The organism is Nonomuraea sp. NPDC049486 (genome assembly GCF_040676925.1).
Lineage (GTDB): Bacteria > Actinomycetota > Actinomycetes > Streptosporangiales > Streptosporangiaceae > Nonomuraea > Nonomuraea ferruginea.
In genome coordinates this window covers 1-114,082 of the sequence record NZ_JBFAPV010000009.1, presented here as the reverse complement: position 1 = coordinate 114,082, position 114,082 = coordinate 1, and the positions used below count along the sequence as shown (strand labels likewise).

At 71.1% G+C, this 114,082-nt stretch carries 100 protein-coding genes, 3 tRNA genes, 2 pseudogenes and 1 CRISPR repeat array (1 of these 106 cut by a window edge); of the genes and pseudogenes, 62 read left to right on the top strand and 43 right to left on the bottom strand.

Annotated features, from left to right (window positions below; translation table 11 throughout):
• Positions 1–470 carry the 3' portion of a hypothetical protein gene (locus AB0K05_RS25675; RefSeq protein WP_219548271.1) on the top strand. The gene continues 94 nt to the left of window position 1, outside the view, so 470 of the gene's 564 nt are visible here — the last part of the coding sequence; its start codon lies beyond the left edge, outside the window; the stop codon is at positions 468–470.
• A 275-nt stretch (positions 471–745) separates the two neighbouring features.
• Positions 746–1,207 (top strand): GNAT family N-acetyltransferase, encoded by a 462-nt coding sequence (locus AB0K05_RS25670; protein ID WP_364232282.1) that lies wholly within the window; start codon positions 746–748, stop codon positions 1,205–1,207.
• Here the strand turns inward: AB0K05_RS25670 and AB0K05_RS25665 are convergent.
• Genes AB0K05_RS25665 through AB0K05_RS25655 form a run of 3 tightly spaced genes read right to left on the bottom strand, consistent with a single transcriptional unit; the run spans position 1,204 to position 5,513 of the window.
• Entirely contained in the window at positions 1,204–3,702 is a 2,499-nt protein-coding gene (locus AB0K05_RS25665; protein WP_364232280.1) for a DUF3516 domain-containing protein, read from the bottom strand. The two genes, AB0K05_RS25670 and AB0K05_RS25665, sit on opposite strands and share 4 nt — an antisense overlap.
• 29 nt (positions 3,703–3,731) lie before the next feature.
• Positions 3,732–4,235, bottom strand: a complete 504-nt coding sequence (locus AB0K05_RS25660) for a GNAT family N-acetyltransferase (protein WP_271279276.1) — start codon at positions 4,233–4,235, stop codon at positions 3,732–3,734.
• A gap of 6 nt (positions 4,236–4,241) precedes the next feature.
• On the bottom strand, positions 4,242–5,513 hold the full coding sequence (locus AB0K05_RS25655) for an acyltransferase (RefSeq protein ID WP_271279277.1): 1,272 nt from the start codon (positions 5,511–5,513) through the stop codon (positions 4,242–4,244).
• A 187-nt stretch (positions 5,514–5,700) separates the two neighbouring features.
• On the opposite strand from AB0K05_RS25655, the gene AB0K05_RS25650 reads away from it, so the two are divergent.
• Positions 5,701–6,948 (top strand): sensor domain-containing protein, encoded by a 1,248-nt coding sequence (locus tag AB0K05_RS25650; RefSeq protein WP_148030721.1) that lies wholly within the window; start codon positions 5,701–5,703, stop codon positions 6,946–6,948.
• Positions 6,939–7,586: a response regulator transcription factor gene (locus AB0K05_RS25645; protein ID WP_148030722.1), complete on the top strand. Its 648-nt coding sequence runs from the start codon at positions 6,939–6,941 to the stop codon at positions 7,584–7,586. The genes AB0K05_RS25650 and AB0K05_RS25645 overlap by 10 nt, the downstream gene beginning before the upstream one ends.
• Before the next feature lie 350 nt (positions 7,587–7,936).
• Here AB0K05_RS25645 and mihF read toward each other — a convergent pair whose 3' ends face one another.
• A complete protein-coding gene (gene mihF / locus AB0K05_RS25640; protein ID WP_101784984.1) occupies positions 7,937–8,242 on the bottom strand; it encodes an integration host factor, actinobacterial type in 306 nt (101 codons plus the stop codon).
• Positions 8,243–8,805: 563 nt separating this feature from the next.
• On the opposite strand from mihF, the gene AB0K05_RS25635 reads away from it, so the two are divergent.
• From AB0K05_RS25635 to AB0K05_RS25590, 10 genes are all read left to right on the top strand, one after another.
• Complete coding sequence (locus AB0K05_RS25635) at positions 8,806–9,855, top strand: LacI family DNA-binding transcriptional regulator (RefSeq protein WP_148030723.1); 1,050 nt, start codon at positions 8,806–8,808, stop codon at positions 9,853–9,855.
• The gene (locus tag AB0K05_RS25630) at positions 9,852–10,763 is read left to right on the top strand and encodes a sugar ABC transporter permease (protein WP_271280433.1); all 912 of its coding nucleotides are present in this window, start codon (positions 9,852–9,854) and stop codon (positions 10,761–10,763) included. The genes AB0K05_RS25635 and AB0K05_RS25630 overlap by 4 nt, the downstream gene beginning before the upstream one ends.
• A complete protein-coding gene (locus AB0K05_RS25625; protein WP_148030724.1) occupies positions 10,760–11,578 on the top strand; it encodes a carbohydrate ABC transporter permease in 819 nt (272 codons plus the stop codon). Before AB0K05_RS25630 ends, AB0K05_RS25625 begins: the two co-directional genes overlap by 4 nt.
• A 9-nt stretch (positions 11,579–11,587) precedes the next feature.
• Positions 11,588–12,898, top strand: a complete 1,311-nt coding sequence (locus AB0K05_RS25620) for a sugar ABC transporter substrate-binding protein (RefSeq protein ID WP_364232273.1) — start codon at positions 11,588–11,590, stop codon at positions 12,896–12,898.
• Entirely contained in the window at positions 12,895–14,085 is a 1,191-nt protein-coding gene (locus AB0K05_RS25615; protein WP_364232271.1) for an ADP-ribosylglycohydrolase family protein, read from the top strand. Before AB0K05_RS25620 ends, AB0K05_RS25615 begins: the two co-directional genes overlap by 4 nt.
• A gap of 5 nt (positions 14,086–14,090) precedes the next feature.
• A complete protein-coding gene (locus AB0K05_RS25610) occupies positions 14,091–15,059 on the top strand; it encodes an ADP-ribosylglycohydrolase family protein (protein WP_364232269.1) in 969 nt (322 codons plus the stop codon).
• The gene (locus AB0K05_RS25605) at positions 15,056–16,198 is read left to right on the top strand and encodes an ADP-ribosylglycohydrolase family protein (protein ID WP_148030727.1); all 1,143 of its coding nucleotides are present in this window, start codon (positions 15,056–15,058) and stop codon (positions 16,196–16,198) included. The genes AB0K05_RS25610 and AB0K05_RS25605 overlap by 4 nt, the downstream gene beginning before the upstream one ends.
• The gene (locus AB0K05_RS25600; protein ID WP_364232266.1) at positions 16,195–17,523 is read left to right on the top strand and encodes an ADP-ribosylglycohydrolase family protein; all 1,329 of its coding nucleotides are present in this window, start codon (positions 16,195–16,197) and stop codon (positions 17,521–17,523) included. The genes AB0K05_RS25605 and AB0K05_RS25600 overlap by 4 nt, the downstream gene beginning before the upstream one ends.
• Positions 17,520–18,416 carry a ribokinase gene (gene rbsK / locus AB0K05_RS25595; protein ID WP_364232264.1) on the top strand — a complete coding sequence of 299 codons (897 nt, stop codon included), beginning with the start codon at positions 17,520–17,522 and terminating at the stop codon, positions 18,414–18,416. Before AB0K05_RS25600 ends, rbsK begins: the two co-directional genes overlap by 4 nt.
• 63 nt (positions 18,417–18,479) lie before the next feature.
• Positions 18,480–18,707, top strand: a complete 228-nt coding sequence (locus tag AB0K05_RS25590; RefSeq protein WP_148030730.1) for a hypothetical protein — start codon at positions 18,480–18,482, stop codon at positions 18,705–18,707.
• A 92-nt stretch (positions 18,708–18,799) separates the two neighbouring features.
• Here AB0K05_RS25590 and AB0K05_RS25585 read toward each other — a convergent pair whose 3' ends face one another.
• Positions 18,800–20,920: a hypothetical protein gene (locus AB0K05_RS25585; RefSeq protein ID WP_364232260.1), complete on the bottom strand. Its 2,121-nt coding sequence runs from the start codon at positions 20,918–20,920 to the stop codon at positions 18,800–18,802.
• Between the two features lie 168 nt (positions 20,921–21,088).
• Between AB0K05_RS25585 and bla the strand changes: the two genes are divergently transcribed.
• On the top strand, positions 21,089–21,994 hold the full coding sequence (bla, locus tag AB0K05_RS25580) for a class A beta-lactamase (protein ID WP_364232257.1): 906 nt from the start codon (positions 21,089–21,091) through the stop codon (positions 21,992–21,994).
• A 124-nt stretch (positions 21,995–22,118) separates the two neighbouring features.
• Here bla and AB0K05_RS25575 read toward each other — a convergent pair whose 3' ends face one another.
• Positions 22,119–22,334 carry a hypothetical protein gene (locus AB0K05_RS25575; protein WP_148030734.1) on the bottom strand — a complete coding sequence of 72 codons (216 nt, stop codon included), beginning with the start codon at positions 22,332–22,334 and terminating at the stop codon, positions 22,119–22,121.
• 287 nt (positions 22,335–22,621) lie between these two features.
• On the opposite strand from AB0K05_RS25575, the gene AB0K05_RS25570 reads away from it, so the two are divergent.
• Entirely contained in the window at positions 22,622–23,185 is a 564-nt protein-coding gene (locus AB0K05_RS25570; protein WP_364232254.1) for a hypothetical protein, read from the top strand.
• A 185-nt stretch (positions 23,186–23,370) separates the two neighbouring features.
• Here AB0K05_RS25570 and pyrF read toward each other — a convergent pair whose 3' ends face one another.
• Entirely contained in the window at positions 23,371–24,177 is an 807-nt protein-coding gene (gene pyrF / locus AB0K05_RS25565) for an orotidine-5'-phosphate decarboxylase (RefSeq protein WP_364232251.1), read from the bottom strand.
• Positions 24,178–24,245: 68 nt separating this feature from the next.
• Between pyrF and AB0K05_RS25560 the strand changes: the two genes are divergently transcribed.
• The 6 genes from AB0K05_RS25560 (at position 24,246) to AB0K05_RS25535 (ending at position 30,494) form a co-directional block, all read left to right on the top strand.
• Positions 24,246–24,722: a DUF2283 domain-containing protein gene (locus tag AB0K05_RS25560; RefSeq protein ID WP_148030736.1), complete on the top strand. Its 477-nt coding sequence runs from the start codon at positions 24,246–24,248 to the stop codon at positions 24,720–24,722.
• Positions 24,723–24,828: 106 nt separating this feature from the next.
• Positions 24,829–25,842 carry a LacI family DNA-binding transcriptional regulator gene (locus tag AB0K05_RS25555; protein ID WP_364232247.1) on the top strand — a complete coding sequence of 338 codons (1,014 nt, stop codon included), beginning with the start codon at positions 24,829–24,831 and terminating at the stop codon, positions 25,840–25,842.
• A gap of 8 nt (positions 25,843–25,850) precedes the next feature.
• Complete coding sequence (locus tag AB0K05_RS25550; protein WP_271279794.1) at positions 25,851–27,455, top strand: FAD-dependent oxidoreductase; 1,605 nt, start codon at positions 25,851–25,853, stop codon at positions 27,453–27,455.
• A gap of 16 nt (positions 27,456–27,471) precedes the next feature.
• Positions 27,472–28,731 (top strand): sugar ABC transporter substrate-binding protein, encoded by a 1,260-nt coding sequence (locus tag AB0K05_RS25545; RefSeq protein WP_364232243.1) that lies wholly within the window; start codon positions 27,472–27,474, stop codon positions 28,729–28,731.
• 1 nt (position 28,732) lies between these two features.
• The gene (locus AB0K05_RS25540) at positions 28,733–29,674 is read left to right on the top strand and encodes a sugar ABC transporter permease (protein ID WP_271279792.1); all 942 of its coding nucleotides are present in this window, start codon (positions 28,733–28,735) and stop codon (positions 29,672–29,674) included.
• Positions 29,664–30,494 carry a carbohydrate ABC transporter permease gene (locus AB0K05_RS25535; protein WP_148030740.1) on the top strand — a complete coding sequence of 277 codons (831 nt, stop codon included), beginning with the start codon at positions 29,664–29,666 and terminating at the stop codon, positions 30,492–30,494. The genes AB0K05_RS25540 and AB0K05_RS25535 overlap by 11 nt, the downstream gene beginning before the upstream one ends.
• Before the next feature lie 5 nt (positions 30,495–30,499).
• On the opposite strand, the gene AB0K05_RS25530 is transcribed toward AB0K05_RS25535, so the two are convergent.
• Positions 30,500–30,838, bottom strand: a complete 339-nt coding sequence (locus AB0K05_RS25530) for a helix-turn-helix domain-containing protein (protein WP_246640733.1) — start codon at positions 30,836–30,838, stop codon at positions 30,500–30,502.
• Positions 30,839–30,920: 82 nt separating this feature from the next.
• On the opposite strand from AB0K05_RS25530, the gene AB0K05_RS25525 reads away from it, so the two are divergent.
• Positions 30,921–31,544 (top strand): NAD(P)-binding domain-containing protein, encoded by a 624-nt coding sequence (locus AB0K05_RS25525; RefSeq protein ID WP_345482692.1) that lies wholly within the window; start codon positions 30,921–30,923, stop codon positions 31,542–31,544.
• A 111-nt stretch (positions 31,545–31,655) separates the two neighbouring features.
• Positions 31,656–32,027 carry a hypothetical protein gene (locus AB0K05_RS25520; RefSeq protein ID WP_148030743.1) on the top strand — a complete coding sequence of 124 codons (372 nt, stop codon included), beginning with the start codon at positions 31,656–31,658 and terminating at the stop codon, positions 32,025–32,027.
• Here the strand turns inward: AB0K05_RS25520 and AB0K05_RS25515 are convergent.
• Positions 31,990–32,691, bottom strand: coding sequence for an endonuclease V (locus AB0K05_RS25515; protein ID WP_271279367.1), 702 nt, complete (start codon positions 32,689–32,691; stop codon positions 31,990–31,992). The two genes, AB0K05_RS25520 and AB0K05_RS25515, sit on opposite strands and share 38 nt — an antisense overlap.
• Before the next feature lie 86 nt (positions 32,692–32,777).
• Between AB0K05_RS25515 and AB0K05_RS25510 the strand changes: the two genes are divergently transcribed.
• Genes AB0K05_RS25510 through AB0K05_RS25500 form a run of 3 tightly spaced genes read left to right on the top strand, consistent with a single transcriptional unit; the run spans position 32,778 to position 36,346 of the window.
• Positions 32,778–34,211, top strand: coding sequence for an alpha/beta hydrolase fold domain-containing protein (locus tag AB0K05_RS25510; protein WP_271279366.1), 1,434 nt, complete (start codon positions 32,778–32,780; stop codon positions 34,209–34,211).
• 38 nt (positions 34,212–34,249) lie between these two features.
• The gene (locus AB0K05_RS25505; protein ID WP_271279365.1) at positions 34,250–35,548 is read left to right on the top strand and encodes an NAD(P)/FAD-dependent oxidoreductase; all 1,299 of its coding nucleotides are present in this window, start codon (positions 34,250–34,252) and stop codon (positions 35,546–35,548) included.
• 57 nt (positions 35,549–35,605) lie between these two features.
• Complete coding sequence (locus AB0K05_RS25500) at positions 35,606–36,346, top strand: sulfite exporter TauE/SafE family protein (protein WP_261808462.1); 741 nt, start codon at positions 35,606–35,608, stop codon at positions 36,344–36,346.
• A 7-nt stretch (positions 36,347–36,353) separates the two neighbouring features.
• On the opposite strand, the gene AB0K05_RS25495 is transcribed toward AB0K05_RS25500, so the two are convergent.
• From AB0K05_RS25495 to AB0K05_RS25470, 6 genes are all read right to left on the bottom strand, one after another.
• Positions 36,354–37,031 carry a type 1 glutamine amidotransferase gene (locus AB0K05_RS25495; RefSeq protein WP_364232237.1) on the bottom strand — a complete coding sequence of 226 codons (678 nt, stop codon included), beginning with the start codon at positions 37,029–37,031 and terminating at the stop codon, positions 36,354–36,356.
• Positions 37,032–37,112: 81 nt separating this feature from the next.
• Positions 37,113–37,940 carry a bifunctional 5,10-methylenetetrahydrofolate dehydrogenase/5,10-methenyltetrahydrofolate cyclohydrolase gene (locus AB0K05_RS25490; protein ID WP_271279362.1) on the bottom strand — a complete coding sequence of 276 codons (828 nt, stop codon included), beginning with the start codon at positions 37,938–37,940 and terminating at the stop codon, positions 37,113–37,115.
• A gap of 78 nt (positions 37,941–38,018) precedes the next feature.
• Positions 38,019–38,624 carry a cyclodeaminase/cyclohydrolase family protein gene (locus AB0K05_RS25485; protein ID WP_364232235.1) on the bottom strand — a complete coding sequence of 202 codons (606 nt, stop codon included), beginning with the start codon at positions 38,622–38,624 and terminating at the stop codon, positions 38,019–38,021.
• Positions 38,625–38,659: 35 nt separating this feature from the next.
• Positions 38,660–39,229 carry a hypothetical protein gene (locus AB0K05_RS25480; RefSeq protein WP_364232233.1) on the bottom strand — a complete coding sequence of 190 codons (570 nt, stop codon included), beginning with the start codon at positions 39,227–39,229 and terminating at the stop codon, positions 38,660–38,662.
• A 32-nt stretch (positions 39,230–39,261) separates the two neighbouring features.
• The gene (locus tag AB0K05_RS25475) at positions 39,262–40,308 is read right to left on the bottom strand and encodes a substrate-binding domain-containing protein (RefSeq protein WP_364232231.1); all 1,047 of its coding nucleotides are present in this window, start codon (positions 40,306–40,308) and stop codon (positions 39,262–39,264) included.
• On the bottom strand, positions 40,305–41,603 hold the full coding sequence (locus AB0K05_RS25470; protein ID WP_364232640.1) for a rhamnulokinase family protein: 1,299 nt from the start codon (positions 41,601–41,603) through the stop codon (positions 40,305–40,307). The genes AB0K05_RS25475 and AB0K05_RS25470 overlap by 4 nt, the downstream gene beginning before the upstream one ends.
• Before the next feature lie 168 nt (positions 41,604–41,771).
• On the opposite strand from AB0K05_RS25470, the gene AB0K05_RS25465 reads away from it, so the two are divergent.
• From AB0K05_RS25465 to AB0K05_RS25420, 10 genes are all read left to right on the top strand, one after another.
• Positions 41,772–43,268, top strand: coding sequence for a sugar ABC transporter ATP-binding protein (locus AB0K05_RS25465; RefSeq protein WP_271279359.1), 1,497 nt, complete (start codon positions 41,772–41,774; stop codon positions 43,266–43,268).
• Positions 43,265–44,296, top strand: a complete 1,032-nt coding sequence (locus tag AB0K05_RS25460) for an ABC transporter permease (RefSeq protein ID WP_271279358.1) — start codon at positions 43,265–43,267, stop codon at positions 44,294–44,296. The genes AB0K05_RS25465 and AB0K05_RS25460 overlap by 4 nt, the downstream gene beginning before the upstream one ends.
• Positions 44,289–45,263, top strand: coding sequence for an ABC transporter permease (locus AB0K05_RS25455; protein ID WP_148030753.1), 975 nt, complete (start codon positions 44,289–44,291; stop codon positions 45,261–45,263). Before AB0K05_RS25460 ends, AB0K05_RS25455 begins: the two co-directional genes overlap by 8 nt.
• Positions 45,260–46,330, top strand: coding sequence for a rhamnose ABC transporter substrate-binding protein (gene rhaS / locus AB0K05_RS25450; RefSeq protein WP_364232226.1), 1,071 nt, complete (start codon positions 45,260–45,262; stop codon positions 46,328–46,330). The genes AB0K05_RS25455 and rhaS overlap by 4 nt, the downstream gene beginning before the upstream one ends.
• Positions 46,331–46,404: 74 nt before the next feature.
• Complete coding sequence (locus tag AB0K05_RS25445; RefSeq protein ID WP_148030755.1) at positions 46,405–46,716, top strand: L-rhamnose mutarotase; 312 nt, start codon at positions 46,405–46,407, stop codon at positions 46,714–46,716.
• 9 nt (positions 46,717–46,725) lie between these two features.
• On the top strand, positions 46,726–47,877 hold the full coding sequence (gene rhaI / locus AB0K05_RS25440) for an L-rhamnose isomerase (protein ID WP_271279356.1): 1,152 nt from the start codon (positions 46,726–46,728) through the stop codon (positions 47,875–47,877).
• A complete protein-coding gene (locus AB0K05_RS25435; protein WP_364232223.1) occupies positions 47,877–49,916 on the top strand; it encodes a bifunctional aldolase/short-chain dehydrogenase in 2,040 nt (679 codons plus the stop codon). Before rhaI ends, AB0K05_RS25435 begins: the two co-directional genes overlap by 1 nt.
• Positions 49,917–49,992: 76 nt before the next feature.
• A complete protein-coding gene (locus tag AB0K05_RS25430) occupies positions 49,993–52,251 on the top strand; it encodes a DUF4132 domain-containing protein (RefSeq protein ID WP_364232220.1) in 2,259 nt (752 codons plus the stop codon).
• Positions 52,252–52,297: 46 nt separating this feature from the next.
• On the top strand, positions 52,298–52,894 hold the full coding sequence (locus tag AB0K05_RS25425) for a DUF1349 domain-containing protein (RefSeq protein WP_271278674.1): 597 nt from the start codon (positions 52,298–52,300) through the stop codon (positions 52,892–52,894).
• Between the two features lie 75 nt (positions 52,895–52,969).
• Positions 52,970–53,887, top strand: a complete 918-nt coding sequence (locus tag AB0K05_RS25420) for a superoxide dismutase (protein WP_271278675.1) — start codon at positions 52,970–52,972, stop codon at positions 53,885–53,887.
• Between the two features lie 3 nt (positions 53,888–53,890).
• Here AB0K05_RS25420 and AB0K05_RS25415 read toward each other — a convergent pair whose 3' ends face one another.
• The 8 genes from AB0K05_RS25415 to AB0K05_RS25380 form a co-directional block, all read right to left on the bottom strand.
• The gene (locus AB0K05_RS25415; protein ID WP_364232216.1) at positions 53,891–54,538 is read right to left on the bottom strand and encodes an FMN reductase; all 648 of its coding nucleotides are present in this window, start codon (positions 54,536–54,538) and stop codon (positions 53,891–53,893) included.
• A complete protein-coding gene (locus AB0K05_RS25410; RefSeq protein ID WP_271278677.1) occupies positions 54,535–55,635 on the bottom strand; it encodes an LLM class flavin-dependent oxidoreductase in 1,101 nt (366 codons plus the stop codon). The genes AB0K05_RS25415 and AB0K05_RS25410 overlap by 4 nt, the downstream gene beginning before the upstream one ends.
• Before the next feature lie 75 nt (positions 55,636–55,710).
• Positions 55,711–56,361, bottom strand: coding sequence for an epimerase (locus AB0K05_RS25405; protein ID WP_271278678.1), 651 nt, complete (start codon positions 56,359–56,361; stop codon positions 55,711–55,713).
• Between the two features lie 9 nt (positions 56,362–56,370).
• Positions 56,371–57,081 (bottom strand): IclR family transcriptional regulator C-terminal domain-containing protein, encoded by a 711-nt coding sequence (locus AB0K05_RS25400; RefSeq protein ID WP_364232213.1) that lies wholly within the window; start codon positions 57,079–57,081, stop codon positions 56,371–56,373.
• Positions 57,082–57,197: 116 nt separating this feature from the next.
• Positions 57,198–57,842, bottom strand: coding sequence for a hypothetical protein (locus tag AB0K05_RS25395; protein WP_364232210.1), 645 nt, complete (start codon positions 57,840–57,842; stop codon positions 57,198–57,200).
• 221 nt (positions 57,843–58,063) lie between these two features.
• A tRNA-Val gene (locus AB0K05_RS25390) sits at positions 58,064–58,138 on the bottom strand.
• A gap of 14 nt (positions 58,139–58,152) precedes the next feature.
• Positions 58,153–58,224, bottom strand: a tRNA-Gly gene (locus AB0K05_RS25385).
• A gap of 74 nt (positions 58,225–58,298) precedes the next feature.
• Positions 58,299–59,045 carry an SDR family oxidoreductase gene (locus AB0K05_RS25380; RefSeq protein ID WP_271278681.1) on the bottom strand — a complete coding sequence of 249 codons (747 nt, stop codon included), beginning with the start codon at positions 59,043–59,045 and terminating at the stop codon, positions 58,299–58,301.
• Positions 59,046–59,131: 86 nt separating this feature from the next.
• Here AB0K05_RS25380 and AB0K05_RS25375 point away from each other — a divergent pair, with 86 nt between their 5' ends.
• Genes AB0K05_RS25375 through hutH form a run of 3 tightly spaced genes read left to right on the top strand, consistent with a single transcriptional unit; the run spans position 59,132 to position 61,902 of the window.
• A complete protein-coding gene (locus tag AB0K05_RS25375) occupies positions 59,132–59,587 on the top strand; it encodes a DUF4383 domain-containing protein (protein WP_271278682.1) in 456 nt (151 codons plus the stop codon).
• A gap of 43 nt (positions 59,588–59,630) precedes the next feature.
• Positions 59,631–60,335 (top strand): helix-turn-helix transcriptional regulator, encoded by a 705-nt coding sequence (locus AB0K05_RS25370; RefSeq protein WP_148030771.1) that lies wholly within the window; start codon positions 59,631–59,633, stop codon positions 60,333–60,335.
• A 16-nt stretch (positions 60,336–60,351) separates the two neighbouring features.
• On the top strand, positions 60,352–61,902 hold the full coding sequence (gene hutH, locus AB0K05_RS25365; RefSeq protein WP_364232206.1) for a histidine ammonia-lyase: 1,551 nt from the start codon (positions 60,352–60,354) through the stop codon (positions 61,900–61,902).
• Here the strand turns inward: hutH and AB0K05_RS25360 are convergent.
• Positions 61,899–63,071, bottom strand: coding sequence for a Rid family hydrolase (locus AB0K05_RS25360; RefSeq protein WP_364232203.1), 1,173 nt, complete (start codon positions 63,069–63,071; stop codon positions 61,899–61,901). The genes hutH and AB0K05_RS25360 overlap by 4 nt on opposite strands.
• Before the next feature lie 58 nt (positions 63,072–63,129).
• On the opposite strand from AB0K05_RS25360, the gene AB0K05_RS25355 reads away from it, so the two are divergent.
• From AB0K05_RS25355 to AB0K05_RS25345, 3 genes are read left to right on the top strand one after another with little or no spacing between them, the layout of a single operon-like run.
• A complete protein-coding gene (locus AB0K05_RS25355) occupies positions 63,130–64,044 on the top strand; it encodes a LysR family transcriptional regulator (protein WP_261808465.1) in 915 nt (304 codons plus the stop codon).
• Positions 64,011–65,024 carry a chorismate-binding protein gene (locus AB0K05_RS25350; protein ID WP_364232200.1) on the top strand — a complete coding sequence of 338 codons (1,014 nt, stop codon included), beginning with the start codon at positions 64,011–64,013 and terminating at the stop codon, positions 65,022–65,024. The genes AB0K05_RS25355 and AB0K05_RS25350 overlap by 34 nt, the downstream gene beginning before the upstream one ends.
• On the top strand, positions 65,021–65,851 hold the full coding sequence (locus AB0K05_RS25345) for an aminotransferase class IV (protein ID WP_148030776.1): 831 nt from the start codon (positions 65,021–65,023) through the stop codon (positions 65,849–65,851). Before AB0K05_RS25350 ends, AB0K05_RS25345 begins: the two co-directional genes overlap by 4 nt.
• Positions 65,852–65,891: 40 nt before the next feature.
• Here the strand turns inward: AB0K05_RS25345 and AB0K05_RS25340 are convergent, their stop codons facing one another.
• Positions 65,892–67,259 (bottom strand): hypothetical protein, encoded by a 1,368-nt coding sequence (locus AB0K05_RS25340; RefSeq protein ID WP_148030777.1) that lies wholly within the window; start codon positions 67,257–67,259, stop codon positions 65,892–65,894.
• Between the two features lie 55 nt (positions 67,260–67,314).
• On the opposite strand from AB0K05_RS25340, the gene AB0K05_RS25335 reads away from it, so the two are divergent.
• Complete coding sequence (locus AB0K05_RS25335) at positions 67,315–67,956, top strand: DUF305 domain-containing protein (RefSeq protein WP_364232196.1); 642 nt, start codon at positions 67,315–67,317, stop codon at positions 67,954–67,956.
• A 5-nt stretch (positions 67,957–67,961) separates the two neighbouring features.
• Here AB0K05_RS25335 and AB0K05_RS25330 read toward each other — a convergent pair whose 3' ends face one another.
• Positions 67,962–68,378: an SsgA family sporulation/cell division regulator gene (locus AB0K05_RS25330; protein ID WP_148030778.1), complete on the bottom strand. Its 417-nt coding sequence runs from the start codon at positions 68,376–68,378 to the stop codon at positions 67,962–67,964.
• A 434-nt stretch (positions 68,379–68,812) separates the two neighbouring features.
• Here AB0K05_RS25330 and AB0K05_RS25325 point away from each other — a divergent pair.
• A tRNA-Val gene (locus AB0K05_RS25325) sits at positions 68,813–68,887 on the top strand.
• Positions 68,888–69,569: 682 nt separating this feature from the next.
• A complete protein-coding gene (locus AB0K05_RS25320) occupies positions 69,570–70,154 on the top strand; it encodes a hypothetical protein (protein ID WP_364232193.1) in 585 nt (194 codons plus the stop codon).
• A gap of 829 nt (positions 70,155–70,983) precedes the next feature.
• On the opposite strand, the gene AB0K05_RS25315 is transcribed toward AB0K05_RS25320, so the two are convergent.
• The 4 genes from AB0K05_RS25315 to AB0K05_RS25300 form a co-directional block, all read right to left on the bottom strand.
• Complete coding sequence (locus AB0K05_RS25315; protein ID WP_364232191.1) at positions 70,984–77,265, bottom strand: RHS repeat-associated core domain-containing protein; 6,282 nt, start codon at positions 77,263–77,265, stop codon at positions 70,984–70,986.
• Between the two features lie 182 nt (positions 77,266–77,447).
• On the bottom strand, positions 77,448–81,533 hold the full coding sequence (locus tag AB0K05_RS25310; RefSeq protein ID WP_364232188.1) for a LamG-like jellyroll fold domain-containing protein: 4,086 nt from the start codon (positions 81,531–81,533) through the stop codon (positions 77,448–77,450).
• A gap of 219 nt (positions 81,534–81,752) precedes the next feature.
• Positions 81,753–82,463, bottom strand: coding sequence for a response regulator transcription factor (locus AB0K05_RS25305; protein WP_364232185.1), 711 nt, complete (start codon positions 82,461–82,463; stop codon positions 81,753–81,755).
• Positions 82,460–83,656, bottom strand: coding sequence for a sensor histidine kinase (locus AB0K05_RS25300; RefSeq protein ID WP_364232182.1), 1,197 nt, complete (start codon positions 83,654–83,656; stop codon positions 82,460–82,462). The genes AB0K05_RS25305 and AB0K05_RS25300 overlap by 4 nt, the downstream gene beginning before the upstream one ends.
• 240 nt (positions 83,657–83,896) lie before the next feature.
• Between AB0K05_RS25300 and AB0K05_RS25295 the strand changes: the two genes are divergently transcribed.
• From AB0K05_RS25295 to AB0K05_RS25275, 5 genes and pseudogenes are all read left to right on the top strand, one after another.
• Positions 83,897–85,267, top strand: a complete 1,371-nt coding sequence (locus AB0K05_RS25295) for a DNRLRE domain-containing protein (protein WP_364232179.1) — start codon at positions 83,897–83,899, stop codon at positions 85,265–85,267.
• Positions 85,268–85,422: 155 nt separating this feature from the next.
• Positions 85,423–85,602, top strand: coding sequence for an ArsR family transcriptional regulator (locus AB0K05_RS25290; protein ID WP_364232637.1), 180 nt, complete (start codon positions 85,423–85,425; stop codon positions 85,600–85,602).
• Positions 85,603–85,785: 183 nt separating this feature from the next.
• Positions 85,786–86,388: pseudogene (locus AB0K05_RS25285) on the top strand (transposase); the annotation flags it as partial.
• A 366-nt stretch (positions 86,389–86,754) separates the two neighbouring features.
• On the top strand, positions 86,755–87,234 hold the full coding sequence (locus tag AB0K05_RS25280; protein WP_364232634.1) for a cation:proton antiporter regulatory subunit: 480 nt from the start codon (positions 86,755–86,757) through the stop codon (positions 87,232–87,234).
• Positions 87,235–87,238: 4 nt separating this feature from the next.
• Complete coding sequence (locus AB0K05_RS25275) at positions 87,239–88,606, top strand: cation:proton antiporter (protein ID WP_364232177.1); 1,368 nt, start codon at positions 87,239–87,241, stop codon at positions 88,604–88,606.
• 28 nt (positions 88,607–88,634) lie between these two features.
• On the opposite strand, the pseudogene AB0K05_RS25270 reads toward AB0K05_RS25275, so the two are convergent.
• Positions 88,635–88,742, bottom strand: a pseudogene (locus AB0K05_RS25270) (TetR family transcriptional regulator); the annotation flags it as partial.
• Positions 88,743–89,085: 343 nt separating this feature from the next.
• A complete protein-coding gene (locus AB0K05_RS25265; RefSeq protein WP_364232175.1) occupies positions 89,086–89,343 on the bottom strand; it encodes a hypothetical protein in 258 nt (85 codons plus the stop codon).
• Positions 89,344–89,707: 364 nt separating this feature from the next.
• Here AB0K05_RS25265 and AB0K05_RS25260 point away from each other — a divergent pair, with 364 nt between their 5' ends.
• The 10 genes from AB0K05_RS25260 (at position 89,708) to AB0K05_RS25215 (ending at position 100,882) form a co-directional block, all read left to right on the top strand.
• Positions 89,708–89,854, top strand: coding sequence for a hypothetical protein (locus AB0K05_RS25260; RefSeq protein ID WP_364232173.1), 147 nt, complete (start codon positions 89,708–89,710; stop codon positions 89,852–89,854).
• Between the two features lie 264 nt (positions 89,855–90,118).
• A complete protein-coding gene (locus AB0K05_RS25255) occupies positions 90,119–92,950 on the top strand; it encodes a BTAD domain-containing putative transcriptional regulator (protein ID WP_364232171.1) in 2,832 nt (943 codons plus the stop codon).
• Positions 92,951–93,272: 322 nt separating this feature from the next.
• The gene (locus AB0K05_RS25250) at positions 93,273–93,725 is read left to right on the top strand and encodes a hypothetical protein (RefSeq protein ID WP_364232168.1); all 453 of its coding nucleotides are present in this window, start codon (positions 93,273–93,275) and stop codon (positions 93,723–93,725) included.
• Between the two features lie 174 nt (positions 93,726–93,899).
• Entirely contained in the window at positions 93,900–95,651 is a 1,752-nt protein-coding gene (locus AB0K05_RS25245; protein ID WP_364232165.1) for a hypothetical protein, read from the top strand.
• 112 nt (positions 95,652–95,763) lie between these two features.
• Entirely contained in the window at positions 95,764–96,312 is a 549-nt protein-coding gene (locus AB0K05_RS25240) for a hypothetical protein (RefSeq protein ID WP_364232163.1), read from the top strand.
• A 97-nt stretch (positions 96,313–96,409) separates the two neighbouring features.
• Positions 96,410–97,543 carry a DUF932 domain-containing protein gene (locus tag AB0K05_RS25235; RefSeq protein WP_364232161.1) on the top strand — a complete coding sequence of 378 codons (1,134 nt, stop codon included), beginning with the start codon at positions 96,410–96,412 and terminating at the stop codon, positions 97,541–97,543.
• Between the two features lie 93 nt (positions 97,544–97,636).
• Complete coding sequence (locus AB0K05_RS25230; protein WP_364232158.1) at positions 97,637–98,107, top strand: hypothetical protein; 471 nt, start codon at positions 97,637–97,639, stop codon at positions 98,105–98,107.
• A complete protein-coding gene (locus tag AB0K05_RS25225; protein ID WP_364232155.1) occupies positions 98,104–99,084 on the top strand; it encodes a hypothetical protein in 981 nt (326 codons plus the stop codon). Before AB0K05_RS25230 ends, AB0K05_RS25225 begins: the two co-directional genes overlap by 4 nt.
• Complete coding sequence (locus tag AB0K05_RS25220; RefSeq protein WP_364232153.1) at positions 99,081–100,403, top strand: hypothetical protein; 1,323 nt, start codon at positions 99,081–99,083, stop codon at positions 100,401–100,403. Before AB0K05_RS25225 ends, AB0K05_RS25220 begins: the two co-directional genes overlap by 4 nt.
• A complete protein-coding gene (locus AB0K05_RS25215) occupies positions 100,400–100,882 on the top strand; it encodes a hypothetical protein (RefSeq protein ID WP_364232150.1) in 483 nt (160 codons plus the stop codon). The genes AB0K05_RS25220 and AB0K05_RS25215 overlap by 4 nt, the downstream gene beginning before the upstream one ends.
• A gap of 761 nt (positions 100,883–101,643) precedes the next feature.
• Here the strand turns inward: AB0K05_RS25215 and AB0K05_RS25210 are convergent.
• From AB0K05_RS25210 to AB0K05_RS25165, 10 genes are all read right to left on the bottom strand, one after another.
• Positions 101,644–101,982, bottom strand: coding sequence for a MazG nucleotide pyrophosphohydrolase domain-containing protein (locus AB0K05_RS25210; protein WP_364232147.1), 339 nt, complete (start codon positions 101,980–101,982; stop codon positions 101,644–101,646).
• 76 nt (positions 101,983–102,058) lie between these two features.
• Entirely contained in the window at positions 102,059–103,249 is a 1,191-nt protein-coding gene (locus tag AB0K05_RS25205; RefSeq protein WP_364232145.1) for a crosslink repair DNA glycosylase YcaQ family protein, read from the bottom strand.
• Between the two features lie 23 nt (positions 103,250–103,272).
• Positions 103,273–104,583 (bottom strand): radical SAM protein, encoded by a 1,311-nt coding sequence (locus tag AB0K05_RS25200; RefSeq protein WP_364232142.1) that lies wholly within the window; start codon positions 104,581–104,583, stop codon positions 103,273–103,275.
• Positions 104,584–104,587: 4 nt separating this feature from the next.
• Positions 104,588–105,202: a dTMP kinase gene (gene tmk, locus AB0K05_RS25195; protein WP_364232139.1), complete on the bottom strand. Its 615-nt coding sequence runs from the start codon at positions 105,200–105,202 to the stop codon at positions 104,588–104,590.
• A gap of 261 nt (positions 105,203–105,463) precedes the next feature.
• Entirely contained in the window at positions 105,464–105,697 is a 234-nt protein-coding gene (locus tag AB0K05_RS25190; RefSeq protein WP_364232136.1) for a DUF397 domain-containing protein, read from the bottom strand.
• A gap of 150 nt (positions 105,698–105,847) precedes the next feature.
• On the bottom strand, positions 105,848–106,120 hold the full coding sequence (locus AB0K05_RS25185; protein WP_364232134.1) for a hypothetical protein: 273 nt from the start codon (positions 106,118–106,120) through the stop codon (positions 105,848–105,850).
• A 93-nt stretch (positions 106,121–106,213) separates the two neighbouring features.
• Positions 106,214–107,281 (bottom strand): methyltransferase, encoded by a 1,068-nt coding sequence (locus tag AB0K05_RS25180; protein WP_364232132.1) that lies wholly within the window; start codon positions 107,279–107,281, stop codon positions 106,214–106,216.
• Complete coding sequence (locus AB0K05_RS25175) at positions 107,278–108,210, bottom strand: NrtA/SsuA/CpmA family ABC transporter substrate-binding protein (RefSeq protein WP_364232130.1); 933 nt, start codon at positions 108,208–108,210, stop codon at positions 107,278–107,280. The genes AB0K05_RS25180 and AB0K05_RS25175 overlap by 4 nt, the downstream gene beginning before the upstream one ends.
• A gap of 1,033 nt (positions 108,211–109,243) precedes the next feature.
• Complete coding sequence (locus AB0K05_RS25170; RefSeq protein ID WP_364232128.1) at positions 109,244–110,146, bottom strand: SAM-dependent methyltransferase; 903 nt, start codon at positions 110,144–110,146, stop codon at positions 109,244–109,246.
• A gap of 583 nt (positions 110,147–110,729) precedes the next feature.
• Positions 110,730–111,932 (bottom strand): helix-turn-helix transcriptional regulator, encoded by a 1,203-nt coding sequence (locus tag AB0K05_RS25165; protein WP_364232125.1) that lies wholly within the window; start codon positions 111,930–111,932, stop codon positions 110,730–110,732.
• 114 nt (positions 111,933–112,046) lie between these two features.
• Here AB0K05_RS25165 and AB0K05_RS25160 point away from each other — a divergent pair, with 114 nt between their 5' ends.
• Positions 112,047–112,754, top strand: a complete 708-nt coding sequence (locus AB0K05_RS25160) for a haloacid dehalogenase-like hydrolase (RefSeq protein WP_364232123.1) — start codon at positions 112,047–112,049, stop codon at positions 112,752–112,754.
• A gap of 36 nt (positions 112,755–112,790) precedes the next feature.
• On the opposite strand, the gene AB0K05_RS25155 is transcribed toward AB0K05_RS25160, so the two are convergent.
• Positions 112,791–113,030, bottom strand: a complete 240-nt coding sequence (locus AB0K05_RS25155; RefSeq protein ID WP_364232120.1) for a hypothetical protein — start codon at positions 113,028–113,030, stop codon at positions 112,791–112,793.
• Between the two features lie 275 nt (positions 113,031–113,305).
• Positions 113,306–113,883: a CRISPR direct-repeat array (repeat unit 29 nt; unit sequence GTGCTCCCCGCGCACGCGGGGATGGTCCC).
• Positions 113,884–114,082 lie beyond the last annotated feature (199 nt).

The following is a 114,082-nucleotide window of genomic DNA, read 5'->3' as shown; positions in this document are numbered from 1 at the left end:
AGCACAGCTGGGCGGTGAGCGGTCGGACCGCCGCGCGGCTCGTCGTCAACCCGTGTGACAGGGCGACGCTCGCCCGGTCCGGCCGGAAGGCCGCCAAGACCCTCATCTACACGGCCGTGCCCGACTACTCGAAGTCCGAGCAGGTGATCCTCTACACCTCGAAGGCCGGGGCCAAGAAGGCGATGCGGGACATCCGTTCCGCGGTCTCCGCCTGCGGCACCAAGAGCTACCGGTTCACGGGCAAGCGGGTGAAGCTCGGCGACGAGTCGATCGCCGTCACCGGCCAGGCCTACAGCGGCAGGCGGGTGGCCATCGGCGGCGAGCGCGGCATCGTGACGCGGCGGGCGAACGCGCTGGTGATCTACACAGTCGCGGGGGAGTGGAGCAAGCCCGCCACCTCGGACTTCAAGATGCAGATCAAGGACAGCAAGAAGATGCTGGGCAAGATCTGCAGGATTGCCGCCTGCTGAGAGGCCCGGAAGGCGAAATGTCACGATCTTGGGACATTGTCATGACGAGACGCCGAACATCGTGAAGCGATTATGAATTAACAGGCGTGTGCCGGAATGCCCTTGCCAGTCCATTCCGGCACACGGCTTTTTCTTTCCCCGCCGGGAGCCGGGGCTGCTCTTCGCGGGGGCCAGCCCAGGACCCCGGGGAGAGAGTCTCCCTCCGTGAAAACGCCGAAACATCCCCTTAACGCGGGAGATGTACCGTCAATCGGCGAGCGGAGGGGGCGGCAAAAATGGAGATCGTGGTCGACGACCTCACCGGCGACGAGATCGCCAAATTCCTGGACGAGCACGTCAGAGAGATGCTGTCCACCACGCCGCCCGAGAGCAAACACGCCCTCGACCTCGACGGCCTGCGCCGCCCCGAGATCACGTTCTGGTCCGTGTGGGACGACGGCACGCTGGTCGGCTGCGGCGCGATCAAGCGGCTCGACCCCGGACACGCCGAGCTCAAGTCCATGCGCACGGCCACCGCCCGCAAGCGCGGTGGCGTGGCGTCCTTCCTGCTCGCCCACATCATCGCCGAGGCGGAGCGGATGGGGATCCGGCGGCTGAGCCTCGAAACCGGCTCCGCCGAGTTCTACCTGCCGGCGCGGCGGCTGTACGAGAAATTCGGCTTCACCTTCTGCGAGCCGTTCGCGGACTACCGCCCCGACCCCAACAGCGTGTTCATGACGAGGGTGCTGACTTCCTAGAGCCGGTTGAGCCCCTGCACGTGGATGACGGCGTGGCCCTCCTCGTCGGACGCCGTCAGGTCGACCTGGGCGTCGATGCCCCAGTCGCCGTCGCCCGCGGGGTCCTTCACCGTCTGGCGGACCTTCCACACGCCGGGCTCCTCCTCGATGCGCAGCAGCGCCGGCCCGCGGGCGTCGGCGTCGGTGAGGATCTCCTCGTGCTCGTCGTAGTAGGCGTCGAGCGCGGCGCCCCAGTCGACGTCGGGAGCCAGCTCCTCCAGCTCCGCCTCCTTCTCCAGCGCGCACAGCTCGGCGAGCCTGAACATGGCGTTGCGCACCAGCACCCGGAACGCCCGCGGGTTGCCGGTGACCGGGCGCACCTTGGTCTCCAGCTGGTCGCGCCGCTCCAGCGCCTCGCCGGGGTTGGCGAGCTTCTCCCACTCGTCGATCAGGCTGGAGTCGACCTGGCGCACCAGCTCGCCGAGCCACTCGATCAGGTCGACGAACTCCTCGGTCTTCAGGTGCTCGGGGACGGTACGCGAGAGCGTGCGGTAGGCGTCGGCCAGGTAGCGCAGCACGGTGCCCTCGGAGCGGGCCAGCTCGTAGAACTGGATGTACTCGCTGAACGTCATCGCCCGCTCGTACAGGTCGCGGACCACGGACTTGGGGCTGACGGTGTAGTCGCCGACCCACGGGTGGCCGCGCCGGTAGGTCTCGTACGCGCCGAGCAGCAGGTCCTCCAGCGGCATCGGGTACATGATCTCGGCGAGCGCCTCCATGCGCTCCTCGTACTCGACGCCGTCGGCCTTCATCTCGGCGACGGCCTCGCCGCGCGCCTTCTTCAGCTGGGCCGACAGGATCTGGCGCGGGTCGTCCAGGATGGACTCGACGATCGACACCATGTCGAGGGCGTAGCCGGGCGACTCGCGGTCGAGCAGCTCGAAGGCGGCCAGCGCGAACGTCGACAGCGCCTGGTTGAGCGCGAAGTCCTCCTGCAGCTCGATGGTCAGCCGGGCGCGGCGGCCCTGCTCGTCGGGCTCGCGGAGCTGCTCGACGACGCCGCCGGCCAGCAGCGACCGGTAGATCGCGATGGTCTGGCTGATGTGCCGCCGCTGCCACTTGCGGTCTTCGTGGTTGTCGGTGAGCAGGTGCTTCATCGCCTGGAAGCAGTCGCCGGGCCGGTTGATGACGGCCAGCAGCATCGCGTTGCTCACCTTGAACCGGGACTGGAGCGGCTCGGGCTCGGCCTGCTGGAGCTTCTGGAACGTCTCCTCGCTCCAGCCGACGAACCCCTCCGGCGGCTTCTTGCGGGCGTAGCCGCGCCGCCGCTTCGGGTCGTCGCCGATCTTGGCCAGCGCGCGGGCGTTCTCGATGTCGTGCTCGGGGGCCTGGCAGGCGACGTAACCGATGGTGTCGAACCCGGCGCGGCCCGCCCGGCCGGCGATCTGGTGGAACTCGCGGGCGCGCAGCCGCCGCACCTTGTTGCCGTCGTACTTGGACAGCGCGGTGAACAGCACCGTGCGGATCGGCACGTTGACGCCCACGCCGAGCGTGTCGGTGCCGCAGATGACCTTGAGCAGCCCGGCCTGGGCCAGCCGCTCGACCAGCCGCCGGTACTTGGGCAGCATGCCCGCGTGGTGGACGCCGATGCCGTGGCGGACCAGCCTCGACAGGGCGCGGCCGAAGCGCGTGGTGAACCGGAAGCCGCCGATCATGGTGGCGATCGCTTCCTTCTCGGCCTTGGTGCACATGTTGATGCTCATCAGCGACTGGGCGCGCTCCATGGCGGCCGCCTGCGTGAAGTGGACCACGTAGACGGGGGCCTGGGAGGTGGACAGCATCTCCTCGAGCGTCTCGTGCAGCGGCGTCATCCGGTAGGAGTAGACCAGCGGGACGGGCCGCTCGGCGTTCTTGACCACGGCCGTCGGGCGGCCGGTGCGCCGGGTCAGGTCGCGCTCGAACATGGACACGTCGCCGAGCGTCGCCGACATCAGGACGAACTGCACGTGCGGCAGCTCCAGCAGCGGCACCTGCCAGGCCCAGCCGCGGTCGGGCTCGGCGTAGAAGTGGAACTCGTCCATCACCACCTGGCCGATGTCGGCCCTGGCGCCGTCGCGCAGCGCCACGTTGGCCAGGATCTCGGCGGTGCAGCAGATGATCGGCGCGCCCGGGTTGACGCTGGCGTCGCCGGTCATCATGCCGACGTTCTCGGTGCCGAAGACGGCGCACAGGTCGAAGAACTTCTCCGACACCAGCGCCTTGATCGGCGCGGTGTAGAAGGTCCGCTGGTCGCGGGTCAGGGCGGTGAAGTGGGCGCCGGCGGCGACCAGGCTCTTGCCGGAGCCGGTGGGGGTGGCCAGGATCAGGTTGCTGCCCGAGACCACCTCGATCAGCGCCTCCTCCTGGGCGGGATAGAGCGTGAGCCCCCTCTCGGCGTTCCAGGAGGCGAACGCTTCGTAGATGGTGTCGGGATCGGCGTCGATCTCGTCGGGCAGGCGGTCGATGAGAAGGCTCACACCTCTATCCTGCCGAAGTCTGCGGGATGCTAGGACCCCAGGCCGAGTTGGAGCAGCGTGGTGTCGATCCAGCGGCCGTGTTTGAACCCCACCCGGCGCAGCCGTCCCGCCTCCACGAACCCGAAGGCGGCGTGCAGGTTGAGCGACGCCGTCTCCTCGCCGCTGCCCGCGACGACCGCGACGAGCTGGTGGGCGCCGGCCTGCCGGGCGGCGGCGATCAGCTCGGCCAGCAGCATCCCGCCGAGCCCGCGCCCGGTCGCCCCGGGCGCGAGGTAGACGGTGTCCTCCAGCGTGTGCCGGTAGGCGGGCTTGGGCCGGTAGCGGGCGGCGTAGGCGAACCCGAGCACCTCGCCGTCCTCCTCGGCCACCAGGAACGGCAGCCCCGCCCCGGTGATCGCCGCCGCCTTCGCCCGCCACTCGTCCACGGTCGGCGGCGTCTCGTCGAAGGTGGCGACGGTCTCGGTGACGTAGTGGGCGTAGACCGCGGCGACGGCGGGCAGATCGGACTCGACCGGCGGGCGGATGGTCGTCATGGCGTGTCATTCTGCCCCGGCGAGATGACGGGCGCGTTTCGGCGCGCTCACCCTCGTCAGCCACAGCCCGCCCGCGATCGCCGCGACCGCCGCCACCGGCGCCGCCCCAGGCGCGAACCCCGCGACGGTCAGCGTCAGCAGCCCGCCGCCTATCAGCGCGGCCGCCGCCAGCGCGATGCCCCAGCCGGCGATCCCGTACGCGAACGCGGGCGGCTCCTCGTACCGGGCGAACCACCGCATCAGCGGCCACAGCACCAGGCACAGCAGCCCGAACCAGAGCGGCCACCCCGCGAACCAGTCCCCGCCGCCGGGTTCGGGCGTGGGCACGCCCAGCCCCACCACGACCACGCCCGTCACCGCGAACAGCGCCGGCATGTGCCACAGGTACGCGGTCATCATCCGCGGCCCCGCCCAGGCGAGCAGGCGGCGCAGAGGCAGCCGCAGGATCCGCTCCCGCAGCAGGACGGCCAGCCCCACCTGCCCGAACCCGACGGCCATGATCGCCAGCGTGGGCGGCGCCATGTTCGAGGTCTCGGCGCCGGGCAGCCCGATCATGCTGCCCGGGTACGGGCCGAACGCGACCAGCAGCGCCGCCGCCCCGTACCCGCAGGCCGCCATCAGGCCCGGCCGCGCCAGCCGCCCGTCCGCGTACAGGAATCCGAGCTGGTGCACCGCCAGCCACACGAAGACCACGTTCAGGTAGCCGGCCGCGTCGATCCCGGACGCGAACCGGGCCACGTCCGTCAGCACCGCCCCGGCGGCCAGCGCCATCGGCACGCGCGCACCGTACCGCTCGTGCAGGCCCAGCAGGTACGGGGTCGCGACCACGGCGATCAGGTAGACGGCGAGGAACCACAGCAACTGGCCCGTCAGCCGCGCCCCCACCTCCAGCGGCTGCTCGGGCACGCCCAGCGCGAGCAGCAGGTGCGGCAGCGGGATCCAGACCGCGGCGAGCGGCAGCAGCGGCCAGGCCAGCCGCCGCAGCCGGCCCGTCAGCCAGCGCGGCCCGCCGGCGGCGGAGCGGCGGAAGCTGATCGCGTTCGCCGCCCCGCCCGCGAAGAACACCAGCGGCATCACCTGGCTGATCCACGTCACCACCCACACGCCCGGCGTGGCCAGCGCGTTGCCGGTGGTCAGCCGGGCGCCGTCGTAGCCGAGCACCGGGATGGTCCAGTGCTGCAGCACCACCAGCGCCATGCCGAGCACCCGCAGGACGTCGATGAACGGATCGCGTGCGGCGGGCTGCGCGGTGCGCGGCCGCTCCAGCAGGACGGTCATCGGGGATGCCTCGATTCATCGGGGGAACGATGGGTTCAAGGCTTCCGTGCACGGCTCCCGGGCACACTGACGCGCGCCACCGTCTTCCGGGCAGGCCGGCAGGACCGCCGGGGGTAGGGCTGTCCCCACCCCCTGACACTGGCAGACCGGGTCGAAAAGGGCACGCGGGGGCCTTAGCGTTTGGGGCATGCGCTCCCTGACAAGGCGGGTTCTGCTGGACACCCGCTACACGCTCGTGGGGTTCCCCGCGACGGCGCTCGCCTTCGTGATCTCGATCGCCGGGCTGGCCGCGGGCCTCGGCGGCATGGTCGTGTGGATCGGCGTGCCGGTGCTGGCCGGGACGATGCTGGCCGCCCGCCTGTTCGCCGACGCGGAGCGCGGCTGGCTCTCCGACGTGCTCAAGCGCCCGCCCGTACGCCCCCGCTACAAGGCGCCGCCGCCGGGCGCCGGCCGCTTCCGCCGGATCATCAACCCGCTCACCAGCGGCCAGTCCTGGCTCGACCTGCTGCACGCCATCGTGAACTTCCCGCTCGCGCTGGTGTCGTTCGTGCTCACCACGGTCTTCTGGGCGGTGCCCCTGGCCGGCCTGACCTATCCGATCTACGGCCTGGTCACCTCGCGCATCCCGGGCAACGTCGAGCTGCCCGAGCTGCTCGGCCTGGGCGACGGCTACCTGGTCAACCTGGTCTTCTACGTGACGCTGGGGTTCCTGTTCCTGCTGATCATGCCGTTCGTGGTGCGCGGCTCCTCGCTGCTGCGCGCCGGTCTCGGCCGCGTGCTGCTCACCGGCGTGGCCGAGCTGCAGGAGCGCATCGACGACCTGGCCGAGGGGCGTGCCGCCGCGGTCTCCGCCGAGGCCAACGCGTTGCGCAAGCTGGAGCGCGACATCCACGACGGCCCCCAGCAGCGGCTGGTGTCGCTGGCCATGGAGCTGTCGCGGGCGCAGCGGCAGCTCGACAAGGACCCCGAGGCCGCCCAGGCGACGATCAGGTCCGCGATCACCTCGACCCGCGAGACGCTCGACGAGCTGCGCGCCCTGTCGCGCGGCATCGCCCCGCCCGTCCTGTCCGACCGCGGGCTCGCGCCCGCCCTGGCCGCCCTCGCCGGCCGCTGCACCGTCCCCGTCGACCTGGACGTGCGGGCCACCGGCCGGTACGACGCCGCGGTCGAGAACGCGGTCTACTTCGTCGTCGCCGAGTCGCTCACCAACGTGGCCAAGCACAGCCGGGCATCCCATTGCACCATCCGGCTGGTGCACACCGGTGATCGCCTGGTGCTGAGCATCGGGGATGATGGGGTCGGCGGCGCGCACGTCGCCAAGGGACACGGTCTCGCCGGGCTGGCCGACCGGCTCCGCGCCGTCGACGGGGAGCTCGCGGTGAGCTCGCCGGAAGGCGGGCCGACGGTGATCGTAGCGGAGGTGCCGTGCGTGTAGTCGTGGCCGATGACGCCGTGCTGATCAGGGAGGGCCTGGTCAGGCTGCTCGAGGAGTTCGGCTGCGAGGTGGTTGCGACCGTCGGCGACGGTGACGCCCTCGTCGAGGCCGTCGCCGCCCACCGGCCGGACGTGTCGGTGGTGGACGTGCGGATGCCGCCGAGCTTCACCGACGAGGGGCTGCGCGCCGCCGTGCGGGCCAGGGAGCTGGTGCCGGGGGCGCCGGTGCTCATCCTGTCGCAGTACGTCGAGGTGTCGTACGCCGACGACCTGCTCGCCGACGCCAGGGGCGCGGTGGGTTACCTGCTGAAGGACCGGGTCGTCGACGTGGAGGAGTTCCTGGAGGGCCTGCGGCGGGTCGCCGCGGGCGGGACCGTGTTCGACCCGCAGGTGGTGTCGCAGTTGATGGTGCGCAGGCGCAGGGACGACCCGCTCGCCTCGCTCACCCCGCGCGAGCGCGAGGTGCTGGGCCTGATGGCGGAGGGGAAGTCCAACCCCGCCATCGGCAGGCAGCTCGTCATCAGCGACGGGGCCGTGGAGAAGCACATCAGGAGCATCTTCAGCAAGCTCGGCCTCTACGCCGACGACAGCGACCAGCATCGCCGGGTCCTGGCCGTCCTGGCCTATCTGCGGTCCTGAGCGCGCTGTGATGATGACGCGCGCCTGAGCGCGTCGCTCTGCCGCGCGGCTCCTGAGCGCGTGTCATCCCCGCGGCGCGACCCGGGGCCGCCCTGGGCGGTGGTCGTGCCGGTGCGGCGGGCGGCCGTGCCGACCGCCGGGCCTGCCCCGGCGAGGGCCGGAGCAGCTGGCGTGCCCGTTGGTCGCGCCAGCCGGAACCGGGCCCGCCTCGGGGCGGTGACATCCGCCCGTCAGCCCCCACTCGGCCCGGTCATCCCCTTCGTGCGACGGCCGGCATCCCTCGGCGCCGGCCGATCCCGGTGTCGCCGGCCGGTCCGCGCGGGCATCGCGCGGACCTGGCCGCCCGGTGGTCAGCCGAGCGCTTCGACCAGCTTCTTGCGCTGCTGGGCGCCCAGGCCGCCGAGGCGGCGCTTCTCGTCGACGCCGGCCTCCTCCATCAGAGCGGTGGCCTTGGCCGGGCCGACGCCCTTCACGGCGCGCAGGGCCTGCGACACCTTGATCTTCTTGGCGATGTCGTCGTCGCGCTCGAGCAGCTGCGAGAACGACAGCTCGCCCGCCTTGACCTTCGCCAGCAGGGCGGTGCGGGCGGCACGGGCCTCCGCGGCCTTCTCCAGCGCCGCCTTGCGCTGCTCGGGGGTGAGAGTAGGAAGTGCCATCAGTAGTTCTCCTCGGGGAGTTAACGATCGGGGATTCTGTTACCCGTAGTGCAGTGGCTAATCATGGCGGATACCAGCGGTTCGTGTAGCGGAAAGCGCCGCTCAACGTGTCCGCGGGGCCGTGGCGGCCGCTCCGCCGCACGGCGTCTCCCACCCGGGCGCGCCGCCGCGGACGACCGCGCCGCCGGCCACGCTTTACGTCTCACCGTAGCCCCGATGTGCCGGGATGCGGCGTCAGATGGTGCCGAAAGGGCCTTTGACCAGGCATGACGCCCTCGGATTCGGACTCCCGGCGGAGGCTCGCGCGGGTGCCGCCCGCCGGTCCGGGACGCCCGCTCTCCGATGATCGTCCCGCTCGGCCCGCGCACCCGGTGCGTCATGCCCCCGAGGCCCGGTTTTGCCCCTGAAGCGTGGTTTTCATCACACTTCTGTTTTCCGGGCGTGTCGCGCGTGATGGGATCGTGACTTGACCGGGGACGTGGCGGGCGGGTTACATGGCGCACACGCAGTAAACGTTTACAGTCTCTTTGCTGAAATCGTTTACGTACATGGAAGGGACAGCCTTGGCCGACGGACCCACGATCACCACGATCGCCGAGCGCGCCGGTGTCTCCATCGCCTCGGTGTCGCGGGTGCTCAACGGCCTGCCCACCCGGCAGGAGACCGTGCGGAAGGTGATGGCCGCCGCCGAGGAGCTCGGATATGTGCGCAACGCCGTCGCCCGCTCCCTGAAGTCCCGCCGCACCCACCAGGTCGCCTTCGCCATGGCCGACGTCGGCAACCCGGCCTACCTCGCCATGTTGCGCCAGATCCAGCCGGTGCTCAAGTCCGCCGGCTACCGCCTCGTCCTGCACTCCACGGACGCGGTGGTGGCCGACGAGATCGACGTGCTGCACAGCCTGGGGGAGCGGTACGTGGACGGGCTGATCATGAGCCCGCTGCGCGTCACCGAGCAGCACCTGGACATGCTGGCCGCGGCCCGCGCCCCGGTGGTGATCATCGGGTCGGTGCCGGAGGGCACGCCCGTGGACAACGTCAGGGCCGACTCGCGCACCGGCGTGAAGCTGGCCATCGACCACCTCTACCGGCTCGGCCGCCGCACGATCGGCATGGTCAACGGCCCGACCGACACGGTGCCCGGCGCCGCGCGCGGGGCCGCGTACCGGGAGGCGCTGGAGGACCTCGGGCTGCCGTACGACGAGGAGCTGGTCGAGATCGGCGACTTCTACCGCGCCGAGGGCGGCAGGGCCGTCGCGGCGCTGCTGGAGCGGCGGCCCGACGTCGACGCGCTGATGTGCGCCAACGACCTGATCGCGCTCGGCGCGCTGGACGTGCTGCGCGCGGCCGGGCGGCGGGTGCCGGACGACGTGGCGGTGGCCGGCATGGACGACACCGACCTGGCGGCGGCCTCATGGCCGTCGCTCACCAGCGTCTCGCTGGGGTCGGCCGAACGTGGCAAGGCCGCCGCCGAGCTGCTGGTCGACCGGCTGAAGAACGGCGACAGGGAGCCCCGCAGGGTGACCGTGCCGCCGCGCCTCGCGGTACGGGCTTCGACGACGGGGGAGGAGCCCGCACCGTACCAGGCACCCGGCGCGGAGAGGGGGACGCCGTGACGGCCACGGCGACGCGGCCCGCCCCGCCCGCCGGTCGCCGGCGGAGCGGGCGCGGGCCGCGCCAGAACCGCGAGATGTGGGTGCTCCTGCTGCCCGCGCTGGTGCCGGTGCTGATCTTCAGCGTCGGGCCGCTGCTGTACGGGATCTCGCTGGCGTTCACCGACGCCGAGTCCGGCAGGAACCACGTCACCAGCTTCGCCGGCCTGGACAACTTCGCCGCGCTGCTCGGCGACGACGACTTCTGGCAGTCCATGCAGGTCGGGATGATCTGGGCGGTCTCGGTGACCGCGCTGCAGTTCCTCGCCTCGCTGGGGCTGGCCCTGCTGCTCAACGAGCGGCTGGCGCTGCGCGGCGTGGCCCGGGTGCTGGCCATGGTGCCGTGGGCGATGCCGCCCGTGGTGATCGGCCTGATGTGGCGGCTGGTCTACCACCCGGACGCCGGCATCGTGAACAGCACGCTCGGCACCGACATCAACTGGCTGGCCGACTTCACCTGGGCGCTGCCCGCCGTCATCGTCATGGGCGTCTGGAGCGGTATGCCGCAGACCACGGTGGTGCTGCTGGCGGGCCTGCAGACCGTCCCGAGGGAGCTGTACGAGGCGGGCGCGATGGACGGGGCGGGCACCTGGCGCCGGTTCTGGAACATCACGCTGCCCCAGCTCCGCCCGGTCATCGTGGCCATCACCTCGCTCGACTTCGTGTGGAACTTCAACCAGTTCAGCCTGGTCTACGTGCTCACCCAGGGCGGGCCCGGCGGGCGGACGAGGCTGCCGATGCTGTTCGCGTACGAGGAGGCGTTCCGCTACGGCTTCTTCGGCTATGCGGCCGCGCTCGGCGTCGCCATCGTGGTCGTCGTGCTCGCCCTGCTCGGCGTCTACCTGTGGCGGCAGCTGAGGGAGGCGTCATGAGAAGGATCCCCCAGTACGCGGCGCTGCTGGTCTACCTGGTCTTCCTGGGCTTCCCGCTGGTCTGGCTGCTGTCGACGGCGCTGAAGACGCCGCAGGAGATGGCCAGCCTGGACCCCGCCTGGATACCCCGGGAGCCGACGCTGGCCAACTTCGCCGCCGCGTTCGGCGAGCAGGACCTGGTCGGGGCCGGGCTGCGCAGCCTCGTCGTGGCGCTGGCCAGCGCGTTCCTGACGGTGGCGGTCGCGCTGCCCGCCGCGTACGCGCTCGCCCGCTACCAGGGCGTGCTGAAGCGGATCGCGCTCGGGTGGGTGCTGGTCAGCCAGGTGTTCCCGTTCATCCTGATCATCATCCCGCTGTTCATGGTCATGCGGGAGCTCGACCTGGTCAACACGCTGGCCGGGCTGGTGGCGGTGCATGTGACGTTCACGCTGCCGTTCGCGCTGTGGATGCTCCAGGGGTACGTGCGCTCCGTGCCGCGCGAGCTGGAGGAGGCCGCGGCGGTGGACGGCGCGGGCCGGATGCGGGCGATCGTCAAGGTGGTCGCCCCGCTGCTGGCGCCGGGCGTGGTGGCGACGCTGCTGTTCTCGTTCATCTCGTCGTGGAACGAGTTCCTGTTCGCGCTCGTGGTTCTGAAGGACCCGGACGTGATGACGCTCCCGCTGACGCTGGTGCGGTTCACCGGCCCCGAGGGAGTGGCAAGGCTCGGCCCGCTGGCCGCGGCGTCGCTGATGGCGACGATCCCGAGCTTGATCTTTTTCGCAATCATCCAGCGACGGCTCAGGTCCGGCCTGATGGCCGGCGCTGTGAAGGGCTAGGAGGCTCAGATGCGTATCAAATCCGCGTTGGCGGCGGTGGCGGTCGTCGCGCTGGCCGCCGCGTGCGGCAGCGGCGGCGGGGACACCGGCGACTCCTCGGGCGGGTCGGGCGAACCGGTCAAGCTGGACTTCCTCAGCCTCGCCTGGCAGAAGGAGTCGGTGGAGGCCAACAAGGCGATCGTCGAGGAGTGGAACAAGGCCAACCCGGAGATCCAGGTCACCTACGTCCAGGGCAGCTGGGACAACGTCAACGACCAGCTCGTCACCTCGTTCGAGGGCGGGGACGCGCCGGACGTCTTCCACGACGACTCGCCCGCGCTGGCCGGCTTCGCGTCCAAGGGCTACCTGCTCGACCTGAAGGACAAGCTGCCCGCCTCCCTGCAGAACGACATCCCGCAGGCCGCCTGGGACACCGTCACCTTCGACGACGGCAGCGGCAACCAGGGCGTGTTCGGCGTGCCGTTCCTCCAGGAGTCGCAGGTCATCATCGCCAACAAGAAGCTGCTCACCGAGGCCGGGGTGCGCATGCCCACGCCCGCGGAGCCGTGGACGTGGAACGAGTTCGCCGACGCGAGCAAGAAGCTCACCAAGGGCGACACGTACGGCGTCGCCTGGCCGATGAAGTCGCCGGTCAACAAGGTGCTCAACCTGGCGCTGAACTTCGACGGCACCTTCTTCCAGACCGCCGGCGGCAAGACCACCGTCAAGGTCGGCCCCGAGGAGAAGGCGGTCCTGCAGCGCATCCACGACCAGCTCTACAAGGACAAGACGGCCGACCCGGCGGCGCTCGGCATGGGCACCGCCGACCCGCTGCCCGGCTTCTTCGCCGACAAGTACGCGATGCTCCCGGTCGGCGTCTATCTGCGCCAGCAGGTGGCCGAGCAGGCCCCCGACGGCTTCGAGTGGGTGACGCTGCCGCCGCTCAAGGGCACCACCTCGAACCAGGGCGCGGTGTCGCAGACCCTGTCGGTGTCGGCCGACAGCCAGCACCAGGAGCAGGCCATCCAGTTCATGTCGTTCTTCCTGAACGGCAAGAACCAGGCCCGCCTCGCCAAGGGCGACTGGCTGCTGCCGACCTCGCAGGAGGCCGCCTCCGACCCGTCGATCACCGGCCAGGAGGACGGCTGGGACGTCGCCACCGCCTCCGCCAAGGACCTCGTGGTGGCGCCGTTCCTCAAGGTGAACGGCTACGACGAGTGGAAGAGCAAGGTGGCGACGCCGGTGCTGCAGGAGTTCTTCGCCAACAAGGTCACCCTGGACGAGGCGGCCAAGCGGCTCGTCGAGGAGGGCAACGAGGTGCTGGAGCGGTATCAGCGGTGACGTATCGCGACAGGGCCCGGGGGTGTCTGCTCGGCCTGGCGGCCGGCGACGCCCTCGGGGCGCCCGCCGAGAATCTCACGCCGGAGGAGATCCGCCGCCGCTGGGGGCGGCTCACCGAGATCGAGGGCGGCGGCACCGACGACACCGAGTACGCGATCTTCGCCGCCGGGCTGCTGGCCGAGCACGGGCACGGGCTGACGTCCGCGCTGGTCGCGGCCGCGTACCGGGAGCGGGTGATCCCGGCCGTGACCGGGCCGATGCGCGGGGCCGGGTTCTCCGAGCTGGGAACCGTCCAGGCGCTGCGGCGCGGGCTGGAGCCGCCGCTGACCGGGCTGGTCCACCAGCACGGGTGGTCCGACGGGCTCGCCATGCGGGCCGCCCCGTACGGGGTGTTCTGCCCGGGGGACCCGGCGGAGGCGGCCCGGCTCGTGACCGAGGACGGGCGGGTCAGCCAGTCGGGCGAAGGCATACTCGGCGGCCGCGCGGTCGCCGCGGCCGTCGCCGCCGCGATGGCCGGGGCCGATCCGTCCGACGCGGTGGAGGCGGCGCTGTCGGCGGTGCCCGCCGACTCGTGGACGGCGAGGAACATCGTCCGGGCGCGCGCCGCGCTCGCCGCCCCCGACCCGGCCGTCGCGCTGCATGAGGCCGTCGTGGTCAGGCACTACCCGTGGACGGACCTCGCGCCCGAGGCGGTGGCGCTGGCTCTGGCCGCCTACCTGTACGGCGCGGGCGACGTGGAGGAGTCCGTCACCTTCGGGGTGAGCCTGGGCAGGGACGCCGACACCATCGGCGCCATCGCGGGCGCCGTCGCGGGCGCGTCGCGGGGCGAGCGCGGCGTGCCCGCGCGCTGGGCGGCCAGGATCGGCCCCGCCACCGGAAAGTGCCTGCCGGTCGTCGCGGGCCGGGACATACGGGACGTCGCTGACGACCTCGCCACCGCTCACGCAACCGCGAGCACCCGGGCGACGCGACCCGGCCGCGCCAGCGAGAACCCGGCGGGATCGGGGCCTCCCGGGGGAACCACGACGGAATCCGCGGGTACGCCGGGATCGGCGGCACTTCCCCGCCCGGCGGGATCTGCCGGTGCGGCTGGACGGCCTCCGGCGGGGCCGGGCGGATCCGCGGATGCGGCCGGAGGCGGAACGGCGGGGCCGGATGCCGGCGACGAGCGGATGGAAGGGCTGTAGGACGCATGTCGGGGGACAGGATCGCGGGAGCCGTCGTCGGGCTCGCCGTGGGAGACGCCGCGGGCTGGCCCGCGGCCAGGCATCGGGCCGCGCTGCACGCGCCGTGGAGCCGCAGGCTGCACCGGGAGCTGGACGCCTTCGCCGAGGAGCACCGGCTCACCACGCTGCCGGTGCCGTTCGCGCTGAACCAGCCGACCGCGCCGCTGGCCGTCGGCCCGTCCGACGACGCGGAATGGCTCGCCTGGACGCTGCTCACCATGGGCACGCCACGCGCCGACGCGTTCCGGGCGCTCGTCGGCCGCGACGACATCAGGGCCCGCGTCTCGGTCGCCACCGCACTGGACAACCTGGCCAGAGGCGTCGAGCCGCCCGCCAGCGGCCACGACAACCCGCACCACTTCGACGACGCCGCCGCCGTGAGAGCCGTCGCCTACGGCCTGCGCGGCGCGGCACCGGACGAGGACGCCCAGGTCACCAACGCCGGCGACGGCCTGCTCGGGGCCCGCGCCGTCGCCGCCGCCGTGGCCGAGGCCGTCGCCACCGGCTCGGCGGCCGAGGCCGTCGGCGCCGCGCTCGCCGTACTGCCGGAGGACACCGCCATCGGGCACAACGCCCGCCTGGCGCTGGCCGCCGCCCGCGCGGCGGGCGACCCGTTCGGCGCGGTGCCCGCGCTGGACGCTGCCCTGCTCGACCACGTTTACAGCTACGGGGTGGGCGCCGCGCTGACCGTGCCCGCCGCGCTCGCCCTGACCGAGGCGTCGGACGGCGAGCTCGGCCGGGCCGTGCCCGCCGCCGCGTGCCTGGCGGCGCTGGCCGACTCGGCCCCCGCGCTCACGGGCGCGCTCACGGGGGCCTGCGGGGGGTACGGTGCGATCCCGGAGGGGTGGATCACACCGGCCCGCACGCTCGCCGGTTGTTGCCTGCCGGAGCTGGCGGGCAAAGATCTCATCGAACTTCTGAAAGGACTCTCATGACGCCGCTTGAAGACAGGGCGACTGGCTGCGTGGCGGGGGCGGCGGTCGGTGACGCGCTGGGCGGCGCGACCGAGGGCTGGACCCCCGAGCAGATCGTGGAACGCTACGGCGGCCGGGTCGAGGGCATCGTGCCGCCGTTCAACGACGACTGGCGCAACGCCCGCCCCATCGCCCCGTACCACAAGGGCGACGGCCACATCACCGACGACACGCTCATGACGCACGCGCTCATCCGCGTGTACGAGAAGGCGCGCGGCCACCTCGACGCGTACGCGATGGCCGAGCACATGGTGCCCGAGCTGATGGCCGAGCGTCAGTGGATCCCCGAGCTGGAGGCCGAGGCGCTGCCGCTGCAGCGGATCTTCCTGGCCGAGAAGTGGATCGTCGCCCGCCTCCACTACGGCCACGCCGACCCGCGCGAGGCCGGCACGGGCAACATCGTCAACTGCGGCGCCGCCATGTACGTGGCCCCCGTCGGCGTCGTCAACGCGGGCGACCCCGACGCCGCCTACGCCGAGGCCGTCGACCTGACCGGCGCGCACCAGTCCAGCTACGGCCGCGAGGCAGCCGGGGTGATGGCGGCGGCGGTGGCCGAGGCGATGCGGCCGGGCGCCACCGCCGACTCGGTCGTCGCCGCCTGTATCCGGCTGGCCAAGGACGGCACCCGCGCCGCCATCGAGGCCGTGTGCGAGACGGCTCGCGGGCTCGGCCACTGGGACGGTTCGTTCGAGGCGCTCCGCACCGCCGTGCGGCCCTACGACACGGTCGCCGACACCTACCGCGACCAGGGCCTCGGCGCCCGCAGGCCGAGCCGCGTGCACAGCATCGAAGAGCTGCCGCTGGCCCTGGCCTTCCTGGTGATCGCCAAGGGCGACTACCGGGAGACGGTGCTGGGCGGCGTCAACTACGGCCGCGACGCCGACTCGATCGCCTCCATGGGCGGCGCCATCGCCGGCGCGCTCGGCGGCCTCGGCGCGGTCCCGCAGGAGTGGATCGAGCGGGTGGGCATCGCCAGCCGCACCGACCTGGTGGCGCCCGGCCGCGCCCTCGCCGCCGTCGCCCGCCGCGTGCACGCCGGCGACGTGGCCCGGCGCCGCGCCCACGAGGCCGCGTTCGCCGCGCTCCTGGAGGATCGATGATCCGGCTCACCTGGGTCCAGCCCGAGGACCTGGTCGGCCACGAGCTGAGGCAGGCCGCCGAGGACGGCAGGGACGCCACGCTGGTCGCGAAGCGCTGGCACGCCGCCGGCGGGCACGACGCCCCGCCCCGCGCCGGCGCGTCCGAGCCCGGCGCGCGGGCGCTGCGCCCGCTCGCCGAGGAGCTCCTGGACGAGCTGGCCGCCCTCCCGTCGCCGCTCGACGAGCCCGGCGACCTGCTCGCGATCATCGCCGCCTGCCCCGGCTGGCCGCGGCCCGCGCGCGGCGTCGTAGCGGCCCACGACCGGGTGCTGGGCGCCTGGCAGGGCCGCGCCGCCGGGTGCGTGCTCGGCAAGCCGGTCGAGAAGATCCCGCGTACGGGCATCAGGGAGATCGCCGAGGCCACCGGGAACTGGCCGATCCGCGGCTGGTTCACCGCCGAGGGCCTGCCGGACGAGGTGGCCGCGCGGTGGCCGTGGAACCGGCGCAGCGCCGTCAACTCCCTGGCCGAGAACATCGACGGCATCCCCGAGGACGACGACCTCAACTACCCGTTGCTCGCCCTGTCCGTGCTCGAACGGCACGGCCGCGGGTTCTCCACCGACGACGTGGCCAGGCTCTGGCTCGACGAGCTGCCCGCCGGGCGCACGTTCACCGCCGAGCGCGTCGCGTACCGCAACCTCCTCGACGGCGTCGAGCCCCCGCGGACCGCCACCCGCCGCAACCCGTTCAGGGAGTGGATCGGCGCGCTGATCAGGGCGGACGTGTACGGGTGGGTCAACCCGGGCGATCCCGGCACCGCCGCCGAGTACGCCTGGCGGGACGCCCGGCTCACCCACACCGCCAACGGACTCTACGGCGCCATGTTCGCGGCCGCCATGTGTGCCTCCTCGATGGTCGCCGGCTCCGCCGAGGAGGTCGTCGAGGCGGGGCTGTCGGTGGTGCCGCCCCGATCCCGGCTGCACCGGGCGGTCCGGCAGGCGGCCGAGGACGCCGCCCGCGAGGACGACTTCGAGCGCGTCGTCGACCTGCTGCACGAGCGGCACGGCGACCTGCACTGGGTGCACACGATCCACAACGCCGCCCTCATCGCCGCCGCCCTCGTGCACGGCCGCGGCGACTTCACCGCCACCGTCGCCGGAGCCGTCGCCGGCGGCTGGGACACCGACTCCGCCGGCGCCACCGCGGGCTCCATCGCCGGCGCGCTGAACGGCGGCGTCCCCAGCGAGTGGGCGCTGCGCGACAGCCTGGCCAGCAGCCTGACCGGCTTCGACGGCATCGGCCTGGAACAGCTGGCCCGCCGCACCCAGGAGTTGATGCACCCGTGATCACCGTCTTCGGCAGCGCCAACATGGACCTGGTCGCCTACGTCGGCCGCGCGCCCAAACTGGGCGAGACCGTGACCGGGCGCGACTTCCGCACCGTGCCCGGCGGCAAGGGTGCCAACCAGGCCATCGCCGCCGCCCGCGCGGGCGCCCCGGTGACGTTCCTGGGCGCGGTCGGCGAGGACGCCTTCGGCGCCGAGATGCGTGACACCCTCGCCGGGGCGGGCGTCGACGTCGGGCTGCTGCGCCGGGCGCCCGGCGTGAGCGGCATCGCGCACATCGTGGTCGACGACGAGGGCGGCAACTCGATCATCGTCGTCCCGGGCGCGAACGGCACCGTCACCGGCCCCACCGCGGCCGAGCGCGCCGTCATCGCCGCCTCGCGGGCCCTGCTGCTCCAGCTGGAGCTGCCGATGCCGGCCGTCACCGCCGCCGCCCGCGCCGCCCGCGAGGCCGGCGTGCCCGTCATCCTCACCCCCGCCCCCGCGCAGCCGCTGCCCGAGGCCCTGCTGGACGCTGTCACCCTGCTGCTGCCCAACGAGCACGAGGCCGCCGGCATCACCGGCGCCGCCGACCCCGGCGCCGCCCTGGACAAGCTGCTCGAACGGGTCGAAGAGGCGGTCATCACGCTCGGCTCCCAGGGCGCGCTGTACGGATCGCGCGCGGGGGAGCGGCTCCACGTGCCCGCCGTACCGGTCAAGGCGGTCGACACCACGGCGGCGGGCGACACGTTCGCCGGGGCGCTCGCGGTGGCCCGCGCCGAGGGGCGTCCTGCGGCGGAGGCTCTCCGCTTCGCCGCGGCGGCGGCGGCGCTTTCCGTGCGGCGCGAGGGGGCGTCCACCTCGATGCCGCTCCGCGCCGAGATCGACGCCGAGCTCGCCGCCGCGCCCGGCTGACGCCGGCCCCATCGGATCCGGGCCCGCCCGCATCGAACCATGAGGTGAGGGCACGGGGAAGGTATGAGCGAGAACCCCGGCGACACGCCCCCTGCGGCGGACGGCCTCGGCGCGGAGAGCGACGTGGTCGCGGAGCGCTCCGGCGCCAGCACCGAGAAGTCCCGCCGCCCCATCCCCGCGGACCCTCCCGAGGCCCGCGACGAGCCGGAGCGGCCCGACGAGGACCGCCCCGAGGAACGAGACCATGCCGAGGGCGAGGAGGAACGCCCCGACATCGGCCCCACCGGCTGAAAGCAAGGTCATGCGGGCGCCCTCGACATCGGCCTCATCGGCTGAGCGCAAGGCGATGTCCGGGGGAGACGAGCGCACCTACGTCGGCCTCGTCAGTCGGTGAGGTTGAGTGGTGTGGTGATGACCAGCTCCCAGCCGGGTTCCGGGGCGGCGTCGTAGTCCAGCCACACGATCATCGGCCTGCCCCTGTCGTCCAGGGTCATCGCGAGGGTTTCGCCCGCGCCGCCACGGATCCTGGCCACGGGAGTGCTCGTGCAACGGCCCCCGGTGCACGTCGCCAGCATGATCCTGGTCCCCCCGCCGTTCTGGAAGGCGACCAGGATCCGGCCCGCCCGGTCCAGGACCAGCGCCGGGGTGGCCAGGTCCGTGTCGCCGGCGTCCAGGGTGACGACGTCCGCCCGCGCGCAGTCAGGGGTGCGGCAGTCCAGCAGCTTGGCCGCACGGTCGCGTACGTCCCGGTACGCGATCACCGGACGGCCGTCCGCCCGCACCGCCAGCGTGAGCCCGGTCTCCTGGCGCAGCCCGGCGTCGTCCCGCGCCGGATACGGCGGCACCGGCCTGGTCACGCGCGGTCGCCGGCAGCCCGCGTCCGCGCACGAGATGACGTGGATCTGGCCGGTGACGACGTCGAACCGGGCGGCCACCGGCCGGTCCCCGGGCCCCGCCGCGACCGCCAGGACGGGCGGGCCGTGCAGATACGCGGCCGGGGCCAGCCGCGCGGCCTCGCTCGGCTCCGGCCGGGAACAGGCCGCGTCCGCACAGGAAACGAGGGTGACGAGGTCGTCGCCGTCGTCCGCCCGCTCCCTGTCGGCGAAGGCCACGACCAGCCCGCCGTCCCGTCGTACCGCCATCGCCACCCCCGCGTGGAACGGCCGGTCGCGCGCCTCAGCGACGACCGCCCCGCCCGGGGCCGCCGCGCAGGCGAAGGTCCCGCAGTGTGACACCCTGAGCCGCGGCCCCGACCAGGTGGTCACCGCCATCCTGCCGTCCGGCAGCCGCGCGGCGGCGTACCCGTTCCTCGCCTTGTCGGAGAGAGCCGCCACGTCGTCCGCCCAGGCGAGGCCGGCCCGTTCGCAGGAGGGATCGCCGCACGTCAGCACACCCGCGGCGGTGTACAAGCCGTCCACCACCACCTTCAGCTCGCCGTCGTGGCCGGCGTGCGCGCTCCGCAGCTCCCACGGCCGGAACGACGGCAGGCGGGAGAGCGCCCCGGCCCCCGATCCCAGGGCCACGGAATCCTCGCCTCCGGACACCACCGTCTCGGTGACCTCCGTCCACCCGAACGGGTTGACCAGCACGATCCCGCCGAACAGCAGCCCCGGCGCCAGCACCACCGGCCACAGCGCCGCCCTGACCGGCCGCGCCGTCCCGGCCGGCACGCCGTGCTCCAGATCCTCGTCATGCGTCTCGGTACGCCAGGCCACGCAGTGCAGGAACTGCCGCGCCACCACGGCCGCCTGGACCGGCGTCACGGCCAGCGCCAGGACCGTCCCGGCCACCGCCCACCCCGCCGTGGACAGCGGCCCCGGCAGCGGCGCCAGGGCATGTTCCGCCGCCCGCGCCACCGCCACGGGCACCACGACCATCCCGAGAGCCAGCGTGCAGGCCGTCGGCAGTTCCCGGTAGCGGACCAACCGGTAGGCGCGGACGACCGCGCCCGTCGCCGTGCACCCGTGCAGCATGACCGACGGCACGGCCAGCAGACCGGGCATCGCCACCAGCCCCAGCACCGCCATGACCACGGTGGCCGGCCATTCCCGGCCGGTCACCACCAGCACGCCGAACCCGGCGGCCGTGATCGCCGCGTACGCCACCGAGGCCAGCACGACCAGGAGGAGCATGGCGGGGAACCGCCGCGCGGCCATCCGCAGCGCCACCACCGGCGGAACCCGGCGGCCCACCAGCCACCCGGCCGCGAGCACCACCGTCGCCGGGAACACCACCGCCTGCGCGAGCACCACCAGCGCGGCCAGTGTCACCGTCCAGGCCAGCAGTTCCCCGCCGGACGCCCCGATCAGGTCCAGCCGCCCGTCGACCACCGCCGCCGACCCGCCCGCCCACACCACCATCACCAGCAGGACGAACCCGGACAGAGGCGCATGCACGAGCGCGCCGGGCACCGCGAGCGGCACCAGCCGCCGTACCCCGTCCAGAGAGCCCCGCCACAGCACCCCGGAGCCGCGCATCCGCTCCACCAGCTCGATGCGTGTCATGGGGGAACGGTGACAGAGGGCAGCCTCCGTCCACGTCTCATGTGTCGCGAACGGTCTGATTTCGCTCGGCAGCCCGCCCTGTACAGGCGACGATATCCACACCGTTATGAAAGCCGGTCGAATATCACTATTGGACGGACCCGGCCGGTTTCTGATCTTCTTCTCGGCATGACACGACTGCGACTAGGGGTTCTGGCATCGGCCATCGCCGTGCTGCTGGGCGGTCTCGCGCCCGGGGCGGGCGCCGCCACCGGCTCCGAACTGGACAAGACGCTGCGGGAACTGGAGAAGACCTACGACGGGCGTATCGGCGCGGTCGGCATCGACCTGGCGACCGGCAGGACAGTCGGCTACCGGGCCGGCGAGCGCTTCCCGTTCAACTCCAGCTTCAAGGTGTTCGCGTGCGCGGCCGTGCTGCACAAGGCGCGCACCAGCGCCCCCGGGCTGATGGACAAGGTGATCCGCTGGAAGCCCGCCGACATGGCCGAGCTGACCGGGAACTCCCCGGAGACCACCGAATACACCGACACCGGGATGACACCCGCCCAGCTGTGCCGCGCCGGCATCACCAAATCGGACGGCTTCGCGGGCAACACCCTGCTGAAGCAGATCGGCGGGCCGCCCGGCCTCACCCGGTTCTTCCGCGCCACCGGTGACCAGACCAGCCGCCTGGACCGTACGGAGCCCACGCTCACCCACTGGGCGCCCGGCGAGAAGCGCGACACCACCACCCCCGCGGCGGCCGCCCGGACCTTCGCCGAGCTGACCACCGGCAAGACCCTCCACGCGCAGGACCGGGCGCGGCTGGTCGGCTGGCTGAAGGCCAGTCTCACCGGGGCCAACCGGATCAAGGCGGGACTTCCCAAGGACTGGACGGTCGGCGACAAGACCGGCACCGGCGGCGCGAGCAACCACGGCACGGCCAACGACGTCGCGATCGTCTGGACCCCCGGATCGAGCGCGCCGATCATCCTTTCGGTCTTCACCAACCGCAACGACGACGACACTCCGCACGACGACAAGGTGATCGCCTCCGCCGCGACCGCCCTGGCCAAGGCCCTCGGCAAGCTGTAACAGCCACCGGGCAGTCGCGACGCCGTCCCTGTCAGGGGGGCACAGTCCGTGCGGCAGCCCTTCGGAGAGACGTACGCGGGACAGCCGGTCACGCGCAGCCGGGGCGGGAACGCGCCGGGCGTGCTCACAATGCCCGCTCCGCCGCCTCCTGCTGCCGCAACAGCTCGGCGAGCTGGGCGACGTCGTCAGCGTCGATCGTCTGGCAGAGACCGTGTCGGATCTCGTGCTGCGACAGGCGTCGGCCGTTCCGGGTCGCCCACAGGCGTCCTGCGGAACTGCGCCACATGCACCAATCAGGAAAAGTCACCTGGAGGTCTTCGAGAATTACCGGTGTGGACATGCGGTAAGACTGCTTACTCAAGAGTGACGAATCCACCACGTTATTCAGACGTCCGGGATGTGATGGCGTTACGCTCAGAACGTCCCTGGCGTCCTCCAGTCCGAGGTGTATCGTGACCAACGTCTCTCTACGCGCCGCCATGCTGAACGCCCAGGTCGCGAACCAGAGCTTGGCCGACCGGTGGAGTTGACGTCAAGACGGTCGAACGCTGGTTGCAGGACGAAGCTCGTATCCCGCACCTGCGGCACCGGTGGGCCGCCGCAGAGGCACTAGGAGTTGAGGCAGCCGTGCTATGGCCAGACGCAATCCGCAACACGGTGAAAACGGGGCCGGACAAAGAAGTCTTGTCAGTTTATCCGTATCGCTCTGCATGCCCGAAATCGATTTGGCGCAATCTCATCAACGCGGCGCGCAACGAGATCGTGTTCGCCGGTTACACGAATTACTTCCTGTGGCTGGAACATCCCAACCTGGCGAAGGCGCTCAAGCGGAAGGCTCAACAGGGCTGCAAGATCCGGTTCCTCGTCGGCGACCCGGAGAGTGACGTCACACGGAGCCGTGAGGAAGCGGAGAACGTCCCCTTGACCGTGTCCACACGCATCCGGATCACCCTGTCGGAGATCGAGCGGCTACGCGACGTCCCTGGGATCGAGGCCAGGTACGGCGACGAGCACATCGCCATGAGCGTGTTCCGGTTCGACTCCGAGATGCTTGTGACGCCTCACCTGGCCAAGCTGGTCGGACACGACTCGCCCATGCTGCACCTGAGGCGTCATCAGGACGACGGCCTGTTCGATCGGTTCGCCTTTCACGCCTCGGAGCTGTGGAGCAGCGGCAGGGACGTGTGGTAGCAGCCCCGGACGCCGGGTCAGCCCGGACGGGACCGGGTCCAGGAATGATCGGGGATCGTCTCACCAGGGGACAGCCGCCGGGCGGAGCCCGGCACAGCAGGACGTCCGAGCGTCAGCGAGGGCCTTTGTGGACGGGTGGGCTGACGGGGGCAAGGGGCGGGCGTGTGGGAAAGCGACGGGTGGTGTCAGGGGCTCAGGTGGTGGGCGCACTCGTCGCGGTAGCGTTCCGTACGGGCTCGTAGGCCGGTCTGGTCCGCCAGCAGGGACCGGGAGGCCGACGGCAGCACCGCGTGCCGTACGGAGGCGAACAAGCGTCCGACGTCGGCCGGAGTCGCTCCCTGGGCGCCCAGCCCCGGCGCCAGGATCGGGCCGTTGAGGCGGTCGAGCGGGTAGCCGGGGTCGGTGACCGTCGCGCCCACCACCACGCCCACCGAGCCGAGCGGGTCGCGACCGGCGTTCGCGGCCCGTACCCCCTCGTAGATCTCCCCGGCCACCGCCTCCTGCAGGCGCGCGCCCTCGGGGTTGGAGGTGCGGGCGAGGACGAACACGCCCGCGTCGGCGGCCAGCGCCGAGGTGATCGCGCCCGCCAGGCTGCCGAACCCCAGATAGGGGCTGAGCGTGACCGCGTCGGCCGCCAGCGGGCTGCCCCGGTCGAGGTAGGCCTCCGCGTAGGCGGCCATGGTGGCGCCGACGTCGCCGCGCTTGACGTCGAGCAGCACCAGCGGGCCGGCGTCGCGCAGGTCGGCGACGGTGCGCTCCAGCACCGCGACGCCCCGGCTGCCCCAGCGCTCGTAGAAGGCCGACTGCGGCTTGACCACGGCGGCCAGGTCGCTCACCGCGTCGACCACACCCCGGCTGAAGTGCTCAAGACCGGCGGGGGAGTCGTCCAGCCCCCACGCGTGCAGCAGCTCGGGACTGGGGTCCAGCCCCACGCAGAGCGGTCCGTACTTGTCGATCCTGGCTCGTAACCGTGTTCCGAACGACTCGGTCATCACACGCCCCCTTCGTGAAGTCGCATGGGCAGTCTTCCCGAGCGGGCGCTCCGGGTAAAGCGACGAACATGTACGAGATCGCTCGCCGCACGCTGACGTTGCGCACTGAGCCCCCTCGGGAGGTGGTCGCCGCCATCGGCATGCCGTACGCGGAGGCCGGGGGAGACTGGTCCTGCCCGTACCGGATCGACGGGCTGGCCGGCTGGGAGCACGAGCGGAAGGCTACCGGAGCCGAATCCCTGCAGGCAGTGGAGCTGGCGATGGCGATGGTGCGGGCGGCGCTGGCGGGCTCGCACGAATCCAGGGAGGGCCTGCTCGCCTCGGAGGAGGAGCCGGGCGGCAGACGTCCCTGCACCGTCTACACCAGCTGGGACCGCTACCACAACATCGCCTATATATCGATGAAGCATGAGATCGTGGCGGGCGAGGCGGCGCGGCAGGTGGTCGCCGACGGCGTGGTGCTCGACTTCGGCGGCGGCGGCGAACTATTGGGCGTGGAGCTGTCCGACGCCGAGACCCTGATGCCGGCGCAGATGCGGCTGTAGGTCGGCACCGCACTCTTGCTAATACGAATTAGTCCTTGACCGCGCAGTATGCGCGGTCGCACAATGTCGCACTAATGCGCATTAGCAACGGAACGGGTGACGGACTGTGACGAGTTCGGGGCGGCGTCTGACGCAGCAGGACATCGCGCGGATGGCCGGGGTGAGCCAGACCACCGTGTCCCTGGTGCTCAACGGAAAGGCCGAGAGCGAGGTGCGGATCTCGCCCGAGACCCGCGACCGGGTGCTCCAGGTGATCCGCGACACCGGCTACGTGGCCGACCCGGCGGCGCGCCGGCTGGCCGAGCGGCGCAACCGCATCTACGGCGTGTTCACCTACGAGGCGGTCTTCCCCGCCGAGAGCGCCGACTTCTACCACCCGTTCCTGGTCGGCATCGAGGAGTGCGCCGAGGAGGCGGGCTGCGACCTGCTGCTGTTCACCAGCGCCAAGGCGGCGCAGGGGGAGCGGCGGCGGATCTTCAGCGCGGAGAGCCGGATCCGGCTGGCCGACGGCTGCGTGCTGCTCGGCCGCACCGTCGACCGCGACGACCTGGCCAGGCTGCTGGCCGAGCGCATCCCGTTCGTCTCGGTCGGCCGCCGCGACGACGCGGGCGGGCCCGTGCCGTACGTGGGCGCCGACTATCCGCCGGCGGTGCGCGCGCTGGTCGCGCGCGCCGCCGCGCTCGGGCACCGGCGGATGGCCTACGTCGGCGTGGGCCGCGGCGCGGAGTCGTACGCCGACCGGCTGCGCGGCTTCACCGCGGGCGTCGCGGAGACCGGCGCCGAGGGTCTGCACCTGACCACCACCGCCGGGCTGTTCGAGTCCGGCGCGACCGTGGTGTTCGCCGAGGAACTGGCCGACGGCGCGGCCATCGCCGAAGCGGCCCTGGCCCGGGGCCTGGACGTGCCGCGCGACCTGTCGATCGTCGCGCTCGGCGCGCCCACCAGGCCGGTCTCCACCGACATCGACTTCACCGGGTTCCGCATCCCCCGGCGCGAGATGGGCCGCAGGGCCGTCGAACTGCTCACCCGGGTGCTGGAACGCGGCGGCAACCCGCAGGAACTGCTGGCGTGCGAGCTCGTCGACGGATCGACGCTGGCGCCCGTCCCCGACGAAAGGTGATCCCCCACGTGGTTGAGATATCGGCAGACGCGCTCGTCGTGGGCGGCGGGCTGGGCGGCGTGGCCGCCGCCCTCGCCCTGCTGCGGGCGGGCCGCTCGGTGGTGCTCACCGAGGAGTACGACTGGCTGGGCGGCCAGCTCACCAGCCAGGCGGTGCCGCCGGACGAGCACACCTGGGTGGAGCGGTTCGGCGTCACCGCCAGCTACCGGGCGCTGCGCGACGGCATCCGCCGCTACTACCGCGACCACTACCCGCTGACCGAGCGGGCGCGGGCGTGGGGCGAGCTGAACCCCGGCGCCGGCCACGTCAGCAGGCTCTGCCACGAGCCCAGGGTCGCGGTCGCGGTCATCGAGGCCATGCTCGCCCCGTACCGCGGGTCGGGCAGGCTGCGCGTGCTGCAGCCGTACCGCCCGGTGGCGGCCGAGACCGACGGCGACCGCGTGACGGCGGTGCGGCTCGCGCACCGCGACGGCGGCGGCGAGATCACCGCGACCGCCGCGTACGTGCTGGACGCCACCGAGACCGGCGAGCTGCTGCCGCTGGCCGGGGTCGAGTACGTCACCGGGTTCGAGTCGCAGGCCGAGACGGGCGAGCCGAGCGCGCCGCAGGAGGCCCAGCCGCTCAACATGCAGGCCGTGTCCGTGTGCTTCGCGATGGACCACGTGGACGGCGACCACACCGTCGACCGGCCGGCCTCGTACGACTTCTGGCGGTCCTACCAGCCGTCGTTCTGGGGCGACAAGCTGCTGTCGTGGCGCTGCCCCAGCCCGCGCACGCTGGAGATCGTGGAGCGTTCCTTCACCCCCAACCCCGGCGACGACCCCCGGCTGGTGGAGGCCGACCAGCGGGTCAACCCCGGCGACGCCAACCTGTGGACCTTCCGCAGGATCGCCGCCCGCGACAACTTCCTGCCCGGCGCGTACGAGAGCGACATCACGCTGGTCAACTGGCCGATGATCGACTATCTCGAAGGCCCCGTCATCGACGTGCCGGACGCCGGCCGGCACCTGGCGGCGGCCCGCGAGCTGTCCCTGTCGGTGCTCTACTGGCTGCAGACCGAGGCGCCCCGCCACGACGGCGGCACCGGCTACCCCGGCCTGCGCCCGCGCGGCGACGTCACCGGCGGCGCCGACGGCCTGGCCATGGCCCCCTACATCCGCGAGTCCCGGCGCATCCGGGCCCTCACCACCGTCACCGAGCAGGACCTGTCCGCGGCGGTGCGCGGCGACAAGGGCGCCGTCTCCTACCCCGACTCGGTGGGCGTCGGCATGTACCGCATCGACCTGCACCCCTCGACCGGCGGCGACAACTACATCGACGTCGCCTGCTCCCCGTTCGAGATCCCCCTCGGCGCGCTCATCCCGCGGCGGACGGTCAACCTGCTGCCCGCCTGCAAGAACATCGGCACCACGCACATCACCAACGGCGCCTACCGCCTGCACCCGGTGGAGTGGAACGTCGGCGAGGCCGCCGGCGCGCTCGCCGCGTTCTGCCTGGACCACGCCACCACCCCGCACGCCGTGCGGGAGGACGAGCGGCTCCTGGCCGACTACCAGCACCGCCTCACCCGCGACGGGGTGGAGCTGCGCTGGCCCGACGTCACCGGATACTGACGAAGGAGAACCCCCCATGAAGACGAAGCTGGCCGCCCTCACGCTGAGCGCCCTGCTCACGGTCACCGCCTGCGGCGGCGGAGGCGGCGACGCGCCGGCCGCGCAGGGCCCGCAGCCGCTCCGGATGACGATCTGGACCTCGAACGAGGCCCACCTCAAGCTGTTCAAGGAGATCGCCGACGACTACCGCAAGACCCGCCCGGAGACCGGCGAGATCACCTTCGACCCGCTGCCGTTCGAGAACTACACGACCACGCTCACCACCCAGATCGCCGGCGGCAACCCGCCCGACCTGGCCTGGATCCTGGAGAACTCGGCCCCCGACTTCGTCGGCTCCGGCGCGCTCGTCCCGCTCAAGAGCAAGATCCAGAATCCGGGCGAGCTGGTCCCCGCCGCGACCAAGCTGTGGGAGAAGGACGGCGAGCTGTTCGCCTACCCGTTCTCCACCTCGCCGTTCGGCGTGTTCGTCAACACCGACCTGGTCAAGGCCGCGGGCCAGAAGACGCCCCAGGAGCTGATCAAGGCGGGCCAGTGGGACTGGGAGCACGCCAACGAGATCAACAAGGCGGTGGCCGCCAAGGGCAAGCACGGCCTGACCATCTGGGACTTCGACTACAAGGGCTGGGACAACCTGGCCACCATCTGGCGCGGCTGGGGCGCCACCGCCTACAGCGAGGACGGCACCGCCTGCCGGTTCAACAGCCCCGAGATGGTCGAGGCGATGACATTCCTGCACACGATGATCTTCAAGGACAAGGCCATGCCCGCCCCCGGCACCGTCGCCGACTTCTTCGCCGGCGACGCCGCCATGGTCGTCGCGCAGATCTCGCGCGCCGCCATGCTGGAGGACGGCGAGTTCGGCTGGGACCTGGTGCCGCTGCCCGCGGGGCCCAAGGGTGAGTACGCGGTCATCGGGCAGGCCGGGATCGGCGTGCTGAAGAAGTCGCCCAACGCCGAAGCGGCCGCCGACTTCCTCGCCTTCTTCACCGACGAGGCGAACTCCGCCAAGCTCGCCGCCTACTTCCCGCCCGCCCGCGACTCCCTGCTCACCGCCGAGACCATGGCCAAGACCAGCCCGCTGCTCAAGCCCGAGCAGCTCCAGGAGGTCGTGATCGACGGCATCGAGACCGGCGTCGTCAAGCCGAGCCACACCGGCCAGGCCGAGCTGGCGCAGACCGTCCGGGCCTCGCTCGACGCGCTGTGGGTGGCCGACGCCGACGTCAAGACCGTGCTGGACGGCGTGTGCGCGAAGATCCAGCCCATGCTCGGCGCGTGACATGACCGCGACGGACATCGGCGACCGGGTGGCGGGTCGCGCCGCCGCCCGGCGCCGCCCCTTCTGGACCATCCCGCGCCGCGACGCCCTCGTCGGCTACCTGCTCGTCTCGCCGCAGCTCGCCGGCAGTGTCCTGTTCGTGCTGCTGCCGCTCGGCCTCGTCGTCTGGTACAGCCTCCAGGAGTGGAACGTACTGGCCGGCACGTTCGAGTTCGTCGGCGGCCGGAACTACGAGAAGCTGCTCGCCGACCCCAACATGGGCGCGGTCCTGACCAGCACCGCGCTGTTCTCAGTAGGCCTGGTCGTGCTCAACCTCGCCCTCGCGCTCACCCTGGCCATCCTGCTCAACCAGAAGCTCGCCGGCACCACGTTCTTCCGCACCCTGTTCTTCTCGCCGGTGCTGGTGTCGCTGGTCGCCTGGACCATCGTCTGGCAGTTCCTGCTCCAGGGCGAGGGCGGCGTCAACGGGCTGCTCGCCGTCGCCGGCGTCGACGGGCCCAACTGGCTGCGCGGCGAGGGCACCGCGCTGCTGTCGGTCGTCGTCGTCCAGGTGATCAAGAACGTCGGCCTCAACATGGTGCTCTTCCTGGCCGCGCTGCAGGGCGTGCCCCGGCAGCTCTACGAGGCCGCGCACCTCGACGGGGCCGGCGCGTGGACCCGCTTCCGCCGCGTCACGGTGCCGCTGATCAGCCCCACCATCCTGCTCACCTCGATCATCACCGTGGTCGGGTCGCTGCAGGTGTTCGCCCAGATCGCGGTGCTCACCCAGGGCGGGCCCGGCATGTCGACCACGGTCCTCGTCTACTACCTCTACCAGCAGGCCTTCCAGTTCCGGCACTTCGGGTACGGGGCGACGCTGTCGGTCCTGCTGTTCCTGATCGTCGCCGTGCTGACGCTGGTGCAGTGGCGGATGCGCCGGAAGTGGGTCTTCCATGAGTCGTAGGGTCAAGCTCGCGTTGTACGGGGCGCTGTGCGCGCTGTGCGTGCCGTTCGTCTTCCCGACCTGGTGGATGGTCACCTCGTCGGTCAAGCCGATCAGCGACATCTTCTCCTTCCCGCCGTCGCTGCTGCCCGGCCGGTGGGACTTCTCCTCGTACGGGCGGGTGTTCGAGCTGCAGCCGTTCGCCCAGCAGTACTGGAACAGCCTCTACATCGCGGCCGTCGTCACCGTGGGCACGATGGCGGTCGCCGCCATGGCCGGCTACGCCTTCGCCCGCATCCGCTTCCCCGGGCAGAACGCGTTGTTCGTGGTCGTGCTCGTCGGGCTGCTGATCCCGAGCGAGGTGACGATCGTCCCGTTGTTCCAGATGTTCCACACCGCCGGTCTGACCGACACGCACTGGCCGCTGATCCTGGTGCCCATCCTGGGCGCGCCGAGCGTGCTGGCCACGTTCATCATGCGGCAGTTCTTCATCGCGCTGCCGGGCGAGCTGGAGGAGGCGGCCCGCGTCGACGGGCTCGGCCGGTTCGGCACCTTCGCCAGGGTCGCGCTGCCGCTGGCCCGGCCCGCGCTCGGCGCCGTCGCCATCTTCACCTTCCTGCACTCGTGGAACCTCTACCTCGAACCCATCGTCTACCTGTCCACGCCCGCCAACTTCACGCTCCCGCAGGCGCTCACCCAGTTCGTCGACGCCTACGGCGGGCCCATGTGGAACGTGCAGCTCGCCGCGGCCAGCATGACGGCGCTGCCCGTCCTGGTGGTGTTCGTGCTGGCGCAGCGCCAGTTCATCGAAGGACTGGCGCACACCGGACTGAAAGGCTGACCACGTCATGCGCCCGCCCTGTCCTGCGCCGCCATCACCTCCTCGGCGTGCTCGAACGCCCAGGCGCCGAGCGCGCCGATCGGCTCGACGAGGCTCCGGCCCAGGTCCGTCAGCTCGTACTCGACGCGGGGCGGCGCCTCGGCGTAGGCCCGGCGGTGGACCAGGCCGTTGAACTCCAGGCGGCGCAGCGTCTCGGTGAGCACTTTCTGGCTGATGCCGCCGATCTGGACGCGCAGGTCGGCCGGGCGGCGGGGGCCGTGGCGCAGCGACCACAGGACGACCGCGTTCCAGGTGTTGGCCAGCAGGTCGAACGCGAGTCTGGCCTGGCAGTCGGCGAGGAACAACGCGGCCTCCGTAAGGCACCAGATGGTGCGTATCGGGCTTTCTAGGGTCTCTCCTACATGTACCAGCACGTGGAGGAGTGACATGCGGATCGGGATCCTGGGAGCGGGGAACATGGCCGGCGCCCTCGGCGCCCAGTGGACGAGGGCCGGGCACGAGATCATGGTCAGCGGGCGCGACCCGGCCAGGGCGGCGGCCCTGGCCGCGACGACAGGCGCCCGGGCGGGCACGTTCCGGGAGGCGGCCGGGTTCGGGGACGTCGCCGCGGTGGCGGTCCTGGCCGAGGCGGTGCCCGCGGTGCTGGCCGAGGCCGGGGACGCGGCGCGGGGGAAGCCGGTGATCGACGTCACCAACGACGTGGGACCGCACGGTTTCCGGCCCGTCGCCCGCGAGATCGCCCGGCTGAGCGGCGGGCACGTGGTCAAGGCCTTCAACCTGTGTCACGTGGACGTGTGGCGGATGACGCCGCCCGTCTTCGGCGGGCGCCCGCTCGCCGTGCCGCTCTGCGGCGACGACCCGGACGCGCTCGCGCTCGCCCGCGGGCTGGCCGCGGACCTGGGGTGCGCACCGGTCGACGGCGGCGGGCTCGGCCGGGCCGAGCTGCTGGAGGCGACGGCCGCGTTCATGATCGGCCTCTGGTCCGGTGGCGCCGACGCCCAGGCGGTGCTGCCGCCCCTGGAACACTCCGGCGCCCACCCGCCCGCCTGACGGGCACCGGGTACGACTCCTGGTGTACATGCGATGACGACCGCCGGCGGATGCCCGCGAGGGCGGGGGCCGCGATCCTGGTGATCTCGTACGAGGTCGAAGGAGAAACCAGTGGTCACCCAGGTCGTGCAGCGCAGCGGATATCTGACGGCGTTCCGGGCGGCGGCGCTGCTCAACGCGGCGGCGGTGCTCTTCCAGGCCGTCACGGCCGGCCAGATGCTCGGCGGCGCGGGGCCGGGCATGCACGGGGCGGGCTCGGGGGCCGTCCACGTGCTCGGCCTGGTCCTGCTGGTCACGGCCGTCCTGTTGTGGCGGCCGGGGCGCGGCGCGGGCTGGCCGGCTCTGGTCAGCCTGGTGGCGCTGCTGCTGGGGTTCGTGCAGACGATGCTGGGCGGTTCCGGCCAGGTGCTGGTCCACGTCCCGCTCGGGGCGGCGCTGTTCGGGGTCAGCGTGTGGCTCGTGACCTGGTCGTGGCGGCCCTAGCGGCCGGGTCCCGATGCCTGGCCAGGTGGTCGGCCCTGCGGATCGGCTCGGGCAGCCGGTAGCGCGGCGTCAGGGCCAGCACCTGGCCGGTCGCCGTCTCCAGCGAGATGCGGTGCCCCTGCGACACGTACACCGGCTTGACGCCGTCACGGGTGCGCAGGGCGCGTCCGACCACGACGCCGTCCAGCTCGATGGGCGACCACGCGCCACGCTCCGGGGGCGGCGGCTCGTGCGCGCCCACGAAGGGGGTCTTGCCGACGCCCAGCGCCGGCAGGCCCGTCAGCACGCCCACATGGCAGGCCAGGCCGAAGCCGCGCGGATGCGCCAGCCCGTACCCGTCGCACACCAGCAGGTCCGGCGTGACGGTGAGCCGCTCCAGCGCCTCCACCAGCGCGGGCAGCTCGCGGAAGGCGAACAGGCCGGGCACGTAAGGGAAGGCCGCCTTGCCGTGCACCACCACCTGCTCCACCACGGACAGCGTGGCCGCGTCCAGCACCACCACGGCGGCGGACAGGTCGTCGTCGCCGTGGTAGTGCACGTCCAGGCCCGCGACCGTGGCGAACCGGTCCGGGCCGGTCAGCTCGACGCGCGGGCGGAGCAGCTCCTGGACGGCCTCCGCCTCGGCGACGCTCTCCGGCCAGGGATGAAGAAGATCGACACGCACCCCGTCAACCTACGCCGGGCCACTTCTATACCGATACAAGATTAAGCAAAGGCCCAGATGGTGAAACTTCTGTAGTGTCGGAAGTCATGAGCGATGTCCTGGTGCTGATCGGCCCTGGACTGGCCGCGGACGAGGCCCTCCTGGGCGAGATCGCCGAACGCGAGTTCGTTTCCCTGGGCGTGCGCGGGGTCATCACCCGCGTCCGCGACCCCGACGACGTCCGGGCCCGCACCCGCCGCCGCCATCCGGGCTGGGGCGGCGGGCAGGGGGAGCGGCACAACTCGGCCGGCCACGCGGTCGTCATCCTGCCGGGACCCGGCGAGCTCCGGACCCTGATGGCCGAGCCGCTAGGGCCCGTCACCTGGCTGGACATCTGGCGGGCGGACGGCGTGGAGGTGGCCGAGGACGCCACCCACCTCCACGGCCGCGGCCTCGCCGGCCTCCGGTGGGCCGTCCGCCACGCGGTCCACCGCATCAGACACCCCCACGTCCGCATCCCGTACGGCCCTCATCGAGACCAGTGGGGCCACCTCTACCTCCCGTCAGCGGGCGACGCGGGGCCCGCGCGTGCGGTTCCGGAGGGCGGCGCCCCTTCGGGGGCCGCACCCAAGGACGGGCCCGCGAGCGCGGCTGCGGAGCACGGCGCCCTTTCGGGGGTGGGTGCGGGGTCCACGCGCGCGGTTCCGGAGGGTGATGTCCCTTCGGGGGATCCCTCGCCGGCCGGCGACGTGGGGTCCGCGATCCCGGTCGCGGAAGGTGATGCCGCTTCGGGGGAGCATGGGGTCCCCCTGCTGCCCCGCAGGCGTGCCGCGGCGCCGGGGGTTCGTGCCGGGGAGGTGGCCGGGGGTCCGTCGCCGGTGGTGGTGCTGGTGCACGGCGGATACTGGCGGTCCGTCTGGGCGGCCGACCTCATGGAGGCGCTCTGCGCCGATCTGACCGCCCGCGGGTTCGCCGTCTGGAACCTCGAGTACCGCCGCCCCGACCTGCACGGCTGGGACGCCACCACCGCCGACGTGGCCGCCGGGATGGAGGCGCTCACCCGCCTGGACGCGCCGCTCGACCTGGGACGGCTGGCGGTCGCGGGACACTCGGCCGGGGGCCAGCTCGCGCTGCGGGCCGCCGCCGACGGCGCCGGGGTGGCGCTGGCCGTGTCCCTGGCCGGGGTGCTCGACCTGGTCGAGGGCGACCGGCGCTGGGTCGGCACGGGCGCGGTGGCCGCCGCGCTCGGCGTCACCACCTGGGACGACCTCCCCGAGCGGGAACGCTCCACCGCCGAACGCGTCTACGGCGGCGCGTCGCCGCTGGTACGGGTGCCGATCAAGGTGCGGCAGCTGATCGTGCAGGGCTCCGGCGACGACCTGGACCTGGTGGACTTCGGCCGGCGGTACGCGCGCGCCGCGGCGAACGCCGGAGACGAGGTGACCTATCTGGAAATGGTGGGTGACCACTTCGCCGTAATCGACCCCCGCACCCCCATCTGGGAAGCCACCGCCCACGCCATCGCCGAAGCGCTCCACTAGCTCTGGACATCACGCGGCCTCGCCCGTACGAAGGAGTGATGGAGGTCACGATCGTCGGCGCGGGGCTCGTCGGGTGCCTGCTCGCCTGCTTCCTCGCCCGCCGCGGACACGAGGTCACCCTGTACGAGCGACGCCCGGATCCGAGAAGGGCCGGGGCCGGCGGCGGCAGGTCCATCAACCTGGCGATCTCCGAGCGGGGCGTCGACGCGCTGCGCCGGCTGGGCCTGGACCGGGAGGTGCTCGGAGCCGCGATCCCGATGCCGGGCCGGATGATGCACGCCCTCGACGGCGAGCTCACCTTCCAGCCCTACAGCGCCGACCGCGGGCACGCGATCAACTCCATCGGCCGCGCCGAGCTCAACAGGATCCTGCTGGACGCGGCCACCGCCATGCCGGGGGTCAAAGTGCTGTTCGAGCACCGGCTGACCGGGCTGGACGAGCGGACCGGCAGGCTGGAGTTCGGCTCGGGCGCCACCGCCCGCGCGCGGGTGGTGATCGGCGCCGACGGCGCCCACAGCGCGGTCCGGGCCCGGTTGCAGGCCCTGCCGGGCGTCGACTTCAGGCAGGAGTACCTCGACTACGGCTATAAGGAGCTGACCATCCCGCCCAGGGACGGCGCGTACGCCATGGAGCCGGGGGCGCTGCACATCTGGCCGCGCGGCCGCGCCATGATGATCGCCCTGCCGAACCCCGACCGGTCGTTCACCTGCACCCTGTTCTGGCCGCACGACGACCTGGCCGCCCTCGACACCCCGCAACGGATCAGGGCGCGCTTCGCCGCTGAGTATCCGGACGCGTTCGAGCTGATGCCCGGCCTGGTCGAGCACTACCAGGCCAACCCCGTCGGCCACCTCGTCACCATGCGCTGCAGCCCCTGGCACGTGACCACCGGCGAGGTGACGGCGGGGCTGATCGGCGACGCCGCGCACGCCATCGTCCCCTTCTACGGCCAGGGCGCCAACTGCGGCTTCGAGGACTGCGTCGAGCTCGACCGGTGCCTCGACGAGACAGGCGACGACTTCGCCGCGGCGCTGGAGCTGTTCGAGCGGCGCAAGGCCGACACCGACGTGATCGCCAGGCTGGCGCTGGACAACTTCGTGGAGATGCGCGACAAGGTCGGGTCCCGCCTGTTCCTGGCCGGCAAGCGGCTGGAGCACGCGCTGGAGCGGGCGCTGCCCGGCCGGTACGCGTCCCGCTACGAGCTGGTGTCGTTCTCCACCACCCCGTACTCCGAGGTGGAGCGGCGCGTCACCCGCCAGCGCCGCTGGGCCGCCGCCACCGGACTGGCCGCCGCCCTCCTGGCGGCCGGACTCACCCGTACGGCGCGCCGCAGATGAGGCGATCCTGACAGCCCCGGCCACCGCGAGGGGACGGACGCCGCCTAGCATGTCCGGGTGATCGTGGGAGAGGTGCTCGGCCTGCTCGCCGTCGGCGCGTTCGCCGGCGTGGTCAGCACCGTGGTGAGCCTCGCCTCGATCGTGTCCTATCCGGCGCTGCTCGCGTTCGGGCTGCCGCCGCTCACCGCCAACGTCACCAACACGGTCGCGCTGCTGTTCACCGGCCTCGGCGCGGCCTTCGGCTCGCGGCCCGAGCTGGCCGGGCAGGGGCCGCGGGTGCTCAGGCTGGGCTGGCTGACCATGCTCGGCGGCGCGACGGGCGCCTTCCTGCTGCTGGTCACCCCGTCCGAGACGTTCGAGCAGATCGCCCCCTGGCTGATCGGCCTGGCCTCGCTGCTGCTGATCCGCCCGCCCCGGGGAGAGCTCGACAGCGAGCACGGGCCGCTCATGCGCTGCGCGCTGTTCGCCGTCGCGATCTACGTCGGCTACTTCGGGGCGGCGGGCGGCATCCTCATGCTGGCGGTCCTGTCGTCGATGCTGGAGGGCAGCCCGGCCAAGCTGAACGCGCTGAAGAACGTGCTGTCCGGGATGGCCAACGCGGTCGCCGCCACCGGCTTCGCGGTGTTCGGGCCGGTCGACTGGGGCGCGGCGGTCCCGCTGGCCCTGGGGTTCCTGCTCGGCGGCTGGTTCGGCCCCAAGATCGCCCGGCGCCTCCCCGGCCAGAGCCTCCGCTACCTCGCCGCCGCCTGCGGCCTGGCGGTCGCGGTGAAGCTCGGCTACGACGCGTACACGAGCTGACCGCCGTTCAGACGAGCCCGGCGAAGCGGTGGGCCACCTCCCGCCAGATCGGCGCGGAGACCGGCTCGTCCGCCACCGCCCGCGCGTACACCTCGTCCGGGTCGAACCCGTCGGCCCGCCACTCCCTGATCCGGGCCGGCGGCACCTCCGGGTGGAACTGCACCCCCCACGCCCGGCCGCCCACCCGGAACGCCTGGTACGGGCAGCGCGCGGTCTCCGCCAGCCACACCGCGCCGGGCGGCAGCGCGGTGATGGCGTCGACGTGGTGCTCGATGGCCGGCACCACGCCGGGCAGGTCGTGGAAGAGCGGGTCATCGGCGGCCTCCGGCCGGATGGTGACCGGCAGGCTGCCGTTCTCGGGGGCGCCCGCGTCGGCGGTCACCTCGCCGCCCGCCACCTCGGCGATCATCTGCCCGCCCAGGCAGATGCCGAACAGCGGCACCTCCGCCGCCAGCGCCTCGGCCACCAGCTTGCGGGTCGGCGCCAGCCACGGCGCCCGGTCGTCGTCGCCCGGCAGGTAGCCGCCGCCCAGCATGATCATGGCGTCGTGCCGCAGCCGGTCGGGCACCGGCTCGTCGTCGTAGGCGTGCACCACGTCCAGCCGCAGCCCCGCCTCCTCCAGCCAGCCGCCCCACCGGCCCGGGCCGCCGCTCCGGCTGTTCTGCACCACCAGGACGTCACGCATCGCGGGCCTCCGCCATCGAGCCGAGCATCAGTTCGTCCACGTCCCCGGCCCGGCCGAGCCCGAAGCCGCCGGAATGACGGCTCACGGAAGGTTCGCCGCCCTCGCGGTGTGGCGCAGCAGCAGCGCCGTGGTCACCGGCCCCACGCCGCCCGGCACCGGGGTGAGGGCCCCGGCCCTGGCCGACACCGGCTCGAAGTCGACGTCGCCGGCCAGGCCGCCGTCGTCGGTGGGGTTGGTGCCGACGTCGATGACGACCGCGCCAGGGGCCACGTGATCGGCGCCGATCAGCCCCGCCCGGCCCACGGCCGCGACCAGCACGTCGGCGGTGGCGGTGACGGAGGCCAGGTCGCGGGTGCGCGAATGGCACACCGTCACCGTGGCGTGCCGGTCGAGCAGCAGGTGGGCCAGCGGCTTGCCGACCACCGTGGAGCGGCCCACCACCACCGCGCGCCTGCCCTTCAGCTCGACGCCGTAATGGTCGAGCAGCGCCATCACCGCCGCCGCCGTGGCGGGCGCGAACGCGGGCAGCCCGGCGGCCAGCCTGCCCAGCGAGAGCGGGTTGGCGCCGTCGACGTCCTTGCGCGGGTCGATGGCCCCGGCCAGCTCCTGCGCCGAGGCGCCCGGCGGCAGCGGCGTCTGCAGCATCAGGCCGTGCACGCCGCCGTCCCCGCTGAGCCTGACGAGGCTCTCGCGGATCTGCCCGGGGCTCGCGGCGGGGCCGAGGTCCACGATGTCGGCCGCGATGCCCACCCCGGCCGCCGCCTTGGCGATCGAGCGCACGTACCACAGGCTCGCCTCGTCGTCGGTCGCCACCACCACGGCCAGCCGCGGCTGCGGCCCGGCCGCCACCTCGGCGGCCGTCTGCGCCCTGATCGCCTGCGCCAGCTCCTTGCCGGTCAGCTTCCTCACGCGCCCGCCCTCTCGCCCGCCAGTGTCCTCAACTCCCGTCCGTTTCCCTGCGCCAGTCCTACGGCGCGAAGGGGTCGCTCACGTCTTCAGACCGGTGCGTACCTCGGCCGTCACCCGCTCGGCGCGGGCGGCGGCGGAGTCGACCTCGGCCAGGCGCGACAGCAGCGCGCCGCGGGTGCCCTCGTCGGTGATGCCGCCCAGGTTGACCTCGACGTTCACCCGGGCCGTGGTCAGCGCGGCACGCGCCGCCTCGGCCGCCGCCGCGACGTCGGTGAGCAGGTTGCGGTTGCCGATCGGCAGCAGCGCCTCGCAGAGCTCCACCAGCCGGTACGCCGTCTCGGCCACCCGCGCGGGCGGCTCGGCCGCGCCGGCCAGCGCGCGGGCGATGGAGAGGCTGCGCTCCTCGCCCTTGGGCAGCCGGTAGGCGTCGGTCACCGCGGTGAACGCCGCCGCGTCGGCCTCCGCCAGGTCCAGCGCCCGCGCCCGCAGCTCGTCGGTCTCGCCGATCACGGCGTAGACGACCGCCGCGTGCTCGGCGTACTTCTCGCCGGTGGAGTAGCGGGCCACCATGCCCAGCAGCGCCGCGGCCTGCGCCGCGTGCAGGGCCGCGGTGGCGCCCCCGCCCGGCGCGGGCACCTTGCCGGCGAGCTCGGACAGGAAGGCGGCGATGGTGGTGTCACGCATGCCAGGCATTCTGCCAGCCCTGTGCCCCCGGCCGGTCAGTCGCGGCGCATCGGGCGGGTGGCGTCGTCCCCGCGCCACGGCTCACCGGCGTACGGGTCGCGCTCGGCGGCGGGCGGCGGGCCGGAAGGACCGGCGGGACCGGAGTAGGCATGCGGACCGGGGGCGTAGTAGGGCGCGGGCTGGCCGTCCGTCCTGGGCCGGCCGCGCCACCGCGACGGGAACGCCGACGCCGCCAGCAGCAGCACGCCGAGAAGCAGCAGGAACCCCAGGTAGCCGGCGTTCATGTAGCCCCTGGCCAGGGGCAGCGGCAGCCAGTTCGTCGGCAGCAGGCGCGTACCGCCCAGCTCCAGGATCGGCAGCAGGCCCAGCACCGTGTACTGCAGCCCGCCCAGCAGCGACGCGACGGGGGACAGCCGCGACCCCACCAGGAACGCCAGCCCGATCGCGGTGACCACCAGCACCCCGATCGCCGCCCAGGAGACGGCGAAGAACCGCTGGGCGGAGAGGGTGATCTCGCCCGTGCCGTACAGCAGGCCGACCAGAATCAACGACAGGAGGAACAGGCCGGCGACGAACCCGAGCACGTGACGAACACCGTTGGTCATGACATTCCCCGTTGTTCGGTTGGCCCCCCAAGCTACCGCGTCGATTCCCGCACGACGAGGTCGGGCTGGAACATGATCTTCTGGTGGGCGTGCGTGTCGGGGTTGTCGCACTCGTCGAGCAGCAGCTCGGTGGCCGCCCGCCCGAGCTGGTAGGTCGGCTGCCTGATCGAGCTGAGCGACACGGTGGAGGCCGAGGCGAAGTCGATGTCGTCGTACCCGATGAGCGACACCTCCTCCGGCACCCGCACCCCCGCCTGCAGCAGCCCGCGCAGCACGCCCAGCGCCAGCAGGTCGTTGGCGCAGAACAGCGCGTCCGGCAGCACGTCCTGGGCCAGCAGCTTTTCGGCGGCCTGCTGCCCGGCGGCGGCGGTCATCGCCGGCATGGCCACCTCGCGCAGGTCGCGCGGGTCGCGCCCGGCGGCGGCCAGCGCCCGCTCGGCGCCGCGCCGCCGGTCCTGGCACTGGCGCATGGCGGCCGGCCCGGTGACGTAGGCGACCCGGTCGGCGCCGCCCGCCAGCAGGTGCTCAACGGCCATCGCCCCGCCCGTCACGTCGTTGACCGCGACCGCGCACTGGTCGGGCCGCTCGGCCGGGTGGTCGACGAGCACCACGCTGATGCCGCGCTCGCGCAGCCGGTCGAGCCGGATCGGGTCCTGGTCGGAAGGGGTGATGAGCACCCCGCGCACCCGCTGCTCGGCGAAGACGAGCAGGTTGCGCTCCTCCTTGACCCGGCTGCCCGAGGAGTTGCCCAGGATGACGGCGTAGCCGCGCTCGCTGGCCAGGTCCTCGACCCCGGCGGCCACGTCGGTGAAGAACGGGTTGCCGATGTCGATCACGGACAGGCCGATGGTGCGGCTGTGGCCGGCGCGCAGCGTGGACGCCGAGCCGTGGCGGACGAAGCCCAGCTCCCTGATCGCGCTCTCCACCCGGTCGCGGGTGGCCCCGGCGACCTTCTCGGGCCGGTTGAGCACGTTGGAGACGGTGCCGGGCGACACCCCCGCCAGGGCCGCGACATCCTTGATGGACGGGCTCGGCCGGGTTGCCCCGGCCGGCGCCTCGTCCCAACCGTCGATACTCATCCGCGTTCCCGTGGTTCGTAGGTGCGCACGCCCGCGCTGCGCCGGACCAGCTCCCGCATCTCGGCCAGGCCGCCGACCAGGCCGCGCGCGCGAGCCTGCACCAGCGCGTTGCCGAGCGCGGCCGCCTCGACGGGACCGGCCACGACCGGCAGCCCGGTCGCGTCGGCGGTGAGCCGGCACAGCAGCGTGTTCAGCGACCCGCCGCCCACCAGGTGGACGACCTCGACCGGCCGGCCGCTGAGCCGGACGGCGTCGGCGATCGCCCGCTGGTAGGCGAGGGCGAGGCTCTGCAGGATGCATCGTACGACCTGCGCGCGCCCCTCCGGCGCCGGCTGCCCCGTGCGGGCGCAGTAGGCGGCGATCCTGGCCGGCATGTCGCCCGGCGGCAGGAACGACGGATCGTCCGGGTCGACGACCGTGTCCGTGCGCGCGGTCTCCGCCTCGGCCAGCAGCGGCTCCAGGGGCGGGCCGCCCCAGGCGCGCAGGCACTCCTGGAGGATCCACAGGCCCATGACGTTGCGCAGGTAGCGGGTGGTGCCGTCGATCCCGGCCTCGTTGGTGAAATTGGCCAGGCGGCTCTCCTCGGTGAGCACGGGCGCGGGCAGCTCGACGCCGACCAGCGACCAGGTGCCGCAGGAGACGTAGGCGAAGCGGTCGGTCCCGGCGGGCACGGCCACCACGGCCGAGGCGGTGTCGTGGGAGGCGACCTTGACCACGTCCGTGCGGTAGCCGACCTCTTCCGCCACGTCCTCCCGCAGTGGGGAAGCGCTTTCCAGGAAGTCCGGGAAAATCCGCCTGGGCAGCCCCAGCTTGTCGATCAGCTCCCAGGCCCACTCCCGCCCGCTCACGTCGTACAGGGCGGTGGTGGAGGCGTTGGTCCGCTCGGCCCCGATGGTCCCGGTCAGCCAGTAGCCGAGCAGGTCCGGGATCAGCAGCATGGTCTCGGCCCGGTCGAGCGGCTCGCAGAGCAGCTGGTTGACGGTGTTGAAGGGCAGGAACTGCATCCCCGTCACCTCGTACGGGTCCACCCGCTCGGTGAAGCGGGCGGTGCGCGCGTCGCGGTAGTGCACCGGGTTGCCGATCAGCCTGCCGTCGCCGTCGAGCAGCCCGTAGTCCACCGCCCACGAGTCGACCCCGACGGACTCGGCGGGGCCGGCCTCGCGCAGCCCGTCGAGCACCCCCTGGTAGAGGGAGAGGATGTCCCAGTGCAGGGTTCCCCCCACCCGTACGGGCCGGTTGGGGAACCGGTGCACCTCCTCCAGCTCGATCCGTCCGCCGGACACGCCGGCGCTCATCACCCGCCCGCTGGAGGCGCCCAGATCAACAGCTGTGAATCGCACGACCTTGATTAAAACGTAGCAACTCCATCTGCGCCAGACATCGGCTGAAGGCATTGACGGCCACGGGTGCAGCACCTAGATTCCGGAAACATCCAGTTAAAACGTTTGTCGTCCGGAGGACGCATGAGTGGTCCCCCCGCCCTCGCGCTCGCCAACGTCAGCAAGTCGTTCGGCGCCGTGCGGGCCCTGCGCGAGGTGTCGCTGGAACTGTTCGCAGGGGAGGCGCACGCGCTCGCGGGGGAGAACGGCGCCGGCAAGTCCACCCTCGTCAAGACGCTCGCCGGGGTCCACCGCCCGGACAGCGGCCAGGTGCTGCTGAACGGCGAGCCCGTCGTCTTCCACAACCCGGCCGACGCCCAGCGGGCCGGTGTGGCCGTCATCTACCAGGAGCCGACGCTCTTCCCCGACCTGTCCGTGGCCGAGAACATCTTCATGGGCCGCCAGCCCCGCACCTCGCTGCGCCGCATCGACCGCCGCGCCATGCGGGCCCGGTCCGCTGAGCTGTTCGCCCGGCTCGGCGTCACCGTCGACCCCGAACAGCCGGCCCGCGGCCTGTCCATCGCCGACCAGCAGCTCGTCGAGATCGCCAAGGCCATCTCCAGGGACGCCCGGGTCCTGATCATGGACGAGCCGACGGCCGCGCTGTCGGGCAACGAGGTCGCCCGGCTGTTCTCGGTCGTGGAGGCGCTGCGCGGGCAGGGGTGCGCCGTCCTGTTCATCTCGCACCGGCTGGACGAGATCTTCTCCCTCTGCCAGCGGGTCACGACCCTGCGCGACGGCGCCTGGATCGCCAGCGAGCCCGTCGGCGGGCTCACCCACGACGACCTCATCCGCCGGATGGTCGGCCGCGAGCTCGGCGCCCTCTACCCCAAGCAGGACACCGAGGCGGGTGCGGTGGCGCTCCGGGTCGAGCGGCTGACCAGGGAGGGCGTCTTCACCGACGTCTCGTTCGAGGTGCGGCGCGGCGAGATCGTCGCGCTCGCCGGCCTGGTCGGGGCCGGCCGCAGCGAGGTGGCCAGGGCGGTCTTCGGCATCGACCGGTGGGATGCCGGAGCCGTGCACGTGGACGGCCGGCCGCTGCCCGCCGCCAGCCCGACCGCCGCCATGGCCGCCGGGCTCGCCCTGGTGCCGGAGGACCGGCGGCAGCAGGGCCTGGTCATGGAGCTGTCCATCGAGCGCAACATCGGCCTGACCGGGCTGCGCTCGCTGCGCCGCGGCCTCACCATCTCCCGCGCCGCCGAACGCGACCGGGCCAGGGACTGGGCGGTCCGGCTCCGGCTGAAGTTCGCCGGTCTCGGCGACGGCGTCGGCGTGCTGTCCGGCGGCAACCAGCAGAAGGTCGTGCTCGCCAAGTGGCTGGCCACCGGCCCGTCGGTGCTCATCGTCGACGAGCCCACCCGCGGCATCGACGTCGGCACCAAGGCCGAGGTGCACCGGCTGCTGTCGGAGCTGGCCGGGCAGGGCATCGCGGTGCTGATGATCTCCTCCGACCTGCCGGAGGTGCTCGGCATGGCCGACCGGGTGCTGGTCATGCACGAGGGCCGGATCACCGCCGAGATCCCGCGCGCCGAGGCCACCGAGGAGAGCGTCATGTCCGCCGCCACCGGGAGGGCCGCGTGACCGCCACCACCACCCGGCCCGAACCCGCGGCCCGCGACCGCAGCGCCCGCAACCTGGTCGACCTGGTGTTCAGGGCCCGCGAGCTGAGCCTGGTCCTCGCGCTGGCCGCGCTCGTCGGCGGCACCGCCGCCGTCAACCCGAACTTCCTGTCCGGGCAGGGCGTCGAGGACATCCTGCTCAACACCGCGATCCTGGCGCTGCTGGCCGTCGGCCAGTCGATGGTGGTCATCACCCGCAACCTCGACCTGTCCGTCGGCTCCGTGGTCGGGCTGGTCGCGTTCGTGGTGGGCGACGCGCTCGCGAGCGGCTGGGGGGTCGTGCCGGGCGTCGTGCTCGGCATCGCCATCGGCGCCGCCTGCGGCCTGCTCAACGGGCTGCTGGTCAGCTTCTGCCGGGTGCCGGCCCTGGTCGTGACGCTCGGCACGCTCTACGTCTTCCAGGGCGTGTGCCACTACGTCGCGGCCGGTCGCCAGATCAACGCGGTCAACCTGCCGCCCGCGCTGCTGTCGCTGGGCAACGGGGCCGTGCTCGGCGTGCCGTACCTGCCGCTCATCACCGTGGTGATCATGTTCGCGATCGGCTACTACCTGCGGGCCTACCCGAGCGGGCGGGAGTTCTACGCGATCGGGTCCAGCCCGGAGGCCGCCCGGCTGGCCGGCGTCCCGGTCCGCCGCCGCGTCCTGGCCGCCTACCTGGTCAGCGGCTGCCTGGCCGGGCTCGCCGGGGTGCTCTGGCTGGCCCGCTTCGGCACCGTCGTCGCCGACTCCGCCAACGGCTGGGAACTGCTGGTGATCAGCGCGGTCGTGGTCGGCGGCGTGGCCATCACCGGCGGCGTGGGGAGCGTGTACGGGGCGGCGCTCGGCGCGCTGCTGCTCACCGTGATCGGCGGCGCCCTGGTCGTGCTCCGGGTCAACCCGTTCTGGCAGCAGGCCATCACCGGCGCGCTGCTCCTGATCGCCATCAGCGTCGACCGGGTGCTGGCCCTGCGGGTCGCCCGGCTGCTCAGAAGGAGGAGCCGCCATGGCTAGAGTGCTCCGCTGGGACGTGATCATCGGGCTGCTGCTGGTCGCGGTGTTCGCGGGCGGCGCCCTCGGCTCGCCCTCGTTCGCCACCGCGGGCAACCTGTCGTTCGCGCTCGGCGACCTCGGCGAGATCGCGCTCATCGCGCTCGCCATGACCATGCTCGTGGTGGCCGCCGAGGTCGACCTGTCGGTCGCGTCCGTGCTGGGCCTGTCGAGCGCGCTGGTCGGCGCGCTGTGGGACGGCGGCATGGCGATCGAGACCATCATCCCGCTCGTGGTGCTCACCGGCGCGCTCTGCGGGCTGGTCAACGGGCTGCTCGTCACCCGGCTCGGGCTGCCGTCGCTGGCCGTCACGATCGGCACCCTCGCCCTCTACCGGGGGCTGGCGTACGTGGTGCTCGGCGACAAGGCGGTGGCCCAGTTCCCGCCCCAGTACACGGCGCTGGCCGTCGACGACGTGCCCGGCACGTTCGTCCCGTACCCGGTCGCGCTGTTCGTCCTGCTGGCCGTGGTCGTCGCGGTGGTGCTGCACGCCACCGGCTTCGGCCGGGCGCTGTTCGCGATCGGCGCGCAGGAGCAGGCCGCGTTCTTCAGCGGCATCCGGGTCAAGCGGATCAAGCTGCTGCTGTTCGTGTTCTCCGGCACGGTCGCCGCCTTCGCCGGGGTCGTCTTCACCCTGCGGTACGGGTCCGCGCGCGCCGACAACGGGCTCGGCATCGAGCTGGCGGTGATCGCGGCCGTGCTGCTGGGCGGCGTCGACTTCGACGGCGGCAAGGGCACGCTCGGCGGCGTCATCGCCGGCGTGCTGCTCATCGGGCTGCTGCGCAACCTGCTCATGCTCAACGACGTCTCGACCGAGATCCAGTCGATCGTCACCGGTCTCCTGCTCATCGTCTCGGTGCTCACCCCCCGTCTCATCTCCCTGCTCAGACCGGTCAGATCCGGCACGTCGGCACTGAAAGGAACCCCATGAGACCGATGCGCCTCGCCGCACTCACGGCAGTGCTCGCCCTCGGCGTCGCGGCCTGCGGCGGCACCACCAAGTCGAGCGTCACGTCCGCGCCCGCGCAGCCGCCCGCCTCGTCCGCGGCGGCCGCCGCCGACCCGGACGCGCCGATCAAGCAGGGCCTGAAGCTGGCCTTCCTGCCCAAGCAGATCAACAACCCCTACATGACGATCGTCGCCGAGGCGGGGGCCGAGGCCGCCGGGGAGTTCCAGGGCGAGGCCAAGGAGGTCGGCCCGTCCGACGCGTCCGCGTCCTCGCAGATCTCCTACATCAACACGCTCACGCAGCAGGGCCACGACGCCATCCTCATCTCGGCCAACGACCCCAACGCCGTGTGCGGCCCGCTCCAGCAGGCGAGGGACAAGGGCATCAAGATCGTCTCGTACGACTCGGACGCCGCGCCCGAGTGCCGTGACCTGTTCATCAACCAGGCCAGCTCCGAGGAGGTCGGCCGCAGCCAGGTCCAGCTGCTCGCCGGGATGATCGGCCACAAGGGCGAGATCGCGATCCTGTCGGCCACGGCCAACGCCACGAACCAGAACACCTGGATCGAGTTCATGAAGGACGAGCTGACCAAGGCCGAGTACAAGGACATGGAGCTGGTCAAGGTCGCCTACGGGGACGACGACGACCAGAAGTCGTTCACCGAGACGCAGGGCCTGCTGCAGGCCTACCCCGACCTGAAGGGCATCATCTCGCCCACCACCGTCGGCGTCGCGGCGGCGGCCCGCTACATCTCCGGCTCCAAGTACAAGGGCGAGGTCGTGCTCACCGGCCTCGGCACGCCGAACCAGATGCGCCAGTTCGTCAAGGACGGCACCGTCGAGAAGTTCGCCCTGTGGAACCCGAAGGACCTCGGCTACCTGGCCTCCTACGCGGCAGCCGCGCTGGTGTCCGGCCAGATCACCGGCGCCGAGGGCGAGACGTTCAAGGCGGGCAAGCTCGGCGAGCGGACCATCGGCGCGAAGGGCGAGGTCATCCTCGGCCCGCCGTTCACCTTCGAGGCGTCCAACATCGACGACTTCGACTTCTGACCCTCACGAATCGACACACAGTGCGCGCGTCCCGGGACCGGCCCGGGGCGCGCGTGCGCGGGAAGGAGAGATCTGTGGAGCGGGTGTGCTTCCTGCTGAAGGTCCGGCCGGACCGGCTCGACGAGTACCGCGAGCGGCACCGGCACGTGTGGCCGGAGATGCTCGACGCGCTGCGCGGGGCCGGATGGCGCAACTACTCGCTCTTCCTGAGCGACGACGGCCTGCTCGTCGGCTACCTGGAGACCGACGACTTCGAGGCGGCGCAGCGGGCGATGGCGGCCACCGGGGTGAGCACCCGGTGGGAGACCGACATGGCGCCGTTCTTCGAGTCGGGCCGGGCCGACCAGGGCCGGGTCCTGCTCGGAGAAGTCTTCCATCTGGATTGAATCGGGGATATGAGAATGATCAAGGAATCGCTCCGCGCCCAGCGGATCGAGACGCCGTCGTGGGCGTACGGCAACTCCGGCACGCGCTTCAAGGTGTTCGCCCAGCGGGGGGTGCCGCGCGACCCGTACGAGAAGATCGCCGACGCCGCCCAGGTGCACGCGTTCACCGGGGTGGCGCCGACGGTGGCGCTGCACATCCCGTGGGACAAGGTCGACGACTACGCCGACCTGGCAAGTCACGCCGCCGGGCTGGGGGTGGGCATCGGCGCGATCAACTCCAACGTGTTCCAGGACGACGACTACAAGCTGGGCAGCGTCACCCACCCGGACCCGAAGGTGCGGGCCAAGGCGCTGGCGCACCTGCTCGAATGCGTCGACATCATGGACGCCACCGGGTCGGACACGCTCAAGCTGTGGTTCTCCGACGGCACCAACTACCCGGGGCAGGACGACATCAGGGCCAGGCAGGACCGGCTGGCCGAGGCGCTGGCCGCCGTCTACGAGCGGCTCGGCGACGACCAGCGGTTCCTGCTGGAGTACAAGCTGTTCGAGCCCGCCTTCTACATGACCGACCTGCCCGACTGGGGCACCGCGTACGCGCACTGCGTCAAGCTCGGCCCGAAGGCGCAGGTCGTGGTCGACACCGGCCACCACGCGCCGGGCACCAACATCGAGTTCATCGTGGCGTTCCTGCTGCGCGAGGGGAAGCTCGGCGGCTTCGACTTCAACTCCCGCTTCTACGCCGACGACGACCTCATGGTGGGCGCCGCCGACCCGTTCCAGCTCTTCCGGATCATGTACGAGGTGATCGGCGGCGGCGGGTTCACCGAGCGGACCGCCTTCATGCTCGACCAGTGCCACAACATCGAGCCGAAGATCGCCGGGCAGATCCGGTCGGTGATGAACGTGCAGGAGGCCACCGCCAAGGCGCTGCTCGTGGACCGGGAGGCGCTGGCCGCGGCCCAGCGGGCCGGTGACGTGCTCGGCGCGAACGCCGTGCTGATGGACGCCTACAACACCGACGTGCGGCCGCTGCTGGCGGAGCTGCGGGAGGAGTCGGGGCTGGCGCCGGACCCGATGGCCGCGTACGCCAAGTCCGGATATTTCGAGAAAATCGCCGCCGACCGGGTGGGCGGCGCCCAGGCCGGGTGGGGTGCCTGATGACCACGCCCGACGAACTCCTGGCCCGCTCCCACCGGCTCGGCGCCGACCCCCGCAACACCAACTACGCCGGCGGCAACACCTCCGCCAAGGGCTCCGCGACCGACCCGGTCACCGGCGGCGACGTCGAGCTCATGTGGGTCAAGGGCTCCGGCGGCGACCTCGGCACGCTCAAGGCCGCCGGCCTCGCCGTGCTCCGGCTGGACCGGGTCCGCGCCCTGGTGGACGTCTACCCGGGCGTCGAGCGCGAGGACGAGATGGTCGCCGCGTTCGACTACTGCCTGCACGGCAGGGGCGGCGCGGCCCCGTCGATCGACACCGCCATGCACGCCCTGGTCGACGCCGCCCACGTGGACCACCTGCACCCCGACTCCGGCATCGCGATCGCCACCGCCGCCGACGGCCCCGAGCTGACCGAGCGGATCTTCGGCGACCGCGTGGTGTGGGTGCCGTGGCGGCGGCCCGGCTTCCAGCTCGGCCTGGACATCGCCGCCATCAAGAAGGACCACCCCCGAGCCATCGGCTGCGTGCTCGGCGGCCACGGCATCACCGCCTGGGGCGCCACCAGCGAGGAGTGCGAGCGCAACTCGCTCGACATCATCCGCACCGCCGAGGCCCACATCGCCGCGCACGGCCGTCCCGACCCGTTCGGGCCGGTGGTCCACGAGCCGCTGCCGGAGGAGGCCAGGCGCCGCCGCGCCGCCGAGCTGTTCCCCGTCGTCCGGGGCCTGGCCGGCACGGACGCCCGGCAGGTCGGCCACTACACCGCCACCCCCGAGGTGCTCGACTTCCTGTCGCGCGCCGAGCACCCCCGGCTGGCGGCGCTCGGCACCTCCTGCCCGGACCACTTCCTGCGCACCAAGGTCGCCCCGCTCGTGCTGGACCTGCCGCCGGACGCCCCCTTGGCCGACGCGGTGACCCGGCTGCGCGAGCTGCACGCCCGCTACCGCGACGACTACGCCGCCTACTACCGGCGGCACGCCACCCCGGACTCGCCGCCGATGCGCGGCGCCGACCCGGCCATCGTGCTCGTGCCCGGCGTCGGCATGTTCAGTTTCGGCAAGGACAAGCAGACCGCGCGGGTGGCCGGCGAGTTCTACGTCAACGCGATCAACGTGATGCGCGGCGCGGAGGCGCTGTCCAGCTACCGGCCCATCGACGAGGCGGAGAAGTTCCGCATTGAGTACTGGGAGCTGGAGGAGGCCAAGCTCCGGCGGATGCCGAAGCCCAGGCCGCTGGCCGGGCGGGTCGCCCTGGTGACCGGCGGCGGGTCCGGCATCGGCGCCGCCACCGCCCGCCGGCTGGCCGCAGAGGGCGCCTGCGTGGTGGTCGCCGACCGCGACCTGGCCGCCGCCGAGAAGGTCGCCGCCGAGCTGGGGGCCGCCGCCCACCTGCGGCGGGACGTGGCGATCGCGGCCGGCGTGGACGTGACCTCCGAAGATCAGGTCCAGGAGGCGATCCGGCAGGCCGTGCTCGCCTTCGGCGGCGTCGACCTCGTCGTCAACAACGCCGGGCTGTCGCTGTCGCGGTCGCTGCTGGAGACCACGCTCGACGACTGGGACCTCCAGCACGACGTGATGGCGCGCGGCTCGTTCCTCGTCTCCCGTGAGACCGCCCGCGTGCTGATCGACCAGGACCTGGGCGGCGACATCGTCTACATCTCCTCCAAGAACAGCGTCTTCGCCGGGCCGAACAACGTCGCCTACGGCGCCGCCAAGGCCGACCAGGCCCACCAGGTACGGCTCCTCGCCGCCGAACTGGGCGCCCACGGCATCCGGGTGAACGGCGTCAACCCCGACGGCGTGGTCCGCGGCTCCGGCATCTTCGCCTCCGGCTGGGGCGCCAACCGGGCGGCCGTGTACGGGGTCGAGGAGGAGAAGCTCGGCGAGTTCTACGCCCAGCGGACGCTGCTGAAGAAGGAGGTGCTGCCGGAGCACGTGGCCGCGGCCGTGTTCGCGCTCACCGGCGGCGACCTGTCGCACACCACCGGCCTGCACGTCCCCGTCGACGCCGGGGTGGCCGCCGCGTTCCTGCGCTGATCCGTACCGGAACCCGCCCCCGGCAGGACAGCCGGGGGCGGCGTCTTTGTCGGTGCCGTCGGGCATGATCGGCGCCATGCTGGAATGGCTTGACAAGCTCGAGACGCTCGACCGCGCCATGGACGACCTCCACATCACCGCCCACGACGAGCGGGAGCGGATCCGCGCGAAGGCGCACACCGTGCTGGAGGTGGTCCACCGCCACCTGGCGAAGGCGGACCGGGCCACCTGCCGCGAGGCCGCCGTCCGCCTCGCCCGGCTGCGGGCCGACGCATACGGCCGCGAGCTGTCGCTGGCGGTCCACCGCGGCGGGGCGTGGACCCCGGCCGAGATGACCGAGCTGTTCGCCGCCGCCAGGAAGCGCCGGCTCGACCACGGCGACGTCGGCTGGATCAGCCATCTGGCCGGCGAGAGCGCCGCGCTCCCCGCGGAGGCGCGGCACGAGCCGTGGAAGGCGGTCGAGCCGCTGTTCGACGCGATCGAGGAGTGCCCGCTCAGCCCCGACGAGCGCAAGGGCATGCAGCGCGCGCTCGCCCGGGTCAATCCCAGCCCGCTCGCTCTTCCTCTGGGCAGAGACGGCTGGGGCGCGGCCGTACGCGACCATCTGGGCGAGCCGCCCGCCCCGCACCTCGTCGCCCTCGTCGACCACCTGAGCGTGGCCGGCGGCCCGCGCCCGGCCAAGGCGTGGCGCGCCCGCTGCCTGGAGCTGCTGGCGGGCGAGGGCGCCGGCGAGCTGGTCGCGGCCGGTCTGCGCGCCTTCGACGGCGCCCGCTACGAGGGCGGCCGTCACGGGGGCCCGGCCCGCCTGCTCATGACCGACGTCAACACCGACGTCGCCCGCGGCTTCGCCTGGGCCGCGGCCCTGGCCCGGGCCGGCGGGGCGGCGCCCGCCCTCACCCGGCTGGTCCTCGCGGCGGGCGGCCACGGCAGCGGCACGGAGCCCGACCTCAAACTGGCGAGCGGCGTCGTCCACGCCCTGGCCGAGTGCGAGGGCGCCGTCGACGCGCTGCGCCGCCTCCAGCAGGACGTCAGGAGCAGATCCCTGCTCAAGCAGATCGGCGCCGCCCTGGCCACGGCCGCCGCCCGTCACGGCGTCACCGCCGCCCAGCTCGTCGAGCGCGGCGTCCCCGGCCACGGGCTGTCCGCCGACGGCAGCCGCGACTGGGCCGACGGCGCGTGGACCGTCACCGTCACCGTCGAGGACGCCAGGACGGTGCGCGTCACCGCCCGCGACGCCGGCGGGCGCACCAGGCGCGGCCTGCCCTCCGGCCTCGCCGCCGCCGGCGAGATCAAGGCCCTGGTCAAGGAGGTGCGGCACACCCTGTCGGCCGAGCGCGACCGGCTGGAGGCCCTGTTCGGCGTCGAACGGTCCTGGCCGCCGGGGGAGTGGGCCCGCCTCTACCGCGACCACCCCGTCACCGGCGCCGTCGCCCGCGCCCTCATCTGGCACGACGGCGCCCCGTTCCTGCCCGGCGACCGCGAGCCCGGAGACGAGGTCACCCTCTGGCACCCCGCCCGCGCCCCGATGGAGGAGATCCGCGCCTGGCGCGAGACCATCACCGAGCGGCGGCTGCGCCAGCCGTTCAAGCAGGCCTACCGCGAGGTCTACGCGCTCACCCCGGCCGAGGAGCACGCCGCCTCCTCCGGCAGGTTCGCCGCCCGCCTCGTCGGCCACGACCGCCTCTACGCGCTCGCCAAGCAGCGCGGCTGGCAGCCCGCCTGGCTGCGCCACCACGGCGAGCCGGGCGAGGCATGGAAGGAGCTGGCCGAGGGCGCGTGGCGGGTCCGGTTCGGCTACGAGCTGACCGGCGACGCCGCGTACGCGAGCACCGGCCAGGTCCGCTTCGACCGGCGCGACGGCCGCCAGTGGCGGGAGACGCCCCTGGCCGGGGTGCCGCCGTTGGTCTTCAGCGAGGCCATGCGCGACGTCGACCTGTTCGTCGCCGGCCCCGCCCTGGACGGCGACCGCCACGCGCGCTCCGCCGAGGCGTACGAGCTGCCGGCGTCGGCGCGGGTGCGCCGCGACGCGCTGGAGCGCATCCTGCCCGGCACCGCCATCGCCGGCCGGTGCACGCTCACCGACCGCCACCTGGTCGTCCGCGGCGACCTGCGCACCTACAAGATCCACCTGGGCGGCGCGGGCGTCCTCATGGAGCCCGGCGACGTCCCCCTGTCCATCGCCGGCGCACGCAAGCCCGGCGGGCGGATCTTCCTGCCCTTCGAGGAGGACGGCACGCTCGCGCTCATCCTCGCCAAGGCGTTCCTGCTGGCCGCCGACACCGGGATCACGGACGAGAGCGCCAGATCTCTTGGGAGCGCTCCCAATCAGGGCTAGAGTGAGGGCGGACCGGTCGCGTGACGACTCTGGAGGAAGACGCCTGATGGCTGCCGTATCCCTGCCCGCGTTCCCCGCCCCGCTGCGCTGGCTGAACGAGCCCGAAGGGTGGCGCGCCGACGGCGACGACACGCTCGTCATCACCGCGGCGGCGGGCACCGACCTGTTCTCCGACCCCGGCGAGCCGAACCGCTACGCCAACGCACCCGCCCTGGTGGGACGGCTCGACGGCGACTTCACCCTCAGCGCCCGGGTCAGGCTCGACCTCCGCTCCACCTTCGACGCGGGCGTCCTGCTGCTGTACGCCGACGGCGACCGGTGGGCCAAGCTCTGCCTCGAACTCTCCCCGCAGGGCACGCCCACCGTCGTCTCGGTGGTCACCCGGGGCGTCTCCGACGACTGCAACTCCGTGCCCATGACCGGCGAGGACATCAGGCTCCGCGTCTCCCGCGTCGGCGCCGCCTTCGCCTTCCACGTCGCCGAAGGGGCCGGCGCCTGGAGCCTCATCAGATACTTCGCGCTCGACGGCGACCCCGAGGCCGGCTTCCTCGCCCAGAGCCCCACCGGACAGGGCGCCACGGTCCGCTTCGAGGACATCCGGTACGCGTCCAAACGGCTGACCGATCTGCGCAACGGGGAGTGAACAATCCTCAGAGGTCGCTGTGAAGCCCGCTCCTGGGCCTTTGCGGCGGCCCGCGGCAGGGGGATCGTGGGCCGCATGAGATCAGCGATCCTCAAGACCGCACTCTGCGCGGCGCTCGCGGGCGCGCTCCTGGCGCCGCCCGCCCAGGCGGCCGCCCCGCCCGCCACCTTCCCGCTGCCGGCGGGGTTCCAGCCGGAGGGCATCGAGATCGGCCCCGGCCCGCACGCCTACTTCGGATCGCGGGCGACCGGCGACATCTACCGCGCCGACCTGCGCACCGGCCAGGGGAAGATCATCAGCAAGGGCCCGGGCACCCAGTCGCTCGGCCTCAAGTCCGACGACCGCGGGCGGCTGTTCGTCGCCGGGGGCAACGCCGGCGACGCACGCGTCATCGACCTGCGCACCGGCGCGGTGATCAGGTCGTACCAGCTCGCCACCGGCACCGCGTTCGTCAACGACGTGCTGCTCTTCCGCGATGCCGCCTGGATCACGGACTCGGCCAACCCGGTGCTCTACAAGCTCCCGCTCGGCCGCCACGGCGGGCTCCCGCGGGAGGCGGTGACCATCCCGCTCACCGGCGCGATCCAGTTCGCCACCGGCACCAACGCCAACGGCATCGCCCCCACGCCCGACCACAGGAACCTGCTCGTCGTGCAGTCCAACACCGGCAAGCTGTTCAAGGCCGACCCGCGCAGCGGCGTCACCACCGAGGTCGACCTGGGCGGCGAGTCGCTCGCCAACGGCGACGGCCTGCTGCTGCGCGGCCGCACCCTGTACGTGGTGCAGAACCGGCTGAACACGGTGGCCGTGGTCCGCATGAGCGCCGACGGCTCGTCGGGACGGGTCGTCGACCGGCTGACCGACGACCGGTTCGACGTGCCGACCACGGTGGCGGCCTTCGGCGGGCGCCTCTACCTGCCGAACGCCCGCTTCACCACCCCGCCGGCCCCCGACACCGCCTACGACGTGGTGTCCGTCAAGGCCAGGCGCTGACCGTCAGGACGGGGGCCGGATCGAGGCCAGATACTCCTCGAACGGGACGACTTCCTCGGCCTCCGCGCCGCCGGCCCGCTTCCCGTTCCCGTTCACCGGCGGCGCGGCGTGCGGAACCCGGCGGCCCATGAGGTCGGCCAGCTCCGACGCCGCGCGGGCGATCCGGTCGGACAGCCCGTCGGTGAAGGCGTCGTCGCCGCCGCCCCAGTCCTCGGAGGCCGCGTACACGGCGGTCGGCGTCACCACGGCGCGCAGGTACGCGAAGAGCGGACGCATGGCGTGCTCCAGCACCAGCGAGTGCCGGGGCGTGCCGCCGGTGGCGCCGATCAGGACCGGCTTGCCCGCCAGCGCCTGCGGGTCGAGCACGTCGAAGAACGACTTGAACAGCCCGCTGTAGGAGGCGGTGAACACCGGGGTCACCGCGATCAGGCCGTCGGCCCCGGTGACGGCGTCGATCGCCTGCCGCAGGCGGGCGTTCGGGAAGCCGGTGACGAAGTTGTTGGCGATGTCCACCGCCAGGTCGCGCAGCTCGACGACGGTCGTCTCGGCCGCGCCGCCGAGCCGCTCGCCGGCGGCCCGCGCGAGGCGGTCGGCGAGCAGGCGGGTGGAGGACGGCTGGGTCAGCCCGGCCGTCACGACGACGAGCTTCATGCGTTGACCTCCTTGACGTTCTCGGCTTCCCGGGCGGCGACCAGAGAGGCGTGGGTGGGGGCGTCGGGGACGCCGGCCGGCCGGCCGATCGCGAACTCCCGGCGCAGCACCGGCACGACCTCCTCGCCGAGGATGTCGAGCTGCTCCAGCACCGTCTTCAGCGGCAGCCCGGCGTGGTCCATGAGGAACAGCTGCCGCTGGTAGTCGCCGAAGTACTCGCGGAACCGCAGCGTACGGTCGATGACCTGCTGCGGGCTGCCGACCGTCAGCGGCGTCTCGGCCATGAAGTCCTCCAGCGACGGCCCGTGGCCGTACACCGGGGCGTTGTCGAAGTACGGGCGGAACTCGCGGATCGCGTCCTGGGAGTTCTTGCGCATGAACACCTGCCCGCCGAGCCCGACGATGGCCTGCTCCGGCGTGCCGTGCCCGTAGTGGGCGTACCGCTGCCGGTAGAGGCTGATCAGCCGGATGAAGTGCTCCTTCGGCCAGAAGATGTTGTTGGCGAAGAACCCGTCGCCGTAGTAGGCGGCCTGCTCGGCGATCTCCGGAGTGCGGATGGAGCCGTGCCACACGAACGGCGGCACCCCGTCCAGCGGGCGCGGCGTCGAGGTGAAGCCCTGCAGCGGGGTCCGGAAGCGGCCCTCCCAGTCGACCACGTCCTCGCGCCACAGCTTGTGCAGCAGCGCGTAGTTCTCGACCGCCAGCGGGATGCCCTGCCTGATGTCCTGCCCGAACCACGGGTAGACCGGCCCGGTGTTGCCGCGCCCCATCATCAGGTCCACCCGGCCGTCGGCCAGGTGCTGCAGCATCGCGTAGTCTTCCGCGATCTTGACCGGGTCGTTCGTGGTGATCAGGGTGGTGGCGGTGGACAGCACCAGCCGCTCGGTCCTGGCGGCGATGTAGCCGAGCATGGTCGTCGGCGAGGACGGCACGAACGGTGGGTTGTGGTGCTCCCCGGTGGCGAACACGTCCAGGCCCACCTCCTCGGCCTTGAGCGCGATCCGCATGATCGCCTTGATGCGCTCGCCCTCGGTGGGGGTACGCCCCGTGGTCGGATCCGTGGTCACGTCGCCGACGCTGAAGATCCCAAACTGCATTTTAGTCACCCACCTGTACTGTTGAAGTTTCAACAGCTATGTAAGCGTCCGGGCATACCGCGTTATTCCAGGGTGTCACAGAGCGTTGATCGCGGCCGCGTCGAGAACCCGGACGGGCGCACCGTGCGCGGCCACCGCGATCATAGCCCGCCCGATCTGCTCCGTCGTGGTCACCGACGACGGGAACACCCGCCGCAGGATCGGATAGAACGGCGCCGCCACCACGTACGCCAGCCGGTAGAGCCGGGTCCTGGACGTGGCCCCGTGCAGCGGCTGGATGTATCCGGGGCGGAACACGAAGGCCTCCAGCGGCAGCGCCAGCAGCGCGTTCTCCGTCTCGCCCTTCACCCTGGCCCACATCGTGCGGCTCCGGGCGTCGGCGCCGATCCCCGACACGTACACGAACGTCGAGCCCGGGCTGAGGCCGGCCAGCGTGCCCGCCGCCGACAGCGTGAAGTCGTACGTGACGCGCCGGTACTCCCGCTCGCCCATCCCCGCCGAGGACACCCCCAGGCAGTAGAAGCAGGCGTCGTACCCGGCCAGCTCACCCGCGACGGGCGCCAGGTCCAGCAGGTCGGCGTGGCGGATCTCGCGGAGCTTGGGATGCGCAAGGCCGGTAGGGGAGCGGCCGACGGTCAGCACCGCCTCCACCCGGTCGTCGGCCAGGCACTCGCGCAGCACGCCCTGCCCGAGCATGCCGGTGGCGCCGAACATGACGACCCTCATGACCGCAGCCTAACCCCCCAGGTCGGCGGCCGCCTCGCGCAGCCTGCGGCGGACCCACGGCGGGATGTCCAGCCCTCGCGTCGAGATCGCGAGGGCCCAGCGCGGGTCCGCGGCCGCCCCCGGCACCGCGACGCCGGCGCACGCCACCTCCTCGCGGAACTGCCCGTGCTCCTCCACCACCTGGTCCTCGCGCATCCCGCCCAGCTCCGCCTCCAGCTCCTCCGGCCGGACGGGCGTCGCGGGCGTGAACCGCCGCATCCCGGTCTCGGCGAGCAGCGCCCGCCGCGCCTCCCGGGGGAGCGTCAGCATCAGCGCCTTGCCGAGCGCGGTCGCGTGCGGCGCCGCCTCCAGCCCCGTCTGCAGATCCTCCAGGTACGGCGACGCCGGCCCTTCCGCCACCCCCGCGACCACCAGCCGGCTGTCGGCCAGCCGCGCAAGATAGGCGGTGTGCCCGGTGGTCGCCGCCAGGTGGGTGAGCACCGCCCACGCCTCCGGAGGCCGGCGGAAGGCGTCCAGCATGTCGTGGAAGCGCTCGGCCACCTGAGGCCCGAGCAGGTAGTCCCCGGTGGGCCGCCGATGCAGGTAACCCTCGTAACAGAGCGTGCGCACCAGATGGTAGGACGTCGACAGATTCAGCCCGCACCGGCGCGCGATCACCTTGACCGTGAGCGGCCGGTCGGACTGGGAGACCTCCTCCAGCACGCGCAGCGCGCGGGACACGCTACGGATGAGATCGCTGGGTTCCTCGCCATTCATGCACACCAGCATCCGCCGGACCTCCGGTGTGCGCCATCTGAAAACCGGCAGGCTACCCCCGGCGACACCCCGCCGACCCCTCACCGGCCGAGTGTCAATCCAGTGATCACGGCCGCGGCCATGATCGCGACCAGCACCCCCGCTCCTGTCTTCATCGCCCTGGACCTCATCAGGAGGCCGAGGCAGAACAGCAGTATGGCCGGTGTGAGCAGGACGACGCTCATCACCGGGACGGCCCTCCACACGCCTCGGGCCCCGGTGGGGAGTGCCTGGTCTCCCTGCGGGCCGATCGCGGCCGGGAACGTCTCGCCCACCTCCACGTCCGCCACGGTTTTGATGACGATCGGCGCTCTGGCCGGGTCCTCGAACACGAACCGGGCCTCGCAGTCGTAGCGGGTGCTGCGTCTGACCCGGTACGCCCTGCAGGACAGGACGGTCGCGGTCCCGGGCGTCCCTCTTATCCCGAGCGCCGTCTGCACCTCGGGCACGTTCGAGTCGAGGATGAGGAACGGAATCCCCACCAGTGCGAAGACCAGCATGAGCACCCCGAACCCGGCGAACACTTTCGCGCTGGTCTCGCCCGCCGGAGTGGAACCGTCCGCGGTGAGCCGCTGCTCCCGCGCCCGCGCACCGGCGGCCTTCCGCCGCTCCCGCGCTCCGGCGTAAGCTCGGGCCGCCTCCCACCGTTGCCGCCTGTTACGGCGCTCCCGCGTCCTCTTCCCCATGATCAGATCGTGGACGGCGGCACTTGAGGACTGGTTGTGATCGACTAGTGCGCCCGAGCGGCCCCCAGGATGTCGACCAGGCGTCGGGCTTCGCCGTAGGCAAAAAGAAGGACTTGTGGCCCGGCGGTCAGGTAGAAGACGAGCTCCCGGCCGCGATCCGCGCCGCTGACCCGGCGACGCATCCGCACGAGAAAAGCCCTCGGCGGAGGGCCGAGGGCTGGTGGTGGACGATACTGGGATTGAACCAGTGACCTCTTCCGTGTCAGGGAAGCGCTCTCCCGCTGAGCTAATCGTCCGCGTGGGGAAACCGAGCGGAAGACGGGATTCGAACCCGCGACCCTCACCTTGGCAAGGTGATGCTCTACCACTGAGCCACTTCCGCGCCCGCCCGGATGAACTCCGGGTGACGAGAGAACCATAGCGAATACTCGCCGACTCCCCAAACCGGATTGTCCGTCAGACGGGGATCGACGTGTGCCCGCCGTTGACGGTGACGCGCTGCCCGGTCAGGTACGCGGCCTCGTCGGAGGCCACGAACGCCACCGCCGCCGCGACGTCCCTCGGCGTGCCGATCCGCCCCACCGGCACCTCCGCGACGTAGTCGCCGGCCTCCAGACCTGCGTGCCGCTCGACCGGGATCCAGCCGGGCGCGACCACGTTCACGGTGATCCCGTACGGGCCGAGCTCGCGCGCCCAGCAGCGGGTCATCGCGTGCTGCGCCGCCTTGGCGGCGGTGTAGGCGGAGGTACGCGGCAGCGACCGGTCCACGATGTCGGAGCCGATCTGGATCACCCGGCCCCGGGCGCGCTCCCGCATCGCGGGCAGGCAGGCCTGGACGAGCAGCGTGGGGCTCTTGACGAAGAACGTGAGCTGGTCGAGCTGCGCCTGCCAGGTGAGCTCCTCGACGCCGACCTCAGGCTGCGGGCCGGTGGCGTTGAGCACCAGCGCCTCGACCGGCCCGAGCGCCCGCGCGACCCGGGCCACCAGGCCGGTGACGGCGGCCTCGTCCGTCACGTCCGCCTGGAACGCCTCCGCGTGCCCGCCGGCCGCCCTGATCTCACCGGCCACCACCTCGGCCCCCGCCGTGTCGGAACGGTAGTTGACCGCGACGGCCCACCCGTCGGCGCCCAGCCGGCGCGCGATCGCGGCGCCCAGGCCGCGCGATGCGCCGGTGACCAGCGCGACTCTTCCCTGCTCATGCACGTCCGCCACCCTATCGAGGCGCATGCGGCGCGCATCGCGGGGTAGCGGTGTGGGAGCCGGAAACCCGTACGAGGGGGAAGGGTCTCATGGTCACCCCGAAGTCTCACGCCGGTACCACGCGCTCGCCCGTACAGAAGGCGGCGCTGCTCGTGGGGGTGGCGTTCCTGATCGTCGGCCTGCTCGGGTTCGTGCCGGGCGTCACCACGAACTACGACACCATGCAGTTCGCCGGGCACCACTCCGACGCGCGGTTGCTCGGCCTGTTCCAGGTGTCGGTCCTGCACAACATCGTGCACCTGGTGTTCGGGGTCGCCGGTCTGCTCATGGCGCGCACGGCGGCCGCGGCCAAGGCGTTCCTCATCGGCGGCGGGGTCATCTACCTGCTGCTGTGGGTCTACGGGCTGCTCGTCGACAAGGAGAGCGCGGCCAACTTCGTGCCGCTGAACACCGCGGACGACTGGCTGCACTTCGTGCTGGGCGTCGGCATGATCGTGCTCGGCGGGCTGCTCGGCCGCCGCACCCTAGGGACCCGGCACCGGTGACGCTTCGACCAGTGTCGAAGGGTACCTGGGCTACGGTCACGGTATGGGTAACCCATCCGATGCGGACATCGCGCCGGTCGCGGCGCTCATCGCCGACCCGACCAGGGCCGCGATCCTTACGGCGCTGCTCGGCGGGCGCGCGCTGGCGGCCGGCGAGCTGGCCCGGGTGGCCGGGGTGAGCGCGGCCACCGCCAGCGCCCACCTGGCCCGGCTGCTCGACGGCGGGCTGGTCGGCGTGGTGCGGCAGGGCCGTCACCGCTACTACCGGCTGGCCGGGCACGAGGTCGCGGAGGTGCTGGAGGTGCTGGCCAGGGTGAGCGCGCGGCCGCCCGTGCGGTCGCTGCGGCAGTCGCGGCAGGCCCGGCTGCTGGAGGAGGCGCGCACCTGCTACGACCACCTGGCCGGGCGGGCCGGCGTGGCGCTGCTGGACGCGCTGCGCGGGCAGGGTTGCCTGGACGGCGAGCGGGTCACCCCGGAGGGGGAGCGGCTGCTGGCGGAGCTGGGCGTGGACGTCGCGCGGGCGCGCCGGGCCAAGCGCAGGTTCGCGCCCGAGTGCCTCGACTGGACCGAGCGCCGCGCCCACCTCGGCGGCGCGCTCGGCGCGGCCGTCACCGCGGTGCTGCTGGAGCGCGGCTGGTACCGCAGGGGCAGCCTGCCGCGCGCGGTCGTGCTCACCGGGGAGGGACGGGAGGGGCTGGCCGCGTTGTTCTCCGGTAAGGAGCTAACATCGCATTCGCCGGTTACCTAAGCGGGAGAAGCACATCATGCGCGACAACGAGGTCGTGAACGTCGGTCCCGATCCGCTCACCTTCGACGACGTCATCCGGGTGGCCAGACACGGCGCCCCCGTCCGGCTCACCGACGACGCGGTCGCCGCGGTCGCCGCCGCCCGTCAGCGGGTGGACGACCTGGCCGAGGCCCCCGTCCCCGCGTACGGGATCTCGACCGGGTTCGGCGCGCTGGCCACCCGCCACATCGACCCCGCGCTCCGCGCGCAGCTGCAGCGCTCGCTGGTGCGCTCGCACGCCGCCGGCAACGGCCCCGAGGTGGAGACCGAGGTGGTGCGCGCGCTCATGCTGCTGCGCCTGCACACGCTCGCCACCGGCCACACCGGCATCCGCCCGACCACGGCCAAGACCCTCGCCGCGCTGCTCAGCGCGGGCATCACGCCGGTGGTGCACGAGTACGGCAGTCTCGGCTGCTCGGGCGACCTCGCGCCGCTCGCGCACGTCGCCCTCACGCTCATGGGCGAGGGCGTCGTACGCGACAAAACCGGAAATGTCACCCCGGCGGCCGAGGCGCTCAAGCAGGCCGGCATCGAGCCGGTCGAGCTCGCCGCCAAGGAGGGCCTGGCCCTCATCAACGGCACCGACGGCATGCTCGGCATGCTCATCCTCGCCATCGACGACCTGACCCGCCTGGCCAGGACCGCCGACGTCAGCGCCGCGATGAGCGTCGAGGCGCTGCTCGGCACCGACCGCGTGTTCGCCCCCGAGCTCCAGGCCCTGCGCCCGCACCCCGGCCAGGCCGCGGCCGCCGCCAACATGGTCAGGATCCTGGCCGGCTCCGGCATCATGGCCAGCCACCGCGACCCCGAGGCGTGCACCCGCGTCCAGGACGCCTACTCGCTGCGCTGCGCCCCGCAGGTCGCCGGCGCCGCCCGCGACACGATCGCGCACGCCGCCACCGTCGCCGCGCGCGAGCTGGCCAGCGCCGTCGACAACCCGGCCGTGCTCGACGACGGCCGGGTCGAGTCCAACGGCAACTTCCACGGCGCGCCGCTCGCGTACGTGCTGGACTTCCTCGCCATCGTGGCCGCCGACCTGGCCTCGATGTCCGAGCGGCGCACCGACCGCTTCCTGGACGTGGCGCGTAACCACGGCCTGCCCGCGTTCCTGGCCGACGACCCCGGGGTCGACTCCGGCCACATGATCGCCCAGTACACGCAGGCCGCCATCGTCTCGGAGCTGAAGCGGCTGGCCGTGCCCGCCAGCGTCGACTCCATCCCCAGCAGCGCCATGCAGGAGGACCACGTCTCGATGGGCTGGTCGGCCGCCCGCAAACTGCGCCGCTCCGTCGACGGCCTCACCCGGGTGCTGGCCGTCGAGGTGCTCACCGCCGCCCGCGCGCTCGACCTGCGCCGCCCGCTCACGCCCGCCCCGGCGACCGCCGCCGTGGTCGGGGCGCTGCGCGAGACCGTGCCGGGGCCGGGTCCCGACCGGTTCCTCGCCCCGGAGATCGACGCGGCGGTGCGGCTGGTGGCCGAGGGCGGCGTGGTCTCGGCGGCCGAGTCCGTCACCGGCCCGCTGGGTTAGGACGGCAGCGCGACGATCGCGTCCACCTCCAGCAGCAGCCCCGGCATGAACAGCTTCGACACCTCCACGGTCGTGCTGGCCGGGGGAGTGCCGGTGATGTACTTCCTGCGCACCTGCCCGTACTCGACACGGTCGTCCATGTCGGTCAGGTACGTGCGCAGGAACGCGATGTCGCCGAACCCCGCGCCCTGGTCGGCGAGGATCTCGCCCAGGCACCTGAAGACGTGCTCGGCCTGCTCGGTCATCGACCCCTCGCCGACCAGCCGGCCCCGCTCGTCGAAGGCCGCCTGGCCGGACACGTAGAGCATGTCGCCCACGCGCACCGCGTGCGAGTACATCCCGTTCGTGGCCGGCACCGTCGCGGGGTTGAGCGGCACCGCCCGCCGTTCTCCCCCGACCGGGTCACGCCCGCCCTCGACGTGCCCGGCGACGGCGGTCAGGTCCCGCTCGCCCAGGCCCGCCGCCTCGGCCTCCCGCAGCCGCCGGTGGGCCGCGGTCGCCAGCGTCGCCCCCGGCCACGCGGCCAGGCCCAGGTCCTTGGCCGCCAGCCCGAGCGCGTAGCGGGTCTCCCGCGCGGGCTCGCGCAGCCGCTCCGCCACCGGTCCGAGCGGGGTGCCCGCCAGCACCTCCAGCAGCGCCGCACGATCCACCCCGTGCGCGGTCCCGTACGCGAGCGTCTCCGCGACCAGCACCTGGGCGGGCACGAGAGCGCTCATGACGGCGAGCTTCATGGCCGCGCCCGCGCCGAGCGGGCCGCACTCGCGCACCGTGCCGAACACCTCCAGCACCTCGCGGCAGCCGGACACGTCACCGCCGGCCAGCACCGTCAGCGCGCCCTCGGCGGCCGGGCCGACGCTCCCCAGCACCGGCGCGTCCACCAGGCGCACCTCCGGCGGCAGCAGCGAGCGCAGCCCGCGCACCTCCTCCGGGCCGATCGTGGACATCTCCACCACCGTCGCCCCGGGCCGCAGCCCCGGCAGCGCCGCCGCCAGCACCTCACGCACCGCGGCCGGGTCCCGCAGCATCGTGATGACGAGGCCGGCGCCCTCGACGGCCGAGGCGGCCGTCACCCCGGTCCCGCGCCGCCACGTGGTCACCTTGTGCCCGGCGCGCTCCAGCCGCCGGGCCATGGGGACGCCCATGCGTCCCTGTCCGAGAAATGCGATCACGTCCCACAGTGAAGCCGAACGCGTGGTATTCCACCAGCGACTAGATTGCATGGCAGCCATGCCTGATACGAATGCCTTCGACACCGCCACGCTCCGCCTGTTCGACGAGGTCGCCAGGAGCGGATCGTTCACCGCCGCCGCCGAGCTGCTCGGCTACACCCAGTCCGCCGTCTCCCGCCGCGTCGCCGCGCTCGAACGTGCCGCCGGCGGGCCACTCTTCGAACGCCTGCCCAGAGGCGTCCGGCTGACCCCCGCCGGCCACCTGCTGCACCGCCACGCCGCCGGGGTCCTCGACCGGCTCGAACGAGCGGGGGAGGAGCTGGCCGCGCTGCACCGCGGCAGCGGCGGCACGCTGCGCGTCGGCTCGTTCGCCACCGCGAACGCCGACCTGGTGCCCGCCACCCTCAAACGGTTCGCCGACCGCCGGCCGGCCGTCGACCTGCGGCTCGCCGAAGCGCTCAGCCCTCGCCTGATCGAGCGCCTGCACGCAGGGGCGCTCGACGTGGCCGTGATCAGCGACTATCTGGTCACGCCGCCCGGCGGGCTCCGCCTGGTCCCGCTGCTGGAGGACCGCCTGCTGGTCGCGCTGCCCCGCGACCACCCGCTGGCCGGTCAGGACGACGTCGACCTGCGCGACCTGGCCGGGGAGTCGTGGATCGAGGCCGCCCCGCGCGGCCAGCCCACCCTGCTCCTGGCCGCCTGCGCCGCCGCCGGCTTCACCCCGCGCGGCGGGCTGCGGGTCGCCGAGTGGTCGGGCAAGTTCGGCTTCGTCGCCGCGGGGCTCGGCGTCACGCTCGTGCCGGAGCTGGCCGCCCGCGCCGTGCCGGCCTCGCTCGTCCTGCGCCGCCTGCGCGGGCAACTGCCCGCGCGGACCGTGTACGCGGCCCTGCCCGACCCGGCGCTCCCGGCGGCGACGGAGCTCGCCGGAATGCTGGGAGAATGGAAGGCGTGTACGACGGATACGCGCACTTAGGAGATCGGTTCGCCTCCGGGCTGCGCGACGTGACGACCGACCTCGCCGCGCTCGACGGCGAGGGCTGGTGGGCCGTCGTGGTCGACTACGAGGGCAAGGTCACCTGCGCCCGCTTCGACCGGGTGCGCCGGGCCCCGCTGCCCCCGCCGCGCGGCCCCTGGCACGGCCCGCGCCCCGGCGAGTGGCACAGCTCCCTCGACCGGGCCGCCTACGAGGCCGGCGTGCGCGCCATCCGCGACCACATCGAGCAGGGCGAGGTCTACCAGGCCAACCTCTGCCGCGTCCTCACCGCCCCGCTGCCCGCCGGGTCCGACCCGCTGGCGCTGGCCGCCCGGCTCGCCGCCGGCAACCCCGCCCCGCACGCCGCCGTCATCCACCTGCCCGGCCTCGACGTGGTCTCCGCCTCGCCCGAGCTCTACCTGTCGCGCGACGGCGACGTGGTCGAGTCCCGCCCCATCAAGGGCACCGGCGTCACCGCCGGCGACCTGCTGGAGAAGGACCACGCCGAGAACGTCATGATCGTCGACCTGGTCCGCAACGACCTCGGCCGGGTCGCCGTCCCCGGCAGCGTCGAGGTGCCCGAGCTGTGCGCCGTCGAGGAGCACCCGGGCCTCGTCCACCTCGTCTCCACCGTCCGCGCCCGGCTGGAGCCGGGAGTGGGCTGGGCCGAGCTGTTCGCCGCCACGTTCCCGCCCGGCTCGGTCACCGGCGCGCCCAAATCCTCGGCCCTGCGCATCATCAATCAACTCGAACCCGAGCCGCGCGGGACCTACTGTGGGGCCGTGGGCTGGGTCGACGCCGACCGGCGCACCGCGGCGCTGGCCGTCGGCATCCGCACGTTCTGGATCCGCGCCGGCCAGATCCGCTTCGGCACCGGAGCGGGCATCACCTGGGGCAGCGACCCCGGGCGGGAGTGGCTCGAAACCGAGCTCAAGGCGTCCAGGCTGATCACACTGGCATCCTCAGGAGGAAAGCGATGAACGTCCCGGTCTGGGTCAACGGCGAACTGCACGACCCCGCGCGGGCCACCGTCTCGGTCTTCGACCACGGCCTCATGGTCGGCGACGGCGTGTTCGAGACGATCAAGATCGTCAACGGCAGGTCCTTCGCCCTCACCCGCCACCTCGACCGGCTCAGGCTCTCGGCCCGGCGCATGGACCTGCCCGAGCCCGACCTGGATGCCATCGCCGGCGGCATCGAGCAGTGCCTGGCCGCCGCCCCCGCCTGGCCGCTCGGCCGCATCCGCGTCACCTACACCAGCGGCCCCGGCCCGCTCGGCTCCGACCGCGGCAACCAGGGCGCCACCTCGGTGGTGATCGTCGACGAGCAGAAGCCGTTCCCCGCCGCCGCGGACGTCACCGTCGTGCCCTGGCCGCGCAACGAGCGCGGCGCCCTGTCCGGCGTCAAGAGCACCTCCTACGGCGACAACGCCAAGGCCCTGGCCTACGCCAAGGCCCGCGGCGGCGGCGAGGCGATCTTCGGCAACCTGGCCGGCAACCTGTGCGAGGGCACCGGCTCCAACATCTTCATCGTCCGCGACGGGCGGCTGCTCACCCCGACGCTGGAGGCGGGCTGCCTGGCGGGCGTCACCCGCGCGCTGGTCGTCGAGTGGTCCGGGGCCGAGGAGGCCGACGTGCCGCTGTCCGCCCTCTACTCCGCGGAGGAGGCGTTCCTCACCTCCACCACCCGCGACGTCCAGCCGATCGCCCGCGTCGACGACACCGTGCTGCCCGTCGCCCCCGGCCCGATCACCGCCAAGGCCATGCGGGTGTTCGCCGAGCGCGCCGCCGCCGACCTCGACCCCTGAGCCCCGCGCCGGGCCGCCCCGCCGGGGCGGCCCGCTCAGGTCAGTAGCTCTTCTGGGTCTGGACGTTGAAGTCGTCCATCTTGACGTCCTTGGCCGGATCCGTCAGCGGGTCGTCGATCTTCAGGACGTCCAGGCCCATCTGGATGTCGGCCGAGTACACGTACCCGTTGTAGTAGTACGCCGACCACGACCCGGCGATGCCCTCCTCCGGGTACGGGCCGCGCTCGAAGAAGCCGATCTCCTTGATGGCGTTGGAGTCGGTGAAGTCGAGGAAGGACACGCCACCCTGATACCAGGCCTGGACCATGATGTCCTTGCCCGGGATCGGCAGCAGCGAGCCGTTGTGGGCGACGCAGTTCTCGGTCTCCTGCTGCTCACGCGGGATCTTGAAGTAGCCGCGCTTCTCCAGCTTGCCGCCGACGATGTCGTACACCGCGTTCGCGCCCTTGGTGGCGGGGATCTCCGAGGTGCAGGTCGGGGACGAGCCGCCGCCCAGCTCGTCGGTGAACAGCACCTTGGTCGCGTCGTTGTTGAAGGTGGCCGAGTGCCAGATCTGGAAGTTCTCCTGGTCGGTGACCTGCTGGATCAGCTTGGGGCTCACCGGGTCGGTGATGTCGAGCAGGAAGCCGTCGCCGAAGCAGGCGGCCGCGGCCAGGTTCTTCTCCGGGTAGGCGGTGATGTCGTGGCAGCCGGTGCCCTCACCCTGGTTCTCGATCGGGATCTCCGGGGTCGCCAGCACCTTCGCGGAGGCCGGGTCGTCCATCGGGATCTCCACGATCTGCAGCAGCTGGTGAGGCGGCGGGCAGGTGTCGGAGGAGGGCTCGGGCCCGGGGGAGGAGACGTAGACGAGCAGCTTGTCGTCCGTGGGCACCATCGTGTGCGTGTGCGAGCCGCACTCGGTGGCGACGGCTCCCACGTACTTCGGGTTCTTCTTGTCGCTGACGTCGAAGATGCGCAGGCCCTCCCACGCGCCCCGGTCCTCCGTCGAGTCGCAGCCCTCGCCGCTGCGCGGCGCGTCGATCGACAGGATCACCAGGTTCTCGTGCACCGACACGTCGTTCTGCTGCGCCGGGCAGGTGACCTGGCTGACGATCTTCGGGGCGGTGGGGTCGCTGATGTCGAAGATCGAGAACCCGCCGAAGTTCCCCATGTAGAGGTAGTCACCCTGGAAGGCCAGGTCGGTGTTCCAGTCCATCGGGCCGTTGAGCGGGGCGGTGCGCGGCACGTTCGCCACGTGCGTGACGTTCTCGCTCGTCATCACCTCACCCGGCGAGGCCTCGCTCTGCGACGACTGAGGCCGCTGGCTGGCGGGCGGCGCCTCCGCCTCCGGCTCTGGGCTCCCCGCGCATGCGGTGACCAGCAGAAAGGCCGCCCCCAGCGCGGCCCATCGAACCTTGGCGAAGATCACGCCTGTCCCCCTCGTCTCATAGCTCAGTATGGAAGCTATGCCAGAGAGGTCCGGAATGCGCGCGCTATTGGTCACAGTTCTGCTGACATCGTCGGCCCTCGCGGCCTGCGGTGCGGAGGCGCCGCAGCCGTCACCGGTCGGCACCGAGGCGCCGGTGATCGTGCCGCAGAGCCCCGGCGCGACGGCCCGCACCGCGACCCCCGGCGAACGGATCGGGCAGGTGCCGGCCACCCCCACGGCGGCGGACGTGCGCTTCGCCGAAGGCATGATCCCCCACCACCGGCAGGCGCTGGAGATGACCGCCCTGGCGGCGAACCGCACCACCACGGCCTCCGTGCTCGGCTTCGCCGAGCAGATCGCGCTCAGCCAGCAGCCCGAGATCACCATCATGTCGGACTGGCTGGCCGCCCTGGGCCGCCGCGTCCCGTTCGGTCACGACCATCGGGGCATGGAGGGCTACGGCATGGCGACGGAGGAGCAGCTCAAGGCGCTACGCGCGGCCGAGGGCGGCGTCTTCGACCGCATGTTCCTGCAGCTCATGATCAGGCACCACGAGGGCGCGCTCAAGATGGCGGAGGAGGAGCTGGCCGGGGGCAGGGACCAGCGGATGCGTCTCATGGCCAGGGACATGTACGCGGGCCAGGGCATCGAGATCGCCAGGATGCGCAAGATCCTGGACAAGCTGCCCGCCCGTTGACCCGCTCAGCTGGACCAGAGCATGTTGGACAGCTCGGAGTCCAGATCCATGTAGTCGGTCTCCCGCCCGGCCGGCACCTTCTCGTAGGTGCGGTGCAGGAACTCCGTCAGCGGGGCCAGCGGCACCTCGAACAGCGCCTGCCCGAAGGGGGAGGTCAGACTGATGTGCAGCGTGCGCTCGCCGTCGGCGCGCGCCGGCCACACCTGCACGTCGCCGTCGCCGACCCGCCGGACGATGCCGACGGTCAGCAGCTCACGGGCGAAGATCCACTCGACCGGTTCGTCGTTCCCTACGTGGAAGGCCATGCGGATGGCGTACGGGTCGTCGGCTGTGTAGCTGAGCCCGGCGAGCAGGGGGACGGTAGTACGGTCGGGGACCACAAGCCGAAGGCCAAGCTCGGCGGAGACGGTGGTGCTGTTCATCGTCAGCCAAACCTTTTCGTCGTAGGTCCCCTCTACGGGGCTTTCACTGCTCGGGCGTACTTCGTCCTCGTCCGAGCTATGACGGCGGAACGAAGAAACCCGTTGGAAAGATTCCGCTCCGAGGGCCTTCTGTAACGCAACTCACAGCTGGACATTTAGGCATCTACCTGGCTAAACGGGATCAGTTGGGCCGTATTTGCAAGGGTTTTGCGTGCAGTGGATCTCGTTCAGGGAGCCGCCGACGACCGTTCTCGATAGTGAGCACGTCGGGCGTCTACCCGGGACACGACGATGGTATGCCACGAGCCTGCCACGGCGGTGGGCAACCGCCGCGTTTCACCCCGAATCCTCACCCTGCCGTCTATCGTTTCGCCAGCGGGTGCCGGAGTGCGGTATGGTTTTCCCCGTCGGGCCCCACGGGGGCCAGGCGGGGCGGGCGATTAGCTCAGCGGGAGAGCGCTTCGTTCACACCGAAGAGGTCACTGGTTCGATCCCAGTATCGCCCACCACATCGCAGCAGGTCAGAGGCCGGATTCCGAGATCGGGGTCCGGCTTTTTTGATCGTCTGACCCCGATCTGACCCCGGGACGATCCGTCACCCTTGCTCGCGGGGCGCCATGGAACGGCAGGCTGCGGCCTCGTCCGATGGCCGCGCCCGGCGGGTGATGTTCAACTGGCGGACCTCCGGCCCGTGCCTGCTTCCCAGGCGAGCCCTTGGCTGTGATCTACGTTGTACAGGTCGTGAGTGTGGAGCTTGCTGATCAGCAAGGCGATCACAATCCGTACCCGCGCTCCAACCCCCAGGCATCACGGTGCGTCCGTCCGATGGACGAAGAGGGTGAGGGCAATGATCAGCGACCAACCCGGATACGCCGTCATCGACGTTGAGACCACCTGTCTGCGGCCGACCTGGCACGACCGGATCGTCGAGGTCGGAGTCGTGTTGCTCGATCCGCGCGGACTCGTCACCGGTGAATGGAGCGCTCCGGCCAACCCCGAACGCGACCTGGGACCGCAGCGCATCCAGGCATCACCGCCGCCGACGTCCGTCACGCGCCGACCTTCAAGGAGATCGCCGGAATCCTCGCCGCCCTGCTGCGGCGGCCGGGCGCCAGTTGGCCCACGATCTCCGCTTCGACCTCGGCCTCCTGGAACAGGAGTTCGCCCGGGCCGGCGCCGCGATCCCCGCCCTTGGCTGGCTGTTGGGCCGTCGCCGACATCCCGCTCGACGGCCACCGCGACGCGCTCATTGACGCCCGCGCCGCCGCCGAGTTGTTACGCCGCTACCTCATGCTCGCCCACCCGAACTCACCCTGGGCCCACGTCGGCCAGTCCGCCTGCGTGCTGAGCTGGCCGGCCATCCCGCGTACCGACATCCTCCCGGTACGGCGAGGCGTGTCCGCCGAGTGCGACACCCACTTCCTGGCCCGGCTGCTGGACAGGTTGCCCCAGGCCGCCGATACCGTCTGCGCCGACCCCTACTTCGCCCTGCTCGACCAGGTGCTGCTCGGCCACCACATCTCGGCCGCCGAAGCCGACGCCTTGATCGCCCTTGCCGCACAGCTCGACCTCGGCCGCGCCGGCGCTGTCCACCTGCACCACGACTACCTGAACGCGCTGGCCCACGCGGCCGAGGCCCGGCAGCGTCACGCCCGCCGAGCGCCGCGAACCCGACCTCGTCGCTGCCCTGCTCGCTTCCGGCGGCGGCGGTGCAATCTGCGCGGGCCTGCGATGACGCGCCCCGGCACCCTTCCGCCACGGCCGGGTTCCAGCTAGCAGCCCAGCGATCTCGTCGTGTTCACCGGCGACATGGAGGGCGGCTGGGCGAGTTGGGAGGAACGGGCATAGCGGGCCGGGTACGTCCCGCACGGAAACATCACCAAGCGCGTGCGGCTGCTGGTCGCCGCCGATCCCGACTCGATGTCCGGAAAGGCATACAAGGCGCGTGCCTACGGAATCCCGATTGTCACGCCGGACGCTTTCGCCCGCCTGAGCTCGCCCTGAAACCACCCGGTGTAGGGCCGGAGTTTGGCCCCACGGCCGGGGGACGCATCTCGTGCCTCCGTGGAGGGGCTCCGGAACTGCACCGGGGTGATGCAAACCCAGAGCTACTGTACCGACGTTCTGTCGGCACAGACCTCGCGGAATCAGCATGTTCCGCAGGTCAAGTCGCTCAATGCAGCCTCCAGGATTCGAACCTGCGACCGTCGGATTAGAAGTCCGCGGATCAGCGTGTCGGGTGATGTCGGGGATTACCGCTCCCTGACATAACTGCAGGTAGGTGCAACGTAGGCGGGGCCGGACAGTGTCGGTAACACCGACTTGAAACGGGAGTGTCCGAGACTGCCGGTCCCCCTACGGTCCCCCCAAGGGCGGCGCCATGAGCGTGGCGGCACATGGTGGAAGTCCGGACATGCTCGGATTCGACGTGGCGCGGCCCCCGACAGCCGAACGTCTTCCAACACACTTCTGATCTACAGTGTAAAGTGACCGGTTGGGTAGCAGCCATGGGTGAACCAAAACCTGTTGTCCCGGGTTGAGCAGCCGCCAGGCCGACCACGAGAGGCGGTCCGCAACATTGCGGACCGCCTCGCGGTCGGCCTGGTCAGCCGCCGAACAGCTTGCGTGCCAGCGAGCCTCCCGCCGCGCTGCCACCCCATCCGCCGACGGCTCCAAGGACGACTGAGCCCACGCCGCCGCATATCGGGCCGCACATCCCTGTACCCAGCAAGCCGACCCTGGAACCCACGTAGGCGCCTGCCCCCGCCACCGTGCCTCGCGTCACGATCCGGGCTGTCTTCTGCTTCCCGCTCAGATCGTTGCGATCCCTGTCCTGCATGTATTGGGTGAGGCCGCCGTCAGCCGCGGAGAGCGCGATGCTCGTGCCGCCCGCCCACTTCCCGACGGTCATGGCCTTGTCCGCGTACCTGCCGATGCCACGTGCGCCCTTGGCTCCCTTCCATGCCAGATTCTTCTTGGGCTCCGCCTGGGGGACCCTCGCGAACGTCCTTTTCAGGGCGTCCACCTGTTCCCTGGTCAGCCCGAGCCCGTCCAGGAGCTTGCGCTCCACCAGGAGGCCGCCCAGCCCGACTGCCTTGAGCAGTTCACCGATCTCCGCGCTGCTGGCTGAGGCCAAGGCCAAGGGGTTGTTCACGTTCGACATGTTGAAGAGGTCGCCCAAGAAGCTGGGGCTCTCGTAGGGCTGCTGCGGCCGGAGGGTCCGCGGCGTGGTGGGTCTCGCGCTCGAGCGGGGGGCCGCGCCGCTCCTGTGACGGCTTCCCGGCGACCAGCCGCAGGCCCGGGGGACGAGATAGCACGGCGGAGGGGCCGGCCCGATGACCTTGTAGCCGTTCTTGGTGGGAACGCGGATGATTCCGTCGCCGTTGGAGCACTCCATGTCTCCGTTGACCCTCCGGCACAGTTTGCCGTCAGGGTCGGCGTTGGTGACCGGGCTGCTGTTGGCGTAGGCGTAGCCGTTCATCTGCTGCTGGTCGGCCAGATCCAGGACCGGGTCGACGGAGAGGAACCTGCCGATGTCCGGGTCGTATTCGCGCACGCCGAGCTGTACGAGACCGCCAGGGTCCTTGGTGCCGCCGACGAAGCCCTTCTCCCCAGGCCAGGCGACCGCGTCGCCCCGCTCGGTGCCGAAGGGAGTCAGCCGGCGGACCCGGCTCTGCTGCGTGCCGGCGTCGATCGCGACCTGGGCGGTGCCCTGGTGGTCCTCCGTCACGTACGTGACGCCGGCCGGGGTGCGGAGCGCGACCGTCCTGCCCGCGTGGCTGTAATAGCGGGTGGCGGTCGCCGTCCCGGCGCTGAGGCGGATCTCGGTGCCCGGCAGGTAGAGGGTGGTGGCGGTCGCGTCCTTCCTGATCAGGCGGTTGCCGTCGGCGTCGTAGACGAACTCGGCCGCTGTGCCGTTCTCGGCGGTTTCCGCAAGCTGGCCCTCGGTGTTCCAGGCGAAGGTCCGGGTCGTGCTGCCGGCGTCGCGTGCGGTGGTGTTGCCGGTGGCGTCGTAGGCGTAGGTGTCGGTACGGCTGCCGGCCCCGCCGATCTGGGCGATCCTGGTCAGGCGGTTGCCCTGGCCCGCTGGGCTGTAGGTGTAGGCGCGGACGGTGTCGGCCTGCCCCGCGACGCCGTGGCGCGTTTCGGAGATCCGGTTGCCCGCCGTGTCGTAGGCGAAGGTCTGCCAGTACGGGGCGGGGCCGCCGACCGTCGTGGCCGCAGGAGTGTCGTCGCAGGCGGAGGTCGTGGCCTGCGTCCATGCCTCGGTGAGTCGGCGCAGCGCGTCGTAGGAGAAGCACTGGGTGTCCGTTCCGTCCCGCGAGACGTCGGCGATGGAGCGGATGTTCCCGGCGTCGTCATAGCGGTAGGTGGCGTCCCGGTCGCTGCCGCTGACGTTCTCCTTCGACGTGCGGGAGGTCGCGAGCCGCCGGGTCGCCCACTCGTAGGTGAAGGTCTGCCAGGCGCGTTTCCCCGTCGTCGCGCCGAACTCGAGCATCATGAGCTTGCCGGTGGGTGTGTAGTCGGTGGCGCCCACGTAGGCGCCGAGATTGCCGGTCAGGCGGACAGGCCGCAGGAAGTCGTCGTAGGTGAGGACGAGGTTCTCCGCCGCCAGGCCGCCGGCTGCGGGCAGTCCTTGCCCTTGGACGGTGCCGTCCAGGTTGTAGGAGGTGGAGAAGACGTACGTGCCCGCCAGGGAGCCCTGAGCCGGGGGGATCGTGACGGCGTTCACGTCGGCGCGGCCGAGTTGGTCGTAGTGGCGGATGGTGGCGGTGTAGTCGGCGCCCGCGTGGTGCCGGGTGGCGGTGGCGAGCTTGCCCTTGCCGAAGGGAGCGGAGTCGTAGGTGAACGAGGTGAGCCTGGTGCCGGTGGCCGAACCTTCCCGCGTGCCGGTCTTGCGGCCGAGCCCGTCGTAACTGGTGACGATCTTCTTGCCGCGGGCGTCCGTGACCGAGGTCTCCCTGTCGAGTTCGTCGTAGGTGTAGGAGGTCGGGCCCTTGGCGGGATCGATCATCTTGATCTTGCGCCCGCGCAGGTCGTAGGTGTTGGTCCAGGTGTTGCCTGAAGGGTCGGTCACGGTGGCCGTCTCGCCGGTCGGGGTGTAGGTGTAGCGGGTGGCGTCGTACTGCGTGACGCTCTTGTACTGCCGGCGCTCGATCACCTGGCCGCGCGCGTCGGTGATCTCCATGGTGGGGATGCCGCCCTGCGGCGGTGTGACGGAGGTGCGGTTGCCGCCGCCGTACCTGTAGGTGGTGCGCCATTTCTCCTGTTCCGGCTGCGAGCCGTTGCCGGCCATCAGCCGTTCGAGGGTTTTACGTCCCAGTCCGTCGTACTCGGTCCGGGTCTGGGATTCGATGTTGCCGGGGGTGAGCACGCCGAACAGCACCGGCTCGGGGGCTCCCGACGCGGGATAGGGTTCGTGGGTCCGGACGACCAGGCCGCGGTCGTCGTAGATGGTGTCGGTGATCAGACGACCGGTGGGGCCCGGTATCTGGGTCTGCCGGGGGCGGAGCCAGCCGTCGAGCAGCTCGATCTTGTCGGTCCGCTGGCCGCCGGTGGCGGTGAGAGTCCTGGTCGTGATCGCGACGATCTTGTCGTCGGCGACCCGGTAGTCGAACTCGTAGTTGGGGTGAGGGTTGCTGTCCTTGGCGCGGTTCGGCAGCCATACCTGGCGCAGCCTGCCCAGGCCGTCGTGGACCAGGTCGGTACGCAGTCCGTTGGCGTCGATCTCCGCGGTGGACTGCCCCCAGGCCGGTTCGAGCTCCTGGACCGTGACCAGCGCCGTGGCGGCGTCGCCCGGCTCGGCAGGCGGGCTGGTGGTCGTCACCTTCGTGGTCAGGCCACGCGTGTCGGTATAGACGGTGGTGCTGACCTGCCCGAGCGCGTTCACCGCCTTGACGGCACGGCCGTAGGCGTCGTACGTCACCTGCTTCTCGGTGACGTACGTGGCCGTCGTCCCGTCGTGGGAGGCGATCTCCTCCACCTTGGTGGGCAGGCCCCGGCTCGGAGGGGCTGCGAGAGCCGCGTTGTCGTAGTACGTCCTGATGTCGGAGATGACTTGGTGGGCGCGGTCGGCGTTCGCCGTGCAGGCGACCGCGACGGTCTCCACCCGTGCGGGCAGGGACACCATGTGCGCGCCGGCGTTGTCGGCATAAGTGGTACGGGTACACCGGTCATCGGCGGAGGTGGTGACGTCGCCGAAATCGCTGACCCGGGTCACCCGCCCGATGCCGGGCCCGGAGCCCTGGTGCTCGGTCTCCGTCCTGGTCTCGGTCCAGCCGCCTGCGTCCTTGGCCGTCCACGTGCGCTCGGCGGCGGAGGCGACCATCTCGGCCGTGGTGGTGCCCCACGACCGGGTGCGGGTCGCGGTCCTGACCCGCCACGGGGTCCGTACGGTCTTGGCGTGGACGGTCCCGCCCTGTCCCGTGTACTGGACGGTCTTGAGCTCGAATCCCGACAGCGCGTCGTGGTCGGTGTACGTGCCTCCCTCGCCGTCCGACACCGTCACCGACTTGGTGCCGCCGCTCCTGTTCTTGCGGTCGCCGTGCATGCCGCGCAGGTAGAAGGTGTCGGACTGCTGGCCCGCCGTGCCGGTCAGGGTGCGGACCTGGCCGTAGCCGCGCCACTGCGACCAGGTCTTGTGCTTCTCCTTGGTCAGGCCGTCGTCGTCGTCGAAGTGCCAGGCCGCGCCGCCGAGGTACTCGTACCTGGTCCTCATGTCGGGAGCGAGGCCGGTGCGGTCGGCTCTGGTCACGGAGGTCACCACGTACTTGTGGAACCAGTCGGTGATCTCGTCCTCATGCCCTGGCGGCTGCCAGATGACGGGGAAGCATCTCCTGGTGTTGGTCTCAGGGGTGGGCAGGTCCGACAGCGAACAGTCAGCGTCCGAGTAGGCGATGTCGAGCTGCCCGCCGGACTCGTCGTAGATCGCGCCGACCCGGTAGCGGATGTAGGGCAGGATGTCGTCGCCGGTCCGGTCGAGCCGGTTGGGCAGCTGCACGTGGTCGAAGGAGACCTTCGGCAGAGTGACCGAGGTGCCGCCGACGTGCCCCGTATGCTGGATGTGGCTCAGCAGCAGGTCCCGCTCCACATCGGCCAGGCCCCAGGTGTGTCCGAACGACCAGGAGTCCACGTCCCGGTAGCCGGTGCCGTCGGCCTTGACGACCTGGGTCGTCACCTTCGTCAGGCGTTTGCGTGACCAGAAGGTGGGAGTGACCGCGCCGTGGGCGTCCTTGCACTCCTGCCCGGCAGCGCAGGCGAGGTCCCAAGGCACGTCCCACCAGTACTGCGGCTTGTCACCGATCTTGTCCGGGTCGCACGAGAACGACGCGTCGGGCAGGCAGCGCTCGGACGTGCCGAACAGCACCCGAGCGGGAGCGGCGGCGAACAGGTTGCCCTCGCGCAGCCCGTAGGAGATCGACCTGAGGTAGCCGCCGCGCGTGTACGGGGTCTCGTCGCCGACCTTGAGGTTCCGGCCGTAGTGGTTGGTCTCCTTGACGTACGCATAGGTCATGGCGTTGCCGTCGGGGGCCACGACGTAGTCCAGGTTCCACCGGTGGGCCTGCTGGCACCAGGAGGAGGAGAACCCGCTGGACTTGTGGCACGGTTCGCCGGAGTCGTCGCCGAACACCGGTACCGTCCACGTCGAGTCGCTCTCCGGCTTCCCGGAGGCCCAGCCGGGCATGCGGTTGAGCCCGAAGAAATACTGGGTGCCGTCGGTCGTGGTGGCCTTCCAGTGCTCCCCGTTGTCGTCCCCGTTGGTCGCGCCGGTGAGCTTCTCGAACACCGTGCCGTCGTCGAACTTGGTCCGCCAGGTGCCGTCGGTGGCCTTGAGTAATTCTCCGCCCTTGCCGTTCCACGTGACCGTCGCGTTGTCGTAACCCCAACACTGGTCACCCGGGTAGTTGCCGAACTCGTCCTTCGCGACACCGTCGTCCTCGCACGACTTGTAGCGGCGCTCGATGTAGCCGGGCCACAGGTCGAAGCCCTCGCCGACCCAGGACGGCTGGGCGTTGGTGTTGCCCGTCCGCCCGTCCACGCTGCCGGAGGAGTACGCGACGGCCAGATCGGGCTCCAACTCGCCGGGGACGGGCGGCACCCGCATCGGGTACGACCAGGTGAATTCACCGGAGTTGTCGCCCATCTCCCAGGTGGCCGAGGCCGACAGCGACGTCGCAGTGTAGTCGCCCTGCGAGCCAGACTCGCCCGCGGCGGCCATCAGCAGCGTGCCGCCGGGCTCGGCGTCCACCTCCGTGGTCAGCGTGCGTGCCGCCGCGTCATTGCGTGCCGGCAGAGGGGCGGCCTTGCCGCACTGCGGCAGCCAGGGGCTGGTCAACGCGCACGACGGCAGCCGCCACATGCGTAGCCGGGAGCCGTACGAGCCGCCGAAGGCCTGGGTGAACGCGGCGTAGTCCAGACGGACACCGACCTTGCCGCTGGTGCTCGCGTCGCTGGAGGCCACGGTGAAGGCGACCCCATCGGCTCCCGCGTGGCGGCCGGTCGGTTGGTCCAGCAGCCGTACACGTACCCGTTCCGCGCCGGCCTTCGCGTCGGCGGGGGGCAGCAGAGAGATCGGGAGGGCGCCGGCCCGGGCAGCGCCTCGCCCGGGCACATCGGCTTCCGCGGTGCCGGCCGCCGGCCAGTCGATCAGCGTGGGCGGCGCCGTCCTGCCGGCGGGTCCGGGCCGGCGCGATGTGGCCGCGAGACGACGGCCCTTGACCGTCCGTTCGGGATTGTCCAGTTCGGGGCGGCCGGGTCCGGCGGCCGCGGCAGGCGCGGCCGAGGACAACGCCACCGTCATCGCCGCCGTCAGCACAGCGACCATCCCCGCGGCGACCGCCCGGGACAGAGGACCCGTCCGCGGTGTCCGTACCGCACGGCCTCTCATGCCACCCTCCACCAGCCCGGCAAGCCGTTGGACAATGCTCGTCCTCATCCGGCCCACCCCCGGGTGACAGCGCGCGGGAGCGCGGGCTCGAGGTTTACCTTCATCACGACCTCCGCAGGGCAGGACACGACAAGAGATCAAGGCTCGCGCCCCGTGGCGGGGCGCGAGCGGCCGATGAGGGATCAGGGGCCGGAGGCGGTGTCCAGTTCGCCGCCGGTGGCCAGTATCTGGACCTGCTCCTGGGTGAGCGCGCCCTGGTAGGCCCACACGTCGTCGATGGCATCGGGCCAGAATTCACCGCCGAACCTGTTGCGGCCGACCTGCAGCCCACCGTTGGCTGCGGTGAACCCCAACACCTGGTCCTCCTGGGAGACGCCTAGTGAGCTCTCCTCAAGCTGGCCGTTGACGTACAGGCTCATCCGGTCGCGCAGTGCGTCGTAGACGAGCGCGAGGTGGTCCCAGTCCCACTCGGTGAAGGCCGAATGGTCGGCCTGACGCAGTTCGGAGGTGGCGGTGGAGTCGGCGTTGCGCATCTGGATCTGCCAGCCTCCGGCCTCAGGGTCGGCCGGGTCGGGCACGTACCGCAGAGCGAAGGCGTTGGCGTTCGCTCCCGCCTGCGAGAACACGGTCTTGGCCGCCTGCGGGCGGCCCATGTTGCGCACCCAGCCGGCCACCGTGAAACTCCCGTCGGTATGCACCGGAGGGGTGGCCGTCTCGGCGTAGGCCGCGGTGCCGTTGAGCAGCAGCCCCGCACTGGACACGTAGCGGAAGCCCGCGGCGGGGTCGATGACGGCGCCCGCCGCGAGGGTGAGGTGCTGGGCGCCGGCGGGCTCGCCCGCACCATTGACGTTGAGCTTCCAGCGGCCCTTCACCACCGGGTGCTGGGTGACGAGTTCCTCGGCCTCGACCGCGCCCACGGACCGGTCGTAGAGGCGCACGTCGTCGATCAGGCCAGGCCACTGGTCCACGTAGGCGCCCAGCCACCTGCTGCGGCCGATCTGCAGCCCGCCACCCGCGTGCCACACCGCCTCCAGCGGGCCGCTGTCGGTACCCTGCTCACCGTTGACGTAGATGCGCAGTTTGCGGGTGACCGCGTCGTGAACGCCGACCAGATGGGTCCAGGAACCGGCGGTCGCAGTGGCCTTGGAGACCGCCTGGTCCCAGCCGCTCGCGTCGGTGTCGGTCCTGGATTTGGCGAACACCCATTTCTTGATGCCGCCGTCGTACTTCAGGTAGAAGCCGCTCTTACGCAGCCCGTCCTGGGAGACGACTGTGTAGTTCTTGTCGAGCTGGCTGGTCTCCATGCGCACCCATGCCGACACCGCGAAGTTCTTGGTGGTGTCCACGACCGGTCCGTTCGTGGCGGCGTGGCCGGTGGACCCGTCCAGCCGCAGCGCCGTACCGTCCTGGCCGGCCTGCCCGAGCGTCGCGCCGCCCGACAGCGCGGCCTGGACAGTGGTGGCGGTGCTGTAGACGCGCCCGTCCCCGGCCTCTTCGTTCATGGGCCAGTACGCGACCGGATCGGCACCGGGTGGTGTCCCGCCCGCCGCGAGCTGCTGGGCCTCCTGGTCCGGCAGCGCCCGCTGGAACAGTTTGACCTCGTCGATGCCCCCGGGCCACTGGTTGACCTGGGCGTCGTTGTACTTGCTGCGGCCGATCTGGAAGGCGCCCCTGGCCGGCCAGGCGGTCACGCCGCTCACCGTGCCGGCGAGCTGCCCGTTGACGTAGAGGCGCAGCTGGCCGGAGGACCGGTCGTAGACGCCGCAAAGGTGCGTCCACGCGTTCAGCGATATCGGGGTGTCGCCCCTGGCGCTGTACCAGGCTCCCCCGCCGTCGCCGGCGGTGTCGGTGCTGGGCATTTTGATCTCCGGCTGCCCTGAGGGGAGGATGCCGAGTTGGAAGCCGCTCTGGTGCACCCCGTCCTGCGCCAGCGCGTTGACCATGGCGTACCTCGCCGGCCTGACCCACGCGGAGACGGTGAAGCTGTCGTCGGTGCGCAGCACGGGCAGGTTCGTCTCGGCGTGGCCGCTGGTGCCGTCGAGGGTGAGTGACGTGCCCACCTGGCCGGCGCCGCCCAGCGTGGCGCCGCCGCGGAGGTACGCCGCCGTGCCCGGGCTGCGGCCCGTCACGCTCGTCGCGCCTGCGGTCTCGTCCAGCGTGAACCGGGCCGCGGCCTCCGCGCCTGCCCTGGCCCAGAACTCGTAGGTGGTCGGTGCGCTGTTCTGGTGGGCTTGCGTGAACGCCTGAACGGTCAGCAGGTTGGGGCCGGATCGGCTGGGCGCCACGGCGACCTGGCGTGCGGCGCCGTTGCTCGTTGTGACGGTGGTGAGGGGGGCGCCGTTCAGCTTCAGCTCGTAGCGGGCCGCGGCCCTGGCCGGGTCGCTGATGGTGAACGTGCCGGCGTCGCCGACGCCGCCGTGCCAGCTCTGGTCACCGGGGTATTCGGCCGACGACACCGAGGGCGCGGCCGGTACGGAGGGGTCGTAGTAGAAGTAACAGCCGGTCTGGGCGCCGTCGTAGCTCCACGGGCCCCATTGGACGCCGTCCCATGCTCGTACGCCCCAGCCGATGAGCTTCTTCTGTGGGATGGAGGTGGGAAGCTTGATCTGGTGCCTGCTGCCCGAGGTCAGCGCCGGTGTCAGCGCTGAGGTCCATTTGGCGCCCCAGTCAGAGCCGTCGGCGTTGTTGGCCCAGTGCAGGGTGAACTGGCCTCGTACCTTATTGGCGTCCTCGGTGTCCGGATCCCACAGGTAGGCGTAAACCGTGGACAGGTCGTTGACCCACTGGGCCCCTCCCTTATCCACGCAATCGGTGCCCGGGCTGGCGAACATCGATCCGGTGTTGGGCTGGTGCGGCGGCCGGTTGTACTGGATGCGCAGGTAGGCGTCGTCGGCGAACCGCTTCCACCAGGCCATCGAGCTCTCGCTGTAGGCCTTCAGGCCGAAGGTGATGGTGGAATGCCCCTTGTTCACGGCGCTCTGCACGTGGGTGCGGAGCTTGGACCCGCCGAACTCGACCGGCGCCCGCGCGCAGTAGGCCACATCGCGCGAGGTCAGATGCTCAAGCCAGGCGTTCTTGGTGTTGTTCCAGGTCGCTGCGGAGGTGAGAGAGTTGGTCCGCCACAGTTGCACCGAGGTGGGGTTGTCGCAGTTGTAGGCCGCGGTTTCGTAGGCGACGAACTCGGCCGACTCGATGTACTTGCCTTTGATGGAGGGCAGCTTCATCCGGTAGAAGAGCCGCTTGGTCTGGTTCTTCACGCACCGGCCGTCCTTGGCGACCTCGCAGCGGCCCATGCCCTCGGTGGCGTTGCCGTTAAATTTGGGATAGTTCTCGTCGGGGTAGCCCGAGGACACCATGCCCCAGTAGTAGGCGGCGCTGGTCTGCCACACCGGGTCGATGTAGACGGGGAACGTGGTGTCGGGTGAGGTCAGCAATCCCTGGTCCGGGGTCAGCTCCAGTTGGCGCTCTCCTAGGCCGACCTGCACGTCGGCGGTTCGGGATCCTTCTCCCGGCCCCTTGCTCAGGTCTTGGGCGCGAGTGGTCATGCCGCGCGCCGCGTCCGCGGCGGGCGGTGAGGAGTCCCACATGACCGGGGAGGGCGCCTCGAACACGGCTTCCCCGGTGGTGCCGTCCTCGGCTCGCAGCATTCCAGCGGCGTCTCGGTCCACCGACAGCCGGGAGGTACCCAGGGTGAAGGCCAGCCGGCTCAGCCGAGGATCCCTGGCCGCCGCCGCCGTTTTGACCACGAGGGTGTGCGAGAAGCCGTCCGACAGCGCCCGTACGCGCAGATCGATGTCGCGCCCCAGAACACCCTGGTAGACGGCGCTGTCCTCGTCCAGGACCGGCTCGGGTAACGTGCCAGGCCACGACAGCGACAGTTCGCGGCCCGCCCTGGACATCCGCACCAGCGGCTCCTGCCCGCCGCCGGACAGCCGCAGCCCGACAGCGGTCGCGGCCGGGACGATTCCGGAACCGTCCCGCCGCAGCGAGGTGTCGATGCTGACCCACTGGCCGTCGTGGCGGGTGCGCACCGGCCGCAGGTGCTCGGTCACCTCGAACCGTCCATTGGGCAGGACCATGACCGTGCGGTGCTCGCCCCGCTGTGACAGCACCTCCACCGGCCGCCCCGACTTCCGCGCCAGCGTGGCGGCGGTGTAGTCGGTCACCGCTGTGTCGGCGGGCGGCTCCTTGGGCGGTTCCGTGACCGCGGCCGCACCCGCCTCGGACCCGCCCACGCTCAGGCTCGCCAGCACGGCGAGAACCGCCACGCCCTGGGCCATAACGCGCCTTAATCGGCCTATGCCGCCGAGCATCACCAGCATCGCGACCCGCTCTCCACACCCGTCCTGATGATCAGAAACTAGACGGGGCATGATCGTTCGGCCATTCGGCGCTAGATTGAATCTTGACTACAACCATCGCGGTAGTCGCCGCCGGGCAGTCAACCTACGGTGTACGCCCGGGCATCGGTGGTGCTTCGTGTTCCATCAGTCGAGCTCGGGCGCGAGGTCCCCAACCTCGGGCGTCCTGTTGGCACGAGCGGTGACCAGGCCCGTCTCATAGGCCAGGACCACCGCCTGCGCACGGCTGGTCAGGTTGAGCTTGGCCATGGCCCGGTTGAGGTGGGTCTTCACGGTCGCCTCGCTGACGACCAGCTGTGCCGCGATCTCGGCGTTGGCCATACCTGTGCCCACAAGGCGCATCACCTGCAATTCGCGGCCGGTGAGCAGGCCGAGATTCGGCACCTCGGAAGACAGGCAGGCAGGTCCGCTCCCTTGCGTGTACGCCTCGATCAGGCGGCGGGTGACACTCGGGGCGAACAGCATGTCGCCGGCGGCGACCATGTCGATGGCGGCCAGGAGGCGCTCGGGCGGGGAGTTCTTCAACAGGAAGCCAGACGCTCCGACCGACAGCGCCGCGAAGACGTATTCGTCGAGATCGAAGGTGGTGAGCATGACCACCTTCGGAGGCGCCTGGCGGGCCTGCGCCAGCATGCGGCGCGTGGCCTCTATCCCGTCGAGGCGCGGCATGCGGATGTCCATCAGCACGACGTCCGGCCGGGTGGCCGCAGCCAGCGACACCGCCTCGTCGCCGTCCGCTGCCTCCCCCACCACCTCGAGGCCGGGTGCGGCACGCAGCAACGCGGCCAGGCCCGCGCGGATCAGGATCTGGTCGTCGACGACGAGCACACTGGTCATTCCAGGTCTGCCCCTTTCACCTGAGCATTTCCGCTTTGCTGCGCGCCGCCCGGTGGCAGGGGCAGGGTGAGCACGACCTCGAACCCGCCCTGGGGGCGTGGCCCGGCGATCACCGTTCCGCCGTACAGCCTGGCGCGTTCCCGCATCCCCGGCAAGCCGTGCACTCCGGCGTCCGAGGGCCGGGCGGCGGGTGGCGGCCCGGCACCGTCATCGCTGACGCGCACGGTCAGGCCGGCCGCGGCGTATTCCAGTTCGACGACGGCGCTGGCCCGGCCCGCGTGTTTGAGCACGTTGGTCAGCGACTCCTGGACGACCCGGTAGACGCATTGGTCGGCGCCCGGCCCGACCGGCCTGGGCACGCCCCGCACTCTCACCTCGACCGGCACCCCGGCGGCCCGGACCCGGTCGGCCAGTTCGTTCAGCCGGGCCAGGCCGGGAGCGGGAGCGTAGCCGGGACCGTCACCGTTGGTGCGCAGCACGGCCAGAAGCCTGCGCATCTCCTCTTGGGCTTCGAAGCTGCTGGCGGCGATGGTGTCCAGGGCCGTGCGGGCCATGCCGGGGTCGGACGAGAAGACGTACCGGGCCAGTCCGGCCTGGACAGACACCACGGACATGTGGTGGGCGACGATGTCGTGCAGTTCGCGGGCGATGCGCACGCGTTCCTCGGTGACCGCCCTGTTGGCCCGGTCTTCCTGCTCGCGCCGTAGTCGCGAGCTGAGCACTGACACCTGGCGCCGGTCGACGCCGAAGGCCCACATGACCATCACCGCCAGGGTCTGTCCCAAGGCCGCCGTCACCGACACCAGCTGTGCTCCTGCCACCAGCACCAGCAGCCCGACGGCCGCCGAGCAGATCAACGACACCTTCACCGGCCGTCGCGCGGTCACCGTGTACAGCGCCACCAGGGACGCCCACGAAGCCATTGGTGGGTAGCCGAGAAGCAGGTAGACCGCCCAAACGGTCCACGTGACCATCAGCACGATCATCGGGGCGTGACTGCGCCAAGCCAGTGGCAGGTTTCCCAGACAGATGAGCAGAAGGGCAAGAGTATCGAGGGGCGGCCAGCCAGGCTCGGAGAACTGGGTCGCCGACCCGTAACATGCCCCGGTGAGCAGCACGGCCAGAGCGGTGTCGAGGACCCGCTTGTCGATCCTGTGGAGCCGCTGCGCGCGGCCGCGCAACCACGTGATCACCGGTCGGAGCATAGAACCCGCCGCCCCGCTTCGTCATCGGATCAGAGGCTGATCCCGGCTACCGCCGTGGTCGGCCTGTCTTGCCGGCCGGCAAGCGGCGACTGCTGCGGAAGGTGGACATCGCGGATGTCTCCCACGGTGGGTGTAGTGGATTTCGACGACTGTGGGTTGATGATCGCGGGCGGGAGCGGCGGCTATCGTGTCGGCGCCACCAACGCACGCGCCGAAACGAGGAGAGACATGCGCCGAGGCACGGTCCGCTGGTTCAGCGTCTTCCTGACCGTTGCGAGTGTGTCCGGGACTCTGTCCCTGGCCTCCCCGGCTGCCACCGCCGCTGCCCGGGACGGCCTCGCCCCCGTCGCCGACACCTATGTCGTCACGGAGGCGCCGGGCAACGTCTACGGGACGGCGGCCAAGCTGGCGGCCTCCCACTGGAACACCCCCTGGCACAGCCAGGCCTACCTCAGGTTCTCGGTGCCCGCGCCGCCCGCCGGGCGAAGCATCGCCTCGGCCCGGCTGGAGATGCTCTACCAGAAGACCGAGCAGCAGGCGAGCGTCACCGAACTGCGGTCGGTGGCCGACAACTCCTGGACCGAGTCCATGACGTACGCGTCCCGTCCCGCCGTCGGCCCCGTCGTGGCGACCGCCACCCTGCCCGCGCCCGGCGCCACCGCCATCAGTTTCGACGTGTCCGCCACCGTGCGCGCGGCCGGCACGTACTCCTTCGCGATGACCAACCCCACCGCCCAGTCGGCGACCGTCGTGCACTCACGCGAGGCCGGTGACCTGGGCCCTCGCCTGATCGTCTCCTACGCCGGGCCGACTCTGTGCGGGGCCTCCTTCGCCGCCGAAACCGGCGAGACGTACCAGCAGGCGCTGGCTCGCGAGGACTCCCTGTTCGGCGGGCTGGAGGCGGTGCGCGTCTTCTACGGCGGGCTGCCGCAGCCCTGGCCCGGCAAGCTGGACGCCGGCAACCGCCCCATGGTCATCTCGTTCAAGGCCAGCCCTGGTGCTGTCCTCGCCGGAACCCATGACGCGGCGATGCGCACCTGGTTCGCCGCGGCGCCGCGCGACCAGGACATCTACTGGAGCTTCTACCACGAACCTGAGGACAACATCAGGAACGGCGAGTTCACCGCCGCCGATTACCGTCAGGCCTGGAGCCGGCTGGCCGCGCTGGCCCGCGAGGCGGCCAACCCCCGCCTGCGCGGCACGCTCATCCTGATGGGCTGGACGGTGGATCCGGCCTCCGGCCGCAACTGGCGCGAGTACTACCCCGGCCGCGCCGCGCTCGACGTGCTGGCCTGGGACGTCTACAACTACGACACCACCGCCGCCAAGGGCCGCTACCTTGCTCCCGCCACCCTGCTGGATGCGACCTTCGCGGTGAACCGGGCCGAGAACCTCCCGCACGGCGTCGCCGAACTCGGCAGCCACATCGCCGCGGGCGACGACGGCACCGGCCGGGCCGCCTGGCTCGCCGACATGACCGGCTATCTCGAGCGGCACGCCTCGGTGTGGGCCCTCTACTTCGACCTGGACTGGCCCACCGGCGACTACCGGCTGCGCGACCCGGCGAGCCGCACCGCCTGGAGCGCGTTCTGCTCCTGACCGTCGCGGTATTCGGACTTCGGCCGGTTCCTGAGGCCGATACGGGTGAGGTGGGGGAGCCACAGGAGCTCACCTCATCCCGATGCCACGGGACACTCCTGTGACCTGCCGCACCTGCCGGTAATCCTCACCGGTTACTTGCAACTCGGACGCCAATTCCTCGGCCGGCTGCCGGGCTCAGCGCGCCCACGATCTCGCATCACCTGAAGACCCTGCGCACCGCCGGGCAGGCGGGACTGGCGGGAGGTTACTACCTGCGCCGGGCCGAGTCAGCTTCGTCATCCTCGGCTTCTTTTTCCCGGGTTAGCGTCCACGGGAGTGGTGTACGGGTTTGAACCCGTTCGTCACCTTGGCGCCCGTAAGGGAAGATCGATGTGACATGAGGGCGGCCACTCCGCGATCCTTCACAGCTGTCGAAGGCATAAGAAGGAGAACGAGAAGTGGCCGCTAAAGACATTCTGCCTGCTGAGGGTGAGTGGTTCGATGAGACCCTCGCCACGGCGTCGCCTGATGTGCTGCGCGGCCTGGTGGCCCGCGGTCTGTCCGGTGTCAGTCTGGTGATCTCCGACTGTCATGCCGGGCTGCGCGATGCGATCGCCTCCACCCTGCCCGGTGCCTCCTGGCAGAGGTGTCGCGCGCATTACGCCCGAAATTTGGCGACCTGCGTCCCGAAGGCGGCTCAGCCGTGGGTGTCGACCATGCTGCGCACCGTCTTCGAGCAGCCCGACGCCGCCTCGGTGCGGGCCCAGCACCGCCAGGTCGTCCAGGCACTGGAGGACAAGTACCCCAAGGCTGCCGAGCATTTGGACGAGGCGCGCGACGACATCCTGGCCTTCGCCGTCTATCCCAAGACGGTGTGGCGGCAGATCTGGTCGAACAACCCGCAGGAGCGGCTGAACAAGGAGATCCGCCGCCGCACCGACGTGGTCGGCATCTTCCCGCACCGCGAGGCCATCGTCCGGCTGGTCGGCGCGGTGCTGGCCGAGCAGCACGACGAGTGGACCGAAGGCCGGCGCTACCTCGGCCTGGAAGTCCTCGCCGACTGTCGCAAGGCCGCCGAGAGAAAGGCACAAGCAGACACCACTGATGCAAGTGTGACTAATAGTGCTATTGCTGCTTAAATAGGATTTTAGATCGCAGAGTGGTTGAATCTCATACACCACGATCTTGGACGCGGCCGCTCCCGGGAACGGCCGGGCGGAGCGTGGCAGCACGCCTGGGCATCGCTACGTCTGTTCTCGCCCGCCCAGTTCAGTTCGCTGCCAGGCCGTATGATGCCCGGCCCCCCGACGGTGGCTACCTACTTTGTTGATCGTCTGTCAAAGGAACGTCTCGCGGTCGCCCGCGCGAACTGGCCGAGCAGGGACTGGACGCCGGCCCAGGAGGCCGGCCGCAGGAAGGGACGCGCTGGGACGAGCCGGTCGCCGGCTACGTCGCCGACGGTCGACATCCCGCGGAACGCGCCCACCTGCAGGGATGATGGTCGCATGGACGTGAACGAGGTGCTGTTGCCGGGCGTCGGACTGCGGTATGAGTTCACCACCCAAGCGGGGGACCGGATCGGCGTGGTGGCCTGGCGTACCGGCGAGTTCGAGGTGGTCGGCTATGCCGGCGACGACCCGGACGAGGGCTCGCCACTGTTCCGGCTGAACGAGGACGAGGCCGAGGCGCTGGCCCAGATCCTGGGCGCGCCCCGGATCGCCGAGCGGTTCGCCGACCTGACCCGGGAGGTGCCCGGGCTGAGCTCCGAGCCAGTGAAGGTGGGTTCAGGTTCGCCTTACGTGAACCGCCCACTGGGACACACGCGAGCGCGCACCCGCACCGGAGCCTCGGTCGTGGCGATCGTGCGCGGGGAGGACGTGATCGCCTCGCCCGGCCCCGACCATGTACTGCGGCCCGCGGACGTGCTGGTCGTGGTCGGCACCCCGGAGGGGATCGACGGCGTCAAACGCATCATCCGGGGCTGATCGCGTGCACGTCTCGATCGCGCTGCTGCTTGAGCTGGGCCTCATCCTGACCGTCCTCAGTCTTCTCGGGGCCTTGGCCCGCCGCGTGAGCCTGTCGCCGATCCCGCTCTACCTGGTGGCAGGCCTGACACTCGGTGAGGGGGGCCTGGTGCCCGTCCCCGCCGCCGCAGCGTTCGTCCACGCCGGGGCCTCCATCGGGATCGTGCTGTTGCTGCTGGCTCTGGGGCTGGAGTTCTCCATCGGCGAGTTCGCCGCGAGCATGCGCCATCACCTGCCGTCCGCCGGCGTGGATCTGCTGCTCAACGGCATTCCCGGCGCTGTGGCGGGCTGGTTGCTCGGCCTGGACGGCGTCGGGGTCCTGGCGCTGGCCGGCGCCACTTACATCTCCTCCTCGGGGATCATCGCCCGACTGCTGGGCGACCTGCGGCGGCTGGGCAACAGGGAGACCCCGTCGGTGCTGTCGGTGCTGGTGCTGGAGGATTTCTCGATGGCCGCCTACCTGCCGGTGCTGGCCGTGCTGGCCTCCGGCGGCCTTTGGTGGCAGGCGCTGGCAGGCGCGCTGGTCGCGGTCGGGGCCGTGCTGGCCGCTTTCGCCGGCTCCTTCCAGTGGGGGCACCACATCGGCCGGCTCGTGGAGCACCCGGACGACGAACAGCTCCTGTTGCGCGTGCTCGGGCTGACCATGGTCGTCGCGGCGCTGGCCGAGTACGTGCATGCCTCGGCGGCAGTGGGCGCGTTCCTGGTCGGCCTGACCCTCACCGGACGGACCGCCGAGCGGGCTCGTGCCGTCATAGCACCGCTGCGTGACCTGTTCGCCGCGGTGTTCTTCCTGGCCATCGGCCTGTCGGTGGTTCCCGCCGACCTGCTGCCAGTGCTGCCGGCCGCGCTGGTGCTGGCCGTGGCCACCGGGCTGACCAAGATCCTCACTGGCTGGTACGCGGCCTCCCGCGACGGAGTGAACCGGCGCGGAAGGCTGCGCGCGGGCGCCGCACTGATCGCCCGGGGAGAGTTCTCCATCGTCATCGTCGGCCTGACTGGGCCCCAGCTTCCCACCCTGGCGCCGTTGGTGACCGCCTATGTGTTCGTCCTGGCGGTCACGGGGCCGCTCATCACCCGCTTCGCCGGCGCCCGGCACCCCAGGCGACCCGTTGACCAGCAACGGGAATCCTCGTCTGCGTTACGGATCGGCCGGTGCTCGTGGCCCGCGAGGGGCGATCGATGTGGAGATGCCCCGGACTTCCATCAGCGGATCTGTCTCGCTGGGCGCTCAGCTGTCCTGGGCCGACGGGTACCGGCCGGCCTGGCGGTAGACGGCGGTGGGGTAGCGCAGCATCTCGTCGGCGTCCGGGGGGCTGCAGGACGCGGTACGTGAGCGCGCCTGCCATCATGTCGATCAGCACGTCGAGGTCGGCGTCCGGGTCCACCAGGCCGTCCTGCTGGGCGCGCCTGAGCATCGCGGTGGCCAGTTCGCGGCGGGGCAGGATGTAGTGCTCCCAATAGACCTTCATCAGCCGCGGATGGCTCACCGCGGACCCCATGGTGCTCCGTCCAGCCAGCGGGTGATCTCGGCGGCGCCGCCCTTGCAGGCCAGGTTGCCGTCCGGGCGCACCAGCATGGGCGGTTCGTCTATGCGGAGCGGGACAACCTGGTCGCCGAGCCGCCTCGAAGGCGGCGTCGGCTGCACGCTCGCGCGCGCGGCTCGCCGCTGCGCTCCATGGCCATACGGATGGTGAGGGCTGCCCATGGTGGGGATGCCGGTCGCCGACCATCCGGCCAGCGCACACCAGCGAGACCTCCCGTTACCGGAACCCATCCCCGTCGACGACCCGGCAGGTAGAGGTTGCGCGGGATTCATAGGTGACCCCCGCCGGGCATGGCGACCGCCTCGGTGCCCAGCAAGGCGAGCGCGGGCTCGCGGAGACGCGCGGGCGGGTAGAAGCAATCCTCCTCACCCGTGGCCACCACCACGGGAGTGTCCCGCCACCGACGCACCAGGGGCGCGGGCAGCAGTGACGGGGCCAGGCTGGTGCGGCTGTGCCGGGCGACCAGGGTCATCCACTCCGCCAGTTCGTGGGTCGCGCCTGTCGTCTTGTGCGCGGCGCCGCTCATGTGGCACAGCAGGGCTTGACTGCGGCCGGCGGTGGCGGTGGCCAGCCAGGGGCAGGGTGACCCGTATCAGCGCGGGGGTGGCCCACGACCACAACCGGTCCGGTATTCAGCTGGCCGACGACCTCCGCGGCCCTGCGGCCGTAGGCGGACAGGCGTCCCCGTCCGGGCCGGCGCGCCTCGCTCAAGCCGGGCTGGCCCGGCAGATCGGCCACTGGCTGCTGCCGCGCGTGGCCGTCGCCGTGCACCACGGTGGCGTCGGCACGGTCGCGGCGGCGCTGCGCGCGGGCCCCGGCCCCCTACCTGCACGCCTGTGCCCTGCTCGGCGTGCACCCAGCCCGGTCGATCGCGATCGAGGACCGCCGGCATGTTCATTATCGGCGTGCCTTCCCGCCCGCAGCTGATCCTGGACTCCGACCTATACGCCCCCGCTCTGGACGACCTCCAGGTCTGGGAGACGCTCGGCATCACCACCAGGATGATTTCCCAGGCGCCGGACCGTAGCTGGGCGTAGATACCACTTTCGGCGAGCCGTCTTTCGGTATAAGCATATCGTGCTTTTATTTCGGACCCTAATACCGGTGGCGAAAGAGGAAGGCCTTACATGTCCGCATCGAAAGGGAATGGAGGCGTGAGCGCTGATCGGGTTGCGATGCGGTTGCGACGAGGTCATGATCCAGTTTTGGGTTTGCACAGTAATATCCAAAATGATCAGATTTCTTACGAAATCACTGCTGTCACAGCACCGACCGCCTTCTCGCCGTGAATGGAGACTCCTGTGCGGTTCGCCATCTTGGGCCGGCTCCAGGTCGACCGCGAGGGAGAGCAGGTCGAGATCACCCGTACCAGGCGGCCGCTGCTGGCCACACTCTTGCTGGCCGGCTCCGACGGGGTCGGTGCCGAGACACTCATGCAGGCGGTCTGGGGCGACACCTACGGTCGCGAAAACTCCCTGAAAACCGCCTTGTCACAGCTTCGCCGACTACTTCCAGGACGCATTCCGTCAGCACGTGCTCACGGATACCGCATCACGCTCCGCGCCGACGACCAATTCGACCTTGCCGAATTCCGGCGCCTTGCTGAGGAGGGCAGGACGCGGATATCAGCGGGGGATCAACAAACCGCAGTCGCCTCGTTACGCCGGGCATTGGAATGGTGGGGCGATCCCCCGCTGGCCGACGTGCCCGAGGACCCCATTCGACTGGCGACCTGGCGGCAAGAACTACTGTGGGAGCGCAAGGTCACTCAACAGGATCTCCTGCGCGCGCGAATCAAGACCGGCGAACACCAGGAACTCCTCGGCGACCTGCGCCGAGAACTGGCCGACGATCCACTGTCGGAGATACTCAACGCGTTGCTGATGACCGCCCTGTACCGGGCGGGCTATCGGGTGGAGGCGTTGCGGCACTACGACACCCTCGCGACGCTGCTGGCCCAGGACACTGGCGCGGACCCCGGGATGAAGCTGCGCCGGTTACGCGACGAGATCGCCGCAGACACCCTCGATCCCCGGATCCTGGACGACGACGAACCGGCCGCCCCCACCATCGCCTGGGGAGCGGCAGGACTACCTCCGGCTCAGCTTCCACCGGCCGTGAGCGATTTCACCGGTCGTGCGGCGGAGGTGGAGGAGCTGTCGCGCTATCTACGCACCGCCGGCGGGTCCGGCCGTGTGCCCATCGCGGCCGTCAGCGGCTCCCCTGGAGTGGGCAAGTCGGCGCTGGCGCATCAGGTGGCGCACTTGCTGCGGTCGCATTTCCCGGACGGCCAGATCTACGTGCACTTCGCCGGCATGTCCGACCGGCCGCGGGAGATCGCCGACGTGCTGGGGGAGATACTGGCCGCGCTGGGGATCGAGCTCGCCAGCGTGCCAGCCACCGTCGCCGGACGCACCGCGCTGTATCGCTCGGTCCTGTCGGGGCGCCGGGTCCTGGTGGTGCTCGACGATGTGTCCGGCATGCATCAGGTGGATCCGCTGCTGCCCGGCACACCGGGATGCGCGGTGATGGTGACCAGTCGCGCGCACCTGGTCGGCGGGGCCGGTATGCGTACCGTGCGGCTGGAGCCGCTGTCGCCGGCCGAATCGCTGAGCCTGCTGGGTGAGATCATCGGCTCCGCGCGCATCCGGTCCGACACGACCGCGGCCGCCGACATCGTCGATGCTTGTGACGGGCTCCCGCTGGCCGTGCGGATTGCCGGTGCCCGGCTGTCGGGACAGCCGCAGTGGCCGCTGGCGACGTTCGCCACGCGGTTGCGCAAGCGGCTGCTGAGCATGCTGCGGGCCGATGGCATGACGGTCGAGGCTGGGATGGCCGACAGTTATGAGTCGCTGCCGGATCTCGCGGCGCGGGTCTTCCGCCTGGCCTCCCTGCTGCGGCCGGGCGGATTCGCCGGCTGGGAGGTGGCCATGCTGGCAGGCGGAGATGTCGACGATGTCGAGGACGTGCTGGAAAGCCTGGTCCGGCACAGCCTGCTGTCCACGATCGGGGTGGATTCGCTCGGCCAGCCGCGATATCGGCAGCACGATCTGCTGCGTGTCTTCGCCGCCGCGCGTCTGGCCGAGCGTCCCAACGAGCGCGACCGGGCCATTCACCGGCTGACGCTGGGCTGGCTGGAGCTCGCGGGCCTGGCCGATGAGCAGATCGCCCCGGAGCCGCATGACCCGCCGGTCGTGGCGCTGGAGATGTCGAAGTTCGCCCCGTCGAACGTCCGTCAGTTGATTGTGGACGACGTCGATGGCTGGCTGGCGACCGAGGCGGCGAATCTCCTGTACGTGGTCCGCATCGCTTGCGATCACGGGCAGCAGCGCCTGGCCATGGGGCTGGCGTTGCGCGTGACGTCCTATCTGTATCGCGAGAGCCGCCATCGCGACGCCGAGGACATGTGGCGGCGCCTGCTGCAGATGCTCTCACCCTCCGACGTACGGCTGGCCGCGGAGGCGCGTCATCGCCTGGCCGCGCTGATCATGCGTCGTGCGGGCGGAGCCCAGCGCGCGATGCCGCTGCTCAACGAGTGTGTGGCCGTGCGGGAAAGCAGTAAAGACGCTCTTGGGCTGGCACGATCGCTCGCGTTGCGAGCAGTGTGCCGTCGTCAACTCGCCGCCGCGGCGCCGGTCGCCTCTGATCGCGACGCTTTGCTGTTCGAGGCCGAGACGGATGCCCATCGGGGACTGCAGATCGCCCACGACATCGCCAACCAGTACGCCGAGCTGTTGTGCCTGCGTGCCATGGCCACCGTGGTCAGCGCCCACGGTGACCATGAGCGCGCGCTCGTCCTAGGCCGTGAGGCGGTGGCAGTGGGCGGCCAACTCGCCAGGAAACCGCAGGATCGGTCCTACCTGCGGTGGGCTCTGCAGACGCTGGCGGCGTTGATGCTGAACGCTGGCGACGCGGAGCCCGCGCTCAGGCTGAGTGACCAGGCGCGCGAGCTGAGCGTGGAGATCCGGCACCGGGCCGGGCAGGCGCACGCGCAGGAGGTGGCCGGTGACGCGCTGGCCGCACTGGGCCGCCGGAAGGAGGCCGACGGACGCTTCCAGGAGGCGGCCGCGATGTTCGAAGCCGACGGGAGAGCGGACCAAGCCGGGCGATGCCGGGCCAAGCTGGCCGAATAGCCGCCCAGGCGCGACGAGGCACAGGGAATCAGCCCGGGTCGAAGACCCGGTGGGCGGCCCCGTCCCGGCCGGCCGACCGTGCGCCGCCTTGGTCACGGCGCCGCGAACCGGGTTCTCGCCGAGGCTCGTGCCCGCCCCGGCAGAGATCTTTTGCTGGCGCAAAACATCTTGCCGTGGCCAGCACCACCCGGTTGCGTCCCTCGCCCACGGCGGCGCTGTGTCTGCCTTGCCGGAACGGGCCCCACCACACGGCCCGCTCGCCCCACAGCCGATCAGAATCCGCCGCGCCCGACGAGGCGCCGGCCGAGGAAGGGCCTCACGCATGGACATCCAGATCAGCATCACCGGCAGGATCGCTTTCCCGCCCCGTTTCTTCCCCGCCAAGGGTGACTCGCCCGCCATGTGGTCGGCCAAGCTGGAGGTCAACGGGCCTCCGACGCCGGGCCGCGACGGCGCCTCGTACGTGCCGACCCGGCAGGTCGAGGTGGTCACCTACGGACTGGAGGCCATCCGCGCAGGCGAGTCCTACCGCCAGGGCCACCTGCTGGTGGTCCAGGGATGCGACATGGTCGCCCGGAGCTTCGAGTCCAAGGACCGCGCCGGTCACAAGACCGTACGCAGCATCGTCAAGATCACCACGACCGCGATCGGGCTGTGCTCGCGCTACAGCATGGTCACCGAAAGCACCAGCCCCTCGCAGTCCGGCGCCGCCTCCCCGCGGATGGTGCAGGGAGCCTCCGCCGCCGACGAGGCTCAGCCCGTCGCGGCGGCCTGACGCCGCCCCAAGCCGAAGAGGCGCCGGCCTTCCCTCCCGCCGGCGTCTCTTCGTTCCTCCCGCCGCCCGCCCTGCCGGGTCCTTCGCGCACTCGCCTGCGCGGAAGGGCGGGCGGCGGGAGCCCTCCTCCCCTTCCCTTCGCTTCCACCTCGTCCCGATGGGAGTCACTGCCCCATGTCCATCACCGACCAAGCCCACGAGCCATCCAGCTCCGATCCCGAGACCGTCGAATCAGCCCCGCCGGTGACCGTCGAACCCGACGCCGACCTGGAACGGCCTGAGGACTTCCGCCTGGCGCGGATCCCGGTGAACCAGCTCGGCCACTTCCCCGACAACGTGCGGGAGAACTACCACATCACCCAGGAGTTCTGCGCCTCACTCAAGGCCCAGCTGCAGGTCCCGGTCACGGTCATCCCTATCCCGGACGACTACCAGCGCGGCGAAGGAGAAGAGGAACACCGCTGGTGGGTGGTGAAAGGCAACCGCCGCCTGGAAGGCGCCATCACGATCAACCTGCCAAAGCTGCTGTGCCTGATCGACCTGACCAAGGCCCAGGACAAGGCGAGCCTGTTCGTCGACCAGGTCGTGGAGAACGACGACGACTTCCGCCTCGGCCTGACCCCCTTCGAACAGTCCCGCGCCCTGTTCATGGCCCACCAGCTGGGCGCCACCCGGACCGAGATCCGCAAGCGCACCGGCCGCACCCGTGAGGAGATCGCCCAGGCGATCGCCGCGGGCAAGCTGTCGGAACCGACCCGCCGCACCGCCCAGGCCATGGAGTACGCCTGGACGCTGGACGAGCTCGCGCTGCTGGACGAGTTCGACGGCGACCAGCAGGCGCTGGCCCGGATCGATTCGTACATCTCCGGCTGGGGGTACACCGGCCGGCACGCCATCGAGCGGGTGCGCCAGGAACGCCAGGAAGCGGCCGCGCACGCCCAGGCGCTGGCCGACCTCGCCGCTGCCGGCATCCCGGTGACCGAGGACGCACCGGCTGGCGCCGCCCTGCTCAGCCGACTCGCCAGCCGGGTAGAAGGTTTCGATCCCGAGCGGCACACCGACTGCCCAGGTCGCGGGGCGTTCTTCCACAGCTGGCGGCAGGGGCAGCCGGAGCTGTACTGCAGCACCCCCGAGCAGCATGGCTACACCCCGCCGCCCACCATCACGCTCCCGCAGTCCGCCAGGACTGAGCCGGACGGCCCCTCCCGCAAGATCGTCATGCAGGGCAACCGGGCGTGGACGGCGGCCGCCACGGTCCGCCAGGAGTGGCTGGCCACGCTCTTCGCCCGCAGGAGCGCGCCCAAGCCGGTCGCCCGGTTCATCACCCGGATCCTCAACGACATGCCGGCGCCGGTGCGCGACAAGCTCGGCTCGGCCCCCTTGTCGACGCTGTACGGCAAGCTTGGCGGGCCCGCGGACCTGGAGGCGGCGCTGGCCACCGCCGCTCCCGGCCGGTTGGCCATGCTGCAACTGCTGCCGATCGCGGTGGCGTGGGAGTACCAGATGAGCGAGGCCTCCGCCGAGTGCAAGAACACCTGGCGCGAGGGCCGCCACAGTCCCTGCTCGACCGCTGACGCCGCCGCCTGGCTGCGGTTCCTGGTCAACGAGCTGGGGCCAGAGCTGGGGGAGAAGGCTTACACGCCGGCGCCCATCGAACAGGCCCTGATCGACGGCACCCCCTACCTCGGCGACACACCCGCCGACACTGATCCGTTCACTGCCGGCCAGGAAGACGACGATCCTGCGGACTCAGCCGTGGACCGGAACCTGTACGCCGCCGCGGACGATGCGCCCTCACCTGGGCACGGCGCCACCATCACCGACGTCCCGAAGCACGACGACGCCTCCCACCCTGAACCCGGGGATCCGGAGGCGGCCGATGGCGCAGACGAGGTCATCGCCGACGACGGTCTCCAAGCCGCCTGACCACGATCGGCGGCTGCTCGGGCTGCCCCGTCCCCCACCGAGTTTCACGTTTGCTGTCAACGATGCGGAAGGACCTGACATGACCTGTACCGACACGAAGGTCCGGTAACCCATGGCCAGCCGCGGATTCGTCGGCTTCGTCGCCGACCAGACCGAGAAGATCGCCTACAACCACTACGACTCCGGCCCGACTGGAGTCGGCCTGATCGTGCTGACCTGGTTGCGCGACGCCGCCCAGGCGCCGGACGTGCTGCGCGAGCGCGTCGCCGCGCTGCGGGTGGTCGACTCCCGTAGCACCCCCACCGAGGATGACATCGTGCGGCTGGGCGAATACGCGGACGCTTACACCTCATCGTGCGGCGTCCACTATTGGGCCGGACTGCTCTGGAAAACGCAGGGAGACCCCGAAGCGATGCTGCGGGCAGGCGTCATCGAGGACGCCTCCTCCTACCCCGCGGAGTCCACGGACTGCGAGTGGGGCTACCTCATCGACCTCGACACCCAAGTCTTCGAGGTGTACCGGGGCCAGCAGGTCGCTCCGCACAACTGCGGCCGCTTCGCCGCCCAGCCGCACCCCGACGATCACTATCCGGCGGCCCTGGTCACGGGGTGGCGGTTCGACCAGTTGCCGAGCGACGAGGAGTTCCTCACCGCCCTATAAATCCCGCACCCTCTCCACCTCATCTGGTCCCGGCCGCGCGTTCAGGCGGCCGGGACCTTCCCCTTTTCCACCAACCTCCACGAATGGGGCGACCCCTGTGAGTTCCGCATCCGCACCCACGCTGACCACCCGCAACGCGAACCTGGAAGACCTTGTCGACCTGCTGCGTCATCAGCAGGCGCACAAGGTCGACGTCGTGGCACACAGCCACCAGATCCGCGCCGAAGGCACCCGCCTGCGCATCAGCACGGCGCCGTTGCTGTCGGAGCGCGGCGTCACCACCACCGCCGGCCTCTACACCCCGACCGGAGTGTGCGACCAGGGCCTGGCAGGCAAGCTCGGCATCCCGCTGCCGTACCTGCGCCGCCTGCGCGAGCACAAGCCCGACCTGTACGACGCGAACATCAACGGATGGCTGGCCGACGCCGACCGCCTGTTCCTCGTACGCGGCCTGCGCGGCGACGGCTGCCACGGCGTCGCGCGGGCGTTCCTGTCCGACAGCTACCGCATCATCGACAACCTCGACGTCCTCATGGCGGCCCTGGACGGGGTACGCCAAAGCGGGATGCAGGTCCAGATCGACGGCTGCGACCTGACCGAGCGGCGCATGTACGTCCGCGTCGTCTGCGAGCAGATCCGCGCGCTCGCCCCGGACCTGCTGCGCGACTACCGCAGCCCGTTCACCGGCGAGCGCGGCGCCGACAACCCCGTGGTGTTCGCCGGGTTCGTCATCACCAACAGCGAAGTCGGCGAGGGCGCGTTCACCATCGTGCCGCGCCTGCTGGTGCAGGTCTGCCGCAACGGCATGACCATCAACGCCGACGCCGCCCGGCACGTCCACCTCGGCGGCCGCATGGACGAGGGCGTGGTGCGCTGGAGCGCCGACACCCAGGACAAGAACCTCGCCCTGATCACCGCGCAGACCCGGGACGCCATCACCACCTTCCTCGACCTCGACTACGTGCGCGCCAAGCTGGAGCAGATACGCCGCCTGGCCGGCGCCCGCATCACCGACCCCGCCGCGACGATCGAGCTGGTGGCCAAGAAGCTCTCCTACACCGAGGAGCAGCAGCGGCAGATCCTCGCCCACTTCATCCAGGGCGGCGACACCAACGCCGGCGGCGTCATGCACGCCGTCACCAGCGTCGCCCGCACCCTGCCCGACGCTGACGCGGCGCACGAGATGGAAGGGCACGCGGTGCGCGTGCTGCACCTGGCCGCCGGCGTCTGAACCCTTTGTCTCCGCGGCCTCCGGTCCGTCTTCCCTCCGGGACCGGGGGCCGCGGTCCCTTCGTGCGTACCTTTCCGGATTGGAGGCACTGTGGTGTGCCTGTCTGACCTGCCCGGCCCTCACCCGCTGCCGGTGCCGCGCGCCCACGCGCTCATCTCCGACATCCAGGCGATCGAGGACATCTACCGCACCCTCCTGGCCGCCTACGGCAACTGGGGACCGGACACCCTCGCCGCCATCAGCGCCATCATCGCCGCGACCGGCCGCAGCATCGTCGACGTCGAGACCATCACCGCCGACATGATCGAGGACGCGGTCACCGGCTGGCCGATCGCCCGCATCCAGGCCAACCAGATCACCGGCTACGTCCGCCAGACACTGGACGGCGGCATCCTGGTCGAGCTGTACACCCGCGACCGGCGCGCCGACCGGCACCTGCGCGTCACCGTCGACGGGCAACTCCTGTACGGACCTGCGCTGACGCAGGCCTGCGACGCCGCCAGTTCGGCCATGACCTCCACCACGGCCGCGCAGGCGGGGGAGGAGACGGGGCGAGAGCGATGAGCGCGGATGCCCCGATGCGCCCCGGCATGACCGCGCCGGACGAGCTCGTCTACGACCACGATCCCGACGGGCCCCAGCATGCCGTCGCCACCGGCAACGGCCGCTACTACAGCGATCCGGCCACCGGCGCGCTGCTCATCTCGGTCACCAACGTGCTCGCCACCATGGCCAAGCACGCACTGGCGCCGGCGGCCGCCAAGCACACCGCCGAGTGGTTCGCCGAGCACCTGCCGACCGCGCTCCGTGCCGCCGCCGACCCCGACGAGCTGGCCCAGTTTGTCAAGCAGGCCAAGGCCGCCTACCAGGCCGAGTGGGAGCGGCGGATGCGGCTGGGCAGCCGCGTCCACCGCCAGGCCCAGGCCATTAACCTTCAGGCGCCGATCGCGCCGGACCCCGAAACCGAACCATTCCTCGGCTCCTACCGGCAATGGCTGACCGACTTCAGCCTCGACATCGCCTCCGACATCGTCACCGCCGAGTGCACCATGCTCAACCGCGACCTCGGCTACGGCGGCACCAGCGACCTGTGGGTCAACCTGCGCTTCCCCACCGCCACCTCGCCGCTGGTGCCCCGATTCAAGCCCCGCGCGGTGCCGGCCGATCCGCTGCCCACCCCGTCCGGGCTGTGGCTGGTGGACATCAAGACCAGCCTCAAACACCCCGCCTCGACGGTGTGGGAGGAGTACCCACTGCAACTCGCCGCGCTGCGCCACGCCACGGTGGCGCTGGCCTGCCCGCCCGAGTGCCGCTACGGCGCCACCGACCACCACGACGGCACCCACGAGTTCCCGGTCCCGCAATTCGCCGGCGCCGCGGTGCTCAACCTGCGCACCACCGGCTACGGGTTCATCCCGCAGCCCGCCGACGACGCGGCGTTCGCCGCCTTCCGCGGCCTGCAGCCGGTCACCGCCTACCTGCACCGGACCGACCTGCGCGGCCGCAAGCCCATCCAACCGCCCATCAGGAAGGAGTCATGATGCCGATCCACCCCAAAATGTTCGAGCGGATGAAACGCCAGCAGCGCGCCCACTGGCCCGACGGCCACATCCGCATCGGCGACAGCGTCCCCACCGAGCACGGCGTGCGCCCGCGCAAGCTGTCGACCTTCCGCTTTACCTCCCCGTCCCGCCCGCTCATCGAGGCCGCCGCCCACTTGTACGGCGGGACCGTCATCGAGATGACCCGGGGCATGGACAAGTGGCAGGTCACCACGGCCGCCGATGAGATCCCGGTGCTGCTGCCGCCGCACTCGGTCACCCAGTGGATGGAGTACTGGGACGGCCCCTACTGCGAACGCCGCTGCGACGGCGAGACCATCGAGCAGAAGTCCGGGCGGCCCTGCCTGTGCCGGGCTGAGGGGCGGCTGCGGTGCACGGTCAAGACCCGGCTGTCGGTCCTGCTACAGGACGTGCCCAGCTTGGGCACCTGGCTGCTGGTCAGCGCTGGCCTCAACGCCGCCGAGGACCTGCCGGATCGGGCCGCCTTCATCGAGCGCGCCGGGGACTACATCGACGCCATCCTTCTGGTCACCGAGGCCCGCACGCTGAAGGACGGCAAGCCGGTCACCTTCCCGGTGCCCCGGCTACGTGTGGAGGGCATCTCACCCCGGCAGTTGATGACCGGCACCGTGCCCGAACGCTCTCATCTGGCGCGGCGCAACGCGCCCGAACTGCCCCGCGGCAACAGCGAGGCGCCCGGCACACCTCACACTGCCGGCAGGGACGACGACGGCGGCGACGAGCCGTACAGCCAGACGCCGGACTACCTCGCGCTGGCCTCAGCCGCGACCACCCCCGAACGGGTACGCGCCATCTGGCAACAAGCCCTCCAGTCCGGACATCTCACCCCAGAGCTGCGCACCGTGCTCAACACCCTCGGCGCCGCACTGACAGCCCGCCGGCACCAGACCCCGACCGCCCCCCAGCAACCCGCTGAAGACCACGTGCCTACCGAGGCACCTTCCGATGAGCGACTCCCAGCCGAGAGCTGTGCCTCCCCGGAACCCGTCCAGAAGCTCACCCCGCAGGCTCAGGCCGAGTGGCTGCGTCACCAGATCCTCCACCAATGGCCAGGTGGCATCACCGACCTGCACGCCGCCTTCGACGCGATGACCGGCACCACCATGCGACGCGCCACCCTCGATCAACTGCAGGCCTTCGCCACCACGCTGCACCGGCAACTCGCCGGCGAACAGGACCACGAGGTCGTCGACGCCGACCTCGTCGACGACCACCACCCTCTCCATCCAGCGGCCGGCCAGCCGCAGGACGACACACCGCGAAGGGAAGCACCATGACCACCGACTTCGTGCCGCAACTCCGCTACCGCCAGGCGGCCTGGCAGGGCTTCGACCGCATCACCGAGGCCCAGACCAGCTCGGACCCCGACGTGCGCTGGTGGCAGACGGACTACCGCAGCAGGTGCGGAACCGGCTGCTGCTACGCCGGCCAGGTCGCCCTCGCCGCCGGCGGCCAGTGGCTCGTGCACATCCGCGACCGCCAGATGCTCATCAACGGCACCCCCGTCACCAAGGCCGACAGATGGTCCGTGCCGTACTCGATCTGGCAGTACATGCTCGCCACCGACGACGACCCCGCCCGCCTCGTACGGCACGTGCGCGGCAAGCGAGTCATCCACGTCAGCCACCGGGCGGCCCACCTCATCGGGATCGACCCCGACGCGGATCACCACGACGACGGTGGGCTATTCGAGTCCAGCAACACTCGCGAAGACCTAGAGCGGCTTATCAATCAGCAGGTTGGCCTCCGCCCGTAAGCGGCAGACACTCCCCTCCACCCTCGCCGAGGTTGGCGCGATCGTACAAACGACTACGTGTTCCACCCGATCCTTTCTCGCTGGCGCGCGCCGTCAGGCGCAAGAGCTGTTCCGGCCTGGTGGCAGCGTGATTTTCTTGACGCCGTACGGACATGAGGGGCGGCCGTCGGTACGCTCCTCTCGGATCGGGTGATCATGGTCGGCCGGAGGGTTGTGTAGAGAAAGTCTGGATATGAGGCGATATGGGCTTTATGGAACTAGTGTCTGATTCTTTGAAAGTGCTCAAAATTGGCTCCATCGCTCGATAAACCTGCAGGTCGTCGAGAGTGCTCCCCGCGCACGCGGGGATGGTCCCGGCCCCGTCCTCCAGGCGATCGACAGACTCCTGTGCTCCCCGCGCACGCGGGGATGGTCCCCGAGGACGAGTTACTATTCCCCCGGAAACGGAGTGCTCCCCGCGCACGCGGGGATGGTCCCAGCCAGGGAATCATGATGCCCGCGGAGGGGCCAGCGTGCCTCGGCCGATCGAGGGTGCAGCCCCGCTGGCTATGAGCGGCAACCGGCGATTACGCTACATCGGCACCATCAAGAACAACGCCTGGTTCCACACCCGCGCCGCCGCCCTCAACCTCCGGACTCTGATCAACCTGGGACTCACCCGAATCGGCGGCATTTGGATACTTGCCCCCAGCCCAGGCAGCCCACTGGGGTCCGCCTGCAGCTCGAAGCACAGCCTGCATCACAAGATTTTCAGTGCACTTCTAGGAGTTGACCGGCGTCGTCCAGACGCGGGTCTCGTTGATCCGTTCCTTGGCGCGCAGCTCTTCAGCGAGGTCGATCCCCGCGCGATTGGCGATGGCCGCGACATAGATCAAGACATCGGCCAGCTCTTGACCGACGGAGCCGACCTGGCTGGTCGGGTCGATCGACATGGCAGTCTGCTTGCGCACCGCCTTGCAGACCTCGCCGGTTTCCTCGGCCAGCTTCAGGCACTGGTCGACGATGCTGCTGTGGGTGAAGCCCCGTTCCTGCTCCATCTCGGCGACGTAGCGCTGAAGTTCTTCCAGCGACGGTGAATGCGTGTTGGGAAGAGGGTGCATGGTGTTCCCGCATGTGACGGATGAGAGCGCCACGCTAGCAGCAGCACCGGTTGTGGCTCGCCGGAATCCGCGATTTTCACAGCTGACCTGGTGCGATCCGGGGGCGGGGTGCGCGGTACAGGCCGGAGCGCAGGACGGCCGTGTGCCGGGCGGCGGCTGCTCGAACCTCGGGGCGCCGGGCGGCTGGCAGCAGTCCAGGGATGAGCCGGTGGCGTACCCGCCCGGCGGAGGGGTCCCACCTCCAGGTGCCGACCACGCGGCCGTCCAGCACGATCGTGGGCAGGACTTCGCCGATCTGGTTGAACGCCGCCTGCTGGGCGAGGTCGCCCAGGTAGCGGCGTCGGGTCTCGAAGTACGCCTTGAGCGCGACATCTTCGTGCGCGAGGAGGTTCACCCCGCTGAGGTAGTCGGCGTCGTCGGCCACGGTGTACTCGGCGAACCGCTGGGCGCTCATGTACAGCGGGCTGTGACTCCACGGGGTGAACAGCCGGACGAGCTTGATGCCCGACCGCTGCAGAGCTTCGGTCACGGTGGTGCGTGACAGTGCCGACCACCAGGTGGCGTCTTTGATGCTGATCGGGCCGTACCGGTCCAGGTAGGTGGCCATCAGGAGTTCGACCGCAGTGTGCGGGTCCAGCGCGGTGTCGAGGGTGGGGTAGGTGCTGGCGGTGAGCGTGAAGACGCGCACCTCGCGGTTCCAGCCCGCGGCCTGGTTCAGGTAGGCCAGGACGCCTCGCTCCCAGGCGAGCTTCAGCGCCAGTCGTGTCACCATCACCGGTGTCCCCGCCGCGCCCAGCTGGGCCTCGATGGTGCGATGGAACAGCGGCCCTGACGCGCCCAGTAGCTCCACGATGGCGGCGGTGGCCGCGGTGATGGCGGCGTGGCCGTGGCCGGCGTTGACGATCGCGCGCAGGGCGTCTCGTTCGCGGAAGCGCAGCGTGGCGGCGTGCGCGGCAGCGGCGAGGTCCAATGGCAACGTGTGCAGGGTTTTGCGCATGCATCGCACGGTCACCAGCCGGGAGCGTACGGCGGGATTGAACAGCTCCAGCGGGATGGAGGGGTCGGCTGCGCGGGCCGCCACCGTGGCGAAGGGCGAGGGCAGCCGGGCGGCGTGCAGCCCCAGCCCTGCATCGGCGATCTCCTCCACCCCGCTGCGGCGGGTGTGTGGGGCGAGTCCTTGGCGGGTCAGCACCCAGTTCCACAGTCGGCCGGCCTCCTGAGGGCTGAGGGTGTGGGTTTGCGCCGTCTCAGGGCCGGGGCTAGCCATGCGGGGCAGGCTAGCAACGGTCGTCATCCCTGCGGGCCCCATTCGTCTTCCACGAACCTGTGCAACTCTGCGTAGGACCGCTCGGTTTCGGCCCACGCCTCGTCGTCGCCCCACCAGCGGCGGGTGTTGTGGTGGATGTGGAATTTGCTCCAGTCGCCGTCCCAGCCCGGTTGCTGGTGGGTGCCGCTGATGCCGTGCAGCAGCGCGTTGGCGTACACCTCGGTGCCGGGCAGTGGCACGAAACGAAACAGCGACACCCGGCCGAGCATCGGCCGCAGCTCGCGCAGCAGGCCGATGGTCTGCCGGGTGGTCTCGATGTCCTCGCCGGGGTAGCCGTGGATGATGAACACCTTCGCCGAGATCCCGGCGGCCGAGGTCATCTCGACTGCGGCGCGGATCTTGGCCTGGGTGGTGTTCTTCCGCATTGCTTTCAGCAGGCGTTCGCTGCCGGATTCCATGCCGTACTTGATTTCGATGCAGCCCGAGGCGGCCATCGTCTCCAGCAGCGCCTGGTCGACGGTATCGACCCGGGACAGGGCCGACCAGCGCAGACCCAGATCCGCGATCTGGGCGCAGATGGCGGCGACTTTGGTCTTGTTGACGATGAAGTTGTCGTCGACGATCGCGAACCCCTCGATGCCGTAGGCGTCGATGAGGTGGGCGAGCTCGACACGGGCGCTGGCCCCTCCTCGGTACTGCATGCGGCGCTGGGCGACCGCGCAGAACGAGCACGGGAAGGGGCAGCCTCGGCTGAACATCACGTGCGCCATGCGTGTATCGGTCCCGGCGAGCCGGTCGGTCAGCACGATGTCCTCGCGCGGCAGCAGGTGCCGGGCGGGCAGCGGCAGGTGGTCGATGTCGCGCATGAGCTGGCGCGCGGGGCTCCGCGTGGTGCGGCCGTCGCGCGCGAACAGCACGCCCGGCACGCCGGTGAAGTCCCGGTCGTGGGCGTGGTCGAGGAGTTGGAGGATGGTGTCTTCGGATTCGCCGTCCGCGACGACGTCGGCGGCCAGTTCGTGCAGGACCTCGGCTGGGTAGAAGTTGGCGTGTACACCGCCGGCCATGATGAGTGTGCCGGGGTCGAGCTTGGTCTCGCGGCGGGCCTGGAGCATCAGGCCGTAGGTGGCGGAGGAGGCCAGGCTGAAGCCGACCGCGTCGAAGCCGGTCAGGTTCAGCGCGGTGTGGCCGGGGGCGACGCGGTGGATCTCCACCTGGTGTCCGGCCGCCTCGGTCACGGCCGCCAGGTAGAGCACGCCGAACGGCGGGAACTCCTTGCGCTGCTCGCGGAAGCGCGCCATGTCGTAGACCTCGGGGTACAAAAGTGCGACCTTCATGAAGTCACCTCGCTCGAGGTAAGGGGTGGGAGCGGGCGGCGATCGCCGTGGTGATCGGCTCGGCGACGGCTGCGGCGACCGCGCCGGCGTCGGCGTGGCCGATCTGGTGGATCAGGGTTAGGGTGCCGGTGGCGCGGAAGTGCTCAGCGGTCTCGGCGAACAGGGCGCGCTCTGTTTCGGCGGCGGCCAGGTCGCTGTGGTGGAAGCGGCTGTAGGTGCCGCGCTGTTGGGCTCGGCGAAGGCACACTTGTGGGTCGCCGAGTAGGAACACCGCCAGGTCGGCGCGGCGGGCGTGCCGGTACAGGTTGGTGATGAACGCGATGTCAGCGCCGTCGAGCTGGTCCAGAACGAACGCCGAGGGGACATACCGGTCGCATACGACGACTCGTCCGGCGCGTAGTTCGGGCTCTATCACGGTGGCGATGTGGTGGTAGCGGTCGGCGGCGACCAGGCACGTCAACGCCAGGTTGTGGAAGTCGTGGGTGCCGGAGCGGGCCAAGGCTCCGATCGGGGAGTCGGATGGCTGGGTGGTGCGGAGCACAGGCAGGCCCGATGCGGTGAGGATGTCGGCCAGGAGGCGGCTGCAGGTCGTCTTGCCGACACCGCTGGGGCCGTCCAACGTGATGAGGAAACCTGGAAGACCGTCCGAGCAGGTAAGCGGCATGGCGCTTCTCTTCTCATGGGGTGTGTATGCCGGGCGTGGTGCCGATGGTGGATCATCCATGGGGATCTCCCCGTGATGAGAGGAAGAGGGTGCCCGGCATCAGCGAAAGACGGAGGGGCGGATACATGCCAGTCGCTGGGCCGTGAGGCTGCTGATGCCGCCCGCGAGCCGCCCGAGGCAATGCCCTGGTCCCCGCTCGTCGATTCCGGGCAGGGGTCACCGTGCCGGTTCTCGCTCAGACCTGCAGGCCGGCGGCGGCCAGTCTGAGCGGGTGAACCTCAGCGGCTCACGTTCGGGATGCTTGCCGTCGCGCACCGCGATCAGGTCCGGCTCGCCGGGCACTTCCGCGACCTCCACGCAGGACTCCATGCCATCCTGCCGCTGGTTGCCGCCGCACAGCGGCCGGAACTGTGCGCCGGTCAGGCTGCGGTTGTAGATGTCGTTGGCCATCGATCGTTCTCCTTCGGGGGTAGAAGCTCGGACCGGGAGGTGCGAGCTTGAGTCCGATGCGCCGAGGTGGATCATTTCGGCGTGCGGTCGGTGCCTGGGGCACCGGCCGTCAGCGCGCTCGTGGACGACTCGGCACAGCCAGGCGCGTACTCATATGGGCGGATGGGTGGGCAGGATCCGCGCCGGCAGCCGTAACGGCCGCTGCCACCAGGGCAGCACCTGTCGGGCGCGCGTCCACCGAGAGGCGTAGGTGTTCCAGAGGACAGCCGCGGCAGCGCCGTGCCGGCGGGCGGCGACCACATCGCAAGACAGCTCGACCACCCACGACATCCCCATGGCGGCCACGCCGAGGACGGCGACGGCCACGGCCGCGACGGCGAGGCTCGGTGCGCGGACGCCGGCGAGCGGACGGACGCCTCGCATCTCTCTGGAAGGTCTGCTGCTGACGCGGTCGGCGTCGGCGCCGGGGCTCGCCGGGTGTGCGCCTGCGACGCGAGGCAAGCAGCACCGGCATGGTCAGTTCTCCCGCTCGGGTGCCGGGCTGGCCACCAGCAGCGTCTGGCCGCAGGGTAGGTGCGCGCACCGGGTGATGCTCAGCCCGGCCTGGTTCGCCAGCTCGCGCAGCTCCGAGACGCGGCGAACCCGGCCACCCTGGAACAGGGACATCATCCGGATGTCGGTGCTGTACCAGGGGCTCGCCGTGCTCGGCCGCCGAGGCAGCGTGCCTTCGATGATCCAGACTTCTCCGCCGGCGTTGTCCTGCAGGGCCTGGCGCACGCCCGTCAGCAGGGTGACGCATGCCTCGGGACTGTAGTTGTGCAGAATCGACGACAGCAGGTACCGGTCTGCGCCCCGGGGCACGTATTCGAAGATGTCGGCTGCGATGATCTCGACCCGGCTGAGCAGGCCCTGCCCGGACACGTAGGAGTGGGCGCGCCCGGTGACGGTGGAGCGCTCGGCCAGGATGCCGCGCAGGTGTGGGTGGGCGTGGACGAGGGCGGCCAGAACGCCGCCCAGGCCGCCGCCGAGGTCGGCCACGACCCGGACGTCGGCCCAGCCGTCGATGGCGGCCAGGTCCCGGCCGACAGGGGTGCTGCGGGCGGTCATGAACCGGTCGAACGTCTCGGCGAGCCCGTTGGTGAAGATCAGGTATTCGTACAGCGGATGGCCCTCTGGAGGTGTGGAGTAGCCGCGGCGGACGGTGTCGGGCAGGTGGCCGAGCGCCTCCCGCCAGTACGTTGAGCCGGTGACCAGGACGGCGTGGCGCTGGGACGGGTCGGCATCAGCGGTGAGGACGTGGCCGTCCTCGGTGAGCCGGTATCCGGAGGGGTTGCCGGCGACGAAGCTGTGAGCCTGTAGCCAGCCCAGCAGCCGGCCCATCATGGCCGGGTCGGCGCCGCAGGCTTCGGCCAGCTCGTCGCTGGTCATCGTCGTCTCGGCCGCGAGGGCTTCGAAGACGTCCAGCTCGACGGCGGTGTACAGGGCGGCGAAGTCCGGCATGGCGTCGAGCATCTTCTGGACACGCTGGTAGCTGTCGATCGCGGGCATGGCCGGCGGGGTGTCGGGATGCTGGTGGAGGGTCACGGTGCGGGCACCTTCGTCGGAGAGGGGGTGGCCGTCGACGGGGCGGCCGGCGGGGAGGGCGGCGCCGGGGAGTCGACGTCGTCCGGGAACGGCAGCAGGAACTTGCTGACGTCAACCTCGCGGGTGATGTACCGGTACTCGCGCATCACCTCCGCGACCCGCCGGATGCGTTCCGGGTGAAGGTTCGTCGGGAAGGTACCCAAGATGATCGTGGCCGCCGTCGTCGCCTTGATCTTCGTGTAGGTGGGCAGGATCTCCGTGATCACCTGCCTGTTCTGCGCGTCGTGCTGAGCCCGCAAAATGGCCCGCTGGAACGCCGCCACCTCACGCGGATGGCTGTCTGCGAAATCTGCCGAGGTGGCCCAGCCCGCGATCGGCCAGCTCTCCGTCTCTCCCTGCATCACGTCATACAGCATCCGGCCGCCGAGCTCCTGATAGGCGGAGATGAACGGCTCGGTCATCCACGCCACATCGGCCACGCCCGCACCCAGGGCGTCGATCATCTCCGGCAGCGGCCTCTCAGAGAACCTGACGTCGCCGGCGGTCAGCCCGGCGATCTTCAGCGCCGTCTCGGTGGTGAGCGTGCCGACCGACCGTAGTGTCGCGACCATGACGTGCTTGCCGCGCAGATCCGCTAGATCCTTGATCGGGGAGTTCTTCGGGACCATCAGCTTGAACGTGTTCGGTTCCGCCTGATAGGCGTCGGCCACGATCTTCAGAGTGCCCGGTTTGTTCGCTTCCGCGAGCACCGCTGCCGTGTAGTTCATGATCGAAAAATTCAGCGCGCCCGACTCCAGCTTGGGCAGGGCGATGCCCCCGCCCTGCACGGTTTCGATCTCGACTGGAAGCCCTACAGCCTCGAAATAGCCGCGCACCTTCGCGATCTGCACAGTCGCGCAGTCCGGGATCGTCATGATCCCGATCTTCACCGTCTGAAGAGCGCTCCTGGCCGGGATTGCGGTGGACTGCGGCGAGCCGCAGCCGACCACTAAGCCCACAATAAGCACGAAACTTGTTACTGACCGTAGTCGATTCATGTCTGAGCATCCCTATCTAGGGTGAAGGGAGGGCTCCATACCGCTCCGCAACACCAGCGAACGGAAACAAGCCGGACAACTACCGGCTCGTGCGGGGTAACGCCGCTGACGCGTCACTCACGCGCCATCTGGCGGCACTACGCGCCAGATGGATTCCCGTGCTCCGGCGGCCCCTCGAACCTCCCGACGAGCGGCACACACCGACGAACCCTGACCAGGCTCACCCGCGCCTGCACGCCCAGCCGCCGGAGCACGGGACGACACGGCGGAGGCCCGCACGAAAAACTTTCCAGCTCCGCCACCGCGCCAGGTTCTTCAACGGACCGGCCCCCCGTTTGCCTGGTCCGCGCCGTCCAACTCCGCGAGCGTGACCGCAAGGTCCTTCAGGGTCGCCGCCCGTCCGATATGCCGGGAGCCATGCACCTCAGGACGCGGGCAGGGACGGCCACAACGGCGAACCACATACCACTCCGAAACCCCCGGAAACACACTCCACCGCCCCCCGAACTGTGTCTCAAGCTCCTGCGCCTGTCTCTGCTCCTCGGGACTCACACGTGCGCCCGACGCCGCGGTGTTCCTCGTGTCCCTCACCGCGCAGCCCTCCCCGCCCGCGCCGCGACCGGCCCGAACATCGCCTCGCACCGCTTCTGGAACAGAGCCGCGATCCGCCGCGCCGCCGTCTCTGCCGATGAGGCCGGGCACGAGGTGTAACGCCACCGCCCCGGTTCGGTGGGCGCGTCCAGCGACCAGCGAAAGCGCCACTCCTGCCCGCTCCACTCGCACCACACGTTCAGGCCCACCAGCGCGACCCCGACCAGTGCGATCCCTTCGCATTCGGAGACTCGCGACTCGATTCCGCGCCGAGCCAGATGATCAGCCAGCTCCCACGCCAGTCGCCCCACCGGGCTTGCTGCACCTGACCCGTTCACCGCTCTTTCCTTCCGATCCCGCCCACGAGATCGACCACAGCAGCGTCATCCCGAGCCAGGCCCTCATTCAGCTCTGGACGCCACAGCGGCACCCGCACCAGCCCCGGCGCGACCAGCTCGGTACCAGCAGCGGAGAACAGCTCCCCGACCTCCGCCTGACTGCGCAATACCACCTGCGTCGTAGCGCCCTGGTACGCGGCAGCCGCCGCCGGGATCGTCCGCTCGCTGGCCAGCACATGCGAGATCACCAGATGACTGCCCGGCTCCAGAAATCGCATCAGGTCCCAGACGATCCCCTCCGGTCCCTCCTCGTCTGGGATGAAGTGCAGGATCGCCACCAGCAGAATCGCCACTGGCTGATCGAAGTCCAGCAGCTCGCCGGCCCGGCTGAGGATCAGGCCCGGGTTACGCAGGTCCAGTTCCAGCATCCGCGTGTTCGCATCGGTGGCCAGCAGCGCCCGCCCGTGCGTGGCGACCATGGGGTCACGGTCCACATACACCGTCCGCGCGTTCGGCCGGACCGACTGCGCCACCTCGTGGACGTTGCCCATGTTCGGCAGCCCGGTGCCGATGTCGAGGAACTGGCGCACCCCGTGCTCGGCCAGGAAGCGCACCGCCCGCCCGAGGAACGCCCGGTTCGCCCGCGCGTACAACCGCCCGTCCGGGTTCAGCTTCAGCGCCTCTTCCGCCGCCCTACGATCCGCCGGCGAGTATTCCTTGCCCCCGAGGAGGTAGCTGTACATGCGCGCCATGTTCGGCTCATGCCAGTTGAGATCTGGAGTCGCCACCGGCCCTGACTCGTAACGGGCTGCGGGTTCCGTCGGCCGCCGGTGGCCGAGCAGATCCGCGTCTACTTCAGGCCGTTTCGGCGGTGCGGGGTTGGCTCTATCCTGTGCCATGGGTCAGGACCTCGATTCCTGATCAAGGCCCCGGAGTCTCCCGGTGTTAGCGCACCGGGCCCGGGGCCGCCCTTTCATGGTGGAGGTTGCGGGTGGCTGAGGCCCGCAGGTGGAGCGGTGCCAAAGGCCCTCTAACGCGGCACGTAGTGACCTCGCGGTAGTGCGCCGGGCAGAGATCGTCGGTGGCAAGAGCCAGTACCGGCCCGGAGGCGTCTGCTGCTGCGGTGGAGGGAGAACAAGCTGGCGCTTGAGGTCGGCAACTCGCTGATCGGGGAGTAGCCAGCGGTCGGCCGCGCCAGCGGGCAAGAGGAAGTAGAGGGTACGTTCTACGGGATCGACAATGACCGGCGTGCTCGCGTTCGACAGTCGTTGGAGAATCGCCAGGCCGACGTGCCGCAGTACTCGGATGCCGTCCCACTCGGCGACCTGCGGCGTGGACCGCACACCAGCAGCTTCAGGGTTGGCGTCTGCCGCCCTTCGCATGATCACCGCCTCTGTCATCGAGCGACGTTTCATGCGACGGTAGAGAAGCGAAGACGCGACCACCCGAACTGTCAGTTTGGGCGGGCCAGCAGCTTAGGACTCAAGCGATTCCCAGCCGTTCAGCGAGCGCCTCGACTTGCCGCCGGTATGTGGGCCGGACTCGGCGGCGCAGACGGCAGACCATCTCTCGAGCGAGGGGGTTCCTCGCCAGGTCTTCGGGCGAGATCGCTTCCAGGTCGAGCAGGTGCACGAGCACAGCCGGATCTTCCCGGCGCAGGTCGTAGCAACGCGCGACTTCCAGGAGGAAGGTGAAGCGCCGTTCTATCGATGGCAGGTGTGAGGTGTCGATCTGGTCGGCGACGCGCAGCGCCTCGGCGGCCTCGCCCGCTTCCATCTCGATGCTCACGATGTGCAGCTCGACGTTGGTGGGGCCGAACACGGTCCACATGATGTTGCCTTCGCCGGCCTCGGCGGCGCGCTGTGAGGCGTTGCCGGACAGGCGCTCGCGCGCTTGCCACCATTTCTTGCGTCGAGCGTCGGCGACGACAGCCACCAGTTCCAGCGCGCCGACCATCGCCAGAGCGTCGCCGTTCTTCGGCAGGTCGTGCAATGCTTCGATGCCCTGGATCGCAGTCTGCTGGGCTCCTTCGTGCTCGCCCTCGGCGAGGAGCACGTGGCCGAGGTTCCACTTGGCGGCGGCTGAGCGGACTGGATCGTCGGCTTCTTCGGCTGAGCGCAACGCTCGGTCCGCGACCATGAGGGAGAGGTCGATTCTCCCGGCGCGGCGGCAGTACGAGCGGAGCAGGAAATACAGGTCTGCGGCTGCTCTATGGATGTCTCGCCGCGCTGCGCTGTCTGGACTGAGGCGATGTGCCCGTATGGCGTTCTCGGTGTCCCGGATGAGTTCGGGAAGGATGGCGCCGGCCTCGGTGAACCGTTTTGGGCTGGTTTGCCAGATGCGCCATGCTGATTCGACGCGCTCCCGTAGTTCGGGAGCTGTGACTGGCTCGGTATGGGTCTTCGGCCCGTAGCCGATCAGTGCGGTAACGACGCTGTCGGCCACGTAGGCATTCTCTGACGGGGATTCATCCCGGCCGTCGCCCAGTAGAGCAGCTACGGGAACGCTGAGTTCCAGCGCGAGGCCATACAGGACCTGGAGAGAGGGGACTTTCAGACCGCGTTCGATCTGGGACAGGTACTCCTCAGTTATCCCGCACAACCCGGCTACGGCGGCCTGCGTGCGCTGCCTTTTCTCCCGCCAGAAGCGAATGCGTTCGCCGACGTGAGGCATGGGAGCGTTCACCCGGCCTCCCTTCCTGCCGCTGCATCGAGGGTAGACCGCGACCAGGCTCGCCGGGTCATAACGGAACGGGTATGTGTCAGTCTGGAATGCGACGCGTGACGGATGGAGGAACCTATGACGGTTCGCCGGGTCGTGCTGTGGGACATCGATCACACTCTCATCGACACGAGGGGAGTCGGCCGCGAACTGTCAGCACAGGCTTTCGAGCAGGTCACAGGCGTGCCCATGGTCAGGCAGGCGAAGATAGACGGCATCACGGAGCCCGTGATCTTCCGCGAAACTGCCAAGCTACACGGACTGCGTACCGAGAGACAGGACTTCGAGCGGTTCGCTTCTGCGCTGACCAAGGCCCACTCAGAACGAGCTGCCGAGTTGAGGGAACGCGGTCACGCGCTACCCGGAGCCGCCGTCGCGTTGGATGCTCTGTGCGCGATACCCGACGTCGTGCAAACCGTCTTAACGGGCAATGTCCGCATGGTCGCGGAGATAAAGCTCCAGGTGTTCGGCCTCGACAGGCATATCCGCTGGGACATCGGCGCTTTCGGAGAGGATGACGACACACGGGCCGAGTTGGTGCGTATCGCCTTGCGTCGAGCGACGACAGCGTTCGGGGAACCGGTCACGTCTCGTAATGCTGTACTCATAGGAGACACTCCGGCTGATGTTGAAGCGGCCCTCGCGAATGGGGTGCCGGTGGTCGCGGTGGCTTCGGGGCGAAGCTCTAGCGATGATCTGCGCGAGGCGGGAGCGGTGCACGTTCTGCGGAGCTTGGAGGACGTTGATGCGCTCGTTGCCATGCTCCTGGGGGACCTCACGCAGTGACGTTTGCGTGCCCGTCCTAACTGGAGCGCAAGGCGGTCAAGGCCAAGCGATTGGCAGCCCGTGGTCGGCGATATGGACCCGCCGCGGATTGAGGACGCGGCACAGCAGTTGGAAGGGCTGGCCGGCCTGGTTGTTGGTGATGCGGGTGATGTCGAGCAGGGGACTGGGGCGGGCGTCGGCCTGGAACCGGATCCGTCTCTCATCTGCCACCCGGTGCAGCAGCCACCGGTTGGACTTACCGTCTCGGATGACGCGCTCAGCGGTCAGGACGGACACGCTCGGCAGGAGTCGTAGTTTGTCGGCCGCGTCTTTCGATGCGGTATGGATCCGATGTGTTCTCGGACCCGGAGGATCGCGGGATGGGCGGCGAGACTCGCTCGTACACTCGATTCTGGTGCCCGAGTGGGAGAGCGAGTTGTGAATCGTGGCGACCCAGGTGATCGTTCCGGAAGCGCCTATACGTACTATTTGGGTTATTGGTGCAATTGTCCGTTTCTTTGAAAGTGCTCAAAATCGGCTTGATCGCGTGATGAACCTGCAGGTCGTCGAGTGTGCTCCCCGCGCACGCGGGGATGGTCCCGGCGGGCAAGGGCTGCTCACGAGGAGGCCTAGGTGCTCCCCGCGCACGCGGGGATGGTCCCGACTCGGGCACGTATGGCTTGCCGGCGCGCACGTGCTCCCCGCGCACGCGGGGATGGTCCCGCCGGGCTGAACGCGAACACGGCGTTCCCAGCGTGCTCCCCGCGCACGCGGGGATGGTCCCACATCCATCGGGCGTTGCCCCGGTGCCGGGTCGTGCTCCCCGCGCACGCGGGGATGGTCCCCACACAGGAGCACGACATGATCCCCTGCGCCAGTGCTCCCCGCGCACGCGGGGATGGTCCCAGGACGTTCCCGGCCGGGATGTTGAACAGCCAGTGCTCCCCGTGCACGCGGGGATGGTCCCATGCACAAGATCGTCATCCTCAGGTGGGACGGGTGCTCCCCGCGCACGCGGGGATGGTCCCGTAGAACGCGGTCATGAGCAACCGCGTGATCTGTGCTCCCCGCGCACCCGGGGATGGTCCGCGGACCGTTCCGTGCAGTCGGGCCATAGGGGAGTGCTCCCCGCGCACGCGGGGATGGTCCCAAGCGGATCCACATGTGGACGGTCAGGAATTTCTCCAGGTGGGCGGCCAGCCTGATCCAGGCTGGCGGCCATGAAATCTCCAGGTAGACGGACACGTAAAGTCCAGGTGGACGGTCAGGTGAGAGGGACGACACCCTTTCCGGCGAGTGCTTCGGCCAGGCGATGGGATTCACCGCTGGTCTCGACCATGTGGGCGTGG

Bases quoted from the DNA above. Each gene is read 5' to 3' on its own strand.
- AB0K05_RS25670 (WP_364232282.1), top strand. From the start codon at position 746: ATGGAGATCGTGGTCGACGACCTCACCGGCGACGAGATCGCCAAATTC.
- AB0K05_RS25660 (WP_271279276.1), bottom strand. From the start codon at position 4,235: ATGACGACCATCCGCCCGCCGGTCGAGTCCGATCTGCCCGCCGTCGCC.
- AB0K05_RS25655 (WP_271279277.1), bottom strand. From the start codon at position 5,513: ATGACCGTCCTGCTGGAGCGGCCGCGCACCGCGCAGCCCGCCGCACGC.
- AB0K05_RS25650 (WP_148030721.1), top strand. From the start codon at position 5,701: ATGCGCTCCCTGACAAGGCGGGTTCTGCTGGACACCCGCTACACGCTC.
- mihF (WP_101784984.1), bottom strand. From the start codon at position 8,242: ATGGCACTTCCTACTCTCACCCCCGAGCAGCGCAAGGCGGCGCTGGAG.
- AB0K05_RS25625 (WP_148030724.1), top strand. From the start codon at position 10,760: ATGAGAAGGATCCCCCAGTACGCGGCGCTGCTGGTCTACCTGGTCTTC.
- AB0K05_RS25620 (WP_364232273.1), top strand. From the start codon at position 11,588: ATGCGTATCAAATCCGCGTTGGCGGCGGTGGCGGTCGTCGCGCTGGCC.
- AB0K05_RS25610 (WP_364232269.1), top strand. From the start codon at position 14,091: ATGTCGGGGGACAGGATCGCGGGAGCCGTCGTCGGGCTCGCCGTGGGA.
- AB0K05_RS25605 (WP_148030727.1), top strand. From the start codon at position 15,056: ATGACGCCGCTTGAAGACAGGGCGACTGGCTGCGTGGCGGGGGCGGCG.
- AB0K05_RS25600 (WP_364232266.1), top strand. From the start codon at position 16,195: ATGATCCGGCTCACCTGGGTCCAGCCCGAGGACCTGGTCGGCCACGAG.
- AB0K05_RS25590 (WP_148030730.1), top strand. From the start codon at position 18,480: ATGAGCGAGAACCCCGGCGACACGCCCCCTGCGGCGGACGGCCTCGGC.
- AB0K05_RS25585 (WP_364232260.1), bottom strand. From the start codon at position 20,920: ATGACACGCATCGAGCTGGTGGAGCGGATGCGCGGCTCCGGGGTGCTG.
- bla (WP_364232257.1), top strand. From the start codon at position 21,089: ATGACACGACTGCGACTAGGGGTTCTGGCATCGGCCATCGCCGTGCTG.
- AB0K05_RS25575 (WP_148030734.1), bottom strand. From the start codon at position 22,334: ATGTCCACACCGGTAATTCTCGAAGACCTCCAGGTGACTTTTCCTGAT.
- pyrF (WP_364232251.1), bottom strand. From the start codon at position 24,177: ATGACCGAGTCGTTCGGAACACGGTTACGAGCCAGGATCGACAAGTAC.
- AB0K05_RS25560 (WP_148030736.1), top strand. From the start codon at position 24,246: ATGTACGAGATCGCTCGCCGCACGCTGACGTTGCGCACTGAGCCCCCT.
- AB0K05_RS25545 (WP_364232243.1), top strand. From the start codon at position 27,472: ATGAAGACGAAGCTGGCCGCCCTCACGCTGAGCGCCCTGCTCACGGTC.
- AB0K05_RS25540 (WP_271279792.1), top strand. From the start codon at position 28,733: ATGACCGCGACGGACATCGGCGACCGGGTGGCGGGTCGCGCCGCCGCC.
- AB0K05_RS25535 (WP_148030740.1), top strand. From the start codon at position 29,664: ATGAGTCGTAGGGTCAAGCTCGCGTTGTACGGGGCGCTGTGCGCGCTG.
- AB0K05_RS25525 (WP_345482692.1), top strand. From the start codon at position 30,921: ATGCGGATCGGGATCCTGGGAGCGGGGAACATGGCCGGCGCCCTCGGC.
- AB0K05_RS25510 (WP_271279366.1), top strand. From the start codon at position 32,778: ATGAGCGATGTCCTGGTGCTGATCGGCCCTGGACTGGCCGCGGACGAG.
- AB0K05_RS25505 (WP_271279365.1), top strand. From the start codon at position 34,250: ATGGAGGTCACGATCGTCGGCGCGGGGCTCGTCGGGTGCCTGCTCGCC.
- AB0K05_RS25495 (WP_364232237.1), bottom strand. From the start codon at position 37,031: ATGCGTGACGTCCTGGTGGTGCAGAACAGCCGGAGCGGCGGCCCGGGC.
- AB0K05_RS25485 (WP_364232235.1), bottom strand. From the start codon at position 38,624: ATGCGTGACACCACCATCGCCGCCTTCCTGTCCGAGCTCGCCGGCAAG.
- AB0K05_RS25480 (WP_364232233.1), bottom strand. From the start codon at position 39,229: ATGACCAACGGTGTTCGTCACGTGCTCGGGTTCGTCGCCGGCCTGTTC.
- AB0K05_RS25475 (WP_364232231.1), bottom strand. From the start codon at position 40,308: ATGAGTATCGACGGTTGGGACGAGGCGCCGGCCGGGGCAACCCGGCCG.
- AB0K05_RS25470 (WP_364232640.1), bottom strand. From the start codon at position 41,603: ATGAGCGCCGGCGTGTCCGGCGGACGGATCGAGCTGGAGGAGGTGCAC.
- AB0K05_RS25465 (WP_271279359.1), top strand. From the start codon at position 41,772: ATGAGTGGTCCCCCCGCCCTCGCGCTCGCCAACGTCAGCAAGTCGTTC.
- AB0K05_RS25455 (WP_148030753.1), top strand. From the start codon at position 44,289: ATGGCTAGAGTGCTCCGCTGGGACGTGATCATCGGGCTGCTGCTGGTC.
- rhaS (WP_364232226.1), top strand. From the start codon at position 45,260: ATGAGACCGATGCGCCTCGCCGCACTCACGGCAGTGCTCGCCCTCGGC.
- rhaI (WP_271279356.1), top strand. From the start codon at position 46,726: ATGAGAATGATCAAGGAATCGCTCCGCGCCCAGCGGATCGAGACGCCG.
- AB0K05_RS25435 (WP_364232223.1), top strand. From the start codon at position 47,877: ATGACCACGCCCGACGAACTCCTGGCCCGCTCCCACCGGCTCGGCGCC.
- AB0K05_RS25430 (WP_364232220.1), top strand. From the start codon at position 49,993: ATGCTGGAATGGCTTGACAAGCTCGAGACGCTCGACCGCGCCATGGAC.
- AB0K05_RS25425 (WP_271278674.1), top strand. From the start codon at position 52,298: ATGGCTGCCGTATCCCTGCCCGCGTTCCCCGCCCCGCTGCGCTGGCTG.
- AB0K05_RS25420 (WP_271278675.1), top strand. From the start codon at position 52,970: ATGAGATCAGCGATCCTCAAGACCGCACTCTGCGCGGCGCTCGCGGGC.
- AB0K05_RS25415 (WP_364232216.1), bottom strand. From the start codon at position 54,538: ATGAAGCTCGTCGTCGTGACGGCCGGGCTGACCCAGCCGTCCTCCACC.
- AB0K05_RS25410 (WP_271278677.1), bottom strand. From the start codon at position 55,635: ATGCAGTTTGGGATCTTCAGCGTCGGCGACGTGACCACGGATCCGACC.
- AB0K05_RS25405 (WP_271278678.1), bottom strand. From the start codon at position 56,361: ATGAGGGTCGTCATGTTCGGCGCCACCGGCATGCTCGGGCAGGGCGTG.
- AB0K05_RS25395 (WP_364232210.1), bottom strand. From the start codon at position 57,842: ATGGGGAAGAGGACGCGGGAGCGCCGTAACAGGCGGCAACGGTGGGAG.
- AB0K05_RS25375 (WP_271278682.1), top strand. From the start codon at position 59,132: ATGGTCACCCCGAAGTCTCACGCCGGTACCACGCGCTCGCCCGTACAG.
- AB0K05_RS25370 (WP_148030771.1), top strand. From the start codon at position 59,631: ATGGGTAACCCATCCGATGCGGACATCGCGCCGGTCGCGGCGCTCATC.
- hutH (WP_364232206.1), top strand. From the start codon at position 60,352: ATGCGCGACAACGAGGTCGTGAACGTCGGTCCCGATCCGCTCACCTTC.
- AB0K05_RS25355 (WP_261808465.1), top strand. From the start codon at position 63,130: ATGCCTGATACGAATGCCTTCGACACCGCCACGCTCCGCCTGTTCGAC.
- AB0K05_RS25350 (WP_364232200.1), top strand. From the start codon at position 64,011: ATGGAAGGCGTGTACGACGGATACGCGCACTTAGGAGATCGGTTCGCC.
- AB0K05_RS25345 (WP_148030776.1), top strand. From the start codon at position 65,021: ATGAACGTCCCGGTCTGGGTCAACGGCGAACTGCACGACCCCGCGCGG.
- AB0K05_RS25335 (WP_364232196.1), top strand. From the start codon at position 67,315: ATGCGCGCGCTATTGGTCACAGTTCTGCTGACATCGTCGGCCCTCGCG.
- AB0K05_RS25330 (WP_148030778.1), bottom strand. From the start codon at position 68,378: ATGAACAGCACCACCGTCTCCGCCGAGCTTGGCCTTCGGCTTGTGGTC.
- AB0K05_RS25315 (WP_364232191.1), bottom strand. From the start codon at position 77,265: ATGAGAGGCCGTGCGGTACGGACACCGCGGACGGGTCCTCTGTCCCGG.
- AB0K05_RS25305 (WP_364232185.1), bottom strand. From the start codon at position 82,463: ATGACCAGTGTGCTCGTCGTCGACGACCAGATCCTGATCCGCGCGGGC.
- AB0K05_RS25295 (WP_364232179.1), top strand. From the start codon at position 83,897: ATGCGCCGAGGCACGGTCCGCTGGTTCAGCGTCTTCCTGACCGTTGCG.
- AB0K05_RS25280 (WP_364232634.1), top strand. From the start codon at position 86,755: ATGGACGTGAACGAGGTGCTGTTGCCGGGCGTCGGACTGCGGTATGAG.
- AB0K05_RS25265 (WP_364232175.1), bottom strand. From the start codon at position 89,343: ATGAGCGGCGCCGCGCACAAGACGACAGGCGCGACCCACGAACTGGCG.
- AB0K05_RS25260 (WP_364232173.1), top strand. From the start codon at position 89,708: ATGTTCATTATCGGCGTGCCTTCCCGCCCGCAGCTGATCCTGGACTCC.
- AB0K05_RS25250 (WP_364232168.1), top strand. From the start codon at position 93,273: ATGGACATCCAGATCAGCATCACCGGCAGGATCGCTTTCCCGCCCCGT.
- AB0K05_RS25245 (WP_364232165.1), top strand. From the start codon at position 93,900: ATGTCCATCACCGACCAAGCCCACGAGCCATCCAGCTCCGATCCCGAG.
- AB0K05_RS25240 (WP_364232163.1), top strand. From the start codon at position 95,764: ATGGCCAGCCGCGGATTCGTCGGCTTCGTCGCCGACCAGACCGAGAAG.
- AB0K05_RS25225 (WP_364232155.1), top strand. From the start codon at position 98,104: ATGAGCGCGGATGCCCCGATGCGCCCCGGCATGACCGCGCCGGACGAG.
- AB0K05_RS25220 (WP_364232153.1), top strand. From the start codon at position 99,081: ATGATGCCGATCCACCCCAAAATGTTCGAGCGGATGAAACGCCAGCAG.
- AB0K05_RS25215 (WP_364232150.1), top strand. From the start codon at position 100,400: ATGACCACCGACTTCGTGCCGCAACTCCGCTACCGCCAGGCGGCCTGG.
- AB0K05_RS25210 (WP_364232147.1), bottom strand. From the start codon at position 101,982: ATGCACCCTCTTCCCAACACGCATTCACCGTCGCTGGAAGAACTTCAG.
- AB0K05_RS25205 (WP_364232145.1), bottom strand. From the start codon at position 103,249: ATGGCTAGCCCCGGCCCTGAGACGGCGCAAACCCACACCCTCAGCCCT.
- AB0K05_RS25200 (WP_364232142.1), bottom strand. From the start codon at position 104,583: ATGAAGGTCGCACTTTTGTACCCCGAGGTCTACGACATGGCGCGCTTC.
- AB0K05_RS25190 (WP_364232136.1), bottom strand. From the start codon at position 105,697: ATGGCCAACGACATCTACAACCGCAGCCTGACCGGCGCACAGTTCCGG.
- AB0K05_RS25185 (WP_364232134.1), bottom strand. From the start codon at position 106,120: ATGCGAGGCGTCCGTCCGCTCGCCGGCGTCCGCGCACCGAGCCTCGCC.
- AB0K05_RS25170 (WP_364232128.1), bottom strand. From the start codon at position 110,146: ATGGCACAGGATAGAGCCAACCCCGCACCGCCGAAACGGCCTGAAGTA.
- AB0K05_RS25160 (WP_364232123.1), top strand. From the start codon at position 112,047: ATGACGGTTCGCCGGGTCGTGCTGTGGGACATCGATCACACTCTCATC.